The 115,343-nt window shown below is 42.2% G+C and carries 93 protein-coding genes and 2 pseudogenes (1 of these 95 running past the window's edge); 56 read left to right on the forward strand and 39 right to left on the reverse strand.

The annotated features are described in order from the left end of the window. Nucleotides 1–545: 545 nt before the first annotated feature. Nucleotides 546–1,106: a sugar O-acetyltransferase gene (locus V7K32_RS23505; protein WP_334996473.1), complete on the forward strand. Its 561-nt coding sequence runs from the start codon at nucleotides 546–548 to the stop codon at nucleotides 1,104–1,106. A 3-nt stretch (nucleotides 1,107–1,109) separates the two neighbouring features. Here the strand turns inward: V7K32_RS23505 and V7K32_RS23510 are convergent, their stop codons facing one another. Together V7K32_RS23510 and V7K32_RS23515 are read right to left on the reverse strand one after the other, a co-directional pair. Then, on the reverse strand, nucleotides 1,110–1,490 hold the full coding sequence (locus V7K32_RS23510) for a calcium-binding protein (protein ID WP_334996475.1): 381 nt from the start codon (nucleotides 1,488–1,490) through the stop codon (nucleotides 1,110–1,112). Between the two features lie 570 nt (nucleotides 1,491–2,060). Further along, on the reverse strand, nucleotides 2,061–3,044 hold the full coding sequence (locus V7K32_RS23515) for a DUF1517 domain-containing protein (protein ID WP_334996477.1): 984 nt from the start codon (nucleotides 3,042–3,044) through the stop codon (nucleotides 2,061–2,063). A gap of 880 nt (nucleotides 3,045–3,924) precedes the next feature. On the opposite strand from V7K32_RS23515, the gene V7K32_RS23520 reads away from it, so the two are divergent. Further along, nucleotides 3,925–5,145 carry a glycosyltransferase family 4 protein gene (locus V7K32_RS23520; RefSeq protein WP_334996479.1) on the forward strand — a complete coding sequence of 407 codons (1,221 nt, stop codon included), beginning with the start codon at nucleotides 3,925–3,927 and terminating at the stop codon, nucleotides 5,143–5,145. 219 nt (nucleotides 5,146–5,364) lie between these two features. Here the strand turns inward: V7K32_RS23520 and V7K32_RS23525 are convergent, their stop codons facing one another. From V7K32_RS23525 to V7K32_RS23535, 3 genes are all read right to left on the reverse strand, one after another. Next, complete coding sequence (locus tag V7K32_RS23525) at nucleotides 5,365–5,613, reverse strand: hypothetical protein (RefSeq protein ID WP_334996481.1); 249 nt, start codon at nucleotides 5,611–5,613, stop codon at nucleotides 5,365–5,367. Between the two features lie 51 nt (nucleotides 5,614–5,664). Next, on the reverse strand, nucleotides 5,665–5,877 hold the full coding sequence (thiS, locus tag V7K32_RS23530; RefSeq protein WP_334996483.1) for a sulfur carrier protein ThiS: 213 nt from the start codon (nucleotides 5,875–5,877) through the stop codon (nucleotides 5,665–5,667). 81 nt (nucleotides 5,878–5,958) lie between these two features. Further along, nucleotides 5,959–7,014 (reverse strand): thiamine phosphate synthase, encoded by a 1,056-nt coding sequence (locus V7K32_RS23535; protein ID WP_334996484.1) that lies wholly within the window; start codon nucleotides 7,012–7,014, stop codon nucleotides 5,959–5,961. Nucleotides 7,015–7,636: 622 nt separating this feature from the next. Here V7K32_RS23535 and V7K32_RS23540 point away from each other — a divergent pair. The 3 genes from V7K32_RS23540 (at nucleotide 7,637) to V7K32_RS23550 (ending at nucleotide 10,867) form a co-directional block, all read left to right on the forward strand. After that, complete coding sequence (locus V7K32_RS23540; protein WP_442938796.1) at nucleotides 7,637–9,517, forward strand: DUF1565 domain-containing protein; 1,881 nt, start codon at nucleotides 7,637–7,639, stop codon at nucleotides 9,515–9,517. A gap of 105 nt (nucleotides 9,518–9,622) precedes the next feature. Next, nucleotides 9,623–9,757, forward strand: coding sequence for a hypothetical protein (locus V7K32_RS23545; protein WP_334996488.1), 135 nt, complete (start codon nucleotides 9,623–9,625; stop codon nucleotides 9,755–9,757). A gap of 687 nt (nucleotides 9,758–10,444) precedes the next feature. Further along, nucleotides 10,445–10,867 (forward strand): hypothetical protein, encoded by a 423-nt coding sequence (locus tag V7K32_RS23550; RefSeq protein WP_334996490.1) that lies wholly within the window; start codon nucleotides 10,445–10,447, stop codon nucleotides 10,865–10,867. A gap of 220 nt (nucleotides 10,868–11,087) precedes the next feature. On the opposite strand, the gene V7K32_RS23555 is transcribed toward V7K32_RS23550, so the two are convergent. Next, nucleotides 11,088–12,317, reverse strand: a complete 1,230-nt coding sequence (locus V7K32_RS23555) for a TetR family transcriptional regulator (protein ID WP_334996492.1) — start codon at nucleotides 12,315–12,317, stop codon at nucleotides 11,088–11,090. A gap of 172 nt (nucleotides 12,318–12,489) precedes the next feature. On the opposite strand from V7K32_RS23555, the gene V7K32_RS23560 reads away from it, so the two are divergent. The 4 genes from V7K32_RS23560 (at nucleotide 12,490) to V7K32_RS23575 (ending at nucleotide 16,009) form a co-directional block, all read left to right on the forward strand. Further along, nucleotides 12,490–13,347, forward strand: coding sequence for an acyl-CoA desaturase (locus tag V7K32_RS23560; protein ID WP_334996494.1), 858 nt, complete (start codon nucleotides 12,490–12,492; stop codon nucleotides 13,345–13,347). A gap of 122 nt (nucleotides 13,348–13,469) precedes the next feature. Then, the gene (locus tag V7K32_RS23565; RefSeq protein ID WP_334996496.1) at nucleotides 13,470–14,303 is read left to right on the forward strand and encodes an Rpn family recombination-promoting nuclease/putative transposase; all 834 of its coding nucleotides are present in this window, start codon (nucleotides 13,470–13,472) and stop codon (nucleotides 14,301–14,303) included. A gap of 64 nt (nucleotides 14,304–14,367) precedes the next feature. Beyond that, nucleotides 14,368–15,423: a tRNA dihydrouridine synthase DusB gene (dusB, locus tag V7K32_RS23570; protein WP_334996498.1), complete on the forward strand. Its 1,056-nt coding sequence runs from the start codon at nucleotides 14,368–14,370 to the stop codon at nucleotides 15,421–15,423. Between the two features lie 31 nt (nucleotides 15,424–15,454). Next, the gene (locus V7K32_RS23575) at nucleotides 15,455–16,009 is read left to right on the forward strand and encodes a Uma2 family endonuclease (protein ID WP_334996500.1); all 555 of its coding nucleotides are present in this window, start codon (nucleotides 15,455–15,457) and stop codon (nucleotides 16,007–16,009) included. A gap of 452 nt (nucleotides 16,010–16,461) precedes the next feature. On the opposite strand, the gene ald is transcribed toward V7K32_RS23575, so the two are convergent. Then, nucleotides 16,462–17,553: an alanine dehydrogenase gene (gene ald, locus V7K32_RS23580; RefSeq protein ID WP_334996502.1), complete on the reverse strand. Its 1,092-nt coding sequence runs from the start codon at nucleotides 17,551–17,553 to the stop codon at nucleotides 16,462–16,464. Nucleotides 17,554–18,160: 607 nt separating this feature from the next. Between ald and V7K32_RS23585 the strand changes: the two genes are divergently transcribed. From V7K32_RS23585 to V7K32_RS23610, 6 genes are all read left to right on the forward strand, one after another. After that, nucleotides 18,161–18,331 (forward strand): hypothetical protein, encoded by a 171-nt coding sequence (locus tag V7K32_RS23585; protein ID WP_334996504.1) that lies wholly within the window; start codon nucleotides 18,161–18,163, stop codon nucleotides 18,329–18,331. Nucleotides 18,332–18,797: 466 nt separating this feature from the next. Beyond that, complete coding sequence (locus V7K32_RS23590) at nucleotides 18,798–19,091, forward strand: hypothetical protein (RefSeq protein WP_334996506.1); 294 nt, start codon at nucleotides 18,798–18,800, stop codon at nucleotides 19,089–19,091. A 135-nt stretch (nucleotides 19,092–19,226) separates the two neighbouring features. Beyond that, nucleotides 19,227–20,252: a WD40 repeat domain-containing protein gene (locus V7K32_RS23595; protein WP_334996804.1), complete on the forward strand. Its 1,026-nt coding sequence runs from the start codon at nucleotides 19,227–19,229 to the stop codon at nucleotides 20,250–20,252. Between the two features lie 581 nt (nucleotides 20,253–20,833). Then, the gene (locus V7K32_RS23600; RefSeq protein ID WP_334996508.1) at nucleotides 20,834–21,886 is read left to right on the forward strand and encodes a permease; all 1,053 of its coding nucleotides are present in this window, start codon (nucleotides 20,834–20,836) and stop codon (nucleotides 21,884–21,886) included. A 77-nt stretch (nucleotides 21,887–21,963) separates the two neighbouring features. After that, on the forward strand, nucleotides 21,964–22,737 hold the full coding sequence (locus V7K32_RS23605) for a TIGR03943 family putative permease subunit (protein WP_334996510.1): 774 nt from the start codon (nucleotides 21,964–21,966) through the stop codon (nucleotides 22,735–22,737). Nucleotides 22,738–22,789: 52 nt separating this feature from the next. Beyond that, the gene (locus V7K32_RS23610; RefSeq protein ID WP_334996512.1) at nucleotides 22,790–24,289 is read left to right on the forward strand and encodes an Ig-like domain-containing protein; all 1,500 of its coding nucleotides are present in this window, start codon (nucleotides 22,790–22,792) and stop codon (nucleotides 24,287–24,289) included. 66 nt (nucleotides 24,290–24,355) lie between these two features. On the opposite strand, the gene V7K32_RS23615 is transcribed toward V7K32_RS23610, so the two are convergent. The 4 genes from V7K32_RS23615 to V7K32_RS23630 form a co-directional block, all read right to left on the reverse strand. Next, complete coding sequence (locus V7K32_RS23615) at nucleotides 24,356–25,348, reverse strand: RNA ligase (ATP) (protein ID WP_334996513.1); 993 nt, start codon at nucleotides 25,346–25,348, stop codon at nucleotides 24,356–24,358. A 547-nt stretch (nucleotides 25,349–25,895) separates the two neighbouring features. Continuing rightward, nucleotides 25,896–26,702 carry a sulfite exporter TauE/SafE family protein gene (locus V7K32_RS23620; protein ID WP_334996515.1) on the reverse strand — a complete coding sequence of 269 codons (807 nt, stop codon included), beginning with the start codon at nucleotides 26,700–26,702 and terminating at the stop codon, nucleotides 25,896–25,898. A 282-nt stretch (nucleotides 26,703–26,984) separates the two neighbouring features. Beyond that, nucleotides 26,985–28,271, reverse strand: a complete 1,287-nt coding sequence (locus V7K32_RS23625) for a sulfite oxidase (protein WP_334996517.1) — start codon at nucleotides 28,269–28,271, stop codon at nucleotides 26,985–26,987. Nucleotides 28,272–28,398: 127 nt separating this feature from the next. Next, on the reverse strand, nucleotides 28,399–29,853 hold the full coding sequence (locus tag V7K32_RS23630) for an aminotransferase class V-fold PLP-dependent enzyme (RefSeq protein WP_334996519.1): 1,455 nt from the start codon (nucleotides 29,851–29,853) through the stop codon (nucleotides 28,399–28,401). Between the two features lie 1,146 nt (nucleotides 29,854–30,999). On the opposite strand from V7K32_RS23630, the gene V7K32_RS23635 reads away from it, so the two are divergent. Next, on the forward strand, nucleotides 31,000–32,538 hold the full coding sequence (locus tag V7K32_RS23635) for a hypothetical protein (RefSeq protein ID WP_334996521.1): 1,539 nt from the start codon (nucleotides 31,000–31,002) through the stop codon (nucleotides 32,536–32,538). A gap of 42 nt (nucleotides 32,539–32,580) precedes the next feature. Here the strand turns inward: V7K32_RS23635 and V7K32_RS23640 are convergent, their stop codons facing one another. Next, a complete protein-coding gene (locus V7K32_RS23640; protein ID WP_334996523.1) occupies nucleotides 32,581–34,758 on the reverse strand; it encodes an NAD(P)/FAD-dependent oxidoreductase in 2,178 nt (725 codons plus the stop codon). A 160-nt stretch (nucleotides 34,759–34,918) separates the two neighbouring features. On the opposite strand from V7K32_RS23640, the gene V7K32_RS23645 reads away from it, so the two are divergent. Beyond that, a complete protein-coding gene (locus V7K32_RS23645; RefSeq protein WP_334884846.1) occupies nucleotides 34,919–35,152 on the forward strand; it encodes a hypothetical protein in 234 nt (77 codons plus the stop codon). Between the two features lie 381 nt (nucleotides 35,153–35,533). On the opposite strand, the gene cimA is transcribed toward V7K32_RS23645, so the two are convergent. Then, nucleotides 35,534–37,246, reverse strand: a complete 1,713-nt coding sequence (gene cimA / locus V7K32_RS23650; RefSeq protein ID WP_334996525.1) for a citramalate synthase — start codon at nucleotides 37,244–37,246, stop codon at nucleotides 35,534–35,536. Between the two features lie 75 nt (nucleotides 37,247–37,321). On the opposite strand from cimA, the pseudogene V7K32_RS23655 reads away from it, so the two are divergent. From V7K32_RS23655 to V7K32_RS23690, 8 genes and pseudogenes are all read left to right on the forward strand, one after another. Continuing rightward, a pseudogene (locus tag V7K32_RS23655) lies at nucleotides 37,322–37,661 on the forward strand (2Fe-2S iron-sulfur cluster-binding protein). Between the two features lie 16 nt (nucleotides 37,662–37,677). Beyond that, the gene (locus tag V7K32_RS23660) at nucleotides 37,678–38,073 is read left to right on the forward strand and encodes a hypothetical protein (protein WP_334996527.1); all 396 of its coding nucleotides are present in this window, start codon (nucleotides 37,678–37,680) and stop codon (nucleotides 38,071–38,073) included. Nucleotides 38,074–38,171: 98 nt separating this feature from the next. Beyond that, nucleotides 38,172–40,163: a glycine oxidase ThiO gene (gene thiO, locus V7K32_RS23665; RefSeq protein WP_334996529.1), complete on the forward strand. Its 1,992-nt coding sequence runs from the start codon at nucleotides 38,172–38,174 to the stop codon at nucleotides 40,161–40,163. 217 nt (nucleotides 40,164–40,380) lie between these two features. Further along, complete coding sequence (psb34, locus tag V7K32_RS23670) at nucleotides 40,381–40,560, forward strand: photosystem II assembly protein Psb34 (RefSeq protein WP_334884850.1); 180 nt, start codon at nucleotides 40,381–40,383, stop codon at nucleotides 40,558–40,560. Nucleotides 40,561–40,821: 261 nt separating this feature from the next. Beyond that, complete coding sequence (locus tag V7K32_RS23675) at nucleotides 40,822–43,029, forward strand: tetratricopeptide repeat protein (RefSeq protein WP_334996531.1); 2,208 nt, start codon at nucleotides 40,822–40,824, stop codon at nucleotides 43,027–43,029. Nucleotides 43,030–43,820: 791 nt separating this feature from the next. Beyond that, nucleotides 43,821–44,522, forward strand: coding sequence for a conjugal transfer protein TrbI (locus V7K32_RS23680; protein ID WP_334996533.1), 702 nt, complete (start codon nucleotides 43,821–43,823; stop codon nucleotides 44,520–44,522). A 1,667-nt stretch (nucleotides 44,523–46,189) separates the two neighbouring features. Then, nucleotides 46,190–46,858, forward strand: a pseudogene (locus V7K32_RS23685) (S-layer homology domain-containing protein); the annotation flags it as partial. Nucleotides 46,859–47,263: 405 nt separating this feature from the next. Beyond that, entirely contained in the window at nucleotides 47,264–48,505 is a 1,242-nt protein-coding gene (locus V7K32_RS23690) for an S-layer homology domain-containing protein (protein ID WP_334996535.1), read from the forward strand. A 54-nt stretch (nucleotides 48,506–48,559) separates the two neighbouring features. Here the strand turns inward: V7K32_RS23690 and V7K32_RS23695 are convergent, their stop codons facing one another. Continuing rightward, nucleotides 48,560–49,912, reverse strand: a complete 1,353-nt coding sequence (locus tag V7K32_RS23695; protein WP_334996537.1) for a GAF domain-containing sensor histidine kinase — start codon at nucleotides 49,910–49,912, stop codon at nucleotides 48,560–48,562. 288 nt (nucleotides 49,913–50,200) lie between these two features. Between V7K32_RS23695 and V7K32_RS23700 the strand changes: the two genes are divergently transcribed. After that, a complete protein-coding gene (locus V7K32_RS23700) occupies nucleotides 50,201–50,518 on the forward strand; it encodes a DUF3155 domain-containing protein (RefSeq protein WP_334996806.1) in 318 nt (105 codons plus the stop codon). 448 nt (nucleotides 50,519–50,966) lie between these two features. On the opposite strand, the gene V7K32_RS23705 is transcribed toward V7K32_RS23700, so the two are convergent. Next, complete coding sequence (locus V7K32_RS23705; RefSeq protein WP_334996539.1) at nucleotides 50,967–51,497, reverse strand: cofactor assembly of complex C subunit B; 531 nt, start codon at nucleotides 51,495–51,497, stop codon at nucleotides 50,967–50,969. A gap of 59 nt (nucleotides 51,498–51,556) precedes the next feature. Next, nucleotides 51,557–51,904: a PadR family transcriptional regulator gene (locus V7K32_RS23710; RefSeq protein ID WP_334996541.1), complete on the reverse strand. Its 348-nt coding sequence runs from the start codon at nucleotides 51,902–51,904 to the stop codon at nucleotides 51,557–51,559. Between the two features lie 652 nt (nucleotides 51,905–52,556). Between V7K32_RS23710 and V7K32_RS23715 the strand changes: the two genes are divergently transcribed. The 7 genes from V7K32_RS23715 (at nucleotide 52,557) to rpsN (ending at nucleotide 58,674) form a co-directional block, all read left to right on the forward strand. Then, nucleotides 52,557–53,135 (forward strand): DUF3611 family protein, encoded by a 579-nt coding sequence (locus tag V7K32_RS23715; RefSeq protein WP_334996543.1) that lies wholly within the window; start codon nucleotides 52,557–52,559, stop codon nucleotides 53,133–53,135. Between the two features lie 165 nt (nucleotides 53,136–53,300). Then, nucleotides 53,301–54,581 carry a serine--tRNA ligase gene (gene serS / locus V7K32_RS23720; RefSeq protein ID WP_334996545.1) on the forward strand — a complete coding sequence of 427 codons (1,281 nt, stop codon included), beginning with the start codon at nucleotides 53,301–53,303 and terminating at the stop codon, nucleotides 54,579–54,581. Between the two features lie 245 nt (nucleotides 54,582–54,826). Next, nucleotides 54,827–55,516, forward strand: coding sequence for a hypothetical protein (locus V7K32_RS23725; protein ID WP_334996547.1), 690 nt, complete (start codon nucleotides 54,827–54,829; stop codon nucleotides 55,514–55,516). 124 nt (nucleotides 55,517–55,640) lie between these two features. After that, nucleotides 55,641–56,243: a hypothetical protein gene (locus V7K32_RS23730; protein WP_334996549.1), complete on the forward strand. Its 603-nt coding sequence runs from the start codon at nucleotides 55,641–55,643 to the stop codon at nucleotides 56,241–56,243. A 256-nt stretch (nucleotides 56,244–56,499) separates the two neighbouring features. Continuing rightward, complete coding sequence (gene rseP / locus V7K32_RS23735) at nucleotides 56,500–57,600, forward strand: RIP metalloprotease RseP (RefSeq protein WP_334996551.1); 1,101 nt, start codon at nucleotides 56,500–56,502, stop codon at nucleotides 57,598–57,600. Nucleotides 57,601–57,623: 23 nt separating this feature from the next. Further along, nucleotides 57,624–58,295, forward strand: coding sequence for an endonuclease III (nth, locus tag V7K32_RS23740; RefSeq protein ID WP_334996553.1), 672 nt, complete (start codon nucleotides 57,624–57,626; stop codon nucleotides 58,293–58,295). Between the two features lie 76 nt (nucleotides 58,296–58,371). After that, complete coding sequence (rpsN, locus tag V7K32_RS23745; RefSeq protein WP_292724399.1) at nucleotides 58,372–58,674, forward strand: 30S ribosomal protein S14; 303 nt, start codon at nucleotides 58,372–58,374, stop codon at nucleotides 58,672–58,674. Nucleotides 58,675–58,751: 77 nt separating this feature from the next. Here the strand turns inward: rpsN and V7K32_RS23750 are convergent, their stop codons facing one another. Beyond that, entirely contained in the window at nucleotides 58,752–59,081 is a 330-nt protein-coding gene (locus V7K32_RS23750; protein WP_334996555.1) for a hypothetical protein, read from the reverse strand. 100 nt (nucleotides 59,082–59,181) lie between these two features. Between V7K32_RS23750 and aat the strand changes: the two genes are divergently transcribed. From aat to V7K32_RS23770, 4 genes are all read left to right on the forward strand, one after another. Beyond that, complete coding sequence (gene aat, locus V7K32_RS23755; protein WP_334996557.1) at nucleotides 59,182–59,757, forward strand: leucyl/phenylalanyl-tRNA--protein transferase; 576 nt, start codon at nucleotides 59,182–59,184, stop codon at nucleotides 59,755–59,757. Between the two features lie 132 nt (nucleotides 59,758–59,889). Then, the gene (locus V7K32_RS23760) at nucleotides 59,890–60,099 is read left to right on the forward strand and encodes a hypothetical protein (RefSeq protein ID WP_334996559.1); all 210 of its coding nucleotides are present in this window, start codon (nucleotides 59,890–59,892) and stop codon (nucleotides 60,097–60,099) included. Between the two features lie 194 nt (nucleotides 60,100–60,293). Beyond that, nucleotides 60,294–60,518, forward strand: a complete 225-nt coding sequence (locus V7K32_RS23765; protein WP_334996561.1) for a DUF433 domain-containing protein — start codon at nucleotides 60,294–60,296, stop codon at nucleotides 60,516–60,518. After that, nucleotides 60,515–60,853 (forward strand): DUF5615 family PIN-like protein, encoded by a 339-nt coding sequence (locus tag V7K32_RS23770; protein ID WP_334996563.1) that lies wholly within the window; start codon nucleotides 60,515–60,517, stop codon nucleotides 60,851–60,853. Before V7K32_RS23765 ends, V7K32_RS23770 begins: the two co-directional genes overlap by 4 nt. 39 nt (nucleotides 60,854–60,892) lie before the next feature. Here V7K32_RS23770 and V7K32_RS23775 read toward each other — a convergent pair whose 3' ends face one another. Further along, a complete protein-coding gene (locus V7K32_RS23775; protein WP_334996565.1) occupies nucleotides 60,893–61,702 on the reverse strand; it encodes a DUF3598 family protein in 810 nt (269 codons plus the stop codon). A gap of 43 nt (nucleotides 61,703–61,745) precedes the next feature. After that, nucleotides 61,746–62,648 carry a cell division protein FtsX gene (locus tag V7K32_RS23780; protein ID WP_334996567.1) on the reverse strand — a complete coding sequence of 301 codons (903 nt, stop codon included), beginning with the start codon at nucleotides 62,646–62,648 and terminating at the stop codon, nucleotides 61,746–61,748. A 789-nt stretch (nucleotides 62,649–63,437) separates the two neighbouring features. Between V7K32_RS23780 and V7K32_RS23785 the strand changes: the two genes are divergently transcribed. The 6 genes from V7K32_RS23785 to V7K32_RS23810 all read left to right on the forward strand — a co-directional run bounded on the left by V7K32_RS23785 (nucleotide 63,438) and on the right by V7K32_RS23810 (nucleotide 70,043). After that, the gene (locus V7K32_RS23785) at nucleotides 63,438–63,725 is read left to right on the forward strand and encodes a Mo-dependent nitrogenase C-terminal domain-containing protein (RefSeq protein WP_334996568.1); all 288 of its coding nucleotides are present in this window, start codon (nucleotides 63,438–63,440) and stop codon (nucleotides 63,723–63,725) included. Between the two features lie 824 nt (nucleotides 63,726–64,549). Then, nucleotides 64,550–65,113 (forward strand): peptide deformylase, encoded by a 564-nt coding sequence (def, locus tag V7K32_RS23790; protein ID WP_334996570.1) that lies wholly within the window; start codon nucleotides 64,550–64,552, stop codon nucleotides 65,111–65,113. Between the two features lie 14 nt (nucleotides 65,114–65,127). Next, the gene (locus V7K32_RS23795; protein WP_100899691.1) at nucleotides 65,128–65,331 is read left to right on the forward strand and encodes a hypothetical protein; all 204 of its coding nucleotides are present in this window, start codon (nucleotides 65,128–65,130) and stop codon (nucleotides 65,329–65,331) included. Nucleotides 65,332–65,495: 164 nt separating this feature from the next. Further along, nucleotides 65,496–66,314, forward strand: coding sequence for a PD-(D/E)XK nuclease family protein (locus V7K32_RS23800; protein ID WP_334996572.1), 819 nt, complete (start codon nucleotides 65,496–65,498; stop codon nucleotides 66,312–66,314). Nucleotides 66,315–66,540: 226 nt separating this feature from the next. Then, nucleotides 66,541–68,943 (forward strand): single-stranded-DNA-specific exonuclease RecJ, encoded by a 2,403-nt coding sequence (gene recJ, locus V7K32_RS23805; RefSeq protein ID WP_334996574.1) that lies wholly within the window; start codon nucleotides 66,541–66,543, stop codon nucleotides 68,941–68,943. A 146-nt stretch (nucleotides 68,944–69,089) separates the two neighbouring features. Beyond that, nucleotides 69,090–70,043 carry a DUF4351 domain-containing protein gene (locus V7K32_RS23810; RefSeq protein ID WP_334996576.1) on the forward strand — a complete coding sequence of 318 codons (954 nt, stop codon included), beginning with the start codon at nucleotides 69,090–69,092 and terminating at the stop codon, nucleotides 70,041–70,043. Between the two features lie 121 nt (nucleotides 70,044–70,164). Here V7K32_RS23810 and V7K32_RS23815 read toward each other — a convergent pair whose 3' ends face one another. From V7K32_RS23815 to V7K32_RS23825, 3 genes are all read right to left on the reverse strand, one after another. Then, the gene (locus V7K32_RS23815; protein ID WP_334996578.1) at nucleotides 70,165–70,803 is read right to left on the reverse strand and encodes a pentapeptide repeat-containing protein; all 639 of its coding nucleotides are present in this window, start codon (nucleotides 70,801–70,803) and stop codon (nucleotides 70,165–70,167) included. Between the two features lie 268 nt (nucleotides 70,804–71,071). Then, nucleotides 71,072–71,746 (reverse strand): cadmium resistance transporter, encoded by a 675-nt coding sequence (locus V7K32_RS23820; RefSeq protein ID WP_334996580.1) that lies wholly within the window; start codon nucleotides 71,744–71,746, stop codon nucleotides 71,072–71,074. A gap of 373 nt (nucleotides 71,747–72,119) precedes the next feature. Further along, nucleotides 72,120–73,340 (reverse strand): RNA-guided endonuclease InsQ/TnpB family protein, encoded by a 1,221-nt coding sequence (locus tag V7K32_RS23825; RefSeq protein WP_334996582.1) that lies wholly within the window; start codon nucleotides 73,338–73,340, stop codon nucleotides 72,120–72,122. Between the two features lie 81 nt (nucleotides 73,341–73,421). On the opposite strand from V7K32_RS23825, the gene tnpA reads away from it, so the two are divergent. Together tnpA and V7K32_RS23835 are read left to right on the forward strand one after the other, a co-directional pair. Continuing rightward, complete coding sequence (gene tnpA, locus V7K32_RS23830; RefSeq protein ID WP_334996584.1) at nucleotides 73,422–73,820, forward strand: IS200/IS605 family transposase; 399 nt, start codon at nucleotides 73,422–73,424, stop codon at nucleotides 73,818–73,820. A gap of 252 nt (nucleotides 73,821–74,072) precedes the next feature. Then, nucleotides 74,073–74,513, forward strand: coding sequence for a Crp/Fnr family transcriptional regulator (locus tag V7K32_RS23835; RefSeq protein ID WP_334883536.1), 441 nt, complete (start codon nucleotides 74,073–74,075; stop codon nucleotides 74,511–74,513). Nucleotides 74,514–74,557: 44 nt separating this feature from the next. Here the strand turns inward: V7K32_RS23835 and V7K32_RS23840 are convergent, their stop codons facing one another. Next, nucleotides 74,558–75,991, reverse strand: coding sequence for a cobyrinate a,c-diamide synthase (locus V7K32_RS23840; RefSeq protein WP_334996586.1), 1,434 nt, complete (start codon nucleotides 75,989–75,991; stop codon nucleotides 74,558–74,560). Nucleotides 75,992–76,411: 420 nt separating this feature from the next. Here V7K32_RS23840 and V7K32_RS23845 point away from each other — a divergent pair, with 420 nt between their 5' ends. Next, complete coding sequence (locus V7K32_RS23845; protein ID WP_334996588.1) at nucleotides 76,412–77,047, forward strand: glutathione S-transferase family protein; 636 nt, start codon at nucleotides 76,412–76,414, stop codon at nucleotides 77,045–77,047. A 155-nt stretch (nucleotides 77,048–77,202) separates the two neighbouring features. Here the strand turns inward: V7K32_RS23845 and opcA are convergent, their stop codons facing one another. From opcA to fbp, 4 genes are all read right to left on the reverse strand, one after another. Then, nucleotides 77,203–78,555 carry a glucose-6-phosphate dehydrogenase assembly protein OpcA gene (gene opcA / locus V7K32_RS23850; protein WP_334996590.1) on the reverse strand — a complete coding sequence of 451 codons (1,353 nt, stop codon included), beginning with the start codon at nucleotides 78,553–78,555 and terminating at the stop codon, nucleotides 77,203–77,205. Nucleotides 78,556–78,795: 240 nt separating this feature from the next. Continuing rightward, entirely contained in the window at nucleotides 78,796–80,325 is a 1,530-nt protein-coding gene (gene zwf / locus V7K32_RS23855; RefSeq protein ID WP_334996808.1) for a glucose-6-phosphate dehydrogenase, read from the reverse strand. Between the two features lie 141 nt (nucleotides 80,326–80,466). After that, nucleotides 80,467–81,612, reverse strand: a complete 1,146-nt coding sequence (tal, locus tag V7K32_RS23860) for a transaldolase (RefSeq protein ID WP_334996592.1) — start codon at nucleotides 81,610–81,612, stop codon at nucleotides 80,467–80,469. 410 nt (nucleotides 81,613–82,022) lie between these two features. Then, complete coding sequence (gene fbp, locus V7K32_RS23865) at nucleotides 82,023–83,072, reverse strand: class 1 fructose-bisphosphatase (protein ID WP_334996594.1); 1,050 nt, start codon at nucleotides 83,070–83,072, stop codon at nucleotides 82,023–82,025. Between the two features lie 824 nt (nucleotides 83,073–83,896). Here fbp and V7K32_RS23875 point away from each other — a divergent pair. The 3 genes from V7K32_RS23875 (at nucleotide 83,897) to V7K32_RS23885 (ending at nucleotide 88,062) form a co-directional block, all read left to right on the forward strand. After that, the gene (locus V7K32_RS23875) at nucleotides 83,897–84,427 is read left to right on the forward strand and encodes a calcium-binding protein (protein WP_334996596.1); all 531 of its coding nucleotides are present in this window, start codon (nucleotides 83,897–83,899) and stop codon (nucleotides 84,425–84,427) included. 219 nt (nucleotides 84,428–84,646) lie between these two features. After that, nucleotides 84,647–85,312 (forward strand): calcium-binding protein, encoded by a 666-nt coding sequence (locus V7K32_RS23880; protein ID WP_334996598.1) that lies wholly within the window; start codon nucleotides 84,647–84,649, stop codon nucleotides 85,310–85,312. 368 nt (nucleotides 85,313–85,680) lie between these two features. After that, nucleotides 85,681–88,062 carry a two-partner secretion domain-containing protein gene (locus V7K32_RS23885; protein ID WP_334996600.1) on the forward strand — a complete coding sequence of 794 codons (2,382 nt, stop codon included), beginning with the start codon at nucleotides 85,681–85,683 and terminating at the stop codon, nucleotides 88,060–88,062. 422 nt (nucleotides 88,063–88,484) lie between these two features. Here V7K32_RS23885 and V7K32_RS23890 read toward each other — a convergent pair whose 3' ends face one another. Further along, a complete protein-coding gene (locus tag V7K32_RS23890) occupies nucleotides 88,485–91,163 on the reverse strand; it encodes a CHAT domain-containing protein (protein ID WP_334996602.1) in 2,679 nt (892 codons plus the stop codon). 471 nt (nucleotides 91,164–91,634) lie between these two features. Further along, the gene (locus tag V7K32_RS23895) at nucleotides 91,635–95,312 is read right to left on the reverse strand and encodes a DUF4912 domain-containing protein (protein WP_334996604.1); all 3,678 of its coding nucleotides are present in this window, start codon (nucleotides 95,310–95,312) and stop codon (nucleotides 91,635–91,637) included. 585 nt (nucleotides 95,313–95,897) lie between these two features. Between V7K32_RS23895 and V7K32_RS23900 the strand changes: the two genes are divergently transcribed. Next, nucleotides 95,898–97,520 (forward strand): DUF6798 domain-containing protein, encoded by a 1,623-nt coding sequence (locus V7K32_RS23900; protein WP_334996606.1) that lies wholly within the window; start codon nucleotides 95,898–95,900, stop codon nucleotides 97,518–97,520. A 25-nt stretch (nucleotides 97,521–97,545) separates the two neighbouring features. On the opposite strand, the gene V7K32_RS23905 is transcribed toward V7K32_RS23900, so the two are convergent. Further along, entirely contained in the window at nucleotides 97,546–98,664 is a 1,119-nt protein-coding gene (locus V7K32_RS23905) for a precorrin-8X methylmutase (protein ID WP_334996608.1), read from the reverse strand. A 139-nt stretch (nucleotides 98,665–98,803) separates the two neighbouring features. Then, nucleotides 98,804–98,986, reverse strand: coding sequence for a hypothetical protein (locus V7K32_RS23910; RefSeq protein ID WP_334996610.1), 183 nt, complete (start codon nucleotides 98,984–98,986; stop codon nucleotides 98,804–98,806). Between the two features lie 226 nt (nucleotides 98,987–99,212). Between V7K32_RS23910 and V7K32_RS23915 the strand changes: the two genes are divergently transcribed. Then, nucleotides 99,213–101,156 carry a heavy metal translocating P-type ATPase gene (locus V7K32_RS23915; RefSeq protein ID WP_334996612.1) on the forward strand — a complete coding sequence of 648 codons (1,944 nt, stop codon included), beginning with the start codon at nucleotides 99,213–99,215 and terminating at the stop codon, nucleotides 101,154–101,156. Here the strand turns inward: V7K32_RS23915 and V7K32_RS23920 are convergent. The 4 genes from V7K32_RS23920 to V7K32_RS23935 form a co-directional block, all read right to left on the reverse strand. After that, the gene (locus tag V7K32_RS23920; protein WP_334996614.1) at nucleotides 101,131–101,646 is read right to left on the reverse strand and encodes an efflux RND transporter permease subunit; all 516 of its coding nucleotides are present in this window, start codon (nucleotides 101,644–101,646) and stop codon (nucleotides 101,131–101,133) included. The genes V7K32_RS23915 and V7K32_RS23920 overlap by 26 nt on opposite strands. Nucleotides 101,647–101,698: 52 nt before the next feature. Continuing rightward, nucleotides 101,699–103,282: an efflux RND transporter periplasmic adaptor subunit gene (locus tag V7K32_RS23925; RefSeq protein WP_334996616.1), complete on the reverse strand. Its 1,584-nt coding sequence runs from the start codon at nucleotides 103,280–103,282 to the stop codon at nucleotides 101,699–101,701. A 1,393-nt stretch (nucleotides 103,283–104,675) separates the two neighbouring features. After that, nucleotides 104,676–105,965 carry a glycosyltransferase family 4 protein gene (locus V7K32_RS23930; protein ID WP_334996618.1) on the reverse strand — a complete coding sequence of 430 codons (1,290 nt, stop codon included), beginning with the start codon at nucleotides 105,963–105,965 and terminating at the stop codon, nucleotides 104,676–104,678. Between the two features lie 630 nt (nucleotides 105,966–106,595). Continuing rightward, entirely contained in the window at nucleotides 106,596–107,177 is a 582-nt protein-coding gene (locus V7K32_RS23935; RefSeq protein ID WP_334996620.1) for a PEP-CTERM sorting domain-containing protein, read from the reverse strand. Nucleotides 107,178–107,711: 534 nt separating this feature from the next. Between V7K32_RS23935 and glyS the strand changes: the two genes are divergently transcribed. The 3 genes from glyS to V7K32_RS23950 all read left to right on the forward strand — a co-directional run bounded on the left by glyS (nucleotide 107,712) and on the right by V7K32_RS23950 (nucleotide 111,994). Continuing rightward, nucleotides 107,712–109,865 carry a glycine--tRNA ligase subunit beta gene (gene glyS, locus V7K32_RS23940; protein WP_334996622.1) on the forward strand — a complete coding sequence of 718 codons (2,154 nt, stop codon included), beginning with the start codon at nucleotides 107,712–107,714 and terminating at the stop codon, nucleotides 109,863–109,865. 84 nt (nucleotides 109,866–109,949) lie between these two features. Then, a complete protein-coding gene (gene murD, locus V7K32_RS23945; protein WP_334996624.1) occupies nucleotides 109,950–111,470 on the forward strand; it encodes a UDP-N-acetylmuramoyl-L-alanine--D-glutamate ligase in 1,521 nt (506 codons plus the stop codon). 230 nt (nucleotides 111,471–111,700) lie between these two features. Continuing rightward, nucleotides 111,701–111,994 carry a PAN domain-containing protein gene (locus V7K32_RS23950; RefSeq protein WP_334996626.1) on the forward strand — a complete coding sequence of 98 codons (294 nt, stop codon included), beginning with the start codon at nucleotides 111,701–111,703 and terminating at the stop codon, nucleotides 111,992–111,994. 86 nt (nucleotides 111,995–112,080) lie between these two features. Here V7K32_RS23950 and V7K32_RS23955 read toward each other — a convergent pair whose 3' ends face one another. From V7K32_RS23955 to V7K32_RS23970, 4 genes are all read right to left on the reverse strand, one after another. Further along, complete coding sequence (locus V7K32_RS23955) at nucleotides 112,081–112,305, reverse strand: type II toxin-antitoxin system HicB family antitoxin (RefSeq protein ID WP_334996628.1); 225 nt, start codon at nucleotides 112,303–112,305, stop codon at nucleotides 112,081–112,083. An 11-nt stretch (nucleotides 112,306–112,316) separates the two neighbouring features. Next, nucleotides 112,317–112,457: a type II toxin-antitoxin system HicA family toxin gene (locus V7K32_RS23960; protein WP_334996630.1), complete on the reverse strand. Its 141-nt coding sequence runs from the start codon at nucleotides 112,455–112,457 to the stop codon at nucleotides 112,317–112,319. A gap of 163 nt (nucleotides 112,458–112,620) precedes the next feature. Beyond that, nucleotides 112,621–112,872, reverse strand: a complete 252-nt coding sequence (locus tag V7K32_RS23965) for a type II toxin-antitoxin system HicB family antitoxin (protein WP_334996632.1) — start codon at nucleotides 112,870–112,872, stop codon at nucleotides 112,621–112,623. After that, nucleotides 112,872–113,063 (reverse strand): type II toxin-antitoxin system HicA family toxin, encoded by a 192-nt coding sequence (locus tag V7K32_RS23970; protein WP_334996633.1) that lies wholly within the window; start codon nucleotides 113,061–113,063, stop codon nucleotides 112,872–112,874. Before V7K32_RS23970 ends, V7K32_RS23965 begins: the two co-directional genes overlap by 1 nt. Before the next feature lie 185 nt (nucleotides 113,064–113,248). Between V7K32_RS23970 and argS the strand changes: the two genes are divergently transcribed. Together argS and V7K32_RS23980 are read left to right on the forward strand one after the other, a co-directional pair. Beyond that, the gene (argS, locus tag V7K32_RS23975) at nucleotides 113,249–115,003 is read left to right on the forward strand and encodes an arginine--tRNA ligase (protein ID WP_334996635.1); all 1,755 of its coding nucleotides are present in this window, start codon (nucleotides 113,249–113,251) and stop codon (nucleotides 115,001–115,003) included. A 77-nt stretch (nucleotides 115,004–115,080) separates the two neighbouring features. Then, a protein-coding gene (locus tag V7K32_RS23980; protein WP_334996637.1) for a Uma2 family endonuclease crosses the window boundary here: on the forward strand, nucleotides 115,081–115,343 show its 5' end (the start). The gene runs 301 nt beyond the window's last position; only the first 263 of its 564 coding nucleotides appear in the window; its start codon is at nucleotides 115,081–115,083; its stop codon lies off the right edge, out of view.

Below are 115,343 nucleotides of genomic sequence, written 5' to 3' on the forward strand. Positions count from 1 at the left end.
CTAATGACTAATGACTAATGACTAATGACTAATGACTAATGACTAATGACTAATGACTAATGACTAATGACTAATGACTAATGACTAATGACTAATGACTAACGCTCTTTTATTACTCTCGTCAGATTAAATTTGAAACCCTATTTTGGCGTGAGTCCGCGCAGGCGGACTTTGCTTTGTGTAGCCGCGATTTATCAATCGCTTGGATTATTCTCTGTCCAGAGTCATAAAAGAGCGCTAACTCACTACAAACTTTAATTTATTTACGCCGAGCTACTTACCACTTCAATCAAATTACTCATATTTTCTTCATAACTAAGTAGCTAGACAAGATAAAACCAAACTATGTAACGAAAAGTAAAATATCTGTATTTGGCTCGTAGTTGCGCTGTCTTGCGCTAAAGCGCAACTACGAGCCAGTGATGATTATTTGCGCCTACTTACTTATCTGGAATTTTGATTGATGGCGGTTTTAATATGAATGGAATATGCTACTTTAGCCGCTACTAAGGTGTATCACACACAACCAAGAAGCTACATAAGTCATGGAAAAAACCGAAAAACAGAAAATGCTCGCAGGAGAATTATATCTAGCGGATGATCCAGAATTGGCTGCCGAAAATAAGCGAGCTAGTCGTCTGTTGCGAAGTTATAATTCTACAACCGAAGAACAGCAAGAGCAACGGCAGCAAATTTTGCAAGAATTATTTGGAAAAATCGGTGACAAAGCATCAATTGTGCCACCGTTTCACTGTGATTATGGCAGTAATATTTTCGCTGGCGACAGATTCTATATGAACTATGGCTGTGTAATTTTAGACTGCAATACAGTTCATATTGGTGAAAATGTGTTGTGCGCTCCTTATGTGCAAATTTATACTGCTTATCACCCAACAGAGCCAGAAATTCGTCTTTCTGGGAGAGAATTAGCTGCCCCAATTAACATTGGTAACAATGTCTGGATTGGTGGCAGTGCAATTATTTGTCCAGGTGTAACTATTGGTGATAATACAACCATTGGTGCTGGCAGTGTAGTAGTCAAAGATATACCTGAGAATGTTGTCGCTGCTGGCAATCCCTGCCGCGTCATTCGGTATTTATCCTAGAATTTAAAATTTATATCCTCTAGCAACCCAATAGAGCCAGTCTGCGATCGCTTCTTGAGTTTCACTGTCAGTATCAATGGCTGTTATTTCAGATAACTTTGCAGAATATACATCATCATCCTTACCATTAATGTAAGCCACTTCTACAAGCATATCTTTTAAGCACTCATCATCTGGGGCCATTCCCAGCACTTCCACTTGTTTCTCCTCGCTAGAACCTGATTTGCGTCCCTTCTTAATCCATTTAGCCATAAAGGGAAAATTCAGAGTCTCTTCGAGGTGATAGTACCAACCCATTGCCCGGTCTTCTTTATCTTCAGCATCTACAATGATCTCTGTTTTAATGCGATGCTCTCGGTTTTCGTCGGCTTCAACACTAGGCATAAGATAACGCTTTACGTATAATGCACTTTGATAATACTACCAAAGTCAAGATTTAAGAATAATTTTTCTAAAATATATAAGTATAAAAAACTTACGCATAAGAGATACCCCAACATCCTTAAATAGGCGGCTTTTAGGGTTATTTCCTTTTTAGGGGGGATCTAGGTTTCCGTTTTCAGTGCGTAAGTCCCGGTATCTCTAAGTTATACAAAAAACCGCTTGTCATTGACAAACGGTTTTCTAGTTATGCTCTCAAAGGGTAACTCATAAGCTGTCGTGCATTTAATTTGCACAGCTAGGGCGGGCAAGATGCCCACCCCACAAGAGATTTATTTTTTGGAGGATGCAAATTAAAATATTTTCAGCTTATCAGGTTCGCTTGATTGCTTATTAAACCCGAAGAACCCCAAAGAGCCAAAGCTAATGCTTTGTCTCCCCTCCTCGCAAGCGGGGAGGGGTTTGGGGTGGGGTTCTTTGATTATGCGTAATTTGGCGGACATGATATTTATTATTTGTTGCGCCAAGATGCCAAGTTCTTTCTTAGCATCTTGGCGCAAAATTTTCCAGAGATTAAACAAGTCTCAAATCAGGATAATTTGCCAATACATCATCAGATGTCAGGGTATCATTTTCAGCTTGCGGAGTCCAAAGAACTTCAATTGCCAGAAGTTTCTCACTGGGGATACTACCAATTTGGCGCAAAGCTTGACGCAAATCATCAGCACTGTTAATGGCTGTGGGGATTTCAAACTTACCTAGTGTCGCCGCTAGCAAGGTGACGATAATGTATTCTCCAGGACCTTCGGTAAATAGGCGGGTGGGGTTGTCGAGTTCACCAGCCGCAGGTAAAGCATCTTTGGCAAGGGCTGCTTTTAGCTGGTTGTTGACGTTAGAAATAGTTTCTTCGCTAAACTTGCTGCGTTCTGCCAGTGACAGCCGATTAAACTGACTTTCGGCTGAATTTAAACTGGCTTGTTGAGTGCCACCACCTGCATATACAAAGTATTCGGGATGGCGGAGTAAAGCTAGGCTGGCTTCTTGTAGAACTTCTGCCCTCCCCTGTGGGGTATTAGTATCAGCAGTTTCAGCAATGTGGTTGAGTTCATTTTGCAATTCACGGGCTTGAGCTAACAAACCTACTTGCAAACGAGTCACAGAAACTGGGGAGTTACTGCTGTAATCTGCTTCACCAGTTTCAGCGCCAGAGACGCGGCGGAAAGTTTGCAATAAGAAATTAGCGATCGCAAAGAAGATTAAGATGCCAAATAGACCACCAAATCCTCCCCCAATACCCCAGAAAGGAAGTAGGAAGGGAAAGCCAAAACCACCACCAAAACCACCACCAGGATAGTATCCGCCCCCGCCAGGAGGTGAGTATGTGCGCGGTGTATAGGTGCGGCTAGAAGGTACTCTAAAGGAGCCACCACCGATTCGACCCCCACTGCGGGCCGCTAATGCTCCATCGGCGTGGCTAAGAACCAAAGTTAACACCAGCCCTAGCGCTAAGAAGCTTTTTAACAGTGGTTTGATGGTTTGTTGTAGTTTTTTACGCATAATACTATCGCTTGGAAAACTGAATTATTTATGATTTCTCCCTATGCTGGTAGGAGTGTTTCAATCTATCGCTAACGCCAGCCCGTAAAAGCTTGCTTTGTAGCATTCACGTAGCATACACGAGTCAAGGCTACATATCCAATTTACCGCGTCTTCTGTTGGGTAGGCAGCGATCGCAGGGGGGATTTCTCGACTGGGGAACCGTACCTTAAGATATGTTCACAATTACATAAATTTGCGATTGGGTTATTGTTGCTACGTTTTTGACTACCACTTTCAGGCTACAGTTTGGAATTATACAGATGTTTTTAATTTTTAATTCCGCTATTCTCAATTCAGAAGCAAAGCCAAAGATGTTTCCGTTGCTTTGGTCAGCAATCAAGACCCTCGTTCCTCTCTACGAGACACTGCGCTATCAGCGACGGGCAAAAATTAAATTACTCAATTCCTGTATCCAATACGACTATCCGATTTCTCCTCCCCCTGCTCCCCCTGCTCCCCCTGCTCCCCCTGCTCCCCCCGCTCCCCCTGCTCCCCCTGCTCCCCCTGCTCCCCCTGCTCCCCCTGCTCCCCCTGCTCCCCCCGCTCCCCCCGCTCCCCCTGCTTACCAAAACGATTGATTTGTGGGGGTCTTAAACCCAATTATTCATCCGCCTGTCGCACAGAATACCCAACTCAATTGTGCCGACTGACGCATGTATTCTGTTCGATAAAATCAACACAATAAAAAAACAATCTTTCTGGGTAATCTTGTAAAGTAGGCTGCAAATTGGTCTACCACATTCGTTTTAAAAGAAATAAAATAAAAATTAAGGCTTTGAAAATAATCCTAATTGTAAATAAATTAAAAATTATTTGAAGTAAAGTTATCAGCTTTATTATGGAACATATTTCTCAACTAACAGCCGAAATCAGAGACAAAGCTGCATACCCAGATATCTTAGTCATATCCCGGATTTTCTTGCCGAAAGAAGCTGTAATTGGGGAATATATCTATAATCGCTGTCTCCAAGATCCAGAACGAGTAATTGTGCTGGCGGCTAGTTGCTCAGGAGACAAAATATTTGATCGAGGTCAACAGTTTCCCGTATATCGCTGGTTTTATCCTAGATACTGGCGTAGTGGCTTTGTGGGAAGTATCCTCAAGCCTTGGGTGAATATCGTCTGCTCATTTGTCTTAGCAATCAGACTTTATTTTCGCTATCACTACCGTTATATAGAGTGGGGCCACGGCTATGATTTCCCTTCGCTGTTGCTATTGAGTTATTTCTTACCGATTCGATTTTTTATCTATCTGCACGGTAACGATCTTCATTGTACTTTACATAATCCACTGCTACGATCGCTATTTAAATTAACACTTCATAGAGCCGAAGGTATTGTTTGTAACAGTTCTTATACAAGAGACTACCTCAGAACTGCTTTCCGATTAGATACTCCTATCCACGTTATTAACCCAGTCATCAGACCAGAAAAATTTGGTAATAATGTAGAGAGTCCCAGTAGCCTTGATGATTTACGTGTTCGCGTGCGTCAGGCGTACAACATTCCCGATTCATCAATAGTTATTCTCTCGGTAGGAAGGCTAGTAAAACATAAAGGTTTCGACCGAGTAATTGATAACATCCCACTATTGTTAACTTTTGGGGTGGATGTCCATTATATAATCTGCGGTCAAGGGTCAAGTGAATCGGAACTGAAATCTCTGGCGCATCGTTTGCGGGTAGATAAGCGCGTCCACTTTGCCGGATATGTGCCTGAGCGGGAATTAGCAGGTTATTATGCTGCTTGCGACATATTTGCCATGCTGACTTTATTAGATATTAAAGCTAATAATATGGAAGGTTTTGGTATGGTTTATTTAGAAGCAAGTTACTTCGGTAAGCCTGTAATTGCTCCTCGCTTAGGCGGTGTTCTAGATACAGTTCAGGATGAAGAAAATGGGATACTGGTTAATCCCAATTCTGGTTATGAAGTATTTCAAGCTTTCAATCGCTTGTGCAAAGACCAGCAACTGCGCGAACAACTCGGACGTAAAGGTAAAGAATTAGCCAAGCGTAAAACTACTTATAAATGTTTATATAAAGCTGATCACAGGTGAGCAAATATTTGATCCTTCCATGCTGATTGATGGTATGGAAGCGCGAAGTATCAAAAGTGGATATGTCCTGGAACTCGACCAACCCAAAAATGATGGGTGAAGGCAGGCAGGGGAAGCAGGGTAAGAAAAAAACTTGATTTTCTTACCATAAACCAAGCATTCTTTCTTTGGTGGACTACTAGAACGTTTTATATTTAATTCCGCCTAGCTCCTAGCTACTTATTGCTGTTGTTGTTGTAGCTGGTCGTTTTGCTGTCGTTGCTGTTCTTGTCGTTGCTGTTCTTGTCGTTGCTGTTCTTGTCGTTGTAGTAGTTGGTCAGCTTGCTGTTGTTGTCGTTGGTCAGCTTGCTGTTGTTGCCGTTGCTGTTCCTGTTGTTGTAGTAGTTGGTCAGCTTGCTGTTGTTGACATTGAGTGGTTACAAACATAAACAATAATAAAATCCATATCCAGTTATTAGATAAGTCCATATTTACACTCAATTACTTAGCTTGACTTAATCCATTTAGGAGTTTATTGAACTAACCACCACCAACAATAGTTACCACTTCTAAGCGATCGCTTGGTTGCACTTTTGTATCTGCCCAAAACTGGCGGTGTAAAATTTCGCCATTATACTCTACAGCCACCAATCGGGGGTTAAAACGCAACTGTTGGAGCAAATCGGGTAAAGAAGTTTCAAATGAGCAGCTATGGGTTTCCCCATTTACCTGAATCGTAATTTCATTAGACATAAATGTGGGGACTGGGGATTAGGGAATGGGGTATTAGGTATTGGTTACTTACTTTCTTTGGACTAATGACTAATGACTCTTTTAAAATTCTGGTTTAATGCGATTGAGTTGGGAGAGCAAATATTGTGTTACTAGGGTAGGCTGCTCGGCTTGCATGAGCGATCGCACCACTGCTACACGTTCAGCTCCAGCATCGATCGCATCATTGATATTATTGGCATCTATTCCTCCAATGGCAAACCAGGGAATTGAGCAATTTTTGGCAGCATAGCTGACATATTCTAAACCTGTTGCAACCTTACCTAGTTTCGTGGGAGTTTCATAAACTGGCCCCACGCCAATGTAATCTACACCTTCAGCAATTGCTGCTTGCATTTCTTCCTTATTTGTGGTAGAAAGACCTATTAGACGCTGGGAACCGAGTAATTGCCGAGCAACAGCAATAGGCATATCTTGTTGTCCCAAATGCACCCCATCTGCATCGACAGCTAAAGCTACATCCACGCGATCGTTAACAATGAACAAAGCACCGTAGATATGGCATAATTGCCGGAGTTTTCTTGCTTGTTCCAGACGCAAAGAATCATCGGTGGTTTTGTCGCGGTATTGTAAAAGCGTTAATCCGCCTTTGAGTGCAGCTTCGACGTTGTTCAACAAAGTTTCATGTGGGGAAGTAACAAGATATAAACGCGATCGCCATAACAATTGATGGCGCTGATGACCCATTAAACTACTTTCTAGGGTATAAACCTGATAGCGCATCTGCTTACAAGCTTTAGCCATAGTTGGGTGATAAAGCTTGCCGTATTCTTCCAACACCCGCAATGCTTCTTCTATCCGGCAAAAATTAGCTTGCAATACCGATTTTATACTAGCTCGTTGTTCTTCCTGAGGATGGGTTAACTCAGTCCCAGGATCGCCTGGTGTATCTCGCGCCGCCCGCAATTCCGGGGTATGCCACTTAGCAACCTCTTGTCGCAGCCCCTTGCATTCAAGAGCCAACTGGGCATTGTTCAACCCAAACCGACACCATTCCTCGATAATTCGCAAGCCCTCACGAGCGCGATCTAAATTGGCATCTAAAATGCGGTAGACAACTTGTTGTATTTGCCCTTTTTGGCTGTATGGCTCGACCATTACAACAACCCCGTTAGTGCTTTCATCGGAATGTGAATTATCATATATCCTAGTAACCATAAGTTAATTAATTTGCTTTTTTTTACTCATTTTTTGCAGAATATACGGAAAGTAACCTAGTAGTGAGAGTTACGCCAAATCATCCCATTTTCCTATAGGCAGTGATAACGGTAGTTTGAGGCTACAGTTTTGCACTAAGGTTAGTCAAGTATTTTAGGGTAAACGACAAGCTTACAAAAAACTAGCTAGAGCGGATACACGACAAAATCCCTGACGGGGCAAATTAAATTTAAGACTGCATGGATACTATTTACAGAGCATTTATAAAGTAAATTTTAACTTTGAAATAGAGCGCTTTCTCGCCCAAAATCTCATCTGAGCCAATTATTAAAGTTCATAGTATATATCGCCTCACTGATGGTCAACAAATTTTAGAGTGAGGGTAATTTGGCGAACGCGAACAGCGTGTCCTTTAGGACAAGGTATTGTTGAACAGACACAATATCATTTATTACCCTAGTCTTAAAAATTGCCACTCGCTCAATATGTGAGTAATATTATCGACATAATACTCTTAGAGAGTATAAGAATTTATGGTTACTTCCGAGGAGTTGTGTTAAATATGATTCACCATCATGTGTTTCCTAAGTACCATAGGGTAGATATTATGCTTGCAAAGCTGAAGGTTCTGAAATCAGCAAGGCTTTTATTTTTTATTTTTTCAGTATTATCTTTTACCGTAGGCATGGGAGCGGCAAGTATGCCGTTCCTGGGTAGCGCCATCGCTCAGATGCCATCGACACCAAATTCGGCGCGTCTGATTGAGAAAACAAATTCTCAACTTAACAACGCGCTGTTTGTCAACCCAAATGGTGGAGATGACAAGGCAGGGAATGGCAGCGAATCTGCTCCTGTGAAAACTATTACCCAAGCTTTACGATTAGCTAAGGCCAACACTATAATTATGCTCTCCACTGGCACTTATAGCGCCGAGACAGGAGAAGAATTTCCCTTAATATTGAAACCGGGTATCTCAATTCAAGGCAACCCTAGCAATCAAGGTAAAGATATTGTAATTCAAGGAGGTGGTGATTATTTAAGCCGGAGCTTTGCCGGTCAAAATGTCACAATTGTTGGAGCAAACCAAACCTTGCTTACTGGGGTGACGGTGACGAACCCAAACCGGCGTGGTTACGGTTTATGGGTTGAATCAAGTAATCCGGTAATCGCAGAAAATACATTTACTGGTAGTACCCAAGATGGGATTTCTGTCTGTGGTAATGCTACACCCACGATTAGTAAGAATTATTTTGATCGCAATGGAGCCAATGGCATCACAATTGCTGGTAACTCCAGTCCGCAAGTGAAAGAAAATGTCTTTCATGAAACGGGTTTTGGCATCAATATTGCCCAAAATGCCGCTCCTGTAGTCATAGGGAATCAAATTCAGAACAATAGATCGGGAATTGTGGTGCAAGCAAATGCCCGCCCGATTTTGCGGAATAATATTATTCAAGATAATAAAGAAGATGGTTTAGTTGCGATCGCTCAAGCAATGCCAGATTTAGGTAGTGCATCCGAACCTGGGGGTAATCAATTTCAAAATAATGCTCGTTACGATATTAACGCCAGCGCTGCCAAACAAATGATTTCTGCTCCTGGTAACAACCTTGTGAGCGATCGCATCACTGGTAAGGTAGATATCAACGCTACAACAGCACTTGCAACCCAAAATTCTCAACCTGTTGCTAACAATGTGTTACGAGAAATCCCACCAACCGGGGAAATTACCTTCTCGGCTCCCGAAATCTCTGAAAGTACTAATAGGCAAACCAGCAACAGCATTTCAGCAAATAATCCTGTTACTAGAAAATTAAACAGTCAATTGCTGCGATTGTTGCCAGCCAATGTACCACTTTCTTTGCCTATATCCAATCAACAGCAAGCCACCTCTAAAGTTACCAGTTTTCCTACTCCTACCAGCTTGTCGGCTAGACAAATATCAACTAACACTTCAAGAGTTGCAACTCCTGGTCTAGCACAATTGAATTATGTGCGGATTGAGCCTAAGACGATTGAGTTTACTGCTCCTGAGTACCCATCCAATTCAGTTGCACAGCCACAAGTTCCAAGTATGACGGATCAAACACAGCAGCCGTTACCAATACAAGAAACTTCTGCCTCATCTGCTTCGGCACTTTTACCACTTCCAGATCGCAATATCCCTATTAATAATACTCGCAACATCCAAACAAGTTCTGCAAGTATTCCAGATGGCGGTAATGCAAGACAATTTGCTGTCCGTTATCGCGTAGTAGTGCCATTAGCAACTAATAAAGATCAAGATTTAGTGCGATCGCTTGCTCCTGGTGCGTTTCCCATAGTTTGGCAAGGTCAAAAAGTTATGCAAGCAGGAGTATTTAGCAGTGAATATAACGCTCAAAAAATGCTCAAAACACTCTATAACAACGGTTTAAGAGCCATTATGGAACCGTTAAATTGAGTAGCGGGGCAAAAGAGGCGGAGGATACTTTCAGTTTGTAATGGTCTACTCACGATTTAAATTTTTAGGCGACAATTATTGAGAAAGAGGACGGAGAAAGTCGCCATGTTAGCTGTAGAAGGAACATTTCAAGAGGGTGTAGTTTGCCCTGACAAGCCAATTGCTGGACGCAATGGACAAAAAGTGATGATTGTGTTCCTGCAAGAAGGAAATGAACCACCGATTGAAGATTCAGCCTAGGGTGATTTTGCTCAACTTTTAAATGACTGTCAGGTTCATACTGGCATTGGTGATTTAGCCCACCAACATGACCTTTGTTGTCATGCTGAGTGAGCAGATAACTCAGGCATTTACGAGCGATCGCCACTTTGAACAAGCAGGTTTTGTGAAGTTGCTGTAGGGGCTGTTAAGTGAGGCTGAGGGCGATCGCACAGTTAGCAAATATTTTTAGTTGAATTATATTTATGATATTTTTGGGCGCGATCGCCTTTGCTGTAAGTCAGGTTGAGCCGAAGAAAACCATCCTCTAATACTCCGACACGATTTCAAAGTACCTCAACATGACTTTCAAGTACTCCAAGACGATTTCAAAGTACCTTAACATGACTTTCAAGTACTCCAACACGACTTTCAAGTACCTCAACATGACTTTCAAGTACTCCAACACGACTTTCAAGTACCTCAACACGACTTTCAAGTACCTCAACATGACTTTCAAGTACCTCAACATGACTTCGAGGTATTTATTGCTAATATTTAAGTAGCTTTTTTGACAAATAAAATAAAAGTTTCAGTATAATTTACTAAAAATAATCAAGTCGATCTTAATTTGCTTTAATTTTTCCGAATTATTTCTCAGAGAAGTTTATGGTTGCATTGGCTAGAGTATATGCAGTAACCCTATAACTTCCTTCAGGAGCGCATTTCATGGCACGACTAAAACGCAGTTCACCGACTCTAGAAAAGGCTCTCCGTCGAATTGCAGGAATGCGATCAATTAGCCTGACGCTAGAATTTGGCAACGGATTAAATTTGACAGACTATGACAGCCACATTCAAACCTTACAAACCGAGCTATCTACCTACAACACTTCACTCTCTAGCCTGGATGAAATGGCCGGTCGCCTCTCTCTAATTGAAGAAGAATTGCGCGGCTACTCTGAAAAGATGTTAATGAGTGTGGCAACCCATTATGGCAAAGACAGTTTGCAATATATCCAGGCGGGAGGCAAGCCACGCAAGAAATTATCACGCCGTTCGAGCAACACCCAATCCTCATCCGATAGTACAGCTACAATCTTTAATGGTGCAAACAACAATGGTAAACAAACCTCTGTTGTTTTACCTTAATCATTTTAGGACTTACGCAAAATATCTCTCAAGCTCTGATTTCTCCGTGCTCTCTGTGCCTAGAAAGGTTCGTTATTCCGTAACTCATGCGTAAGTCCTACATTTAACTGCATCGTGCTGACCGATTCAGTTATCAGTCATCAAGTATCCGCATTATTAGATAACAAGTTTGTTTTGGTACAAGCCTACTTATCAGTGAACTGATTTAAATCCCCACTATCTATCCTGGCTTATGATCCAAACGGGTAGCTTGCTCTAGGGCGGCTTTTTCTTTGGCTCGGCGGAGATATGGTTGTAATTGGGTGCGATCGCAACCTGTTAAAATAATCAGGTTTTCCAAGCTGATCCCTCGCATTAACATTTCTACACGCCAGGTTTGTTGTGCTTGTGCTACAGCTGGCGTTTGTCCTTGGGGAGTTAACAGCCCATCACTCCATATTTGCCAACGCGCCTGAAGCTCTGATTCTGAGAGCGGTTTGCCTGTTTCATTCAAAAACATGGCTGTTTGAGAATCTTTACGGCTTTTCAGCCATTTGATTAAAGGATTATTGGTAAAAGAACCGTAGCGTTTGCCCAAAATCCACTGATTCACAGGTACTTGACGGACAAATCCTGGAATTGTGATTTGTAGGAAGTGTCCTTGAGTATCGTAGATTTGGTGCATTCGCTCCAAGCTAATTATTTCTGTGGCGGATAACCCAGCCCCAAATAACACATAAGCCAAGGCATAATCTCGTACTCCCCAAATTCTTGCTTGTTGCAGAATTTCGTGAACTAAACTAGCAGGCAAATCAGCTACTTCTGTGGTAATAAACCCTCTTTGTAAAGAGTTTATTGCTGATTCTGCTGAAGATGACATCGCTCCATGTAAAAACAACTCCACCAAATTTTCCAGAAAATCATCGCGATCCTCCCAAAGTTCGTGAAATTCGCTGGTGAACTCAATTACGGCATATCCCAAGATCATCCCATTCAGCAAACTGGCTAATTTTTCTGCCGGTAAATAGGTATTTAAGTGGCCTTGCTGGATTACAGTAGCTAAATACTGTGCTACATAGCGGTTTGCCTCTGTTACTCCCCTGCCTAGTGCGCGGCGATTTTCTGCCGGGAATTGGTCGGCTTCACCCACCACAGACCGGACGAACTCTGGCACTCGTTCTAATGCATGTAAGCTGTCACTTGCATAATCTTTAAGAGCTTGGTAGACATTGCCGGGAGGCGTTGCCCGCCGCACCAGCGACTCACCTAAATCCTTGAAGGCTGCGGACTCTTCCAGCACAGCCAAAAGCAGTCCATGCTTATTGCCAAAATTCCGAAATAGAGTCACTTCGTTGACTTCGGCTTTTTCAGCAATTTGGCGGGTTGTGGTAGCGCTGACTCCGTGAGCAGAAAACAACTCAAGTGCAGCTTGAATCAGGCGTTGACGAGTTGAAACAAGTTGAGATGACATAGAAAAATGCAAGTGGCACTTGCACGGATATCAGAGTTCTGCTAGCATAACAAATGTAAGTGATACTTGCTTTACTTTACTGTAACGAACTGGTGTACAGGGCGGGTAAATCCTACTGGGATTATGCCCAAGAAAAGACAAATCACTTCATCATCCATCAACAGGAATTTTTATGACCGCAAATTTTGGGGCGATCGCGCCTGAGAGAGGCAACTCACCTCGACTCAGTTGGACAAATGTAGTATTTTTTGCTACATTTCATGCTTTAGCACTTCTGTCTCCTTGGTTTTTCTCCTGGTCAGCATTAGGTTTGCTAGTGTTTCTGCACTGGTTATTCGGGAGCATTGGTATTTGTTTGGGATATCACCGACTACTGAGCCATCGGAGTTTCCAGGTTCCTAAGTGGTTAGAGTATGCGATCGCCCTCATTGGAGCGTTGGCTTTGCAAGGTGGGCCAATTTTTTGGGTAGGTGGACACCGCCAGCATCACGCCCACACAGAAGACATTAATTTAGACCCCTACTCTGCCCAAAGAGGCTTTTGGTGGAGCCATATACTATGGATTTTCTACCCGCGCCCAGAATTTTTTGACTATGACACCTATAAAAAATATGCCCCTGATCTAGCAAGACAACCCTATTATTGCTGGTTAGATCGCTACTTCTTGCTATTGCAAATACCCTTTGCGCTGCTGCTTTATGTCTTAGGAGGATGGCCTTTCGTATTCTATGGAGTGTTTCTCAGATGTGTCTTGCTTTGGCACTCAACCTGGTTTGTGAACTCAGCATCACACCTATGGGGTTATCGCACCTTTGATGCCAATGATGGCGCTCGTAATCTTTGGTGGGTATCCATCGTCACTTATGGAGAAGGATGGCACAATAACCATCATACTTATCCCCACATGGCAAAATCTGGATTGTCTTGGTGGGAGATTGATGTTACTTGGTGGAGCATCCTAGTTTTGCAGACTTTGGGTTTAGCCAAAAAAGTTGTCTCGCGTCCTCCTCAAGGTGCAACTCACGGCTAAATTGCAACTAAATTATCATGAATTTGTTAAGCCGATTGCTTCTTGCAGTCGGCTTACTAATTTTTATCAGTAGTATTTCACGATAAAATTACAACGCGGCAAATCTCAACAATACATCAAGCGTGAAAACTGACAGCATTTTTTACCGTCTTTTTAAAGAACTTCCTGGGATCTTTTTTGAATTAATTGGTAATCCACCCCAAACCGCAGAGACTTATCAATTCTCCTCAATTGAAATCAAGCAAACTGCATTCCGTATAGATGGCGTTTTTCTGCCAACACAAGGGGAAGAAAATCCGATTTACTTTGTTGAAGTCCAGTTTCAAACTGACACAGAAATTTATTCCCGCTTATTTTCAGAAGTTTATTTATATTTCCGCCAAAATAAACCTAAAAATTCTTGGCGAGGAGTAGTTATCTATCCCAATCGCAGTTTAGATACAGCAGATATCAATAATTACAGTGAATTTTTTACTAGCGGGCGCATCAGTCGTATTTATCTTAATGAATTAGGAGAAACTGCATCATTGCCAGTTGGAATTGCTACGATGAAATTAGTGGTCGATGAAGACGAGACAGCAATTATCGCTGCTAGGCAGTTAATAGACAGAACCCAGCAAGAAATCAACATTGAACCACAACGGCGCCAGTTACTAGAATTAATAGAGACAATTTTGGTTTACAAGTTTCCGGCAATGAGTCGAGAGGAGATTGAAGGTATGTTTGGGTTAAGCGATTTGAAACAAACACGAGTTTATCAAGAAGGCAAACAAGAAGGCAAGCAAGAAGGTAAGCAAGAAGGCAAACAAGAAGGAGCGCGTGAAGAAAAGTTTAGAATGGTACCTTTGTTATTGAGATTGGGATTGAGTTATGAAGAAACAGCGAAAGAGTTAGGTTTGAGTTTAGAGGAGGTTCAGCAAGAAATGCCAAAACAGCCTCCAAGTCAGGATACCTAACCTACAATTAGCACTGATCACATATTCCTGCTATTTACCATTCGCACAATTTTTAATTTTTTCTATGATTTTCCTCTCCCCCATTCTCCAAGCTAGACTCTCCCAACCCCTCAAAATTGGCTCCTTCGAGGTAAAAAGTCGAGTTCTCCAGTCGCCTCTATCTGGAGTAACTGATATGGTATTTCGCCGTCTCGTGCGTCGCTATGCCCCAGATTCGATGATGTATACCGAAATGGTAAATGCCACAGGGTTGCATTATGTCAAGCAGTTACCCAAAATTATGGAGGTAGATCCCAATGAACGCCCAATTAGCATTCAACTATTTGATTGCCGTCCAGATTTCCTAGCAGAAGCAGCAATAAAAGCAGTTGCCGAAGGTGCTGATACTGTTGATATTAATATGGGTTGTCCGGTAAATAAAATCACTAAAAATGGTGGCGGTTCTTCGTTGTTGCGACAACCAGAAGTAGCAGAGGCAATTGTGCGAGAAGTTGTAAAAGCTGTTGATGTACCTGTGACAGTAAAAACCCGTATTGGCTGGAATGACAACGAAATTACTATTCTCGACTTTGCCAAGCGGATGGAAGATGCCGGGGCGAAAATGATCACAGTCCACGGACGCACTCGCGCTCAAGGATACAATGGCAATGCCCGTTGGGAATGGATTACCCGTGTGAAAGAAGTGCTTTCTATCCCAGTGATTGGGAACGGAGATATTTTTTCAGTTGAAGCGGCGGTAAAATGTTTAGAGCAAACGGGCGCTGATGGTGTGATGTGTTCCCGTGGGACTTTGGGTTATCCCTTTTTGGTGGGAGAAATTGATCACTTCCTGAAAACTGGAGAGATATTACCGTCACCAACCCCGGTTGGGCGCTTGGAATGTGCAAGAGATCATTTACAAGCCTTATGGGAATATAAAGGCGATCGCGGTGTACGTCAAGCCCGTAAGCACATGACTTGGTATGCTAAAGGTTTCGTTGGTGCTGCCGAACTCCGAGGACAGTTAAGTTTAGTTGAAAAGGTAGATCAAGGTTTGGCAATGATTGACCAAGCAATTGAAAAATTGGCTAATGGTTATGAACTTGAAGAAGAAACACAAGGTAGTTTGATAATGCTTTAATATCTTTAACTAGCGAAAGTGGAGGCTCACAATGTTAGTTTCCAAACACAACGATGTTGTACCCGTCCCCGAAATCTGCTCATTAGAAGACTTCATGGCAAATCCTCCAGAAGGCATGGAGTGGGTAGACGAGCAACTAGTAGAAAAAACAGGGATGACATTAAAACACAGCGAAATTCAGTTTAATATTGGTTTTTATTGGAGAAGTTATATCAACTCCATTCAACAAGGTGGGAAAGTTTATACTGAAGTACCTTGTCGCACATATAAACAAGGACGCCGTCCTGATGTAGCTTATCTTACGCCTGAATTGGTAGCTCAGTTTGGTGATCTTCCCACTTTGCCACAGAGTTTCCCGTTGATTGCTGAAATAGTTTCACCCACCGATTTAGCTGAAGACTTATTTCTAAAAGCCCAGGAGTATTTGCAGTCTGGTTGTGAAGAAATTTGGCTAGTATTTCCTGACAGTCGGTTAGTTTTTGTAATGACTGATAATCAGGTTTTGGGGTTTAAAGCTGGTGATGTGGTTAATACTCAAAAAGTATTACTAGGTTTTAGTGTAGCTGTAGACGAATTTTTGACTTGAAAATCAATTAATATTTACGCAAAAATTGCCAAAAAGTTTAATTTATCGAACCGCCAGGACACCAAGAACGCAAATAATTAGTAAAGTATGTGTAAGTCTTATGAGTATCAAAATGTATAGATGTTAAATTGTTAAAAAGCAGTTGAAATCCTTAATAAGTATTTTGATTAATTGCAATTTGATTTTCAAGGTACGGTTGCGCGAATGAGCAAATCATAACACAGGGAATAGTCATAACACAAGATACAAATCGCTGAAAACGAGTCCCCATAAGGTGCGCGGATGGTTTGAAAGTACCATTGGACTCAAACTCTTGTATAGAGCGAGCGTACAGGCTTTTTTGGCCTTTCTCGTTTTGTACACCTACCCATCCGCGCATTTGTCAAGGAAATTAGCCTAATTACCGATCGCTGTCTCTATTAAAATAAGCGATCGCCTAATCCTTGCACACCTTAATTTACCAAATCAGGGAAAACCTCTTGCACAGCAGGATGCACTAAGCAATGGTTCTGCACATTCACACCCTTAGCTAATGCTGGGTTAACTTCCAGTGCCAAAATTCCTAAATTTGCCAATTGGACAACATAAGGTAAAGTACTGTTATTAAGTGCTTGGGTTGCTGTCCAAGGTACTGCTCCTGGCATATTGGGAACGCCATAATGCACCACACCTTCTTCAACGTATACCGGATTAGTGTGGGATGTAGGGTGTAAAGTTTCTATGCAACCGCCTTGGTCAACCGCTACATCAACTATTACAGAACCAGGACGCATTTGTTTGACCAATTCGCGGGATACTAGTATTGGCGCTCTCCGTCCTAACACTAAAACTGCACCGATGAGCAAATCGGCTTCAATAACTGCGGCTTCGATATGAGCAGAGTTGCTGTAAACCAATTCGACTCTAGAGCCAAACAGTGTTTCTAAATAAGATAAGCGATCGACACTCACATCTAAAATCTGGACGCTAGCACCCACGCCTACAGCAATTTTAGCTGCTTCTGTGCCGACAACCCCGCCACCTAAAATTACTACTTTACCAGGCTGGACTCCAGGGACACCCCCTAAAAGAACTCCTCTACCACCTTGTTGACGTTCTAGGAATCTCGCTCCAAATTGTACTGCTAGCCGACCGGCAATAACGCTCATGGGGGTGAGCAAGGGTAGTCTGTTAGCACCAGGTTGTTCTACGGTTTCGTAGGCGATCGCAGTTGTGCCACAATCAATTAAATGCTCTGTCAATTTGCGATCGGCTGCTAAATGTAAATAAGTAAATAATATCTGCCCTTTCTGCAAAAATTTATACTCAGATGTCAGAGGCTCTTTGACTTTAACAACTAATTCCCGATTCCAAGCCGTTTCTGATGTAGGGACAATTTCGGCTCCAGCACTTGTGTAGTCGTCATCTGAAAATCCAGCACCATTACCTGCTTGCGTTTCGACAAAGATGCTATGATTATTTTCCCGCAGCACCCGCACACTAGAAGGACTTAAACCTACCCGAAATTCTTGATCTTTATTTTCCTTGGGAACGCCAATTTCCATATATCGCCTCTGATAATTTTTTTGTTTAACTGTAGCCTGCCAATTTCAAGCTTGCTACTGATCTATTACAGATAGCTGTATTAGAGATATTTAATCTGTGTCGTAAGTTTCTCAATTTAATCTGAGTAGCCTCAAACTCTTACCCTTGACTATTGCCCCAGTATTTATACAATATATAAAGAATAGTAACAATTTATTAAAAGGGCGATTGTATAGCTCTCTATTAGGAAGCTTTTGCTGAATTTATCAAGTTATCTTGACATTCAACTACTGCAATCAGCTTTTGAGCTACCCTAACTTTTGACGTTAAGCCCAAGAAAATCTAACCCTCTAACTCCCTTTCCGGCCTCTCCCTAACCCTCTCCTACAAGGAGAAGGAAGCGGAAAAACTTTTGTTGCTGGAAGGGGAAAATTCAAAGTCTCTCTCCTTAAAGGAAGAGAGAAATAGAAGTGAGGTTTTCCACCGTTAAAAGTCAGATAAGCTACTGAGTGGAAGGTAAAGGTTAAAAGAAAAGAACAAGTCTATTCCTTTAACCTTTACCGCTTATCTTCAACTATTGCGAAGTCTAAAATCAAGTCCCGTTTGCCGAAAAAAGGTTTCTTAAAAATGACACAAACACAACCAACAATTACACCTAAACTAGAGGAGCCTAAGTTTGGCTTCAACGAATATGCTGAACGCTTGAATGGTCGAGCGGCAATGATTGGCTTCGGTTTGCTGCTGGTGATTGAATATACAACTACTCAAGGGGTGCTATCATGGCTGGGTCTGAAGTAGTGCCACCAACAAGCACAAGGTAAAAGTTGTAAGCTAGTAGTTAAAAGAGTTTCAACCAGCTGGAACAACCAGTTGGTTTTGACTTTAACAATTAATACCCAAGTACTTCACTCTAGATACTTTAATTAGACTTATTCGTAAATTATTGCCCTAGAATATAAGTAAGAGAGGAATCGAACTATTTATTAGTGATACAAATATTATAGACTTGCAACTAGTACCGTAGGGCGGAAATCCAGCCACTATGTCAATTAACAAGACTTGGCAAGGGGTAAAATCCCATACTTAAAGGTAGGCAAAGTTCCGCCACAGTCTACTAATATATACAAGGCGATTAATGAGTCCACTTCCTCCCCTACTAAAGAAAATCATAATTAGTATCTGCCTTGGATGAGAAAGGCAAATTACGGGTGAGGTATTCTTGGGAAATATACACAAAAGGTGAACTGGAACCAACCAAGCTGTGATGAATGCTGTATTACCTCGTTTTTTGAAGTCAACCTACCGAAAAGAGCCAATAATCAGTGTATTGATTACAATGGGCGCTATAGATGCCCTAATTGGCGGATTGAATGATAGCTGGTCATTGTTAGCTTTTGGTTTGGGAACAACAGGGATAGCGCTAGCTTTTAAGTTGTGGCGTTTCCAGCAACGTCGTCCTCTACCAGAGGAACCTGTAGTGCAACATTATTTGCCCTCTCGTTCTTCTAGTGCGGCTTTACCTATGTTAAGCGTTTCTAAGAAAAAACCACCTCTTTAAAAAGTGCAGAGTTATTAGTTAATAACTCTGCAAAATTGATTAGAGCAACCGTATCTATAAAAGTGAGGAAAAAGTGTGAGTAGTGAGGGAAGAGGTGGGGATAATTTTCTACGCCCCTATATTATCCTGGCGTTTATGGCAGCTGTTGCCCTTCCAGTGACTATCTGGGAAGGGTTTCATATTCATGAAGCTCATGCTGCCATTGAGGTAACACCAAACTCCCAAACTACCAACAGCTTTGCTAATGCCCAACTACTTTACACACTCAGAGGAAATAACGGAACTGTTAAATCCCTCGCTTTCAGTCCAGATAGCAGAGTTCTTGTGAGTGGAGGCGCAGAAAACGAGGGTGTAATTCGCCTGTGGAACCCAGCAAATGGCAAAAAGTTGGGGGATATTAACAAAGCACACCAAACAGCCGTAGAATCTTTAGTGATTTCACCAGATGGGCAAACCCTCGCTAGCTGTAGTGATGACAATACGATTAACCTCTGGAACCTGAAAAATTTTAAATTTAGCCGCTCTTTTGTTGGACATACCAGTAACGTATTATCTTTAGTAGTGTCTCCTGATAGTAAAGTTCTTATCAGTGGAGGTTTGGATGGGATTCGGATATGGGATTTGGTACAGCAGCGCCCACTTGGTACTCTAGTACGTTTTGATAATTTGATTTATACCCTAGCCCTTAGTCGTGATGGGCAAACCTTGGCTAGTGGTGACAATAAGGGTGTAATCAAGCTGTGGAATTTGACTAGTGGTAAATTAATCAGTCAATTTGTAGCTCATGATAATGTTGTTAGCAGTGTAATATTTACACCAGATGGACAAACATTAGCTAGTGCTAGCCGCGATCGCACAGTCAAACTATGGAATATTAATACTGGAGAATTAGTCCGCACCCTCACAGGACATAATAACTGGGTGAATGCGATCGCCATTAATCCCGATGGACAAACCCTTGCTAGTGCAGGTAAAGATGGGATTAAAGTGTGGAATTTAACTACAGGTGAGTTAATAAATACACTGAGTGGACATACAGACTGGGTGAGTGCGATCGCTTTTAGTCCTGATGGTAAAATTCTTGCCAGTGGTGGATTTGATCGACAAATCAAGATTTGGGGAACTCCAAAAAACGTAATTAACAGCGATCGGACAAAATAATCGTGAACTAGTAGACTATATCCCCGACTTCTTAAAGAAGTCGGGGATAAACTTGTCTCAGATTTTAACGCCGAAAGATTCCTCTAATCATTTATCTTGTTTGCTAAACTTTAATCTTGCATTTTTAGAGTTTTTATAGTAAAAAATCAACCAAAGCCCAGATAAAATTTTGCCAGAGCTAGCTAAAATCAATGATGGTAGCAACCAAGAGCGATCCCCAATTGTTGAATAACTGTGAATCCTTGATAAAAATACAGCCGAGCTAATATCTTCTTCAGCAAATTACTGTAAGTATAAGCAGAGATAATTCCCAAACATCTATGCAGTTACTTGCCCTCTAGGACGGAACAATTTCTGAACTAAGACAATCTTAGAAATGGTTATCATCAGTAAATACATTCAGGTAAATATCACTATATTGGCTCAAGCAAAGGTTTCTAGCCCTTAAACGCTACTTGAAACGAAAGACAACTTGCTGACTTAAATAATGTTTAATTTTCCCGAACAGCTTTTGATCCCCATTTCGATAGAATGACTAGGCAGAACCCTAAAACTAAAAACCGCTTTTGACTGCGACGCCCATGAATGAATTGAACAATGGTTTTACGATATTTCTAAGTCTGCTAGTCGAGGCGATGCCTTTTTTGCTTCTTGGGGTTTTATTCTCCAGTTTGCTGCTGTTTTTTGTTGATGAGCGCAAATTAGTAGAAAAAATGCCCAAAAATCCGTTGCTGGGTGCTTTAGTTGGCAGCATGATCGGCTTTTTATTTCCGGTGTGTGAGTGCGGGAATGTACCGGTAGCGCGGCGGTTCCTAATTCAGGGAGTACCTATGCCAGTGGCAATTGGTTTTTTGCTAGCAGCACCAACAATTAACCCCATTGTAATTTGGGCAACTTGGACAGCATTTCGAGATCAGCCAGAAATAGTAGTTTTACGAGTCGTATTTTCTCTAGCAATTGCTACAATTATCGGGTTTATTTTCAGTTTTCAAACGGACTTAAATCCTATACTCCAACCTGCGATCGCTCGGTATATGAAGTTTAATCCGCCCCAAGAGCCACAAACTAAACGCCGTGGTAAACGTTCCCAAGTACAACAGGAAGCAACAGTACCGAATCTGTTACAATCTGGGACTTATATCTTAGGAGGAAAAGCCGGTATACCTCTGCGGATAGATCCGAATTTAGTACCGCCTACCTTAATCTCTACCACCGATAAACCGCTTGCAGCTAAACTACGCCTAGTTGTGGATAATAGCGTCCAAGAATTACGAGAATTAGGCGGAGTGATGATTGTCGGAAGTGCGATCGCTGCTGCTATTCAAGTGCTAGCTCCCCGTGAATTAATTCTCAGTTTGGGTGCTGGCCCGATTACTTCAATTGTGGTCATGCTGATATTAGCTGTAGTGGTGTCAATTTGTTCTACAGTTGATTCTTTCTTTGCACTATCTTTTGCCTCAACCTTTAGCAGTGGTTCATTGTTGGCATTTCTGGTATTTGGGCCAATGATTGACATCAAAAGTGTTGGTTTGATGTTATCTATTTTTAAACCCAAAACTATCTTTTACTTATTTGCTTTAGCAGCACAATTGACATTTCTATTCACGCTTTTTCTGAATTTGCACGTCTTTTAAAAAACTATTTGTCATTTGTCATTTGTCCTTTTTTAATGACTAATGACCAACGACCAATGACCAATGACTAATGACCAATGACTAACAAAAATCCCAAATCTAAAATCCCTAATCTGTTATTCCCTTGGCTGGATGCTTTAGCAATTACAGCTTGGGGCATTTTGATGTTGAAATATTGGCTAACTAACAAGCTGAACCTGTTAATTCACCCAAATTACATTTGGTTGGCGGTCGTGACTGGTATCAGCTTCATCATTATAGGTTTATTTAAGATGCAGGAACTTTGGCAACGGCGTCGCCGTAATGTTACGCCAAATACCCAGCATATTAGTTTATTTCCCCCTGGTTGGGGCAGTACTTTGTTGTTGACTACAGCGATTCTAGGTTTTATCATTACACCACAAGTTTTTGCTAGTGACAAAGCACTCCAAAGAGGTGTGACGGCTGATTCATTGGGAAGCACACGCGTCAAACCCCAAGCCTTTCGAGCTACTGTTCGTCCAGAGGAGCGATCGCTTGTAGACTGGGTACGCACTGTCAATGTCTATCCAGAACCAGATACATATACAGGACAAAAAGTCAAGGTGCAGGGATTTGTCATCCACCCGCCAGATATAGGAAAAGAATATTTGTTTTTAGCGCGGTTTGTCTTAACTTGTTGTGCAGCAGATGCTTACCCTGTAGGATTACCCGTCAAACTCCAAAACAATCAAGAAGCTTATTCCCCTGACACTTGGTTAGAAGTAGAAGGACAAATGGTAACAGAAAATTTGGCAGGTAAACGTCAACTTACCATCGCCGCTAGCTCTCTGAAAAACATTCCTCAACCGCAAAATCCTTATAGTTATTAGTTATTTGTTGATGACTAATGAAAAATGATAAATGACAAATGACAAATAACCAATGACGAAATCTAAAGCATTTATCCAACCACTAGATCGGATAGCGATCGCACTAATGCTACTGCTGAGTCTGCTGATTGGGTTAATTATATTGCAAGGTGATGTGGTGACTGCTCGTGTCCGGGAATTTACCTGGCAAAATCAACAAATTGGGGCAGAAGATAATTCTTTCACCCTCACCTTCAGCCGCCCAATGGAAGTAAAAACTGTAGAGGATAACTTGAAAATCGAGCCACCCCTAGCAGGTAAATTCAGTTGGGCTGGGCGGCGGATGGTTTATACACTGCTAACACCAGCGCCCTATGGTACGAATTATAAAGTGCAGTTACAGGGAGCTAAAGATAAGTTTGCAAAGCAAGAAGGCAATAATCGGTTGATACAGCCCTTTATTGGTAGCTTTCGCACACGCGATCGCGTCATTCTTTACATAGGAACCGATAAAGAAGAACAGGGACGATTAGTTTTATACAACTTAACCCAAGAGCAAAAAAGGATACTTACTCCCAAAGACTTGATAGCAATGGACTTCGAGTCATTTCCAGATGGGGAGAAAATTTTATTTTCGGCTCGCGCCAGCAATAACGAAGACTTACTTTCAGCCCAAATATACACAGTGACAACAGGTGTTTCTAGTAAATCGGGACAAGAAGGAAAACCAGGAGGCAAAGTTGACCTAGTTTTAGATAGTAAAGATTATCAAAACTTGAAATTTGACTTATCACCTGATGGGCAAACTATTGTCATTCAGCGCGGAAATAAAAATAATCCCGGCGACTTTGGACTATGGTTTATGCCAGCAACCAGCGACAGTTCAGCAGAAAAACCCACCCCTAAACGGCTGAAAAGTCAACCAGGGGGAGACTTTATGATCACCCCAGATAGTAAAGCTGTAGCAGTGGCCCAAGGACAGGGAGCAGCGATTTTACCGCTCCAAGGTGATGCTAGTAAACCCCTAGATTTTTTGCCGCAGTTTGGTTTGGTACAGGCTTTCTCTAAAGATGGCTCTCAAGCAGCGATGGTAAAGTTTAATACAGATTACACAAAAGATTTGTTTTTAGTGACAAACCAAGGTGTGCAGAAACAACTATTAAAAACAACAGGCTCAATTCTCAGTTGCCAATTTGATATTGCCTCACCCACCCTCTATTGCTTGCTGACACAGCTAGTATCCAAGGAACAATACATAGAACAGCCTTATGTGGTGGCAATTGATCTGAAAACTGGGCAACAGAAACCATTGCTAGTACTCCCTCCCGCTCAACGGAATGTGCAAATGAGTTTATCATCTGACGGTTTGGGCTTGTTATTTGACCAAGTAATACCGCAGACAAATTCTTCAGCATCATTACCCACAAACACTTTGAAAACTGATGATGGAGATGTTATTGCTACCAGTAGCTTGTGGTTAATGCCTTTGTTACCCATCGCTGATGCTGCGACTGTTGAAATTAAACCAGAACAACTCCCCTTAGCCGGATTTCGGCCCCGGTGGCTACCTTGAGAGAATAATTCGTAAGTCGGTTGCGGAAGTTCAGTTAAGGTGTCGTCGCCAAAATTCGAGTTGAACCTAATGGAGTTCAGTTGCATTCTTGCGAAGCAGATAGCGATCGCTAATCAACTTCAAGACTACTCTACCTATTTCTGGATGCGTTTTCTCAATGACCGGTTGCACAACAACGCCTTCCATGATGCAATTGCGACTGACTGCACTATTGGCATTATTGAATTGAGACACCGCTTCCCAACTATAAGCACCGATATAAAGCACAGGCACTCTTGGCAAAGTAAATTCCTCGCAAAAAGCCACAAAATCGCTGTAATTGAGAAAATAACTGCCGCGACGCACAGCAAATATAGCAATTCCAATATTGCCATTATTCAAGCCATATTTGATATCTTGTACGCCGTAGATTTCCCCAAAAATCTGAGTTCCTGGCGGAAGTTTCTGAAAAGCTTCGTTTTCGTTGTAAGCACGAATATAAACTAATTTTTGATTGACTTCGCTGTTTTTCCAGAAGTAATTATGGCTGCCAATTTTAGTTGTACCATCAGCATCAACTAAGACAGTGAAGTTAGTTCCGTGCAACTTCTCTGTTACAACAACTTCTTCACCTTCAATTAATATATTTTTGTAACGTTTCAGGTTTTCTGGACTGGGGAATTTGTAGTGTCCAATAAAACTTTCTACCTCCCCGCTCATCCCTTGAGGGATCGGATATTCGTACTTTGTTACACCAAAATGCTCCGTGTAGTCGTCTCCGACATTTCCGATAAAGTTATTACCAACGGGAATAAGCAAACCCTCAGAAAAAATGCCGCGAAGTTTGACAGCATACAGTTTTTTCGAGTAGTAGTTACGAATACCAAACTCATCCAAAAACTTTTCTGGAATCACACTATCAATAGGAAAATAAAAAGCTAAATTTCCCCGATGAAAGTGACCTTTGACTATAACTACTTGATACCCCATATTTTCAATAGAGGCAATATCTAGCCTATCAGCATTGGGATGAGGATTAATGCTGTTGATTTTGACAACTTCAACTTTAAAAATACTCATATATCACCTATTTTAAAAATTTAGAATTTGGCTCTCTTGTAGTGGCGTGCAAAGGCTAAAATGGTCTAATAGCTAAAGGCTCATAGTTGCGCCTTAACTTCAAAAACCATATATTTCACAAATTTAGCCTTTCTACAGTACTAGTGGTCTGTCAAGTTGAAACTGATGGGTAGGCAAGTTCGTAATAAGGGACTTCCAAATAAAAAAATGTTCCAAAACGGACGCAAAAACTCTCTCTATTTCTTCTCTCTGCGTTCTCTGTGTCTAATAAGGTTCGTTTATTGGAAGAATTTATTTCTTGGAAGTCCCTAAGAACTTTAGTCCTTATTTTTGAAGTACTAAAGTGCTTACTAGAAACTTTTGATTACTAGCTTAGACAAAGTACTAGGATGCGTTAGCTTTTGGCGGCGTCAGGTTTTCTGGGTTTAATAAGTAATCAAGCAGAGATGATATTACCAATTATGAATTATAGCAATCCTAAATGAGTTGTGAAAATCAGTGGGCTTCAGATCCCCGACTTCGTAAAAGTTGTCGGGGATCTTGTTGTTCACGAATGATTTAGGACTGCTATAGTAATTATTTGTTGATAATTTGTCCAAGCTTCCCAAAAAATATAAATTGATAGTATTCCTAAGAAAATGCGAAGCACTAAACTCACAGTATAATCTGGTAATTTTGGCAATGCGCGAGTACTCATCTGAACGCCTAAAAGGCCACCACAGCCCAAAATTATACCTTGAGAAAACAGAATATTTCCTTTTAACGTGTGTCCTGTGCAGGCAGCTAAACCAGTGATGACAATTACACCCAAACTAGTCTGAATTGCTACTTTAATTTCTTCTCCCAGTAATAACATTTGCAGTGGCACCATAATGGTACCGCCACCTAAGCCAAATAAACCAGCTAAAATTCCTGCTGCTCCCCCAGTGCCAATTTTAGAAACTAAGGGATTAAAAACTGGGGCTGTATTCTCTTTCTCTTTTAAAGCCAGTTGCTTGCGAAGCTCAATCAGATAAATATTAGCTAGTAGTATAATGCCAAATGTAAATAATATTATGTAGGATGGAATTTTATTGGCAAAATATACACCTATTCCAGTAGTTAGAAAAGCTGGAATTCCTAAATAAATTACTCGTTTAAAGTCAAAGTAGCCCATTCGCCAATTCTGCAAACTTCCCGAAATTGAAGTAATTACAATAGCAAGGCTACTAGTAGCGATCGCCTGAACGGGAGTATAACCTAGTGTGACTAAAAGAGGAATTGTGATAATCCCGCCACCTATTCCTAAAAGTCCAGCTATGACTCCAGATATTAGACCGCCAGTCACTAAAATCAACCAACTAAAATCAATCATAAATAGGTCTTTTTCTAGATCACTAATAGTGCTGAGTAGGCATTGGGCATTGGGCATTGGGCAATAAATATATAAATCAATACGCTTGGGTTAAGGCTAAAAGTTTTTGTCAAAGTAAATTTTTTTAACGAACCTTATTAGGCGCAGAGAAGCCAGTGCGCCCTTGCGGTTAAGAGACTTGAAGCAACTGGCGATGCTTAAGTGAACTTTATTATATAAATAGTTCTTCTCCCCCTGCCCCCCCTGCCCCCCTGCTCCCTCTGCCTCCCCTGCCCCCTCCCCTCATCCCCGTACTGTCACCGGATGGCTAACAACGCCTCCGTAAAGCAATCCAGAATCATTCCACGGAACTGTACTCGGTTGTGTATTACCTAAATCGTCAGTAGCAATAGCTTGGAGAAAATATTCCCCAGGAAGTGGGTTCCATTCAATGTCCCAGCGTACCCATGCAAATGGAAAATTTGGTTCTCGCAGTCGTGCGAATTGCCAAGTTTTGCCGCCATTTAGGCTAACTTCTACACGGACAATCTTTCCTTTCCCAGACCAAGAACGCCCACGTAGTAAGTGAGTTCTTGGAGAAAGTGTAGCCGGCCAAGCCAACTCAAAAGCGCTCTTAACATTTTGATAGGTAATCAGCTTACCTTTATACGGTGCGATCGCTGGGTAATCTGCACCAATCAGCACCATTTGCTCTGTCACCCACTGGGTATATATCGGTGTTTGGGAAACTTCAATCCGCTCAATCCATTTAACGTTGGCGTTTCCTCCCCAACCAGGGAATAAGGCACGACATGGCTGGCCATGATCTGGAGGTAATGGTTCTCCGTTCATTGCATAGACGATAAGCGAGTTATCTGCTAATGCCTTGCTAATCGGAACTACATTATTGAATTTGGATTTATTCGTCCCTTTTGAGTCCAGCGAATCTACATCTGCGCCCTCAACGAGTACATCTTTTGCTGTGGATTTCAATTTAGCTCGCTCTAATAATATGCCAAGTGGTACACCTGTCCACTCAGCCACACCAATAGCCCCAAGCCTCCATCGTGTTCCAGGGAGTGGGATGTTGTAAGCTTCTTCAAAGAAGCGCCGACCATTAGCAGCACACTCAATGGCACAAGTGACTGAGATGGACGGCATAGCGATAATTTCATCGTAAGTGAACTCACAGGGGGCAGAAACGCCAGTTCCATGAATTTGCAAACGCCATGTAGATGGGTCAAAAGGCGGAGGTGTACTGCGGTTATGAACATAGAACCAATCATTTGGTACTAAATAACCACGTCCATACATCGCTTCCCAGTTCATCTCTAATGTGCCTTTGCTATGAGAGATATACCCTGGTGGCAATGGCTTAAGTATTTTACTGCCTTTAGTTTTTACAGTTGCCTGACTATGAGCCGGCGCAGGTTTAGCTAACCCCCCGATAGCTGTTGCGCCAACCATAGTAGTTAGTATTTTTAGAAAGCGCTGGCGCGAAATACCTGCTTCTGTACTTTTTTGCCAGATGCACTGTTCAACCCGTGCGTGTAGATAATCCTCCTGGTCAAAGAGGTTTTCATCGCTCAAGCTATTACCTCCTCGTAATTCGTAATTTAAGGCATAGAGATGAGGGAGAAATTAATTGATAATTCAAAATTAAAGAATTTATTTCTGCCCCTTGCAAGAACTGCCTCTTCCCCATGCCCTGAAAAAACTAGCTGTCTATCGCTGTCCAAACACCAGTTATCTGATCTTGTGTGTAGTTGGGCAAATAGTGAGCTAATCCATTTTTAGCAATTTGAGCGATCGCATCAATAAAGCGATCGCAATCTTCTAATGTATTATATACAGCAAAGCTAGCTCGGATAATACTAGGAATGTTGCGCGTGATTCCTCTGTCTACTTCCTGAGCAATTTCGGAGTCTTGTTCGTCTGAAATATTCTTAAGTTTGCGAATATATTCATAAGTGCAGAAAGCCCCAGCCCGAACTCCAATGCCGTATTCTTGTGCCAGAATCTCTGCCACTAAACGTCCATCAAACCCATCAATATCAAAGGGAATAACATGGGCTAAATTATCTCCTGGAATATGGACTTTGACACTAGGAATAGCCTGAAGCCGTGTATATGTAAATTCGACTAAAGAGTGTTCATACTGAGCAATGCGCGAGCGCCCTACTGCTTCAATAATTTCAATCGCTTTGGCAATGGCGATCGCACCCATTGCGTTTGGTGTTCCAGGGTCATGGGCCCGTTCTGTATAAAAACGCTTAATCTCTAAGTTTCTAGTGATATAAGGCAGGTTTCCACCGCCGATTTGATAAGGGTAGGAGCTATCAAAAAATTCCTTTGGCCCCAGCAAAACCCCGGTTCCGTAGGGTGCATACATCTTGTGTCCAGAGAAAGCCACAAAATCTAAATGGCATGGGTCATTATCAGCACGCATATCTACTCTTTCGTGCTGAATTAACTGACACACGTCTGCAAAAATCTGAGCGCCATACCGATGTGCTAAAGCTGCAATTTCGTAAATAGGGGGTCTGTAACCTGTAATTGTCGAAGCACCTGTAATCGTTACTAACTTAATTTGCTCGGATTTGGGGAGATTTTGATGTGCCTTGAAAATATCTTCAATTTCTGCGACACTTACACTTCCATCCGGCTGGGTTCTGTACTGTACAACCTCGTCTCTCGTAACCCAAGGTAGCAGATTGGAAGAATGCTCAATATCAGAAACTAAGATTTTTCCAGGTTTTTTTGCCCAAAGTGTGGCGGCTCCATTAATTGCTTCTGTTGTGTTCTTCGCAAAGATTACATAGTTGTCTAAAGATGACCCTACAAAGTCCCGAATAATGTTCCGACTGGCGTCATATTCTCGTGTAGTAATGATGGACTTTTGCCCAGAACCTCTATGTACACTACCGTATGTGTCAAGCATATCGTCCACATGCTGCTTGAGGCTTGCAAAGGGAGTGGTTGTCGCTCCATTATCCAAGTTGACATACTTGAGATATTTTCCGTTAAGAGTTTTTACTCTGAAACATAGAGACTCATCTGTAAATAACGGTCTGATTTCTTTATCCCAAAAACTGTCCAAATTTTCTGCAACTAACGGTAATTGGCCAGTTCCTTGTTTTATATTTACACCCATTGCAAGTACGTCGGTCATCTTTAGCACCCCTATTTTAAATTTTTAATTTTTGGAAAAACCTAACTGCTATACCGCTTTCTCTAACACAGCAATCACATTAATTGTCAGTAATTATGGTCTTTATAATTACTTTCTTGCTAGTAGAAAACTCGGCTATTCCAATTATTATTTAATAAATGAATTAGAAATCGTATCCGCAGTATTCCTTAATTATAATAAAATTTTTGTTATTTATTATACAGTATAATTTATAGTTATAAGTAGTAAAGTATACTTTAAACAATTTTTTTGTAGTCATTAAACAAACTTGACGTATTGAAGGCAAGTTCTTAGAGAAAGGCTCTCGTTAACTAAGCTTGAAATTGCTTACTAGGACTGTATTTAGTCAGAAAAAAGCCTGTATCAAGTTTAGATTATTCTTTAAAAAAACTTTATTATCTTACTTAGATAAAATATTACTTTTTCATCAAAACTTTATAAGTATTTGTCCGTAGTTGGCATATTTTCCTAATATTCCAGTTCTAGGAGAAGCTCTTAGTTGTTTGCTGACATTAAATAGCGATCGCCCAAGATAACAGAATAGGACTTATGCACTTTACACATTGTCCATCAGTAAACAAGGCTCGGCCTCCTACAAGAGCATTACAAGGCTCTACCTTGTAACCAGAGGTAACTCACAGTTGGTTGTGTCTGTCAATGCGTAAGTTCTACAGAATTATCATCGAATAGTAGATACTGGTACTGACATCTATCCTAAGTAATAAAAAATTAGTAGAAAAATGTATTTAAGGATACATTTTAAAATTATCTATTAAGACGGATGCGATTATAGACAATAATTTATGTAGTGAGGCAGTTTTTCCATGTAGAAAAGCTTCATCAGCCAATACAGTTTAGTTTTTAAGCATCGGGTTTCTCTTCTGGTCCGCCTATGCCCAAGGGCAGCCTAAATTCCCTTTCTGTCTCTTATTGACGGGAAAGAGGATCATAGTGTTATAACGGCATCAGTCTAGATACAAAATGGGGAACATCAATTGATGATTAATTGCTGGTGCTTGGAGAGAGTTAAACTTGGCTTCTAGAGCAAACCCTGATTAGACAGAGTTGATAAGCAATGCTAATGCCAGCACTGCTGAATATTTTTAAGCAGGTGGGTCAAGAGTCATGAATGAAGCTAACACCTCAAACAAGGGGGCTGTGATGGAATCCCTAAATTCTGCTAATTCGCCACAATCTGAGCAGGCGAGTTGTCCCTTTTATTCAGTTGTGCCTAATGACAACATGACAGTCAGCAAACTGCCACTCCTCATGCCAGCGGAAGATACACAATTTTCAAAAGATACCACCCAGGCGGACTGGGTTGCAGAACCTGAAAGCGGTAAACAAGCACTTATTGACTCAGAATTTCAGAACCTGCTGGCATTGAACGAAGAATTGCGTGCGGCTAACAATAAGTTGTATGAACAAGTGGAGCTGCTAAAAGACAACCTAGCTGAGTCAGAAAAGGTTTTGCAGTGGCAGAAAACGCGTTCTAGCGTTAGTGAGTCTATGCTCAACCAACACGCAAAAGAACTGGCTGCGGCTCAAGATCAGATAAAATCCCTATTTCAACAATTAGAAACTGCTGTACAAACTGTTAAACGCCAGGAAATTCTCACCGAAAGTTATAAAGCACAGCTACAAATTAGCCAACAACGCCTAGCCCAGTTAGAGCGAGAATGTACGTTGCTACACACTAACAGCAGCGAACAGTCTCAGCAGTTATTACAATCAGAAACTGTTTGTCGGGAGTTACGTACTAGACTTATGCGACAACAACGCCAAACGCTGCAATATAAAGCAGCTTTGGAAAAATGTCTAGATACATCGGTTCCTAGCTATGACTCCCTAGAAGATACTGCAAAACATCCCAAAGACATAACTAGTGGGCAAGGAAGATTCTCTAGAAAAGCTCGATCTTTGTTTCCTAACGCCCAGCCGATTCAACCTTGGTCAGCAGAACCCGAATCCCTGACTGATGATCTAGATAATTCTTGGGCTGAACCGTCAGCACCAATTCCATTCCAAAGAAATGAACCGACTCCGACGCCATCTTCTTGGAACTGGTCAGTTAAGCAAAATCCCTCAACACCAGCAGAATCAGTCCCTCCTCCAAAAATTGAGGATTTCTCAGATATACCGGAAGTTGAAACAACTTCAGGCTCATCAAATTTAGATCAGCAATTAGATAGTCTCATCCAAATGTTTTTCACCTCGCAGCCTGCATCACCACCACCTGCGGCGAAAACGAATGTGGATAGTAATCAGGGTGATGCACCTATCTGGGAGACTTTAGCAACAATCTTAGAAGACGATGAGGAATTAGAAAATCCACAAAAGGAGCAGGTGGAAGCAGAAATTAATTCTCCTACAACTACCTCAACTTCTTGGACAATAGATTCTGTAGTTTCACCAGCCAATAACTTATCAGTTTCTTCTAGTTCACCTCACACTGAGACGCCGCCTGAAGGAACTGAAGACTACTGGTCAGAATCACAATTGACACAGTTGGAATTGTCGGCAACTGATTTGCCTCCAGAGTCGTTAGGTGATAACACTAATGATACATCACCTTCACCAGTGGTTTATCCTCAGCGTCCACCCAAGGGGCGTAAATCATTGGCATCTGTGGAACTGCCAAATTTTCGCCCCAAGAGTCAATAGTTAGTTGTCATTAGTCATTTGTCTAATACTAATGACCAATGACTAATGACTAATTCTGACTTCTGACTTCGGAATTATGGCTTCTGGGTTAGTTTTTACGACTTGAGAGCGCGATCGCGGTTTGCCTGTGGCGATCGCATAATTAATCGCTAGCAGCCACAGCCACAATCCCGGATTCCGGGGTTCTAGCCAAAAACCTATCCGGTTTAAGAAGCGCCCGAACCACGGACTCAGCAAAGCACCAACTAGGGCATGACGACCGAAGTTGAAATAACTACCAAGCCATCGCCCTAAATCTCTTGGCCCAGCAAGTTGCCAAATCCATAAAAGCAAGGCAGGATTTTTGCTAGCTGCTTTTAGTGCTAAACGGTTAAAGGTTAACCAATCACACCTATCTTTAATGAAGTTGTCTGCTACTTCTTGGGGTTCGTCTGCTAACAATCCAAAGAAGGTGTTGAGCATGGAGTTAATCCGTTGGGGTGGTAAAAATTTCCCTGTGGGTACCATCATGCCTTTGGAAAATAGCCAAGTCACGGAAACGTTACTTTGGTAAGCGCGAATTTGGTTCAAGTGGCGAAAACTCAACAAGTCATGTTTGAGAGCAGTATCCAACAGGGTTGTTAAACGCTCTAAGTTGCGAACTAGCGAACCAAAACCGGTAAAGACGAGGGGAGACTGGAGTGATGCAGCATCACCGATCGCAATCAATCGATCAAAGGCAACTGTGCGATCGCTACTTCCCACACTAAAATGCCCCGGTATATACCCAAATGTCGGCTTCTTCCACACCAATTTGTCCATATCGCACCTGCGATACTCTGGCAAAATCGTGAAAAAGTCCTCGTACATCTCTAGCAAGGAACCGGGATTTTCTGCATTGACCTCATGGTAATGAAATAAATAAATCGTCAGTTCATCATCTGCCCCAGGAAACAGTTCCCAAATTAACTGCCTTCCCCGCGAAATATCGCCATGACTATAAAGCACGTCCCCATATTGGGAATCCCATACTTCCGGCTCAAATCCGCTCTCAATTGCCGCTCCCACTGTCGGACATACACTATCAAAAGCACGACCACCATTTAATTGCCAAGCGATGGGCGATGCAGTTCCCATTGCATCTATTAGCAGTCGTCCACTTACTTGCTTCTCAACCTGACTGGGTAAGTGCTTGACTTTAAGAAGAACTTGTGATATATCAATATCTGCACCGATAAACTCTGTTTCATCCCAAATTTCACCGCCTGCGGCTTGCAGTTTTTGCCCACACATTTGCAGCCATTTTTCGGAATCTAAGCCTAAATTTAGGACTGTGGGTGTGTGGAGGACGGGCGCTCGCAGTTTGGCTGGATTATTAGCATCAAAAAACTTATTGAATCCATCTTTGTATTCCCTGGCAATGATGGTTTCTAACTCATCGGGGGTGACTAAACCCAGGTTAACTAAGCTTTGAATCTCATCGCGGGAAATATTCCATTCCCGATTCATCCGCCCAAAGGGCATTCGTTCCACCAGCAAGACTTTATATCCGAGTTTTGCCATCAGTGCTGCATGAATTGCGCCTAGTGCGCCACCGATGTAGATGATGTCATAAGTAGGGGATGAGGGGGATGAGGGGGATGAGGAAGATATTATTTTTCCATCTCTCCCTGCTCCCCCTGCTCCCCCTGCTCCCCCTGCTCCCCCTGCTCCCCTGTCCCCTTGACTGGAAAACACCACCTGACGAGGCTGCTGAGGATTCCGTACTCCTTCGCGCCATCGCTGTTCCCACCAGTAGGCACGCGTTAAATCGTATTCACCGTTGGGCATTTTCTGAAAATACTTGACAGTGAGGGGGTAAGCAGAGCCTAGTGCTGCAAATATTGATTGCTTAGATAAATCAATCGCTGGCGGTTCTGGGTAATGATGCGGAAAACGGCTTCTGATTTCTTTGGTTAGCCGTTGCAAAATCTGCCCTTCTTTGGGAAAGGGTTTTTCTGCCCAACGAAACACTTTCAGATAAGTAGTTCGTTGCACCGACCAGACAAATACCGAAAGTTCCACAGGCAAGTTTTCGGAAATAGTCCCGGTAGCAGTTGTAGTTGCAGTGGGGATTTTGAGGCGAAAGCCTTCCGAAGTAAGCACTTTTTCTCCATTTCCGGGTTCAAAATCTGTTTGTAACCAGCTACGAACAGTTGCTATATCCGAAGTTGGAACTTCTAAATAAAGGATTTCTCTCATCGTTTCCTGACATCTCCGATCAATCTACTCACTAAGACAGATTTTATGAAGGCACAAAGTAAGGTAAACTCCGCCCTATTACTTTCGTAAAGATTCAGTGAAGAAATTTTAAGAATTTGTCAAATTTATTGTACATTTTGTATTTCTGTAAACCCACGCCATGAATTATCCCATTCCAGACAGTCCCCAGGAAATTTTTGCTCTGCGACAACAGCCAATTGATGAAGAACTAGTTGCCAGTGCGATCGCTGGATTAATTAAAATTGTCCGCGCTCAGGGTCAATCTTTGGAAGAATTAACCGCTCAGTTGCTAGCGGATGATCCATTGCTGGATCAGCAACAACGTCGCTGGTTGAGCCAATTAGTTGCTCAATCTTGGGAAAAGTTCTCCTAAAGCATTGTGTATGATGAAGTTTTTGTCGCAGCATTAGATTTCTAGGTCTGCACCTAAATGTTGGCGATGCTTGCGGCGGGCTACGCCTACGCATTTTAGGTATAGGAGTAACATGTCTGGAATTGGCAATTGGGTTGCTATTTTTGCATTTACGGCACAGAAGCCACTAACTTAACCATATCAGCACTCGGCACTACTACCGCAAGGGAAAAGTCAATCTTGAGCCAGTGCATCTGATTTTATTAGTTGCGATTTTACGTTCTATACAGGTAGAGTAGCTCTGATCGCACAAAAGTATTGCACGAAAAAGGAGGCGATCGCCTCCCATTCTCATTGAAAAGTGGAAAAGAAAAGTGGAAAATTTATCTACACCATATAGTGTTATTTGTCAACTAAAAGCTTTGTTGCCGCTTCTGCTTGAGAGTGCAATAACAAACCATATTCCAAGCCTTCCACCACAGCTTGATAGGAAGCTTCCAAAATGTTGGTAGAAACTCCTACCGTAGTCCAGCGTTGACGACCATTGCCCGATTCTACCAACACACGGGTTTTTGCGGCAGTACCCGTATGTCCGTTGAGAATCCGCACTTTGTAATCTGTCAAATCAAAGGTTGCTATTTGGGGATAAAAATTCACTAAAGCCTTGCGTAAAGCTGCATCCAACGCAGCAACGGGGCCGTTACCTTCCGCCGCCTCCAGAATATTTTTGCCATCAACAGCGAGTTTAACTGTGGCTAAGGCATTGCTAGTTTCTTTCCCCTCAATCAAATCACAGTGGACTTGAAAACCTTTGACTTCAAAAAACTTCTGGCGCCCTCCCAAAGCTTCGTGCATCAGTAGCGCAAAACTGGCCTCTGCTGCTTCAAATTGAAATCCTTCACTCTCCAAATCTTTGAGGCGCTGGAGAATTTGCTTGGCTTCAGCTTTGAGTTGATCGAGGTCAATGCCAAAACTGCGGGCTTTGGCTAAAACATTGCTAAGTCCAGACTGTTCAGAAATGACGATGCGGCGATGATTCCCGACTTGTTCCGGCTGAATATGTTCGTAAGTTAGGGGATTTCGTTCCACGGCTGATACATGAATACCGCCCTTGTGGGCAAAAGCCGAAAGTCCCACAAAAGGAGCGTGTTCATCTGGCGCGAGGTTGACCACCTCACTCACAAAATGACTAGCTTCTGTAAGTTGTGTTAGCTGGTCTTCTGTGATACAACTGTAACCCAGCTTCAATTGTAAATTGGGAATTAACGAACAGAGGTTAGCATTCCCGCAACGTTCACCGTAACCATTAATTGTCCCCTGTACCATCTTTGCCCCTGCCATGACGGCGGCTATTGCGTTAGCAACCGCCATTTCCGAATCGTTATGAGTATGAATTCCAATTTGGGGGATTGTCCTTTGTCCTTTGTCCTTTGTCATTGGTTCTTGACTAATGACGCCAGTTGCTTCAACGGAGGGAACCTCCGCAACGCACTGGCTCACTAATGACAAATAACTACTGACATCTTGAACAATTTGGCTAATTTCATGGGGTAAAGTGCCACCATTAGTATCACAAAGGACTAGCCATTCAGCACCAGATGCGAAAGCAGCATCTAATGTCTGTAAAGCATAATCTGGATTGTGCTTGTAGCCATCAAACCAATGTTCGGCATCGTAGATAATGCGACGTCCTTGAGAACGGAGGTACTCAATCGTGTCGCAAATCATCGCCAAATTTTCTTCTAATGTCGTCTTGAGGCTGGTTGTGACATGTAAATCCCAAGACTTACCAAAAATCGTTACCCAGCGAGTTCCCGCAGCCAAAATATCCTGTAGCATCGGTTCGGTTGCGGCAGTAGAATTGGGGCGGCGAGTCGAACAAAAAGCGACAATTTCAGACTGTTTTAGCGGATCTTCTTGGAGTTGCCAGAAAAATTGTACATCCTTGGGATTAGCACCAGGCCAACCGCCTTCAATAAAGGGAATTCCCAGTTTATCGAGTCTACGAGCAATGCGTAACTTATCTTCTATCGAAACTGATAGCCCCTCGCGCTGAGTGCCATCTCGTAATGTAGTGTCATAGAGCCAAAGTTGAGGTGAAGAATTTGTGGTCATAAAACTGGGACCGACGAGACAACTTTCGAGGCAATGTGTCAATATACAACAAAACGCCAGTTTGGCAATTAAAAAATGCCTAAGGTACTAGCTCAAGGTAAAACAATTGAGTGCGTAAGCAAAAGCAATCTCCAAACAATTTTGCTGCAAAATGGTATTGACCTCTACAATGACGGTGCTAAGGTAATAAACTGTCGGGGCATTGGCAGTTGCAGAACTTGCGCGGTTAAGGTAGAGGGTGAAGTATCAGCAGCGAATTGGCGTGATCGATCACGGCGTTCGCTTCCTCCCCATTGTCCTACAACAGACTTGTGTAAGGAACAGTCAAACTCTGGTTTTAGGCGATGTGAAAGTGACAAAGTTTGATGGATTTTGGGGACAAGGTTCTCGAATAGTGTGGACACCAAAAGGTTAAAAAGGAGTAAGACAAGATGGGTAGATGGACACCCTTAATTTTAATGGCTGGAGGTTTAGCCATTCTGCTTGGTACATTACTGGGCATCAACTTTCCGATGGGCGTACAAACTGCTAACGCTCCCAGTGACAAAAAATCACAAGTCCTGCCAGCTAATATCAATGTTAATAGCAGTGCTGGCAGCAAGAATGAAGAAACTGCAACAGAAGGAAATGAAACAACTCAAACAAACGCAAACAAGCGCAGTATTGTAGCTCCAAGACCTGATAACAGGAGTAACGTTGCTCAGAATCCTTCTGATGACTCAACATCACCTGCTGACACTACAACAGACAATAGTACAGATTCTTCACAAACAAATACGCAAAGCAATACAAATCAAGGCAACGAACCAATTCGCGCCTTGTGGTAACGATAGATCCGTCTATAGTTACGAGTTATGAGTTATAAGTTATGAGTTATTAGTTATGTACTAATGACTAATAACTAATGACTAGTGACTAATGACTAATGACTAGTGAGACTGTAATTATTGGTGGCGGCGTTATTGGTTTAGCGATCGCCATTGAGCTAAAACTGCGCGGGGCAAGTGTCACCGTGCTTTGTCGTGACTTTCAGGCTGCCGCTACCCACGCCGCCGCCGGAATGTTAGCACCAGATGCAGAAAAAATCCCTAATGGGGCAATGCGTTCATTGTGTTGGCGATCGCGTGCTTTATATCCCGACTGGACGCGCAAACTAGAAGAACTAACTGGTTTAAATACTGGCTACCGTCCCTGTGGCATCCTTGCACCCGTCTTTGAAGAGGCAGGGGGAGATGAGGGAGCAGGGGAGCAGAGGAGCAGAGGAGAAAGTCTTTCCCCCTCATCCCCAGCTTACTGGTTAAACAAAGAGGCAATTCATCAATATCAGCCAGGATTGGGAGCAGAGGTAATTGGCGGCTGGTGGTATCCTGAAGACGCGCAAGTTGATAATACAGCACTTGCTCAGGTTTTGTGGACGGCGGCTGAGTCTGTTGGTGTTGAACTTAAAGACGGGATTACAGTAGAAGGATTTTTACAGCAGCAAGGACAAGTGGTTGGCGTGCAAACCAATGCTGGAATAATTCGCGCCGCACACTATGTTTTAGCTTCAGGTGCTTGGTCAAATGAGTTGTTACCAGTACCCGTCCGTCCCAGAAAAGGACAAATGCTAAGTGTGCGGATACCAGAAATTGCACCAGAATTGCCCTTGAAGCGGGTTTTGTTTGGGCAGGATATTTACATCGTACCAAGGTGCGATCGCCTTGTTATTGGCGCAACCAGCGAAGACGTTGGCTTCACCCCCAACAACACCCCAGAAGGCATTCAAACACTATTACAATCTGCCATCCGCCTGTATCCTCAACTCAAGCATTATCCCATCCAAGAATTCTGGTGGGGATTTCGCCCAGCCACCCCCGATGAGTTGCCCATCCTTGGCACTAGCTACTGTCAAAATTTAACCCTTGCTACAGGTCATTACCGTAACGGAATTCTCCTTGCACCCGTAACAGCCGCATTGATTGCCGATTTCATCTTGGAACAAAAGTCTGACCCTCTACTTGCTAATTTTCACTATTCGCGCTTCCAGTCCAAGCTATCTACCTCTACCCCAATGCTGACTCACTCTGCCAATTTCTCCAACGGGAATCACCCTGCTATATCCCCCCATTCCCTACTCCCCACTCCCCACTCCCCACTAATTATTGCTGGTAAAACCTTTCAATCCCGCTTGATGACTGGAACTGGTAAGTATCGCAGCATTGAAGAAATGCAGCAAAGCGTTACCGCCAGTGATTGCCAGATTGTCACCGTAGCAGTACGACGGGTACAAACCAAAGCCCCCGGACATGAAGGTTTAGCTGAAGCCTTAGATTGGACAAAAATCTGGATGTTGCCCAATACCGCAGGTTGCCAAACTGCTGAAGAGGCGATTCGGGTGGCGCGTTTGGGGCGAGAAATGGCGAAATTGTTAGGGCAGGAAGATAATAATTTTATAAAGTTAGAAGTAATACCTGACCTTAAGTATTTACTCCCAGATCCAATTGGGACATTGCAAGCCGCAGAACAATTAGTTAAAGAAGGTTTTGCAGTATTGCCATATATTAACGCTGACCCGATGTTAGCCAAGCGTTTAGAAGAAGTAGGCTGTGCTACAGTAATGCCTTTAGCATCGCCGATTGGTTCTGGACAAGGACTAAAAACAACCGCCAATATCCAAATCATCATCGAAAATGCGGGTGTACCAGTGGTGGTAGATGCCGGAATTGGTTCACCCTCAGAAGCCGCCCAAGCAATGGAATTGGGAGCAGATGCTTTGTTGATTAATAGTGCGATCGCACTTTCTCCAAACCCGCCAGCAATGGCTCGTGCCATGAATTTAGCAACAGTTGCCGGTCGTCTAGCATACCTTGCTGGCAGAATGCCTATCAAAGACTACGCCAGTCCCAGTTCACCTCTGACTGGAACGATTACTAGTTAGGGAATGGGGAATGGGCGAAACAGGGCATTGGGAAGAGGATTTGGGGACTCTTGAGAATTGGGGACTCTTGAGAAAGACTTGTTGTAAGTTCTTACCCCTCATCCCCCTGCCCCCTGCCTCTTTTAAATCCCTAATGTAACGATTTGTCTAGCACTTTGAGGGCGGATCTACGATTTATGTAACATTAAATGAACAATAAATATAAAGGAATTAATTCATGCCCTATACAAACGAAGAAGGCGGCCTTCTGAATAATTTTGCCCGGGAACCAAAGATTTATCAAGCAGAAGCTCCCACAGAAGGGCAAAAGCGAACTTATCTTTTACTAGGAATTGTCGCTACAGTTTTGGTTGGCGGCTTGATTCTAGTTGCCTTCTTTGTTTCTAAGAGCAGTTGATCGTAAAGCTTTTTAATAAAATTTCATTTTCTTTATAGTTTTCAGGTTCCGATTTTAAGAGGAGCCTGCTTTTTTTTGTTAAAATTAAATTAAAATTTAAAGTATAATTATATACTATTTTATTCTAATATACCTGAAAAGCTGAATTTATCTACAGCAGTAGAACGTTAGCTTAAAAATCATTTCTATTATGAGATTAGCTCACTTGGATGCGCCCATAAAGGTGATAGATATGTACTCTGTTCTGGCTCTTTAGCCGCTATGAGCGTGAATGATACTGCAAAAAATGATAATTCTAGTTGGAATCGGCAAGTATACCACCGCCTGAAACTTGCCCTCAGTCTTGGCTTACGACGACAATTTTTTTTAGCAGTATGTGATGATTTACACTTGAGAAATCAAGTAGCGACGCGTTTGCACTCTACATTGGCTTATCCTATTGGACAAGTGCTATCTCAGCCATCAAAGGCCCAGGAAAATAGCACTCTAGCTTATCCGCGATTAGTTACGTTGCGTTTGAATTTAAACGATCCCAATCCCATACTTCAAATAAATCAATGGTTGGCAAACTATCCACCGCCAATTGTTGGGGCATCAAAAGATACCCCTGGAAGACCTTCTCCAGTACCAGCATTTCAGATTGTCGGCGTGGAGCATCTCACTAAGCAACCAGTTGCTACACAACGGTTATTTTTGCACCATCTCCGCTTAAGCGAACAATATTTCTCTGTACAAGAATCTAGCCGATTCTTAGAATCTAACTTGCTGTTGTGGATACCACGTCCTTGGTTATCTGCTATCAAGCAATCAGCGCCACAGTTTTGGCGTTGTCGGACTGGCGTATTTGTGTTTGCTGGAGAACCTACACCAGCGACTCAGAATTCGGGTTATCCAGAACGTTTTTCTAATCCCAGAAGCTTGGATTTAGGCTATATTGAGCAGTCGATTGTAGATGAATCAGTTACCCAAGCAGAACTCAAAACCGCAGCCACCGAGTTAAAGTTTAAGAATAATTCCGATTTTCCGGCAGAAACACAAGGGAATGGCGGACATAAAACCCAGGAATCGCCATCAACAGGCGACTTATTGAAGGCTGCGCCACAATACCAGGAATCTACTAATAGGTCTGGTACTGGAAATAACAATCAATTGTTGTCGTCTTTATCTCATATTAGTAGCGAGTTAACGGAGCTAGTAATAGCAACGATAAATACAAATATTCCTCAAAATACAGAGGATTACTTGCAACCGCAGCAGATTTTGCTGGAGATTGAAGAATTACACCAAAAGCAAGTTCCAGGGGAGGTACTGGCAGAAGCTTATCATCGCTTGGGCAGCTTATACCGCCTTCGCATTGAGCAAGGATCAACCCTAGAAAACCTGATGGTGGCAATTATTGCCTATCAGGAGGCAATTAGCTATGACGAAACCTCACCACAACTCCCAGATATCTTAAATGATTTGGGTACACTCTACTGGATGCTATACCATACACCGCCCAATTCTGAGGAAGGACAAACCTATATAGAGCAGGCTATAGAATTTTATCAGTTGGCCTTAAAAATGATCTCACCCCAGACACATCTAGAAACTTACGCTCGTGTGCAAAATAATTTGGGGACGGCTTATGGTGATTTAGCTCGTTTTTCTCACCCATCTGAAAATTGGCAGCAAGCAATTTTAGCTTACAATGAAGCACTTAGCTACCGTACAGCCGACATGGATTCATTAAAGTATGCGGCTTGCCAGAACAATTTGGGTACTGCTTACTGGCATTTAGGGCAATACAACCAACCGATTGTACATTTAAAGAAAGCGATCGCAGCTTACAACGAAGCACTTGTACACTACAAGCCCGAACAAGAACCGCTCAAATATGGCATGATTCAAAATAACATCGGCACCGCCTCTTGGAATCTGGCACAATACGAACAACCTGTCCAAAATCTTCAGCTAGCTATAGATGTTTACAGCGAAGCTCTTAAGTATCGCACTCCAGCTAATGTTCCTGGTGCCTGCGCCGCTACACAAAATAATTTGGCTACTGCCTACTGGCATTTAGCAAACCTATCTCAAACAACTAAAGAGGCACGGCAAAAGTATCTGCAACTATGCATTAGCGCTTACGAAGAGGCCATAGCCTTGGCTCACTCACTTAGCGGTACTCCTTTAAGTTTTGATTTGCTTGCCTCTTATAATAACCTGGGACTTGCACATTATCAGCTAGTAATAGATAAGTCGTTTAATGGTGACAAAGCAACACGCTCTCAACACCTAGAAGTATCATTAGACAACCATTTGCAAGCCTTAAACGGATTAAGTAAACAGCCCGAAGCTTATCAAACAACTTTTACTTATATAGTGAAAACTATTCGTGCTTTTCATAATGAATTAGGCATCCAGGGACAAAATCTGGCTTTATCTAAAGTTCCTAGTCAGTTGTTACCAGAGATTTTGTCAAAGCTATAAACCATATCCCGAATACCCTTGAAAAAGAAGCAGAGAGATATTAGCAAGGGGGATAGACTTGAGGTGGCGTGAGCAGATAGCTTTTTGAATTTGACCAACGAATCAAATTCGTCCCAATAACGCGGGGAGTGTCAAAAAAAAGTAACTTTATATTAACTTAACAATTAATCAGAGAACCAACTAAGGTTGCGATCGCAACTACTGTTTTACTAATTACAAATTGCTAAACTATTTTGAATATATATAATTATAACTTATAATATACATTTTTAAATTAAGATTTATCAAGAAAATATTGATATATTTTCCGTAATTTTGGGAGCATCCCAATGAGTGCTTAAATCTTTTCCCTCACCCTCACTGGTTATGGGCAGAAATTACCGAACTGTTACGATCCCCTGGCTTTGCTGCTGACTGACAAAGAAAGCGAAAACCTTTCCCAAGTTTCACCAAAGAAATCTACAATAGAAGTAAGAGTTCGCAGTCAGCCCATCCGCCTCTGTTCAGTGCTGTAGATATGTGGACGTTAACAATGAAACAACTCTGGAAACAATTAGACCTATTTTGCGTCATCTTGAGAGGATCTCACCATCTATTTAGTGACGCACATTAGCAAGATACAAATTCTGAAAAGCGATATCTCCAATAGGACTAGCTGCAACACAAACTCCAGGCTATATAAGCACCTTAATATTCGGAATGCCTCTTTAAACAGGTTTGATAAATTTCAGAAACAAACTCAGTGAATTCACGTCATTAAATACATAACATACACAAAGGTTTACCCACTTATGACTCGCGTACACCAATGGAAATCTGGAACTGCTGCACTCATGGCAATAGCCGTTACTGCAAGCCTCACTGCCCCACTGTTAACTTTAGCTCCTGCTAATGCACAATACAGAATTGGGCAATCTGGAAACGTTACCATTCCTTCTGGGGTTGCTTTACCTGTTACCTACGATAAAGATACAATTACTATTGCTCCTGGGGAAACTAAATCTCTAACCTTGAGAATAGCGAATGACATTATCGACAGAAATAGAAATGTCTTGATTCCCGCCGGTACTAAAGTAAATGGACGACTAGAATCTGTTGACCTAGATAATTATTCTTCAAGAGATACAAATGATAACCAAGGAAAAGGCGTGCGGTTTGTAGCTCAAGAATTAGAATTTTCTAATGGTCAACGTCAGTCAATTAATGCAAGTTCTCGGACATATACCACAACTCAAAAAGTTTCACAAAGCCCCAGCACAAGTCAGGTTTTAACTGATGCAGCTATTGGTGGGGGTGCTGGTCTTTTAGGTTCATTAGTTACTGGTAACCGCAAAATTGACGATTTAAAACCTGTTCTTGGCGCGGCTGCGGGTGCGGGAGCAAGTGTACTGTTGCGGAAAAAACAAGCAAATGTCTTTGTTCTTAGACCCGCACAGGATTTGAAGCTCACACTGAATTCTAACTTGAATTTAGTACCACAATCCCGTTACTAGATTTAACTGAATTCAAGTCGTGACTTTAATCACCCCTGATAGGCGATCGCCCCTTTAAATATACTGTGCGATCGCCTTGATTTTTAATAGTAAAAAATTATATTTTACAGCAAGCATTCTTCCTCTATATCGTCTTAATCAATATCAATATTTATTAAAATACTTATTTAATTACCCTATATGGGCAGCTAACAAAATCGGCTGTATTTTCTTCTCTATCCAAAAGAGTATTCAAAATTACGTAATATCCTGATATTTTTATTAAATAGTGGTAATCAGTGGTAATCAAGGAGCTTTTGCTTGTGGAAATTCAAGGTTTCGGTATAGGCGCATATTTTGCAATTCCCGTAGTATTAAGTCTTATGGCTCAGGGAGAAAGGATAAAAGTATTTTTAGTTCAAAATGTCCATCAGGTATCCACTAACCAGGAAATGAGCCGATCTGGCCGCGAGCTAATTAGCGCGAATTCAAAACCGAAAACATACTATGTTAGTGCTACTGGAAACGACAATAATAGCGGACTCTCTACTTCATCCGCCTTTAAGACAATTCAAAAGGCAGCAGACCTTACCAACCCTGGCGATACAGTATTGATTATGAACGGAGTATACAAAAATATACCCAAAGCTGAGAGTGTAGCCACTATTAGACGTTCTGGAACTGCAAATGCATGGATTAAGTACAAAGCATATCCTGGGCATTCCCCAAAAATTCAGCACAATACATGGAATGGTATCCTGATTTCAAATGGAGCTTCATATATCGAGATCAACGGGTTGGAGGTGATAGGGAACAATGCCAATATTACCCTTGATTATGCGAGGAGTCAGAAGACTAACAAAGTAAACCCACTGACGAATGGAAACTGCATCAGCGTTGACGGACGAACCAACGATCATCCTCATCACATTCGTATTCTGAACAACAAAGTGCATGACTGCGGAGGAGCAGGTATTTCAGCAATTCAATCCGACTATGTGACAATAGATAATAACGTGGTGTTCAATAATGCCTGGTATAGTGTTTATGGTACTAGTGGCATTTCAATGTTGAACAATTGGAATTCTGACAATAACCAGGGATACAAGATGTATGTGACCAACAATAAGACCTACAACAATCGTATGTACATCCCTTGGATTGCAGTTGGAAAGATCACAGACGGTAATGGCATCATTATCGATAGTTTAAGAAATAATCAGAAGAACTTAAACTTGAGTGCATATACAGGACGTACTTTAGTTAAAAACAATCTTACATATAATAATGGTGGTTCCGGTATTCATACATTTTTAAGCGATCATGTTGATATTGTAAATAACACTGCTGCTTTAAATAATCAAAGTCCAGAAATTAACGAGGGGCAAATATTTGCTAATAACTCATCTGACGTCAAAATTTTAAATAACATTCTCTATGCTTTTCCTGGCAAACTTAGTAACAGTAATTATAAAAATCAAAACGTGAGTTATGACTATAATATCTACCTCAATAGTTCTAAGATAAGTGTTAAAGGATCTCATGATGTTGTTGCAGACTCAGAGTTTTTAAGTAAGCATCCCAATCTAGAAAAAATATCTAGCAATTGGAAATCGAAGCTAGATAAACAAAATCCGCCAAGGCGGACTTCTGTAGAGTCTAAGTCGGCAAGTTTAGTTTGTGAGCTAATGACTTATACTTTGCAAAACAAACCCATCCAAGTGGGATGCTCCCCCACATCTTTGGCTCAAACTACTGCTTCATCTTCGGCTCAAACTACTGCTTTTTCTGATGTTTCATCTAACTATTGGGCGGCAGAATTTATTCAACAATTGTCACAGCGAGGTGTAATTGTCGGATTTCCTGATGGTAGCTTCCGCCCTGAAGAACCTGTGACACGCGCTCAATTTGCCGCTATGGTTGATAAAGCTTTCCAAAAATCACAGCAACGGCAAGCGATCGCTTTTACTGATGTGCCTAGCAACTACTGGGCATCCAGTGCCATTGGGAAAGCCTATAGCATTGGTTTCTTAGCAGGATATCCTGGTAATCGCTTTGGGCCTAACCAGGCTATTCCCCGCCAGCAGGTTTTGGTTTCTCTCGCCAACGGTCTGGGATATACTTCTGGTGGCAATACCGAAAGCACTCTGAAGTATTTCAACGATATTTCTAACATCGCTAGCTACGCCCGTAGCCCTGTAGCAGCAGCAACTGAAAAACAAATTGTGGTGAACTATCCGAATGTGAAGTCCCTGAATCCAACCGCAACTGCTACTCGCGCCCAGGTAGCAGCTTTTATCTACCAAGCACTGGTTAGTTCTAATCAAGCCCCAGCAATTAACTCGGCATATATCGTGCCAAACCCCAGCAATTAAATAATTCGTAATTGCGTTCGCAAAGCAGGCCGGAGGCTCTATTGGTAATTACGAATTGCGAATTGTTTTAATTATCTCTGATAGGCGATCGCCACTTTAACTATAGTGTGCGATCGCCTTCATTTTTAACAGTAACTATTCTATAGGACTCATAATAGTTGCGAACCTTAAACTTCAGTAATTATCTAATTAATTAATAGTAAAAAAATTGTGTTAAGAAGTAGTTGGGTGATTACACTACTTTTATTAACAAAAACTTTGAGATGATGACTGCATTACTTTAGTAATGGTTTTTACAAAAACTAGAAATAATGGGGAACCTTATACTTGAGTAAATGTCTAATTAATTAACAGTAAAAAACATAATTATACCGGGATTAAAAATTAATGTTTACTTTAAATCGTTTGCAATCGGGAACAGCTGCACTCATGGCTTTAAGCGCCACAGTCGTTACTGTAGCGCCTTTCATTACAGTTTCACCATCTTTTGCTCAAACTACTTTTTCTGATGTTTCATCTAACTATTGGGCAGCACAATTTATTCAACAATTATCAGGACGAGGTGTAATTGCCGGATTTCCTGATGGTACTTTCCGCCCTGAAGAAGCAGTGACACGCGCTCAATTTGCCGCTATGGTCAACAAAGCTTTCCAAAAACCAGCGCAACGACAGGCAATCAATTTTACTGATGTACCCAGCAACTATTGGGCATCCAGTGCCATTGAGCAAGCCTATACCATTGGTTTCTTATCAGGTTATCCTGGAAATCGTTTTGAGCCTAACCAAGCTATTCCCCGTCAGCAGGTTTTAGTTTCTCTCGCTAATGGTCTGCAATATAGTTCTAGCGGTAATACCGAAAGCACTCTGCAATACTTCAACGATGCTTCTAACATCGCTAGCTATGCCCGTAGCCCTGTAGCAGCAGCAACAGAGAAGCAAATTGTGGTGAACTATCCTAATGTCAAGTTCCTGAATCCAACCGCAACCGCCACTCGCGCCCAGGTAGCAGCTTTTATTTACCAAGCGTTGGTTAGTTCTAATCAAGTCTCAGCAATTAACTCGCCTTATGTAGTGGCTGTCGGGTCTACTACTCCCACGCCTGTAGCTGTGACAATTGCTCAAGGGACTGCTATCCCTGTCAAGTATGACAAGGCAGAAAAAATTCTGGTTACAAAGGATGAAACAGCGCCTTTGACATTGACAGTATCCCAAAACGTGGTTACGCAAAACGGATCTGTAGTGATTCCTGCTGGTAGTCAGGTTATTGGTCAACTCAAACCTGCTACAGGTGGTTCTCAATTCGTTGCCGAAAAACTGGTTTTGACCAATGGTCAGGAGTATCAGCTTAACGCGACTTCAGACGTGATTACCAAAACTGAAACCGTCAAGAAGGGTACTAGTATTGGTTCAATTATCAAAGATACTGTGTTGGGCGCAGGTGCAGCAACTGCGGTATCTGCCGTCACAGGCGATCGCGCGATCGCCACAGAAGAAGTCTTGGGTGGTGCTGGTATCGGTGCGTTAGTTGGTCTCTTCTTCGGCAAGAATAGTGTTGACTTAATCGCTATTGACCCAAATACCGATTTACAAATGACCATCAATCAAAACTTGTTGGTTTCACTAAAATAGTTAGGAGTGAGGTCCCAAACTCCTAACTCCTAACTCCTAACTCCTAACTCCTAACTAAGTTTCCACTTCCGGTAACCAAATAATAAATGTAGTTCCCGGCGCATCGGGTGAAGTTAGCTTAGAGTTTATTGCAGGGCTGAAAACCTCGATTTCGCCCTGCATTTGCTCTATTAATTGTTTTGCGATCGCTAACCCCAAACCAGTACCGGGGATTTCTGTTTGCGCTTGTACACCCCGATAATGCCGTTCTCCAAGATGTTCTAAATCTTGCGGGGGAATGCCTGGCCCATTGTCACTAATGACAATTCCCTGAAAATTAGCCTTTTTTTGCCCCGCCTGAATTAAAATTTTGCCACCAGTGGGAGTGTATTTCAAAGCATTATCAATAATGTTAGTTAACACCTCTCGTAATGCTTTGATGTTGGCACGTACTAGGGGTAAATTTTCTTGAATTTCAGTTATTAGTTTTAGCTTTCGCTCTTGTGCGATCGCTTTGGCTGATATTAATAATGGTTCTAATATATCTGCTAACGAGCAGTCAACTGCTTTATCTCCCGTTCCCGGCAATAATAGCGGCGGTTTCGCGTCTTTTTGGATAGTTGCTTCCACAAATACTTCTTCGGGGAGATGTAGTGGTGCTAAATCTGTTTCTGTGAAGTCAATTACTTGATCGAATTGTTGCAGCAATTCTTGGAGGCGATCGCTTTCCCGCACAATACTATTTGCTACATTTCGGTTGGTATCTGCTGGTCTAAGCCTTTTTAATAGCAGTTTACCAAAAGTCCGCAACGCCGTTAAAGGGTTACGAAACTGATGCAACAGGTTATCGAGCAAATCTCGCTGTTTTTCTTGGAGAACTTGTTGCTCATGCAACTGCTGCTCAAACCATGCTCGCCGTTGATCTAAAATACAAGCGATCGCCAGTGTTTGCGCTATCCGTTGAATCTGACTTTCCTCGTGTTCATTCCATGCTCGATCTTTCCTACCCGTCACTAGTAACCCCATCATCACACCCTCATAAACCAGAGGTAAAACAATTTGGTTGCCACTAAATAAGTATTCCTCTTTTAGATGTGGCCCAGACGCATCTGGGATCTCAGACTCCGGTGACGAAGTTGGAGATTCTGATCCTGCTGTCAATAACCTTCTCTGTTGATTGGGTAATATAAACACATTTCCAACTTGAAGCTGCTTATGTACTGTCGCTTCAGCATTCTCCTCTCCTGGTGGTAATAATACTGTTTCCGGGTAAATCACTACAGGAATCAGTTTGGACTCACCCGAAGGAGTCTCTACCAATTCTTGTGTCAGGTACACAATACTTAAAGTTGCTCCCAGCCCTTGGGTTAGCAGCGCTATTTGCTCTCGACATAGAGCAAGAAAATCAGAACTGGCAGACATTAACATTTTTTAGCTTTTCCTCAAGATTACAGATTTTGAGGCATGATTAAGAGAAGATACTTAGTTTTTACCTCACCATTTAATAAAGCTTAACTAAAATCTTTTTAGTGATGTGTCTGTACTAAGGGATTATATTCTTAGGTAGTTTTGTTTTCTTTATCTCCAAATATATATATTAATTTTCTTAAATTAAAAGGTGAAAAACTATTGATATTTTGAACTAGAACTTATATAATGGCGACGGATTTTGTAGCTATTACTACAATCTATAGCTTGAAAGAGGAGGACAATAGATTGGCAAGGAGACGCAAAAGGAAAAGTCGTCGTCGTCAGGAAGGACGGCGTATTTTGGAACATGTGCCTCAATATAGCATCGAAAGTGGCGAAGAAAAACCTGTGACAGCAGCAAGAAGATTCATTCAAGCTGAAGGTATTTTGCCACCTGCGCTGCTACTCGTAAAGCGAAATGAACACACCACAGACCGTTATTTCTGGGCAGAAAAGGGACTCTTTGGTGCTCAATACGTAGAGGAAAACCACTTCTTGTTTCCTAGTTTGAGGGTGTTAGAACCTTCACCAGGTCAAGAACCTCAAGCTTTAGCTAGTCGGTGAACCATAAACGGTCATCTTACGCATTGAATGTGGCTCCTGACTATCATTTACTGGCAAAATTGCTAAGTTTATGCAAAATTTAATTTTTTTTTAGTTTGGAGCTGATTTGCTTTTTAAGGCTAGCCAGGTAGTTCAAAAATCAACTTGTGTCAAACCACGCTAGATTGCATGGATTGATACTAGTGTCATGGTACAGAAGGAAGTGGGTATAGAGCCAAGCGCCTCTAAAAGCGCTAGTGAAGTTGCGCTCTTATGCCGTAAATTGTTAACCAAGCTCTGTCAACAAATTTAAGTTAATGAATTTAAATTTTCCCCACGACTTGTGTCGTGTGGAAAATTGACAAAGCAGAAGTCTTGATTTCCTCCTTCCTACTTTCCATTGCCTAAAGAGTAGGTCAGATCAGAAGTCTGCATTTCATAGTTAAGAGATGGTCATAAAAACCAACAATTATTCACCAGCCTTAAGCTGTAGAGTCCTCTGTAACTCGTATAGTTCATCTCGATGGGCAACTACAGTAATTTTACTTGAGGAGGTTTGTTCGCTCTGAGTTGTTTCTACTTTAAGCGACACCTTCTCAAGTCTTCCAGATTTTTTCCAATAAAATAGACCACTCAAAGGCGACAGCAGTACCATAGGTAGAACAAAGGTACTCAGGTTAGGAAAAAGCAGGTACACGACTAGTGATAGACAAACAATACCACTCGCTGCCAGCAGAGTTAAAAATATAGCTAAGAACCAACTGGGGCGAACATTACCTTCAAAAATCACTTTGTTTTGTTCTCGGTCTACCTCTACCACTCGGTAAGACCGCGAGCGAAAATACTCTTTTAATTGAGACATTAAAGCAGCTTCGTCTTGCTCGGATACCAATTGTGCTGTTTCTATGCGGTCTTTAGTCGAGGCCCGAATAAAGAAAAACAGCCCAACCGATAACAACAAGGTTAGCAGGAACGTAGATGGCAGAATAGCAGTATCCATAACTAATTGTTATTGTTTGACTGGAGAAGACTTATTCATTATCAATTATTCATTATTCGTTACTTTGTCCTCCTATTGATGTAGTCAAGCCATTGAAAAGTTAAATCCTGCGCTTTAACTTGCCATTCTGGAGAAACTTGGTACATTCGCCTGGGGCGTCCTCGTCCTTCGAGTTTCTTCCAATATCCAGTGATTGCCCTTTCATCTTCCAGAAATTTGATTGCACTATAAAGTACGGTATCCGAAAGTCTATAGGTTGGATATTCAGTTTCTAATTGCTCAATCAACTCAGTTCCGTAAGATTCCCCTTGTAATAAAACAGACAGTATGTAACAAACTGCTACTTCCTGACAAAGGTAAGTTGGCGGAGGATTCTCAAAGAATTGATATATATCCTCAAGTTTCATGGTTAGTGAATGGCTAAAAAAATGCCTTAGGGTAGGGTCTACAATCCTTGTAGTTAGTATATAGTGCTACTGCTAAGTGAGTAATATATAAAGCTACTTAGACTAGATTTCCATTGCGTAAATATGAAATAATTACCCACGCCTGTGAAGTTGTGGGACGAGTTTACGAGTTTTAGGAGCACCAAATAGTGTATCCCTACTCAAGCTCGATAGGATATGGTGAGGAGCGAACAGACACTGACTTTGTCACTGTCTTGGTGTTAAGTGATGCCGAGCTAGTTAGAACTGCTTAAGCAATAAAATGCCATCGAAGAAATTTTACAGGTAAAATGCTATTTTGTCTGTAAAAGTTCATAAACACTTTGTTTTATAGTGATTTTTCCAATGCAAATTCTGAAAGCTTACGCTAAGGGATATGTCTGGGTTAAAGCTGCTACGGCAGTGAAAACACTTAAAGCTTAACCATTACTGATTTATCTCAAAAAGAGAATCTTTTGTCTGTTATGGCAAGTGTGATAGTAAATTTATCAAAGAAGACCCAAAGGCGGGGGGAAAGAAGACGGGGAAACGCAAGGACGCGGGTAAAGAACTCTTTGCGTCCCTCGTCCTCGCGTTCCTTAATCAAGCGCCTAGCATATTTAGCGATCAGTTTATGTCACAAACTCCCGATGCTCCATCATCTTCCTCGACTCTGCGGGCAATTGCCCAAACTTTTCGCCTTACAGGCTGGATTAGCTTCTGGATTCAGTTAGTACTAGGCGTTGTTTCTAGCATAATTGTGCTGCTGTTTGCCGTCTTTAATCAAAGAACTGGCAGTCCTACTAATAATCCGGGGACTGGCTTTGGCGTATTTTTAGCAATTTGTGGACTGGTTATTTTGGGTGGAGGGATTTATTTAGCTTACCGATACACTAGAATTGGCAAGCAATTGGAATCCTCCAATCCCACCAACCGTCCTCGCAAAAGCGAGACTGTGCAAGTATTACGCTTAGGGCTGTGGGTGAATTTAGGGGGAACGCTGGTAACTCTTTTAGGGGCGCAAGCGATCGTCGGTACACTAGTAGCAAGATCCATATCCCCGCAAGCTATAACTACGCAATTATTTGATCCCACCCGAATTATTAGCGGTCTAGATATGCTTGTGGTACAGGCAAACACCAACACAGTTTCAGCGCATTTTGCAGGGGTTATTGCATCGCTTTGGTTGCTCAATCGCATTAACCGTCCTTAGAAAATCACAGGAGTAATACCAAATTTTGGATTTTAAATTTTTCTAGCCCTGGTAAGATTGGCAGGGCAAAATTTTTATGTTTGCTTTTCTGCTCGTGGCAAGCCAAAATCAGTATATGCTGATGTGTTGGCAGGAAGATAATAGGCTAAAAACTGAGAAAAATCTGTGCTGGATATCAAGCAAATACGGGAAAATCCGCAATTAGTTCAAGAACGATTGAATAGTCGTAGTGGTAAATACGACATTGAACCGATTTTACAGTTAGATCGGCAACAACGGGAACTTGAGGGAAGGCGCAGTCAACTCCAAGCTCGGAGCAACGAAATTGGTAAAATTGTCGGGCAGAAGATTAAATCTGGGATAAATCCTCAAGACGCAGAAATTCAAGCTTTGCGGGATGAAGGTAACTCTGTCAAAGCTACGTTGAGTGAACTCGAACCCCAGGAAAAAAATCTCAAAGCTGAAATTGCCCAACTTGTGTTGGCACTTCCCAACTTACCAAGCGACTCTACACCCCTTGGTAAAAATGAGGAAGATAACGTAGAAGTACGCCGTTGGGGTGATGAGTACATTCCTCAAAATCCAAATATTCTCCCTCACTGGGAAATTGGCGAAAAGCTGGGTATTCTCAATGTTGAACGGGCTGTCAAAGTTGCCCAAAGTCGCTTTGTGACTTTGATAGGCGCTGGTGCGGCATTGGAAAGGGCATTGATTCAATTTATGCTGACTCTTCATACTCAAGCTGGTTATGTGGAAGTCAGTCCGCCTCTGTTAGTTAATACCGAGTCTTTGACAGCGACCGGTCAGTTACCCAAGTTTGCCGAAGAAAGCTTTAAATGCGCTGATGATGACTTGTGGCTGATTCCGACGGCGGAAGTTCCAGTTACAAATCTCTATCGGGGTGAAATTCTTGCTGCTGAAGATTTGCCTATCTACCACTGTGCTTTTACTCCCTGTTTTCGCCGGGAAGCTGGGAGTTATGGGCGGGATATGCGGGGTTTAATTCGCCTGCATCAATTTAACAAGGTGGAAATGGTGAAATTTGTCGAACCCAGTACGTCTTTTGATGAATTGGAGAAATTGGTAGGGAATGCAGAAACAATTTTACAGGCGTTGAAGTTGCCTTACCGTGTAGTAAATTTAAGTACTGGTGATTTGGGATTTTCTTCTACGAAAACTTATGATTTAGAGGTTTGGTTGCCTTCTTCTGGTAAATACCGCGAAATTTCTAGCTGTTCCAATACTATAGATTTCCAGGCGCGACGGGCTGATATTCGCTTCAAAGAGGCGGGGAAGAAAGGGACTCAGTTTGTACATACTCTGAATGGTTCGGGTTTGGCGGTGGGACGGACGATGGCAGCAATTTTAGAGAATTATCAACAACCTGATGGGATGGTGAGGATACCAGAAGCGCTGCAACCTTATTTAGGGCGTGAAGTTTTGTAATTTGTCATTGGTCAGTAGAGACGCGATTAATCGGGTCTCTACAATGGTCATTGGTCATTGGTCATTTGACCAATAGCTTCTTGTATAAATAATTTTTTGTCTCATGCGCGAGCCATTACTTTGGGCGGCCGTTGATGTAACAATACATAGATAAATGTAATAAATAATTTTTGAAAATAGATTATCCAGGGGGAAGCGGACATCCTAATGCAATAACAAACAGGATAAGATCCTGTTGACCTTCAATGAGGATTTGGGGTGGGATAATGGAATTATTGCGATCGCTCACTATTTCCGATTTAGAACCGTTTCTAGCTGACCCAACACAGCTTAACACTCAACCAAAAGACTTCCAACTAGCAGTGGCGAGTTATACCCAAACGCCACGCCCCTTACTAGAAGTCTTAGTTAATAGCCCCTACGCGCCCGTTGCTGAAGCCGCACAATTACACATCAACTGGGCAGGAGAAATCAGTGGAGATGGGCAAAATGCCGTTGAGGAAGTGTTAAAATCCTGCTATTTGGGGCAAAATGACAAATTAGCAGTTGAACTGCTTAAGATTGCCCCTGTTCCCCCGTTCTTCCTCAGTGAGTGGGTACCTAGTCGATATCTGATTCAAGCCCTCAGCAACCCCTATTTACCGCCACGATATCACCTCAAGTTGCTGGAATGCTTGGCACAAGAACCCAGCCTAGAACCGCGTTTACAAGTTGCAGAAAGCCCAGAAGCCCCCCTAGCAATTTTAGAATCCTTGGTGGGAGACTTGGAGTTAGCTATTCGTCTGGCTGTGCAATATAATCCCAGTTGTCCGCCGGAATTGGTGCGCTTGGTGCAAGGACAGCATGCGATCGCGTGTGATTGCGATACAGATGCAGAACAATTAGCGAATTTAGCACAAAGTCGTTGGGATTGGATACGTTTAGCGGTGGCATAAAATCCCTCAACTTCTGAAGAAACCCTGCTGATGTTGGCAGAGGATAAAGTCTTTAAGATTCGGTTGGCTGTGGCGAAAAATTCGGTGACTTCAGCCCGTGTTTTGGCAGTATTAGCGGCATCTGATGAAGAAATTCAAGCTGTGGGTTGTTGTGGGCACAGTTCCCGATCATCAACATTGGATTTGTCTTTCTGCAACTGTTCCCCAAGAAACACCTAAATTTATTAATGAACTTATTCACTGTTCGCCTTATAGAGAAGAAAAGCGATCTAATTTAGAAGCAGAAAAGTCGTCAGAAGTTGAGAGGAAAATTAATAGCATTCTTAAAGAATTAGGCAATATCAATATATATGGCTACTATGATGGTGGCTACGGGCATATTCATAATCATAGTATCATTTTAAGGTCAGGAGATAGTCAAGAAGAAGCAATTAATAATGCTTTGTTAGCATCGGGTTTAGTTGAAATTTATCAAGTTGAAAAATTTATAATTCAAGGAGGAGGAGGTTGGAGCTTTTCTGTTGACGATAGAGATTTTGATCGAGATGATGTTACCAATTTAATCAATTTTCTCAATACTGTTTTTCCTAAATTGCTACTTTATCGCTTTTGTTTTTGGGATTATGAACATCTTTATATTTTAGGAGAGACAGACGATTCCCAACAGGATAGTTCCACTTCCTGCGTCGGAGTTGCTATTCACAGTCAGTTTACCTACAATCCTTAACTATATCGTCTATTAGATTTTGATGCAGTCTGGATTAGTATTGCCGCGACTTTTTTGCATGTGAAGCGGTTAACCAACTTCCTTCCATCATTGCAACCACGATCGCACCTTGCACGAGGAGAAGCAGTTACCTGGCTAACTGTTAATGCATCTTTTGACTTGAAATAATGCCCCATGCCTCATGCCCAATGCCTAATGCCCAATGCCCAATTAGAATGGAGATAACCATAGCTTAATATATTCACTAATTTACTCTATGTCAGTTTTAGCAGCGATCGCAGTCTTGGCTGTTTTGATTTTGGTACACGAGTTGGGACATTTTGTTGCAGCCCGTTCTCAAGGTATTCTCGTTAACCGCTTTTCTTTGGGTTTTGGCCCAGTTCTTTTAAAGTACCAAGGTTCACAAACCGAATATGCTGTCCGCGCCTTTCCCTTGGGCGGCTTTGTCGGCTTTCCCGATGATGACCCCGATAGCGATATTCCACCCAATGACCCAAATCTACTGCGTAACCGTCCAGTTTTAGACAGGGCGATCGTCATCAGTGCTGGAGTAATCGCAAATTTAATCTTTGCCTATTTGGTGTTAGTTCTACAATTAGGTATCGTCGGCATTCCCAAAGAATTAACCTATAAAGCTGGTGTCGCCGTACAGCCTGTTAATCAAGAATCTGTTGCCTATCAAGCAGGAATTCGGGAAGGAGATATTATTCTGGCTGTTAATGGTCAAGAACTCCCGGCTTCTGAAAAGTCAACTCCTTTGCTGACAAAAGAAATTCAAACTCATCCCAATCAGCAAATCGACCTGAAAATTCTACGTGACAACCAACAACAAACCCTGAAATTAACCCCAAAACTGGGAGCCGATGGCAAAGGTGTAGTTGGTGTGGCACTTAGTCCTAATGCTACAGCAGTTTATCGTCGTCCTAATAGTCCTTTTGAAATTTTTGGCATTGCTGCTAACAGGTTTCAACAATTATTTGTTGGTACACTTAGCGGTTTTGGGCAGTTAATTACTAACTTTAAAGAAACTGCTGGACAAGTTTCTGGGCCAGTTAATATTGTCAAAATAGGTGCAAAATTAGCTGAAGACAATAGCGTAAACTTGTTGTCTTTTGCGGCAATTATCAGCATTAACTTGGCTATTATCAATATTTTGCCTTTACCAGCTTTGGATGGCGGACAACTCGCTTTTCTGCTGATTGAAGGTTTACGCGGTAAGCCTGTACCCGCCCGGATTCAAGAAGGTGTAATGCAAACCGGTTTGGTGTTACTCTTAGGGTTAGGAATCTTTCTGATAGTCAAAGAAACTACTCAATTAACTAGCCAATTGGAGTGGGTACAAAAATTGTTTCAGTGAAAATAGAGAGTGGGGAGTAGGGAGTGGGGAATAGGGAAAAGAAACTTTTACCTTTAAAGCAACGGGCGATAGAAATTTTAGCTCGGCTGAAGCGTCTTTATCCAGATGCTACTTGCTCTTTGAACTACTCAACGCCAGTACAATTGTTGGTGGCAACGATTCTCTCTGCTCAGTGTACTGATGAGCGGGTAAATAAGGTGACACCAACTTTGTTTGATCGGTTTCCTGATGCTGAGAGTTTAGCGATCGCTGACTTGGTAGAATTAGAAAGCTTGGTGCGTTCAACAGGGTTTTATCGCAATAAAGCCAAGAACATTCAAGCCGCGTGTAGAATGATTGTCACTGAGTTTAACTCTGTTGTCCCCAACCAAATGGAACAATTATTAAAGCTTCCAGGTGTGGCGCGAAAGACAGCAAATGTAGTCCTGGGTCATGGTTATGGCATTAATGTTGGAGTGACGGTAGATACTCACGTCAAGCGCCTTAGCGAACGTTTGGGTTTAACTCAAGCAAAAGACCCCGTTCGGATTGAGCAAGATTTAATGGGTTTATTGCCTCAGCCTGATTGGGAAAATTGGTCAATTCGGCTGATTTATCACGGTCGTGCTATTTGTAAAGCTCGCTCTCCAGTTTGTGTTGCGTGTGAACTTGCCGATTTATGTCCTACTGCAAATAAGCCGGTGGTTGTAGGGTAAGCGACATAAGTAACCCCAGAATTGATGGAGAGACTGTAGAATGGAAAATGCTGTCTTTTAATTAATTAAAAAATGTATGGCAAAAAAGAGCTTGATTGAGCGCGAGAAAAAGCGCACCAGGTTGATAGAAAAGTATGCTGACAAGCGGGAAGCGCTCTTAGAAGAGTTCAGAAGTGCAGCATCTCCTTTGGATAAGCTGGAAATCCACCGGAAGATTCAACAGCTACCCCGCAATAGTGCGCCCACCCGCCACCGCAATCGTTGCTGGCTGACTGGTCGTTCTAGAGGAGTTTACCGCGATTTTGGACTGTCTCGGAACGTGCTGAGAGAATGGGCGCATGAAGGTCTTTTACCTGGAGTTGTTAAGTCTAGTTGGTAGTTAAGAGTCATTAGTCATTAGTCATTAGTCATTGGTAAAGAACAAAGGACTAATGACAAAGGACAAATGACAAAATATTATTGACCACAACATTTATCAATTCCCAGACTTTCTAAGAGTAGATCGCTGACGGCGTTAGCGATCGCAAACTCTCCATAAAAGCTATTAGAAAAATCATAGGACTGCATCTCTGTGACAATGGCAATTACCAGAGAACCAAGGTCATTTTCTCCTTCCATCCGTTGACGCACAAAAATCTGGGCGGCTCGTTGGGCAATGTTTTTGTTGACTGCTTCGGGGATAAATTCTGTATCTAGCCACCGTTGTAAGCGTTCTCGTAACCATTCTCCTTCGAGCAGAGGGTTTTCAGGGGGTGGTAGGGTGATGGGTGGGATTGGTTGAGTCATTTTTTTTTAAACGCAGAGGGACGCGGAGGGAAACGCAGAGGAACGCTGAGGATGAGAATTAGCATTAAGTTGCGTTTCTAAGAGTGTTTTTTTTATATTTATGGAATATGATATCGCGGCTGTTGTTGAGGGTTATGCACAAGGCTATTTTCTCATGGCTGATGATAGCGATCGCTTGAGTTGGTACGGAAGTCGCGATCGAACTTTTATTCCTTTGGATGAACGGTTTCGCTACCCTAAGTCTTTGCAGCGTGTCTTGAATCAAGAGCGTTTTAGTGTGGCTATTAATCGGGATTTTGAAGCTGTGGTGGCTGGGTGTGCTGACAGAGAGACAACTTGGATTTCACCGGAATTACAAAAGATTTACTGGCTACTTTACCAGAGTGGTTATGCTTTTAGTTTTGAAACTTGGCAGGGTGACGAATTAGCTGGGGGAATTTTAGGGATTGTTATTGGTGGGGCTTTCATTGGCGAGTCGATGTTTTACCGGATTCCTGAAGGCTCGAAGGTAGCAATGGTAAAGTTGGTGGAAAGGTTGCGTCAGAGGAAATTTGTGTTTTTTGATGCCCAAATGATGAATCCACATTTGGAGAGGTTTGGGGCTTATCGGGTTGAAGATGAAGAATATCAAGTTTTACTTAAACAAGCGTTGCAACGTCGTTGTTTATTGGTATAAAGAGTGACGATTTTTCTAACAGAGCTTTTCTCTGTTGTGTAATAATAATACCTGAATGAAGGTGTGATTTTGAGGCTGTTTGTTGGGCGATAGATAACGTTTTAAGAAATCATAAGGTAAAGAAGTTCAGTTATGAAGTGTCTTGTTGACTACGTTAAAGCGATTGAGGGTGCAACCAGCCCTTGCGAGATTGTAACCAGTGACTTTCAATCGGAAACAAAACACGATCAAACAGGTAGCACTATCGAGATAACGAAGCGAGTTCACCATTTTAAAGATGGAGTATCAATTGAATACGAACGTGAATATGATGATGGGGGATCTTACCCTGGATGCAAATAGTTTTGGTATACCTATAGAGTAGTCCATACTCACGGATTTGAATTTGAGGGAGAGATAACCAAACTTTTTCAGAGTCATTCAGAAGTTGACAAATGGTTGAAATTGGATAATAGCTCAGATTCTTAGTAAGAAGTGATGTCAGCAACGTCTACCTTACATATACTAGGTTAAAGACTATCTCCGAGTGAAACCGTATGTCAGACTTACTTGGAAGAATTACAGTTAATCCCAAACAATGTGGTGGTCGTCCCTGTATCCGGGGCATGAGAATTCGGGTATCAGATGTACTCGACTTGTTTGCGGCTGGACTCAGTGCCGAACAAATCCTAGAAGAAATGCCCGATTTAGAAGCGGATGATCTTAAAGCAGCACTTATATACGCTTCACGTAAGCTCAATCATCCCGTTTTGGTTGCATGACAATCTGGGTAGATGCACATCTGTCACCAGCAATTGCAAGTTGGATCACCATCACATTCGGCATAACGGCATTAGCTTTGCGTGATGTTGGGCTGAGAGATGCCGAAGATCCTGATATTTTCGAGGCAGCTAGGGCTAGAGGAGTCATTTTCATCACCAAAGACAGTGACTTTGTTGACTTAGTTAATCGTTTTGGAAGTCCACCACAAGTTATCTGGTTGACGTGTGGTAATACGTCAAATGCAAGATTGAAAGAGATTCTAAATTCAACATTGCTAGAAGCATTAGAGCTTTTGCGATCTGGTGAAGCTTTAGTCGAAATCACAGGAAATTAACAGTGCAGGCTAACAAAAGCGATCGCACTCTCAAATCCCTTACACTTTTTCTTCAGTAACTAATGTCAGACTAACCCATTCGCCTTTCTCGTCATAGCTGCGAATCATCCTCTGGCGCAGATTTGACTGGATTAACCAACCCGCTTCCAAAAATAAGGGTTGACGTAATTGCACCTTTAGCGGAGAAGTTGCAGAAGCGCCATCAGGTAACAATAATACTTGTATCTGCTTTTGGGGATCTTGGTCAAAGAGAACGATGGAACCTTTAATAGTAGCAGTTGAGGTAATTGTGCGATGGCCAAAAGAGGTAGTTTGAATTAATCGCCCAGTATCATCAAGTTGTATTTTCAAAGTTGTAGAGTAAATATCAGGCGATCGCAAATCTCGATATATTGTCACTGCTTCGCCAAGCCATTCTCCCAACAAATCATTTATCTGCAAAGGTGGACGTTCTGTTGCTGGGCTTCCGGCTAGATGCTCTCGAATTAGAACTAGTCTACTTAGATTACCAGTTTTATCAAACAGTTGCACCAGACGTAAGCGGCGATTTCCATGAACAAAAGCGAGTTCTGCACCGAATTCGGAAAATGGACCTAGCTGAATTAAACCCTCAGAAAATGAACCATTTTCAAACAACAACAGACCCCCTCCCACAGAACTAAATTCTCTGATTACATCATCTCCTCCCGAACGGCTCAGAGTTAGTAGCACTGTTTGGTTATTGTTCAAACCTTCTAGAGAAAGCCGGCTAGGAGTATCGGTCAGAAGTGTACCTTCGGGAGAAAAGTTGGTAAATGAACCTTCCCATACACCGAGATTTTGCAGAAAACATTCCCATTGTGATTTCATAAGGTTTTGTCATTTGTCATTTGTCATGGCCAATGATTAATGATTAACCTTTGGCAAAACGTCGGACAGCGAATAAGCTTCCCATTAATCCTACAGCTGCACCGAAACTTAAGAGAATCAGAGGTAATAGTAAAATTTGGGCTGGAGTGAGTTGCACCCCGTTGGTGATAGCTTGAATAAATTCAGGTTGATTGGCTAGCAACTTACCGAGAAACTGTTGAATTACTGAAATAAAACTCCAAGCGATCGCACCACCAACCAAACCAAAACTAATTCCTTGTAAAATAAACGGGAGGTAAATCCAAGCTCTGGTTGCTCCCACAAGTTGCATAATTTCGATTTCCTGGCGTCGCGCCATCACAATCAGCCGAATTGTGGTGGTAGTCACTGCGATCGCTGTTAAAGTCAGAATAATCGTAATTGTTAAAGTAATCCAGTTCAGACCTTGGTGCAATTGGGCAATGCGTTTAACTGCTTCATCCACATACTGCACCGTATCAACTCCCGGTAACTTAGCCAACTGCGTTGCTAAAGTTGGTACAACTTGAGAATTACGCGCCTTCACCTTCATCTCGTCAACTAAAGGATTCTCACCTAGCTGTTGCGTAGCCCCCTCAATATCAGAAATTCTCATTTCCTTAACTAACTTAGCCCAAGCCTGCTCTTTGGTAATGCTTTGTATCGCCGCTACCTCTGGCATTTTTGCAATCAGTGGCTCAATGGTTTCTACCCGCGTATCCGGTTCGAGATAAACTGAAACTTCTAGCTGACTACCAAACTGATAGAGGAGTTTTTCAACTTGCCAAGAGGTTTGCAAACTCAACCCGAATAAAAATAGTAACACCGTTACAGTACTTACAGCTGCCCAATTCATCCAACCTCCCCGCAGTAAACCGAGGAAAGTTTCTTTGAGCAGGTAGTCAAGTTTCGTAAGAGATTTAAACACACATCACCTCAAAATTTCAATGAACTTAACCCCTTGGCGCTAAGTTCAGCTTTTGCGTCTTTGCGTCAATAACACCACTATTTATAGTCAATAGTGCAAAGTTTGCCAATACATCAGCTTTTATAAATTGCCACTTCCTTCCTGCTCCTTTGCTCCTGTAGGCTCCTGAGCAATACTGCTCGGTTTTTGCATTTTTCGATAGTGTTTTACACCTGTAGAGACGCGAAATTTCGCTTCTCTACACAAGGTTTTTGGTCTTATCCGAGTAGTATTGGGCTCCTGGTCTCTCGACTATTTACCTTATCTTGGTGCTATTCACCATACATAAGACATCTCCGAAAATTAAACCGACTTTCCGCACTTCATCGTGTAATATGCGTAGATTTCCCATAGGTGGAAAAAAATGGTTAAATCAACAACATAAATCGCCAATGGTATTCAATATTAATACTTAATAATTTGAACATTATTAGGAATTTTTATTGAAAAGATAGATAATACATTTTGAAGTGCGGAATGTGGGTTAAATATCTGCAAAATGAAACCCTTGTAGAGACGCGAAATTTCGCGTCTCTACATTCTTTTTCGGAGATGTCTATACACTCACTGTCGCTCTTAGAGTTATTGATAACAATTAGCTACCTGTTCTGCTTTCTAAGCAATTTTACTGTTTTTATAACCGACTTCAAAAAAGGGGCAAAATAGTTTGGTAATTTTACGATGTTTAGTATCTGAGGAGAGGTGTAAATTTAAAGGAACAAACAAGATTGATTGAAGGAAATTTAGATTATGAACTCCTTAAATAAAGCCAACTTGGATAATAACTTCTTAAGCCAGATCCGATATCAACTTGAGTCTGTAGAAATACATAATTATCATGTAGCCAAACTATTGTGCAAAGTAATTCCCTCCAATTGTCCTTTTGAAAGAACTGTTACAGTTTTCGGTCGGACTCTGCTTCAGATTCCACCTTTGTGTAAAATTAACCCTCTATATGAACAAATAGTTGGCCTTCGTTTTAAATGTTTATTATATTTAGTCAATGAATGTGGTGAGGATGCAAAAAAATATTGTTAAATACAGGTTTCCATCAATAAAAAATAGATTGAAAAATTCTTTTTACTAAGTAAGATTGATATAGCGGTTATCATTAGGATATTATTGTCAACAAAAGCCTAAAAACAGCTTAAGTGTTGGCTGCTTCACCCGCCTGGAACTAAAGTTAAAGGCTACAAGCTAAAGTATACTGAAGTAGATTTCATATTTTTGGCTATATTTAGTTATCTTCTCTAAAAGATGCACTCGTGTTCGCTTAAGTAAGTCGGTGAGAATAAATCAAATTAAACCACGTCTATCTTGAAACCTATAGTTCTTCCATGATGAAAAGGATTTGCCCTCATCCCCCAACCCCGAATCCCAGAGAGAGGGATTCGGGGAGCCAGAATTTCAAACTCCCTCTCCCAGAGAGAGGGAGAGGAATTTAGGGAGAGGGTGAAAACTACGGTTCTCAACTAAGATTTGGTTTAGATTAAGTAATGTAAAAAATATTGAGATTATTTCGTAGTGAGCGGCTCCAGTCATCATTTGAAGACTAAAGTCCTCTCTAGGGACTTGCAACAAATAAATTATCCAATCTTGTGGGGTGGGACAGAAAGCCATTGGTGTCAACTTAACGTCATCCCCTAACCCCGAATCCTATTTTGGGATTCAGGGAACTAGAGAATTTGCTCCCCTCTCCCAAAAATGGGAGAGGGGCTGGGGGTGAGGGCAAAACTCATACAGTCAGAAGATTTCAGCTTAAATTGCAAAGCACTAGCTCCCCTAAATGTATTTCAAAAATCAAATATGAGTCTTATAGAATAAAGATAGTAAGAATTTCCACTATCTAGCCATCAAGACTCATGCCTTCTGAAATTGCTGTAGAGAAAAAAAAGTTAAAAAATCCACCTTTGGAGCTTCATTATTTAGGCGATCGCGTCCTGCGTCAAGCTGCAAAGCGAGTTGCGAAAGTAGATGACGAACTCCGCCAAGTGGTGCGCGAAATGTTGCAAACTATGTATAGCAAAGATGGCATTGGTTTGGCTGCACCCCAAGTGGGAATTCACAAACAACTAATTGTCATCGACCTAGAACCAGAGAATGCAGCTAATCAGCCCTTGGTGTTGATTAACCCCATCATTAAACAAGTAAGCCGCGACATCTCCGTAGCCCAAGAAGGATGCTTGAGCATTCCCAACGTATATTTAGACGTAAAGCGCCCCGAAGTCGTAGAAATTGCCTATAAAGACGAATACGGTCGTCCCCGGACATTAAAGGCTAATGACCTTTTAGGACGCTGCATTCAGCACGAGATGGATCACCTTAACGGCGTGGTATTTGTAGACCGTGTGGAAAACTCCTTGACTTTAGTCGAGGAGCTATCTAAGAATGGCTTCTCGTATCAAGCGGTGAAACCAATAACATAGGTAGGGGGCTAGTAGTGTATTTAACTCCAAAAAGCGGTTTATTTCTGGGTGGTTCTTGTGTAAGCGCGATCGCGGCTGTCGGTTCGATTTTTGAACTCAGTTACGGACGACCAGATTTTGGTTTCACGACCACTGCGATTATCCTGGCATTGAGCATTCCACTTACAGGATTATTTTTCTTTGCCGCAGTGAAGGACGCAAGGGCTAACATGAAATAAGCATCAGGTACATAAAAAAGGTAAAAGGATGAAATAAATGCAAAGTTTATCCTTTTACCTTTTATTTTTGCTCTTCATCTTCCACTTGCCCCAAAAGTTTTTAGCGTCACTAACTGCGCTACAGTTAACCCTGTAACCCCAGCGATCGCTTCTAAAATAGAAGAATGCTGTCAACTCCCACTCAACTACTACGACTGTCTCAAGGACAACTCAACTTACTAGAAGTTTGTCCGCGTAAATTCCAACATACTTACCTAGAAAAACTCAATTCGCCCTCAAATCCAGAACAAGAAGAACGGCAAACTTTGGGTAGTCGTTTTCACTTGCTAATGCAGCAGCGAGAAATGGGTCTGCCAATTGATAGTTTCCTGCAAGCAGATGCTAAACTGCAAAGCTGGATGCTAGCTTTTGCCGATGCAGCCCCAGAAATTTTAACGGCTGCATCTGATAATCAAACTTTCCGTGAGAGTGAACACTACCGCACTCTGCAAGTTCAGGATTATTTGCTGACGGTTGTCTATGATTTATTAATTGCAGATAACCAACAAGCGCAAATTCTCGACTGGAAGACTTATCCTAAACCACCCAATAAACGCAACTTAGAATCCAACTGGCAAACACGGCTTTATTTGTATGTATTGGCAGAAACTAGCGACTATTTGCCAGAAAATATTTCGATGACTTACTGGTTTGTCCAATCTGAGGGAAAACCACAAAATATTAAATTTAATTACAATACTGTTCAACATACACAAATAGCAAAGAAACTTAATCAATTATTAAGCCAGTTAACTATTTGGCTGAAAAATTACCAAAACAACCAGCAGTTTCCTCAAGTGGTGGAGGGTAGCAAAACCTGTGATTATTGTCAGTTTGCTAAAAGGTGCGATGCCGACGGCGGTAAACTACGCACACAAGCTACTGAAGAAGCACTGAAAGATTCATTGCCCAATTTTGACAGCATTCAAGAAGTCTCACTTTAATTTTATCCGCACGATTGTTTTATCGAACTAACAGTTAAAAGTTAATAATTAGGAGTTAAGTAAGTCGGCGCAAATAATCATCACTGGTTTGTAGTTGCGCTGTCTTCGCTGAAGCGCAACTAGGAGCCAAATACAAAGATTTTACTTTTCGTTACATAGGTTGGTTTTTTCTCGCCGACCTACTTATAAATTAAAACTCCAAACTCCTAACTCCCAACTTTCTTTTATGACAGAACAACAGCAGTGGACTATAGCAGCAACCGAACAACCCCCGGAGTGGTTTATCCATGAGGTGAAACAGCATACACCCGCATCAAGGGGAATATATGCAGCACAATTGTTATGGCAACGGGGAATTAAAGATCATCAACAATTAACAGCTTTTATCAACCACAAAGCTTATCAACCAGCGAGTCCGTTTGAGTTTGGGCAAGAAATGCACTTAGCGATCGCCCGGTTGCAACAAGCATATAACATCAAAGAAAAAATTGCCATTTGGGGAGACTTTGATGCTGATGGTATTACCGCCACATCTGTTCTCTGGGATGGATTAGGGCAATTTTTTAAACAAAATACTCAGTTAATTTATTACATTCCCAATCGCCTGAAAGAATCTCACGGACTCAATAATCAAGGGATTGATAACCTAGTAAAACAAGGTTGCAAATTAATTGTTACTTGCGACACAGGCAGCACAAATATTGAGGAAATTATCTACGCCAAACAACTAGACATAGATGTAATCGTTACAGACCATCACACCTTACCTGCCGAACGTCCACCCGTCGTAGCAATTATTAATCCTCATTATTTGCCCAGAGAACATCAACTGTTCAATCTTTCTGGGGTAGCGGTAGCTTATAAGCTTGTGGAAGCATTATATCAAAGTCTGCCTAATATTGCAAGAGATCCGTTAGAAGATTTATTAGATTTAGTAGCAGTAGGATTAATTGCCGACTTAGTGCAGTTAAGTGGAGATTGTCGCTATTTAGCACAGATGGGAATTCAACGACTGCAAGCAGATTTTCGACAGCCAGCAGCAGCGCGTCGCCGTCCGGGGGTGGGGCGATTATTAGAATTGTGCCAAAAAAGTGGCGATCGCCCCACAGATATTTCCTTTGGTTTGGGGCCAAGAATTAACGCCGTTAGCCGCATCCAAGGCGATGCTAGTTTTTGCGTTGAATTATTAACTAGTCGGGATGCCAAACGTTGTAACGAACTAGCCGAAGTTACAGAACTCGCAAACACCCGCCGCAAATCTTTACAAAAAGATGTACAAGCGCAAGTAGCACAAAAACTCACTCAATTAGACTTATCAACCACCAGCGTCATCGTCCTAGAAGATGCCCAATGGCCTGCGGGTGTCTTGGGCTTAGTTGCGGGACAAGTAGCACAAGAAACAGGTCGCCCGACTATTTTGTTAAGTACGGAAGGAGCAGGGGGAGATGGGGGAGATGAGGAAGGAGGAATTTCTCCCTCATCCCCTCCCCTCGCCCGTGGTTCCGCCCGTTCCGTGAATTCTGTCGATTTATACCAACTAGTAAAAGACCAAGCACATCTGTTACATCGCTTTGGGGGACATCCCTTTGCAGCAGGTTTGAGTTTGTTAGTAGAGAATATTCCTTTATTTACAGCAGCGATTAATCAGCAGTTGCGGCAATCTTTAGGTAGTACAACCTTAACGCCAACCGTGCAAGCAGACTTGACAGTAACAGTTGCAGACTTGGGAAAAGAGTTATTTTTAGAACTGAAACTGCTAGAACCTTGTGGAATGGGTAACCCTGTTCCGAAATTGCTAATTCAAAACTGCTGGTTTGAAAATTCTTGGCATCGCAATCAGCAGGATTGGCAAGGGAAAAAGGTACAGTACATTAAAACCGAGTTTGATATTCGGGATGATTCCAGCAGAAGTGCTTTTCCGGGTATATGGTGGGGACACTACAAAGATGAATTGCCCATAGGAAGGTGTGATTGCATAGCCGAATTAGACTATAACACCTTCAAAAAACGTTATGAAATCAGATTAATTGCCGTGCGTCCCAGTGTTAACTCAGCACTTAACACTCGGAATTCCGCACTCATCTTAGACTGGCGTAACTTCTCCACTCCCGACTCCCCTTCGGCTACGCTCACGGAAAGCCCACTCTCGACTCCCCCACTCTTGCTTGAAGATTGTCCTACAAATTGGGATGATTTACGCGCGTGGTTGCGGCGATGTCTAACAATAAGTAGTTCGCAACAATTAGCGATCGCTTGGTCTAAACCCAACCTCCAACCACCTAATCAAATTTGGCTGACTCTTGTCGGAATTGCCAAATATCTCAGTCGCACAAATCAATTAGTTACCCGCGTCCAACTTTTAGATAAAATCGGCATCACCGACCAAACCTTACTTGTAGGAATCAAAGCTTTAAAATATTTAGGGTTCACAGTCAAACTACAAGATCGTTATTTGCAAATCACCTGGTATCCAAGCGATAGTGCAGAAAACTTGGCACAGGCAGCAGTGGAACGATTTTTAGCCGCTGTTAGAGAAGAACAATTTCAGCGACAATATTTTGCTGAAGTTCCTTTATCTACTATTGTGGCGATCGCAAGTTCCGACAATTATATGGGTACAAATTTTTAAAAACCTGACTTCGACTACTATTTTCGGACAAATCCCTTCTATATTGATGAAAATCGCCAGCATCAGCTCCCCGACTTCTCTACGAAGTCGGGGAGCTTGTTGTTCACAAATGATTTAGGATTACTAGATGGTATAACAATCAACTAATGACCGAGGAACTGGAAAGAGCAGATAATGATAGCCCGTGGAAAGAAATTTTAGAAGCTTACTTTCCCCAAGCAATGCAATTTTTCTTTCCCCAAACAGCAGAACTAATTAATTGGGAACGTCCCCACGAATTTCTCGATAAGGAATTTCAACAAATAGCCCGCGAAGCAGAACTTGGTAGGAGATATGCAGATAAATTAGTTAAAGTCTGGCAAATTCAAGGACAAGAAACTTGGCTATTAATCCATGTAGAAATCCAAGCAAAATCAGAAGATACTTTTGCAGAAAGAATGTTTTCCTACAACTTGCGGATTTTTGACAGATTTGCGAAACCTGCCATGAGTTTGGCGATTTTGTGCGATACCGATCCGACATGGCGACCCAATCAATATAGTTATAATTATCCCAATACCAGGCTTAACTTTGAATTTGGAACCGTCAAGCTGCTGGATTATCAAAATCGTTGGACAGAATTAGAAGCCAGCAACAATCCATTTGCAACTGTAGTAATGGCGCATTTGAAGACACAGCAAACAAATAAAAAGCCAGGAGAACGTAAAGCTTGGAAATTTAGCTTGATTCGCCGATTGTATGAATTAGGATTGCAAGAAAAAGATATTCGTAACCTTTACCGATTTATTGATTGGGTTATGATTTTACCAAAAACCTTGGAAGCAGAATTTTGGCAAGAGTTTAAAAAATTTGAGCAGGAGCGGACTATGAGCTACATTACCACAGGCGAGCGCATTGGTTACGAGCGGGGAAAACAGGAACAAGGACAAACACTTGTGCTACGGCTACTACAAAAACGGGTAGGAGAGTTACCACAAGAGGTTCTGGAGCGCATTCAAACTCTTTCCCTAGAGCAATTAGAAGCACTTGGCGAGGCTTTATTGGATTTTACAACCATTGAGGATTTACTTAACTGGTTGGAAGCAAATCAAACAACCTAGAAAATTCGGGTTTAATAAGTAATCAAGCGGACACGATCTGATTAAAAAATAAGCCTGTATTCATTACTGAATCAGGCTTTTGATGTTTATTAATACATTTGCACCGAGAAATTCAGTTTAATTACTGAACGGTGAATCCTTCTGGTCTGATTGCATCTTCCAAATCAACCCCCATCAGGTTAACCCCCTGGATGTTTGCATTTGTAAGATTTGTCTTTTCCAAGTCTGCGCCCTGTAGGTTAGCCGATTGCAGATTTGCTCCCAACAAGTTAGCTTTCTCTAGGTCTGCATCAAATAGGTTTGCTCCCACAAGGTTTGCTCCCAAAAGGTTTACCTTACCTAAATCTGCTCCTTGAAAGTTTGCCCCTTGTAAATTTGTTTGCTGTAAGTTAGCCCTTTCTAAGTCTGCATTTTGTAAGTTAGCACCCTCCAAGTTTGCCGCTTGCAGATTTGCGTCCTTTAGCATTGCTCCAGTCAAATTACATCCGATACATTCATTGGTTTGTAATAAACGTCTAACGTTTTCTGCTACAGACACTATTGGCGATGGAACCGGAGATATTACTGGAGAAGTTATAGACTCCATTGGCGATGTAAGCGGAGATATTACTGGTGCTGGTTCAGATACGGTAGGTATGGATGGTGTTAGTGTTAAAGCTCTAACTGCTTGCTGGTCAAGGAGCGAAAATCCTATTACAAGTACCAGAAATACTGCTGTTACTATCCACTGAGTTAATTTTTTTGGATTTGGTTTATTCATTAGTTCCTTCATAAGCTGATTCGTAGTGCTGGGCTTGCTTTTATAAGAGCCATCAATAATTTGCTTTATTCTCACTTTAGATAACTTGATTGATAACATCAAATATTATTCTGATTCAAATTGATAAATTTAAGTGATTAAAAAATGTTTTTAGATGGGAAGCGATCGCTGATTTTTTTGGTTACATCACAGAGATAGCACCCATCAAGAATTTCGAGTTTTTAGATCGGGTGCCGCAGCTACGCCCGTCGTAGACATCGCCTCATACCTAATGAGAAAGCATTGCCATACTAGGTAAAAGTCGATATGTTTCACTTTTAATTAAGATAGAGAGTCCCAAGTAAATTAAGACAAAGGGAAAGATTTTTCGACCGAAGCGAGTTAAAACGGGAGCAATGAGAGGATTACGAGTCAGGTTGTAAGACAGTAAGCACCACATCCCAACAGTGAAATAGCAAGCACACAGAATTACACCCAAACTTGGAAGATTGCTACTAGCAAATAATGGTACATAGATGCCAATGTTGTTTCCTCCATTGGCAATGGTGACAGCAGAAACGCGGTAGGTTTGCGGATCGCGGATGGTTTCTAATAGTGATTTCTTCTGGCGTCTAGATTTTACAGGAGAGGTTAAGTCAACTGACACAGCTTGCACTGTCACTGTTTCATCTTCTCGGCTGATAAGATTACTGATACCAATGGCGACGGGAAGCAAACCCAGCAAACCAATCCAGGTGGTTGGAACAATCAGACCGCCGAAGAAACCAGGGAGACTAGCGCCTACTAAAGCTGTGAACCCCAGAAATTCACCGAGAACAATATGCTTAGGACGAAAGCTGCGATTGACTTTTCCGAAGAAAGCTGTCAAATATAAATTGTCGTCAAAGGTGGTTGCAAAAGCGGCAGAGATTCCAATAATTAATGTACTAATTAGCCAACTCATAATTGTTGCTCACGATAATTCAATGCTGTTTGTCCTAATCCTTCTCTGCTCCCCGATGTCAGGACAGTTCAGGAAATTTTGTGATTGTTTTACATAACGACAACCAATCGCGGTTCGTTAGTCATTAGCCAGTTCCCCAGTTTTTAGAAGCGATTGCCTCCAATCAAATTGGTGATTTTTCTCAGCAAGATACCTTGGGAACTCATCAACTAAATATTAGGGCTGACAAGCAAATAAGAGCAAATACTCTTGTTTTTCAAAACGATAAATAAAAGTGATTAAAGAAGTGGAGTCACCTAGAAGCCCCCCGTCCCGGAGGGCGGCGCGGGGAGTATTTGACACTCCCCACGCCTAAAGGCGGGGGATTCTAGCATCACTGACGTTCTTTGCTTTTGCAAGTCTTACGACCAACAGAAGTAGGGAGAACATCTCCACTAGCGTTAGTTCGGGGTTGCCCACCCCTACCGTTTGCACGATTTAAAATTACTTTGGCAGCATTCACATCACGTTGTTCAATATGATTGCAATGTGGGCAAGAATGAGTCCGAGTGCTTAAAGACTTCTGAACTCTAGCACCACAGTTTGAACATTCCTGGCTGGTGAAGTGGGGAGGAACTGCAATGATTTCCCTCCCAAACTTCTCGCCAAAGTATTCGAGCCACTGACGGAAGTTGTACCAAGAAGCATCACTAATACTTTTGGCTAGCTTGTGGTTTCTTACCAAGCCGGAAATATTTAAGTCTTCCATGACCACCTTAGCGTTAGCCAGGGTTAAGTTACGCGCTAGTCTCTTAGCGTGTTCATTCCTTTGTCGTGTTACTCTTAAATGCTTCCGGGCATAAATACCACGCGCTTTTGTTCTACCAGATGACCCTTTTTTCTTCTTATAAATATTGCGTTGAACCCGTTTGATATCTTTCTCGGCTTTACGCAAATATCGTGGGTTTTCTTCGTGCTTGCCCTCTGAATCAGAGTAGAAATATTCCAAACCAACATCAATACCGATAACAGAAGTAGTTAATGGTGCGTCTTGCTGGTTATCCAGCTTGACGTGAAGCTCGCCACGGGGATACTCCCCGGTGGCAGACTTCACGCAAAATTGCACATAACAACCGTCGGCTCTACGCACAATCCGAACTCGTTTAATTAGTTCAACAGGGTATTGATGAATATCCCATTTACCCAATAATTTGAGTTCGCCAATACCTTTTTTATCAGTGAAAGTTATTCGGCGTTTTGTTGGGTGTAATTTCCAACCGGAAACTTTATACTCGACAGAACGGCTGTGTTTTTTAAACTGTGGATAACCCTTTTTACCTGGGGTTTTCTTCTTGCAGTTGTCGAAAAATCTGTTGATAGCACGTTCTACATTTTCAACTGACGCTTGACAGGCATGACTATTTAAATTGTTGACAAACTTAAATTCTGAACGTATTTGAGTGTTGTACTGATACAGTTCTTTTTTACCAACGCCACGATTGTCCATCCAATACCTAAGCACTTTATTGCGAACAAATTGACTTGTACGAATAGCTTCGTCTATCGCTGTTGATTGGGCTTTTTTGATGACTGCCTTATATTCAAGTACCAACACTCTTGAATCACCCCCTGGTTTGTTTGTTAGTTTAAGTTATTCTATCATATAGATACAGTGCAGTAAACTACTCTTATCAGAATGACTGAAAAATTTAAATCAAACAACAATATTGTCTATTCTTGCAAGTATCATGTTATTTTTTGCCCCAAATACAGACGAAAAGTACTGGTTAATTCTATTGCCTCTAGGCTCAAGGAGTTGCTTGCTACTATTGCTATTGAGATTAAAGTTGAAATTTTAGAAATGGAAATAATGCCAGACCACGTACATTTATTGATAGATGTTGACCCTCAGTTTGGAGTACACCGAGCAGTGAAGAGGTTCAAGGGTACAACATCTAGATATTTGCGGTTGGAGTTTCCTGAGTTGAAAAGCCGCTTACCATCTTTGTGGACTAACTCTTATTTTGTATCCACAGTTGGCGGCGCAACTTTGGACACTATTAAAATGTACATCCAAAATCAAAACGAAACTTGACTGCGAATAAATTCGCCTGCGGCTTACCCCCATAAATAAATTTAGGGGCTTGCACGCCACGACTTATCCGGTCACAAGCTTCTGTGCGTAGTTTACCGCCGTAGGCATCGCTCCTATTGAAAAAATCCTAAGTAGTTTTCTGTTGATATTTGAGATATTCTTGGCGGCTAGCGTTCAACATCGGTTACTATGACTAATCGCGTAGCTTCAGTTTTAAAATTTACACTAATGTTTAATATTTAACTTGTAATTATGCTAACCAGTGTTGACCGTTTATTATTTGTCCGGCGAGTCCCAATTTTTAAGGAATTGCGGGATGATTTTATTGTGCGGCTCACTTCAGTAATGAACGAATTGTCATTTCCAGCTAATTACACGATTTTTCGGCAGGGAGAAGAAGGGCGATCGCTCTATATTGTCGTGTCAGGCCGAGTTAAAGTTCACATTGGCAATAAACAGTTGGCAGAGGTAGAACAGGGAAAATACTTTGGTGAGATGGCAGTATTTGATACTCAACCTCGTTCTGCCACTGCAACGACTCTGGAACCTTGCGAATTTTTGGAACTGACCCAAGAGCAGCTGTATGATGCGATCGAAGAAACTCCCGAAATTGCGGTGAATATCATTCGTGAGTTATCCCGTCTGATTCGTAAGTTGAATGACGATCTGAGTGTCACCTCTTTGCGGAGTTAATTCTCTGATAGTTTTTAATTCACCCTACTAGGTTTTGTGTTTGTTTAAATCCATGTTTCTATAGATGCTAGTTTTCGACATTCTTGAAGAAACTGCTGAGGAATTTCTCTACTTTCTCCCCAGTGCAAATGCACATAAGAAGCATGAACATTCGCAGGTAAACCCCATCCTTCGCATCCCATATTTTCCTCACAATCGTAGCGAGAAGTTTCAAATAGGGGCTGAGTCGGATTTAAGGTTAAATGGGAACGATGAAACTCATGTCCGTAGACAGTTGTATTTACCTTGACTAACAGATTATTTTGCAAAGCTACTGCCCGACGATAGCCTAAAGTTAAACGCCCACCCATTACAGCAGATGTTGGTAAAACTCCCGCCATTGACCAAGATTTACCCTCAAAATCGATAATCTGCTCACATAAATACATTAATCCTCCGCATTCGGCAACTGTCGGCATTCCTTGAATAATTGCTGTTTTGACTGCATCACGAACGCTAGTATTTTCTGCTAATTGCTGGGCAAAAACTTCTGGGAAACCTCCGCCAAAATACATTCCCTGCACATCTTTTGGTATTGCAGCATCTTCTAGGGGACTCCAGAAAACCAGTTCTGCACCAAGTTGTTGCAGCAAATCGAGATTATCTTGATAGTAGAAATTAAAAGCGCGATCGCGGGCTACTGCAATCTTGACGGGAGAAGAGGGGGGATGAGGGGGATGAGGGGGATGAGGGAGAGGTTTTGATTTTAATAAAGGTAATAAATGTTGCCAATCGAAGCAAGTATCTCCTAAATCGGCAAGACGATTAATTAAAGCGTTGAGTTCGGGAAGTTCTGCTGTGGGTACTAAACCCAAATGGCGATCGGGAATTGTGATGTTATCTTGACGGCGCAGGACGCCGAGAATAGGTAATTGTAAGGGTTCTAGAGAATCTTTCAGTAGAGAGAGATGGCGATCGCTCCCGACGCGATTTAATACTACCCCAGCTATTTTAATTCTGGGATCAAAAGACCGATAGCCATGAGCGATCGCAGCTACAGAACCAGACAAACGACTACAATCAATCACCAACACCACCGGCAAATCTAACAGCCGCGCAATGTGTGCCGTACTTGCAAAGTCACTAATTTGTCCTTTGTCATTAGTCATTAGTCCTTGATCGTTTGCAAATGACAAAGGACTAATGACTAATGACGAAATTCCATCAAATAACCCCATCACCCCTTCGACTAGGGCATATTCACTCAGTTGGCTATGACGGGCAAAACATTGCTGAATGTAGGCCTCAGAAGTCAACACTGGGTCTAAATTGCGACAAGGACGACCAGTTACATGTTGATGAAACATCGGATCAATGTAGTCTGGGCCTACCTTGAAAGATTGCACCAGGCGATTGCGACGGCGTAAAGATGCTAAAAGAGTGAGCGTGACTGTTGTCTTACCCACCCCACTACGTTCCCCAGCAATTACTAAAGCCATAAATGAAACAAATTATTATGCAGCAACTATTTTGACTATTGGCTGTGTGTCTATCGTCGCTTTTTGCAAAAGCAGATGCACCAGTTTCTAAAATCAACTAACTCAAACTTATACCAATTAGAAACAATAAAACTAGCCAATTAGGGGAGTTAGGCTGAAAAAATTTGTCTAATAATAATATAAACCACGTCAATCTTGAAACCTATAGTTCTTCCATGATGAAAAGGATTTGCCCTCATCCCCCAACCCCGAATCCCAGAGAGAGGGATTCGGGGAGCCAGAATTTCAAACTCCCTCTCCCAGAGAGAGGGAGAGGGATTTAGGGAGAGGGTGAAAACTACGGTTCTCAACTTAGATTTGGTTTAGTTGGAGATTAGCCGAGATTCAGATAGCAATAAGCTACCAGAAGAGGAACGTTTTATGATAGTTGTGCATCATCTTAACAACTCGCGATCGCAGCGTGTGCTGTGGTTGCTTGAGGAATTAGGTATCGAATACGAGATCAAATTCTATGAACGCGATGCAAAGACGATGCTGGCACCGGAGTCGCTGCGCCAAGTGCATCCGCTTGGCAAATCACCAGTGATCACAGATGCAGACCTCACCATCGCTGAGTCAGGCGCCATCATCGAATACCTCGTTAATCGCTATGGTAATGGTCGCCTAGTTCCGGCATCCGGTACGCCGGAGCATCTGCGCTATACATATTGGCTGCATTACGCCGAAGGCTCTGCAATGCCACTTCTGGTCATGCGGGTAGTATTGAACAATTTCGGGGCAGGGGACAGCAGCGTTGTTAGCGGATTCGTCGCGCCCCAGATCAAACTTCACTTTGACTACATAGAAGCCGAACTCCGTAAAAATACGTGGTTTGTCGGTGAAGAATTTACCGCCGCCGATATCCAAATGAGCTTTCCCCTCGAACTAGTGGCTATGCTCCCCGAAGAGGTGGAGAGCCGACCAAAGCTCAAAGAATTTATCGATCGCATTCATGGCCGACCTGCTTACAAACGCGCCCTTGAGCGTGGAGGCAAATACAACGTATCTTTTCAATAATTTAGGACTTACGCAAAAACCCTCTCAAACTCTCATTCCTCCGTGACCTCTGCGCCTAATAAGGTTCGTTTTCCTTTACCCGTGCGTAAGTCCTATAATTATAAAAATTCCCCCCTTCACGACGCGGGAAGGGGGGTAGTGGGGTTAGGTCTAAACTAATTCGCCAATTTGAAAATATTTGCTGTCACTGCCAGACTTTCTTCAAAAAGTGACTCACGGCCCCAGCGTTGCACCTGCTGACTCAGCAAAGCTTCCGCCTTTTGTTCCGAAAGTGAAGTCACCTGTTGAAACAGACCGGCAGATTGAGCGCCACCGTGGGTTTCCATCCGCATACAACCGCCAGTTTCCGAGCAGATAACTGTACCACAGTCTGCTTGGGCATTTGTCGAGCTGAGGCGCAAGGCAATCAAATCGCCGATAATATCGCCTACATCAGCAACCGGAACTCCTGCTAACTCTGCTTCTACTTGTCGCTGCTCTTGAGCAATAAAATGGATGCGAGTGATGTCATAATCACCGCTTTCCTTTTCATAAGAAACTGGCTGCCATTGCAACCGACTTGCCAGCCAACCCAAAAACAGCAAAGCTTGGGCAGGGTTGCCTTTTTCGTAATCAATCGTAACGCGGTCAACTTCTTTGAGGGCGGCGCGACGATTAGGTGAGTCGTAAGCCTCAGCTGTCAATTCCTGCCATGATGCGAGGCGACGCCAGTTTAAGTCAGCTAAAGGTACACCCGTTTCTACCAACTCTTCTAAGCGGAGTAATTCTCTTTCTGGCTCGTTAAAGTTGCAAGAATCTACAATCACATTATTGCAGACTGCTCCTAGGCGCTTGAATAGACCGTTGTTAGGGTCTGGTGTTGCCTTCCACCAGAGAAACTTTGGCAAGCCGCCAATCAATAATGCTGGAATCATGCCACCGATGCGTTCTAAGGCAGCAGCAGTACCACTGAGAGTAATGTATTCGCAGCAAATCAGTGTGCTTGACGATTGCTTTTGGATGGGGCAATAGGCAGAAACTTGAGCCTTAACCCCTTCATCTTCGCCAGCAATGGGAAATAGGGCAATGATGCGGCAAGGGTTGCGGAGAGCGATTTCATCGGCAATTCTGGGGCTACCGCTATTTAACCCACTAGCAGAATGTTCTCCACCTCGCTGGCCTTTAGCGAATTCTTCTCGTAATACAGTGAGAGTTTCTGGTGTTGCTGTTCCGGTTTCTGGCAGACCATTTTTCTTTTGCACTTCTCGCAATGCTGCTGCCATCTGTGGCCCTAAAATCCCATCAATTGGGCCGTTGTAAAATCCTAAAGCAGCCAACAAATACTGAGTTTCTTCTGGTTCGTAGACTACTAAAGTAAACGTTGTTGCCCTAGTAACACTGGGAAGTCCACCGTTCTCGCCAGTAATGCCGTAGCTTTGCCAAATTTGATTTAGTTCGGCATCTATTTCGTTAAGCGAAATATCTTTTGGTGCCTGAAGTGAAAAAATAGTAGAAGTTTGCGTAGGCATAGTAGTTTTGAATTGTCAGTTTTGTTTGTTGAATAAATTAGGAGTTAGGAGTTAGGAGTTAGGAGTTAGGAGTTAGGAGTTAGGAGTTAGGAGTTAGGAGTTAGGAGTTAGGAGTTAGGAGAAATAGAATTATTAACTCAAAAACTCACAATTTATAACTCATCACTCATTACTCAATAATTTATCACTGATAACTCATCACTCTTAATTCATCACTCCTAACTCTTAACTCCTAACTTTCTACAGTCTGCGCCAGCGACGGCCATCCTGGTTAATTAGGAGTTCTGCTTGTTCTGGCTCCCAAGTACCGGCTTCGTATTGGGGAATAGTAGTCGGGTCGGCGGGTGCATCCCAAACGGAAAGGGCTGGTGTTACTACTTGCCAAGCTGCTTCTACTTCATCCGCGCGTGTGAACAATGTTTGATCGCCCATCATACAATCAAGGAATAGGCGATCGTAGGCATCAGATGTTGCTTGGATGCCAAAGGAACCATAACTAAAGTCCATATCAACGGAACGGGTGCGGAATTCTGCTCCTGGCATTTTCACATCAAAACGCAGGGAAATACCTTCATTTGGCTGAATCCGCATTGTCAAAATATTGGCGTTTAACTGTTGGGCGGCAGATTGGAACATCCGAGATGGAACTTCGCGGAAGTGAATGGCAATCTCACTGACTTTTTTCGGCATCCGCTTTCCAGTCCGCAAGTAGAAAGGAACACCTTTCCAGCGCCAGTTATCCACCAAAAACTTCATCGCTACATAAGTGGGTGTGGTGGAGTTGGGGTCAACGCCTGGTTCTGTCCGATATCCTGGCACTGCTTGACCCTTCATCCAGCCAGCACTGTATTGACCACGGACTGCTGACCGCGACAGATTGTGAACATCAGCTAAACGAGTAGCTCGGAGTATCTTCACTTTTTCTGTGCGGATACTGTCGGCATCCATTGCGTTGGGTGCTTCCATCGCCGTTAAGCAGTAAAGTTGCATGAGGTGATTTTGCAACATATCCCGCAGTGCGCCAGCGCTTTCATAGTAGCCAGCCCGGTCTTCCACGCCTACGGTTTCTGCTACGGTAATTTGTACGTGGTCAACAAATTGACGATTCCACAAGGGTTCAAAAATTGCATTGGCAAAGCGAAACACCAGCAAATTCTGGACTGTTTCTTTACCCAAGTAGTGGTCAATTCGGTATACTTGGTTTTCTTTGCAATATTTCTGTACCACTTGGTTAAGACTTTGGGCAGAAGCCAAGTCCCGACCAAAGGGTTTTTCAATTACTAGACGATGTTTGTAGGGATCTTCTAGCATTCCGCCGCTTCCTAGCTGCTTAATCGCTTCGGGAAAGAATGAAGGGGCAACGGAGAGGTAGAACATGCGATTGCCTCGCGTGCCCCGTTTTTCGTCTAATTCACTCAGTAAAGTTTTTAGTTTCTGGTAGCCTTCGGGGTTGTCTATATCCCCAGGACTGTAAAACAGACCTTGAGAGAAGTCTTGCCAGAGTTCGCCTAAATCGACATCAGGATGTGCCTCTGCCATGCCCTTCTGCATTTGTTCGCGGAAGTATTCATGGCTCCATTCTCGTCGGGCTACGCCAACAATGGTAGTTTCTGGAGGAATACGCCGTTCTCGCCGCAATTTGTAAAGGGCTGGCACTAGTTTGCGCCAGGTGAGATCACCAGAAGCGCCAAAGATAACTATAATCTGGGGTTCAGCCATCCCTTGTTGTTGCAGACCAACGCGCAAGGGATTTTCTAGCAGACTAACCATAGGAATTTTGGATTTTGGATTTTGGATTTTGAGATTGGGGACTGGGGCATGGGGCATTGGGAATTGGGCATGGGGCATGGGGCATTGGCTATTCCCTTCATCTCCCTCATTCCCCACTCCCCACTCCCCACTCCCCAGCCCTTACACTGGTGACAATACCTTGATCTTGTCTTCTAAAGAGTTCATCAAGGACTGGAAGGGCTGAATGAATTTGTCAATACCTTCAACTAACAGTTCATCCATGACGGCATCGAGATCGATGTTGATGTCGGGATCTTTGAGGTTTTCGATCAGCGTGTAAGCTTTATCTACATCTGTTTCTAAGCGATCGCCTACGTTACAATGATCGGCACAAGCTTTAATTGTCGCTGGTGGTACGGTGTTAACGGTATCTCGCCCAATCAACTCTTCGATATACATCACGTCGTTGTAGTTGGGGTCTTTGGTGCTAGTACTAGCCCAAAGTAGCCGTTGTACTGTAGCCCCTTTTGCTGCTAAGGCTTTCCAGCGATCGCTCTCGATAATTTTCTTGTATTCCTGGTAGGCAATCTTGGCGTTAGCGATCGCTACTTTTCCTTTAACAGCTCTTAGCCTTGCTTCCACAGAAATATCATCAACGCCTTTTTTCAACTTAGCATCAATTTTGGCGTCAATGTTGCTATCAATCCGGCTAAGGAAGAAGCTGGCGACTGAAGCAATTCTACTGATATCTTTGCCCTCAGCCAACCGTTTTTCTAAGCCACGAATATATGCCCAAGCTGTGTTTACGTAGCTTTCTACAGAAAACAGCAATGTTATATTAACATTCATCCCTTCGGCTATTACCTGCTCCACTGCTGGCAAACCAGGTTCTGTACCGGGAATTTTAATCATCAGATTTTCCCGACCAACTTCTTGAAAATAGCGTCGGGCTTCGCTTATTGTTGCTTCAGTATCATGGGCGATGGTTGGTGGGACTTCAATACTCACATAACCATCTAGTCTATCCGAGGCTTCATAAACAGCGCGTAAAATATCACAAGCATTACGGATATCTGCAAAAACGAGAGATTCGTAAATTTTGTCTATGGGTAAGTTAGCACGAACTCCGGCTTCTATATCGGCATCATAAATGACGTTACCTGCGATCGCTTTTTCAAAAATAGCTGGGTTAGAAGTAATCCCAGATATCCCTTGAGTTTCAACCAGGTCTTTGAGTTCACCTGATTGAATAATGTCACGGGTCAAATTATCCATCCAGATACTTTGACCGTATTGTTTAATTTCTAGTAGATGATTCGTAGACATAGCTCTAATTTGTTTCACTCCTGTATAGTGATGTTTCTAAGTAAGTTGGCAAAACCCATCAAAATTTGATGCTTACTTTTGAATTGTGGCGTTGCAAATCACTTATCGCATCGGCCACCTGAGATAATCTTTAATACATTTTCAAGAAATGCTATTCTGCATAGCCAATCTTAAATCACCATGATTAACTTTTAATTAATGCCAGATGCTAGACGCATCCTTGATCCTTTTATTACCGTCTTCGAGGGCAGTATGGCAAAAATAACTATCCAGTTGAAAAAGTTTAAAAAGCTTTATTTACAAGCTTTGTTTTCTTCTAAATCGTGCCTTTTTACAGTAGTACAGATTCCAAATCAACGAAACTCTTACGCTGTATTGATGCGTGAATGCGTGAATTTTGCCTTGCGGTACTAGTGGCCGTTTTGAATAAAAGACTCCACCTTTGCTACATCCTCTTTGCTACCAATAATTAAAGGTGTGCGTTGATGCAATTTTTTCGGTACCACATCCAAGATATCCATCAATCCTGTAGTGGCGCGACCGCCTGCTTGTTCAATCAAAAAGGCTAGAGGAGCAGTTTCATAAAGCAAGCGCAATTTACCTTCTGGGTTTTGAATTGTGCCTGGGTAGAGAAACACGCCGCCTTGAACTAAAATTCTATGAATGTCGCTCACCATTGCGCCGCTATAACGAGCGCTGTAGCCTTCTGTGCGATGAACGTAGCGGATATATTCTCGAATCGATTCTTCCCACTGCCAGAAGTTCCCTTCGTTCACGCTGTAAACAGAACCGTGCTTAGGAATGCGGATATTTTCTTCTGTGAGAATAAACTCTCCTAAGCTGGGATCAAGGACAAAGGAATGAACGCCTTTACCTATAGTATAAACCAGCATTGTGCAGGGACCATACAAGATATATCCAGCAGCAAGCTGCTTACGTCCGTTGGTAAGGAGGTCAGTTGCCTTACCATCGCTATCACTTCCTTCTTGTTGGCGAATGGCAAAAATGGAACCTAAGCTGAGATTATTATCAGTGTTGGATGAGCCGTCAATTGGGTCATACAGCAGAGTATAGCGACCAATGGGGCAATTTTCCGGGATATAGTAGGGTTTTTCCATTTCCTCAGAAGCTAGGCGACAGACTAAGCCGCTTTGCTTAAAAACTGAAATAAATACATCATTGGCATAGACATCCATCTTTTTGACGGATTCTCCTTGGACATTAACTTCCCCAGTAAACCCGAGAACGCCTTCCATTAAACCAGCGCGACTCATGCGGCGAGCAACCAGTTTGCCTGCAAGGGCGATACGATTCATCAGCGCACTTAAATCCTGTGCATCTGGCGAAAAACTCTGAAGTTGCTGTAGAACGTGACGCGATAAGGTCGTACAATCACGATCTAAAGCTAAGTCTGTAATTTCATTGATAGACGATTCTATTGAATCTGGCGCTTTAGCCATTTTTATGTTCTCCGCAGCCACTAGCTGTTAATTGGGTTTTAGTCGTGTATGGCAACTTATGGTTGCTGCTTCTATCTTAGAAAGGTAATTTGATAACTTAGATGCGACTTTAGATAAACTAAAGAAATGAATTTTCAGTGACTCCTGCGCTCAGAGCCTAGATACGTAGTAATTTGTCTAAGACATCACCAATATTGAGTTAGGGATTTACTTAAAACAAGGGCAACGAACTCACTAAGTATTATGTGCAGCCTGAGCTACCCTGAAGCTATGGTAAAACAGGTTTATATTTATCATTTGGGCTTGAGAACTGCTTTTGTTCAACTACAATCCATTAAAGTGCCTACTTTCATCAGCAGAATTGCCTTCTGACGAAACTTTTGTAGATTACAAACTGTAAATATTATTTGCCAACTTATTGTTAGCGATATTAGCTGCTATTTGGCAAAACCGTGATGATTGGTTTTTTGGGATCAACACGGGAATAATTTATTTATAAGTAGGTAGGCGTAATTAAATATAAAATAAAACCTCACCCTCAATCCCTCTGCTTATTAATGAGAGGGAAGCCGGATTGAGGGTGAGGTTTTATATTTAATTTGACCTACTTACTTACAACCAATAAACCTGCCATTGTCCCCGATAGGTTTTTAATGGGTATAGAACGTTTTGTTGGAAAAAATGGGGGTTCTAGTTATAGCATTTTTTAATCAAATGAGGTAGATCAGAGGAAGCTGTATTTTTAGTTTTTAAAGATATCATGAATCATGCTATTTGCTAGTTAAGATAAACAGTGGAAACACTAAATTATCGGAGTGAGAAACGTGGCACTTATTCAGGGCACCTCTGCAAACAACTATCTAGTTGGGACTCAAGGAAACGATCAAATATACGGCTATGGAGGCGATGACACTCTAAGAGGTGGGCTAGGTAATGACTACTTAGAGGGAGGAAATGGTAATGACTATCTCACTGGTGGTGGTGGTAGAGATACTTTTGTCCTGAATTACTCAGGTGGCGGTATTGATACAATTACAGACTTCTCAGTTAACGACGATATTCTTAAAATTACTACCCCGACGATTAGCTCCTCTCAGTATCTTATCGATCCACTATCATCTCTGAGCAATTATGAAGCGGTTGATGAAAATGGTACTATTAACTCTACTAAGTTTACAAGTGGTTCACAAACGCTCGGATCGATTACCATTAGCCAATCTGGTAATATTTTTACATATAACGCAAGTAGTGGTGCTCTATTTTATTTGAATCAGCAGATAGCCTGGTTACCTCGTTACCTTGACTGGAATTCAACTACTATAGTGCCTTCAATAGGTAATAGTAATATTTCATGAATCAAAAATTTAACTCTCCACCAGAGTTTCCTACTAGAGTTGGGGGAGCCAAACTCCCCTTCTACTGTGTATACATAAACGAGGGGTTCGGATTTTGATTACGGAATTGTTGTTCTAGCTGCGATCGCCTTATTTTGTTTCTTTACCAATCTCATCTGTAATCCTAATTGCCAGTTAAAATCATCAGTATAAACACTAATTTATCCCGGAGTAACGAACGTGGCAATTATTCAAGGCACTGCTGGAAACGATTATCTAGTTGGGACTCAAGGAAACGATCAAATATACGGACATCAAGGTAATGACACTCTAATAGGTGGGCTGGGTAATGACTACTTAGAGGGAGGAAGTGGTAATGACTATCTCATCGGTGGTAGTGGTAGAGATACCTTTGTCTTGGATTACTCAGGTGGCGGTATTGATACAATTACAGATTTCTCAGTTAACGACGATATTCTTAAAATTAATACCTCTACTATTAGCAGTATTAGCAGCACTAACGCTATCTCTAAAACTTATCAAGGCGATGACACTCTAACAGGTAAATTGGGTAAAGACTCTTTATCCTTATTAGGAGGAGTTGATAATGACATTCTGACTGGTAGTAAGGATGGTGACACCTTTACTTCTATTAAAGCTTCTAAGAATGATATTAAATTGGCTAACTCTAGAACTGATATTTTAGCATCAACAAAAGTTTCGAGTCAGGACATGAAACTTTCTGATCCTATAAATCCATCTTCATCTCCACAACTAACAATAATTGGTGGGGGTGTGGGACTTCCTAGTTATTTTAGCTATAACGCAAACACTGGTGCTCTATCTTATCTTAGTCAGCAGTTAGCTTGGCTACCTTGTAACCTTCACTTTGCTAACTATTTGTAAATAAAAGGGTCAGTCACCCCCTGCTCCCCCTGCTCCCCCTGCTCCCCCTGCTCCCCCTGCTTACCAAAACGATTGATTATTTTTTATTTGTCAGTCCCTTATTGCTAGTCTACACAAGCAAGAAAGGGCGATTTGCAAAAGGCTGAAAGACGTATTTAGGTTGATATACAGGCTGATTCTTTGGTAAAGTGCATAAGTCTTAAAATTCATACAGTCACTACTGTCACCACAGCAGATTAGTAATCAAAAACCTAACCTTCTAGCAGAGTTACCTGGAGAGGAGTAGAAACAAAGGTTCGCACAAGCATTACTAAAGTGGTGTTCTGTCTTGCAATGAATTAACTTTCAAGGGTTAGGAGATAAGTTTTGTGAGTTTAAGAAGTTGGTTTGATCGCGTTTGCCACTTAGGTTTGTCTGGCTTGGTGATTCTAGGGAGTACGATTGGAATACAAGCACGCGATCGCACATCCGCTCAGGTGACTCCCGATCGCTCTGTGGGAACTCAAGTGCAGCAAAGAATCGATGGCACTACCTTCGATATTACAGGGGGTACAACCGTTGGCAATACAAATTTATTCCATAGTTTCAGCAACTTTAGTATTACAAGTGACCAGGTAGTTAATTTCCAAAACGCCCCTACCATCAACAATATTTTGGTGCGAGTTACAGGGAGAAATCTCTCTGACATCGAGGGAACACTTCAAACTCAAGGTAAAGCTAATTTCTTTTTAATGAATCCCAATGGCATCATATTTGGAGCAAATGCCAACTTAAATATTAACGGTTCATTTATCGGCACAACAGCTAGTGCGATCCGGTTTCCGGGTGGTGGAGAATTTTCCATGACTTCACCGGTCAATCCGGTTAACCCCTTGCTGAGTGTGAATCCTTCTGCATTTCTATTCAATCAAATTGCATCCCAGCCTGTTAACCCGATTCAAGTCAATGAAGCAATTCTATCCGTTCCTGAGAGTCAGAGTTTAGTCCTATTGGGAGGGGATGTGAATTTAGAAGGAGCGTACGTGTTTACTCAAGATGGTCGAATCGAATTAGGAGGATTGGCAGCAGGGGGAACAGTAGGGTTGAACATTGATAACAACAATTTCCGCTTAAGTTTTCCTGAGAGTGTAGCGCGAGCAGATGTATCTCTTACCAATCAAACTACAGTAAGTGCTAGTGGTGAAGGCGGTGGTGGTGTCCAAATACAAGGCAGGCGCGTTACATTCGATAGTTCAGATGTTGCGGTTGATGCCCTAGTCTCAAAATCGGGAGGAACATTAGGGGTGAACGCATCGGAGTCAATAAAACTTTCGGGAGGAAGTCGTCTATTAACTGAGACAACAAACTCTGGAAATGCAGGAGACTTAAGGATTGAAACTGGGCGGTTGATTGTTCAAGATGGTTCGCAGATTTCAGCTTCCACTTCTTTAGAATCTACAGGAGGGGGAGGAACTTTGTTTGTCAACGCCAGGGACTCTATCCAACTCATTGGAACTTCGCCAATTATAGAAGGTGAAAAACCTACACCTAGTGGCTTGTTCACCATAACACAAGGTACTGGAAATGCCGGAGAATTGAAGATTGAAACTGGGCAATTGATTGTTCAAGATGGAGCAAAAATTTCAGCTTCCACTTCTCCTGAATCTACAGGAGCGGGAGGAACTGTGTCTGTCAACGCCAGAGACTCTATCCAACTTATTGGAGGAAATGGTGAGAGTAGAAGCGGCTTATTTGTTGGGACTCAATCTACTGGAAATGCCGGAAACTTAAATATAAAAACTGGGCAATTAACTGTTCAAGATGGAGCGCAGGTTTCAGCTTCCACTTCTAAAGAATCTACAGGAGCGGGAGGAAGCATTATAGTTAACACTGGAGAATTAAATGTCTTAAATAACGCTGACATAACTGTGAGCAGTCAAGGCACAAATAAGGCAGGGGATTTGGTAATCACCGCTCGTTCTATTAAATTGGATGAGCAAGGTAAGCTGATTGGGCAAGCTAACTCCGGTGATGGTGGCAATATTACGCTGAATTTGCAAGACTTATTGTTACTGCGTCGTAACAGTGAGATTTCTACCTCAGCAGGTACTAGTGGGGCTGGTGGAAATGGCGGTAATATCAACATCAATATCCCTAAGGGCTTCATCGTTACCAAACCAAATGAAAACAGCGATATCACCGCCAATGCATTTAGTGGTAGTGGTGGGAGCGTCACAATTAAAGCTACTAATATTTTTGGAATTGCACCACTAACTAGCGAAGACCTTAAAAAGTTGCGCCCTACGGATTTAGACCCGCGTCAACTTCAGACAAATGATATTACGGCAGTTTCCCAAACAAGACCTAATTTAAGCGGCATTATAAATATCAACACGCTCGATGTTGACCCTTCTCAAGGATTAATTAACTTACCAGCCGTACCAGTTGATACCAAAGTGGCGCAATCTTGTCAAGTCCGTACTGCTGAAAATCAAAACAGTTTTACGATCACCGGACGCGGCGGCTTACCACCCAACCCCAGAACTGAACCCCTTACTCCTGATGCAGTTCAACTAGATTGGGTAACTCTCAACCCAAAGGGTGAAAACCGTGTTAGTACAAATTCAAATCAGTCCAAGAGTTCCAATCCGGCGCCGATTGTGGAAGCGCAAGGGTGGGTGATAAATGCTAAAGGTGAAGTTGTACTCACGGCTGATGCGCCGAAAGCTTTGCCTCATAGTTCCTGGCTTACTCCTGCTTCTTGTTTGTAAACAACCAGGTTATACAATAGACATCTCCGAAAAAGAATGTAGAGACGCGAAATTTCACGTCTCTACAAGGGTTTCATTTTGCAGTTAATTTCCGGAGATGTCTAATCTGAGAATTCAGGTCATCTGGAAAACCTCACTTCTATTTCTCTCTTCCTTTAAGGAGGAGCCTTGAGGGGGCGATAAAGCCCGACAGCCAAGCACGTGGCGTCAGAGACTTTGAATTTTCCCGCTTAGGAACAAGAATTAAATAACATACAATTTTATATCCCAAGCTTACCTCACCCTCAATCCCTCTCCGATGTATTGGAGAGGGATCGTGATAATTGATGAAGTTTTGCATTTTATTTAATCCACGTTCCTTAGAGCGTCGGGAAGGGGGTTAGGTTAATGGTTAGCTTTTCCACATAACCTGAATTGTCAGGTTATAGCCAGTTGCCTACTAAAACATAGGGTGCCCAGAAATATGGAGCTTTTTCCTTGGCAAAGACACCTAATTGGGCCCGCTGGAGTGCCTGGGCTTTATTCACCCCAGCCTTTAGCTGTCGATAGAACTCACTCATGACATCGGCGGTGGAGCGATCGTCTATTGACCACAATGTTGCTAGTGTACTGCGTACCCCCGCCCGCATAGCTATCCCAGCCAGTCCCAAAGCTGCTCGTTTGTCTCCCTCAGCAGTTTGACAAGCACTGAGGACGAGTAATTCAATGCCACTAAATCGGTTTTTGTCACTAACTCGCAGTAGATTATCAAATTCTTTGACCTTAACCAGTTTATCCCAGGTGAGAATAAAGGTTTTGTCAGCATCAGAACTAAATTCACCGTGAGTTGCTAGATGAACCACGGAGAAGGGAACTGTTTGCAACTTATTTTGCAGGTTTGTTTGGGTAAACTGTTGATTTAAAAGTTCTTCACTCTTAGATACCTCAGATTTGATTTCTTTTAATTCCCGTGGTACATTTTCTAATTGGGGAAATTCTTTGCCTTCAACTGGGCGTTTTTCGCTGACTCCAGCAGTTAAAGCATTTAGCTGTATCTGTCGCAAAGGTTTGGGATCGAGGAGTTGCAAACCTGGTGTTAAGGCGATCGCATATTTCTCTACCAGATATTTTTCTTGCTGTTTGTCGTAGAGAACCGCCATCGGGATATTCCGCAACTCACCATCTAGGACAAACACTAAGGTTTTTATCCCACTATTGACTAACTCTGTTTGTGCTGGTCGAATTAACCAATCATATATTTGTTGGGACTGCTGCTTAACCCGAGCAGTTGCGGTGACATTTAGTAAGTTTTTCCGCAGTTTTGCTATTATGTTTTCCACATCACTTTGAGCTATTACAGTTTTGTAGTGGCGCAAGTCTTGATTAGGCAATTTGAGGATAACATCTAGGCGGTCTGGTAAAATAATTGGATAGATCACTGCTGCTTGTTGGTCTTTTTTATCAACCACTGGGTCAAGTGCCTGTGTAGGATTTAAACAGGCTGACCGAAAGAAGTTATCCAGTTCTGCTAATTGCAGAGATTCAATTACATCACGAGCCAGCTTTAGATTGTCTTGATTAATACCCTGTTGTGGCGATCGCAAAGCGTTAGTCTTTAGTAGAGAAGCGTCTTGTTGATCTAGCTTCTCAAAAGGAACAGAAGCGCTGCTACCTTGGGGAGAACGCAACAGCAATTCAACTAACTCTCGATACACAGGTTCGATATTTTCCCGGAAGGAAAACTGAACGTCTGGATTGATGGCTACTAAATCGCCACGCAGAGATTGAAGGGTTTTATAGGCTACATTATAAGATGCGATCGCGCCTTTAATATCTCCCTCTTTTTTCAGTATGCGTCCTAGTTGCCATTGCCACTGATAAGCAATATCTGATGCATTAATACTTTGGGCTATGAATAAAGCTTTCTCGGTAAGCTCTTGAGCATCAGAAAACTGTTTGGTCTTTTCATATAACTCACCAAGACTACCCATAGCATAAGATTCTGCTCGTCGGTCTTGCAAGCTTTGCGCCTGCTCGATGGCGGTGGACAATTGCTGGGCAATGTTCAGCCATGAGGGGGTATTTATGCTAGTTTTTTCTTTTAATTGGGTGAGATTTTGGGCAAATTTAATCCGAGTATATACGGAGGTTCGGCTGGGTGGCAAGTTGCTAATTTCTGACTGAATTTGAGACGATAACGCCAACGCATCTAGGTCTTGCTTTTTTTCCAGAAGTAGACTAAGTAAGTTTAGGTGAGCCGCGATGCGTGTAATGGAGGGAACAGATACAGCCGCAGCCTCTTGGTAGTATTGTAAAGCTGCTTGAGTGTCTTGTTGGGCGCGGGCTGTGTTGCCTAAACTGAGTTGAGCCTCTGCGATCGCTTTTGGAGATTGGACTCGCTTTGCCACTGCTAAACTTTTCTGCAATATCAACCGTGATACGTTTAAATCACCGACAACTCGGCGGACGTTGCCAAGACTACGCAGCCCTGTGGCGACAATAAGTGAGTCGGGAAGGCTGGTAAGGGTTTGCTGTACTTCGTTTAAAATTTTGTTAGCCTGAAGGTAAAGCCCTAAAGCTTGAAAAGCTTGTGTAGAGTTAATCCGGTTTCGAGTTAATTTAACCTTGTCGCCTATTTGCTGATAAATATCAGCAGCTTTTTGCCAGGTAGTTAAAGCCGTTTCTGCTTGTCCTTGTGCGAGTTGTAACTGCCCTTGCACATCTAGGGCTTGTGCAATAATTTGGGAACGCTCACCAGAAGTGCCAGTATTTTCCCCTGACTCTAATAATTTTAAACATTGAGCGATCGCTTCCTCTGCTTCAGCCCACAAGCCAAGTTGCTGATCAGCCAAGGAAAGATTACTCAACGTCATCGCTTCTTGTAATCCATCCCTAGAGGTTTTAAACGCAGCAGCAGCCTGTTGCAAAACTTTGACCGCTTCAGTAAACTGTCCCGTGTCGTATAATTTTTTGCCCTCTTCTACTAAGCTTTGCGTTTGGGATGAGTCGCTTTTCAGGGGGAGTAGGGAGGAGAAAATAGGGGATTCACTACTTCCTTGTCCCCACTCTCCTTGCTCGGTCAAATTTTGCATGGCAGAGTAGACAGCAGGAGGTTTTGCCAAAACAGGGGATAACGTTATGCATAGAAATGCAGTGAACAGCGCTAGTAAAAAATGATTTGGGCATCTCATACGCAATTATTAGAGGTTTTATTTTTTTTGAACCACAACCGATGACAAATGAATCTCGCGTTACGGTTCAATAACCCTATCCCCCTTAAAAAAACCTACGGTGTACACACAAGTCTGAAATAGCTGATTAACCAAGGTTTTACCCCACCCTGAACCTCCCCGATATATTGGGGAGGGAACTAGATTTCTTTTTTCCCCCGATGGATTGGGGGGATTAAGGGGGGTAATTCGACTTGTGTGTACACCGTAGCTTAAAAGGGGAGAATAGGGTTTGAGGGGATAATTTAAGAAATTACTAGTACAGCGCGGCGGAAATAAACAACCCATTTCAAATCAACGAAACGTTTACACTGTATTTCTTTTGATTTTTGACTTTTGACTTTTGACTTCCGCCTTGCGGTACTAGCTTTCGGATGTTTCTTGAGAGAACTTTTTATGGATAGTTCTAGTGGTCCCATCAGCAGCTACCGTTATGAGATAGTCCATTAAACCATCTGAAAAGGGAAGACGTAGGTGGAAAGTGCCATCGGGTTTAATTTTGACGGAATGGCCACCAATGTTTACGCTTGTATTTGGTTGGGTTGCTCCGTGAATAATCAACTCAGCATCTGCTACAAACCAAAAATCTTGGTGGGAAGGATTGAAAACCCGAACATTAGGTGAACGGGCTATGAGTAACCAACGATCGCCATCGGCGATATAGCCAATTTCAATCATGTAGTCACGATCGCTGACGGGAATAGCTACAAAGCGATCGCGTGTTACCTCTTCACATTCATACTGCTGTATAAGCTGGGGATTTTGATAACTCAAGTCAATCTCAGTTACATCGTAGAGTCGCACTACCAATTGGGAGCCGCCCTGTTTTCGCAGTGCTTCATTCTGAGCCTTGGAAATGTGCCAAGAGACATAAGCCCATTTGGGAGTGCGGGGTGTGAGCAAAATACTGCTCTCTTCTTCTACATCTACTAAACCAATAGCTGTTTGACTTGCTAAGGCTACATCTTCAACGGTGGAATCTGTATGAACAATAGGTGTTTGACTTGCTAAGGCTACATCTTCAACGGTAGGATCTGTAGCCACTGGACTGAAGACACGAACGATCGCTGAATGGGCGATGAACAACCAGCGTAGTTTACCGCCGTAGGCATCGCCATAAGTGACATAGCCAATTTCAGCTATGTAATCGCGATCGCTGACGGGAATTTCTACAAAGCGATCGTGTGCTGTCTCGTCACATTCATACTCCTGTAACAGGTGCGGACTTTCATAACTCAAGTCAATCCCAGTTGCATCATACAGCCGCACTACCAATTGAGAGCCGCCCTGTTGACGCAGCGCTGCTTTCTTGGTTTCGGATATCTCCCAGGAAACATGAGCCGAGGTATAAGTGCGAGGTGTGAGGACAAGACTGCTTTCTTCTTCAGTGATCTCTTCTTGGGCATCTGGGAAGTGAATATCTGTTTGATCGGCAATCGCCACCCGATCAACGCGATCTGTAGCCACTGGACTGAAGACACGAACGATCGCTGAATGGGCGATGAACAACCAGTACTCGCCATAAGCGACATAGCCAATTTCAGCTATGTAATCGCGATCGCTGAGGGGAATTTCTACAAAGCGATCGTGTGCTGTCTCGTCACATTCATACTCCTGTAACAGGTGGGGACTTTGATAACTCAAGTCAATTCCAGTTGCATCATACAGCCGCACTACCAATTGAGAGCCGCCCTGTTGACGCAGCGCTGCTTTCTTGGTTTCGGATATCTCCCAGGAAACATGAGCCGAGGTATAAGTATGCGGTGTGAGCAAAATACTGCTCTCTTCTTCTGCATCTACGAAATTAACAGCTGTTTCGGCCGCAATCGGCACATTGTCAACCGTAATATCAGTTTCTCTTTCAGTATCTAATCCAGAAATGGTAGTCCACCCTACAATTCCTACACCTGCTGCTACCGCAGCACCCGCTAAATCTGTAGAGTCAGTTTCAGCAATACCTTCTTCAACAGTAGGCTCTGCTTGAGATTCTGACTCTGGCAAATTCACAGTCGGTTCAGCTGCGTCCGCTATCACATTGAATAAATCTTCTTGTGATAATTCTGGCAAATCGAGCAGTGAGGATGTTTGTCCAGTTGATAGTTCCCCATCGGCTGCTACTTCCTCAGATGGCAAGGGAAATTCATCTACTGAGCCTATATCTTCAGTTGAGGTAATACTCTCTAGCCAGTTTAATTCTGCCTGAAGTTCTTCATCTATCCGATCTTCATTAATTTCTGTGTCCCAATATCCAAAATCAGATGTTACTTCTGGCACATCTGCTAATTCTAGTAGTGAGGCTGTCTCCTCAGATAAAGGCAGTTCCATATCAGATACCTCTTCTGGAATATTACGCAGGTGAGGATATGAAGTATTTACTACAGCTGCTGGGGCTTCTATGTCCCATTCAATTTCATCAGAATCCCAGGCAATTTGCTCAGAATCAGACTCAGGATTGTTTGCCTCATCATAATTACTTTGATGAACTGGATCAGAAATTGCATTTTCTGTTTCTTTATTATTAAAGGAAGACCAGCTAGCCGCCCCGATGCCAGTTGCTAGAGCCGCACCATTACTTAAAGCTGCGGCTCCCAAGTTGTTATTTTCTGAGCCATTAGCTGCCTTTGATGTTGTGTCTTCATAGGAATTAGAGCTGCCATTAGTTCCCTCTCGGACTAAATTAGATGTCCCTGAAGTCACATTTTCGGCTAGGTCAGATTCTGTTGGAGCATAGATTTTGAAAGGAGTGCGCTCAGGGCTTTCTTGTTGGAAGTGCGGCACTGCTTGGTCTTCAAGCATCGCTTTGTTAATTGAGGGAGATGTGCTGGCATTGAGGACTGCCATTTCTCCATCTTCTGGGCTGGGTGGCCGAGGATCTGATTCTGGTAAGTTGTCTGTTTTCTCGGTAGACAATGGGCGTTTTCCCAGAATCCACCATAGGAACGCTCCAGCTACAGGAGCAAAAAACAAAGGTAAAAGCAACCAAAATGGTGTTTCTCTATTGACAATTGGACTGGTTTGTGCAGGAATAGGAGCCACAAATGGCTGTTCGGCAAATGCAGAAGTAGTTGCAGTGGGGGAAGGCGTAGCAACAGGTGTTGTTTGCCCACCTGGGGAAGCCGTGACAGGTTGTAATATGTTAGTGGCGATCGCCTCTGCTTCTGTAGTTCTACCTTGTTCTATAGCCTGCTTTCCTGCGGTTGCAAGGGTAAAGCCGAGAAAATTTACTATGCCTAAACTCGGATTTTTTTTGTAAACGTAAACGAAAGGTTGCGAGAAGGGATATTTCTGATCGTCTGGTAAGGCTTTATCTAATTGCAGAACTCGTACACGTTTCAATTTTGCGACGTCATTAGCTAATACATAGCTGATGCCGTCTTTGCCCAATTGTTTGATGATTTCTGCGGTATTATCCTCAGTTAGTTGGGTAGCATTGGCTCCTGTAGCAAATTCAGCACTCTTGAAGGCTGGATAAGTCCGAAAAGTATTGCGAGTCTCACTCGTCTTCGGCCGATCGATTAACCGAATCTTCCCTGAAGGCCCTCCTAGTTGTGACCAATTTGTAATTTGTCCCCGGAAAATCCGGGCGAATTGCTTACTAGTCAAGCTTCCTTTGAAAGGATTATCTGCACCAACCACGATCGCAATCTTCTCACGGCGCAAGCGAACTTGCTCTAGTCCTTGGGCTTTTTCTGCTGGCGTCAACCCACGCCCCATTGCGGCTATGTCGATTTTGCCATTTAACAATTCTTTCAGTGCCGCATCAGTGCCGTTAACAGCAACTTCAACCTTTGCACCAGAATACTGTTTTTCAAAATTCTCTTTCAAGCTTTGGTTGATTGCACCCAAGCTACTCGAACCATCAATCCTTACTGTAGTCCCATTCTGCACTGTTTGCGGCTGTGTAAAAGAGGGAGCTTCAGGTTTAGATTGTGCCAGCAGGGGTTTTAACGCCAGTAAACTTGCTACCACAGGGGTTGTAGCTAAGGTAAGCCATAATACCAGTCTGACTATCGAAATATCTTTTTTTTCTTGTTGCCACATAAGCCCTTAATTAAAGTAAAAAATAGAAAGCCTGCCAGCCTTAATCATTATCTTTTTATGGATTATGCAGGAGACGCGCTAATTATACATCCCTGTTATATTTCTTATCAGTTATTGTAAATATTTGTGTCACTATTTACTTAGTTTGACTTTAACTGTTTCCACTTTGCTGGACAAAATTTATTGAACTAAACTTTCGGATTACATGTTATTTTATATACCCAGCTTTTGGTTTACTGAATCAGAGTCATGCTTGAAAAATTAGCTAAATAATAAAGATAGTATATAGCGGTTCCTGCATGAGTAAGGTACAAAAACAATAATTATCACAGACGAACACACGTACTCATAGGGACACGACATTGCCGTGTCCCTACCCAGTAACCATTGAAATAAGAATCGTTATAAATATATTAAATACAGCATAATTAAGGAGTAAAACACGCCTTATACCTGGGTAATAAACTGAGCTTGTGTACCTCAATTACCTGGAAATCTGCTGTATATTGTATAGTGTCAAATTTAAGGTTTATGGAAATAGTGTAATAATTATTATACAAATTATGTCTTTTTAAGATGTTGAAATTGCCAGAGATAAATCAACAAAATCTACACAAAAAATCAGCTTTGGCAGATATGGGTTGGCTAGTATTAGAAATCATCGCCGTCTTGGCATTAATCTGTATCAAAGATTTGTTCTTTGATATCATGGCAAGTAATGATATTGACGCTCTACCTTTAGCAAGACAGTTTGCCGATCCTAGCTGGGTTCCAGGAGATTGGTCTGTTAACCAACCACCTGTTTATCGAGTGTTGTTTCAAACTTTATTTGGCTGGATCATAGCAAAGTGGGGGTTTCTGGCTAGTTCGATAATAGGACGGTTATTTTGCTACAGCTTAATAGCTTCGGGACTAGTACTCATAGGTCGAAGACTGGGATTAAATTTGCTTTTGCTGATGTTGGCGGTTGCAATGTTTCTCTCAGGAAATCAAGGCGTTGCTGCTGGAGAAAGGATCATAGGAGCGCTAGAAACGAAGATATTTGCTTATGCTATGGTCTTGTTAGCCATCGCGTTCATGCTAAGGAAACGTTATCGCCTGACAGCTTTTTTGTTAGGGCTAGGAACTTCATTCCATGTTTTGGTAGGCGGTTATGCAACTTTATTTGTACTAGGATGGGTGATTTTAAAACGAAAAACCCGTTTTCCTAGTATGCGGGAATTGGGGTTTATTGTTCCGTTATACCTGATAACAAGTGTATTCGGTCTAAAAGCGATAATCGAAGAGTTGTCCAGTCCAACCCCTACAAGCCCTATATCGATTTCTTATATATATGTCTTTCTCAGGATGCCCCACCATTTGAATCCTTTATCATGGCCTGCACATTGGTGGATAACTCCTATATTTTTCCTTGTAATGCTTGTGAGCAGTGCTGGCGTCCTTTGGTTCAATCGTCCAACTAAAGCGCTATCTGAACAGTTTGAAAAGTACGAAGCTCGTATAGGATTATTTGAGTTCACGCTGCTCAGTCTAGTCCCATATATACTCGGAGTTGTCATTGCTCCATTCGACTCTCAAGGAAGCTTGCTACAATATTACCTTTTCCGCGTAGGTGACGTAATGTTGCACCTCAACGCCTGCTTTTTGTTTGTCTGTGCTTTAGATGAAATCTTCACAAGTAGAAAACAGCAAAAAGTGTTGTTATTTCTATGTAGTCTGGCGCTGAGTATAAGCATTGTCAAAGGATTCCATAACTTTCAGAAATATTTTAACTCCACACTTAATTTTCCTGACGAAGTGCAGGAGGTAGATCCGCAGTGGAAAGATATGGCTACTTGGGTGCGAAAAAATACTCCAAAAAATGCCACATTCATATCTCCACCGGTTGAATTTGCTAACTTTATCTGGCTGACAGAGCGTCCAACCATTGCTAAATATAAGCTGATGGCTCAGACTAAAACTGGGACATTAGAATGGTTTTCACGGATGCGCGATTTAAGTGGTAACTTTAATGGGGTTGATCCATTAACTAAATTTAATGAAAAACTACTTACAGACGGCTACAATAACTTGACAACTGACCAGGCTAAGGCATTAATAATAAAATATCACGCTTCGTATTTAGTAACTCGCATTCAACATCAGCTATATCTGCCAGTGGCTTACCGTAATAAATCTTATGTTCTCTATAAAAAACAGCAAGATTAGAGCTACTGAAAATTGATAATTTATACTATGAATTACTTTGATTGAGATAACAATGACAATCTGGTTTATCAATCAATGACTCCACCAAAGCATTTAGGGCAGTAGCAGCTAAAGCGCCGCCTCCCAAAGTGCCTGCAACTGTAATAAAAGGTATCTCTTGTTGCATCAATTGTCGCTTGGCTGCGGGAGCATGGCTAAAGCCAATGGGCATTGCAATTACTAATGCAGGCTGAATTTTCTGGTTGGTAATCGCCTCACAAACTTCTACAAGTACTGAGGGAGCATAACCAACTACCAGGATACAACCCTTACTTACTTGCGGCAATTTGTCTCGCCATTTTCGATGCTGCCAAAAGGCAACTTCTGCCTCTGTGGCGGTGGTAATATGGGGATTATCAATCAAGGTTTCAATGTGGCATCCCAAGTGAAGTAATCGGGTTTGATCTAAAGCAGCAGCAACCGTTTGGGTATCGACAACAATTTGACACCTTGAAGATAAAGCTTCTCGACTAGCTGCGATCGCACCTCGACTCAATTTAACAAAGGACACCAAACTCACATCGCCACAAGCCAAAACCAACTGAGAAATTAAGTGTTGTTCAATTTCCGAACGGTTAGATAAATCAGGTAATAAGCGTTGTAGTGATTCTGAAAAAGCTTCCGAGTGCGTATGAATTTCGGCATCTAAGCCACTCCAGAGATTTTCCAATCCTCCCAATCCAGCTTGAGTTTCGACATCAAGTAACTTCAGTTGTGCCAAAACTTCCGCCTGCATAATTTGACAATGGCGATCGCGCCCCAATAATCCTTCTAATGCTGATGCAGTTTGTCGCAGTTGAGAAATTTGTTGCATCACCGCCCGATATTGTAGCTGGAGTTGTCCCATGAGGTTAACAGTTGTGTCGGCTTCTGGTTCCACCTCTAAAATATTGCGGATATGGTTTAGCTGAAACCCTTGCTGCTTGAGTGCTACAATCCGTTGCAAGCGGAGGACATCTTTTTTGGTATAGAGACGGTAATTGCTAGGCGATCGCACTGGTTGCGGTAACAGTCCTAATTGATGATAATGTCGCACCATGCGCGGAGTTAAACCGCCGCCTACTGCATCGGTAAGTTCTTTAATAGTTAAGCAACCAGCGTTCATCAGTTATTTAATAATGGTAAAAGTCTTTCTAACTCTCCACAAGCCGCCTGAAGAGATGGCGGTGCATTTTCATCGTTTCAAAAAATGATATGCAAAAACTTGCTCTTGCAGATCCTCACACAAAATGACTATCTGTACTCTATTCTGGGTCATACAGCCAGCCCCACGCAATCAGTTCTGAAATTGGTAATCCAGAATTTTCAGTTTCTTCATTACTAATTGGTTTTACTCGTACAGCTGCGTTCTTCAGGTTAATTGAGTCAAAATTCATCTCAAAATTTACCAAGCCACGAAAGTTATCAATATAAATTCGCTTTAGCATAGATTTTCTCTTCTAGTGCAATTAATTTTAAAGGTAACAGTTAAATCGTCGCATTTCCTCACATCCTGCTTTTGAAAAACGCTCCAAGAACACAGATAAACATTTAACTCTGCGTACCTTTGCGCTTCCCTCAGCGTCCCTGGAGCGTTTAAAAATCATTATAAACCTTGACATTGACATTAATGTAAAGGTTTAGCCTAAGAAAGTCCTTGTTAATTCACCTCTCATGCTCTACCCCCAACGTTTAGGCCAATTCACCAGAGAACACGCAGATACCGTAGCAGCCCTTTTGTGTGGCTTCCTATTATTTCTCGGATGGTTCGCCTTACATCTCGGTTGGTTGGGATTAGCATTTTTGCTGCTACCTGCTGCTTATGTAATTGGTGGTTACGAAAGTGCGCGGGAAGGATTGACTACCCTCTTCAAAGAAAAAGAACTCGATGTAGATTTGCTGATGATTGTGGCGGCGATTGGTGCTGCTAGCCTTGGCTTATGGCGAAGAGAATATCATCTAATTATTGATGGGGCAATTTTGATTCTCATCTTTGCCATCAGTGGCGCACTAGAAGGCTACGCCATGCAGCGAACTGAGCGGAGTATCAAGAGTTTGATGAGCCTGACACCAGATACAGCAAGGGTTTTGCTTCAGGGGAGGGAAGAGGAAGTTTCCATCAGTCAGCTAAAAGTCGGTGATGAGATTGTCGTCAAACCCGGAGAGCTAATTCCTACTGATGGGATAATTTTATCTGGTTACAGCACCCTCAATCAAGCTGCAATTACAGGCGAGTCTTTACCTGTAGAGAAAACAGTGGGCGCAGAAGTATTTGCCGGCACACTCAACGGCTATGGTGCATTGCAGATTAAGGTACACAAACCAGCCCAAAGTAGTTTAATTGTGCGTGTGATTCGTTTGGTAGAACAGGCGCAAACAGAAGCACCTCCTTCGCAAGAGTTTACCCTTCGCTTTGAGAAAGGATATGCCAAAGTCATTGTAGTAGCTGGGATATTGCTAGCAACTTTACCGCCATTTCTCTGGGGTTGGGATTGGGAAACGACAATTTATCGCGCTCTTACTTTCCTGGTAGTGGCTTCTCCCTGTGCGTTGATGGCTGCAATTATGCCCACCCTGCTTTCGGGAATCGCCAATGGTGCAAGACAGGGGATTTTGTTTAAGAATGGGGCGCAGTTAGAGAAAATTGGCAAAGTCCGAGCGATCGCATTTGATAAAACTGGTACTCTAACAACAGGACAGGTGCAAGTCTTCCAGGTAATTTCAGTTAGTAAATACACTCAAAAAGATGTATTAAAAACTGCTGCTAGTGTAGAATCATCTTCCGAACATCCCATCGGTAAGGCAATTGTGCAGGCGGCTGGAGATTTGGATTGGATTAGTGCAGTTCAAGTGCAAGCTATACCTGGACAGGGAATTGTGGGAATCACCCAAGAAAAACAGGTAATTGTAGGGAATGCCGTTTTTGTGCAGCAGTATGTGGCAAATTTACCTGAAGAATTGCGAGAAATGGCTCAATCTTTAGAGCAAGAAGGTAAAACTGTGGTTTGGGTAGCGAAGAACCCCACCCCCAACCCCTCCCCGCTAGCGGGGAGGGGAGTAGAGGTGATGGGTGTAATTGCGATCGCAGATGAAGTAAGATCGCAAGCAGCCGCAACCATTACCCGATTAAAGAAATTGGGAGTTGAACAAATTGTCATGTTAACCGGGGATAACGCAGAAACTGCTCACACTGTCGCCAAAGCAGTAGGAATTGATCGGGTGTATGCTCAACTCCTACCAGAAGATAAGCTTGATGTTATTCGCCGTCTACAGCAACAATATCAAACAGTTGCAATGGTAGGTGATGGAATTAATGATGCGCCAGCATTAGCGCAAGCATCTGTGGGTATAGCGATGGGAGTATCTGGTAGTGATGTCGCTTTAGAAACCGCAGATATAGTACTAATGGCAGACAGGTTAGAAAAAATTGCGGTGGCGATGCATTTGGGCAGGCGATCGCAAGCCATAGTAAAACAAAATATAGTCGTAGCGTTGGGTTTTATTATCTTGCTTTTAGTAGGCAACTTTCTAGGAAATATTAACCTACCCATCGGCGTCATTGGACATGAAGGTTCTACAGTCTTAGTTACCCTCAGTGGTCTAAGATTGCTGAAATAAACCACTTTTCTCTTTTCTCTGTGTCCTCTGCGCCTCTGCGGTTGGTTGAATTCGGCAGGAGACAGGTGGTCGCCGAGCGCAACCGAGGTGAGGTAGAGGGCAGTATTGCTCTCTGTTTAACTGCCCTCAGTTTAATTGGCACTACAAACAAACTCAAGAAAGTCGCAATTAACATCCCTCCTAAATACTGCTGTTCCCGAAAATTGCCGACTTCCCGCGCCAGCACCTGTAGCAGTAGCCAACGTAAATATCCCCAAGAAAAGACAGTTATTAGAATTGGACGTAACCGCTCTTGTGAAGCCTCAATTACTGCTTTGGTAATCGAAAGCCTTTGCTCTGGCAATTGGTTAGCAAATTCCACAATCAAAATAGCGTTCTTACTAGCTAAACCAATTAACATTACCAGCCCAATTTGACAGTGCTTAAAAAATAACTGCAATGGGCTTTGTTGGGTAACACTTAAGTTCAACCCAACAAAGCCCATTTTCATTTTTTGGGCTTAACCGAACCGTATTGCCCCCACTCCCCACTCCCTTCTTCAGCTAAGGATTCCGACTACCCACTTCTTCCGGTGCAGGAGTGATGGGAGCGCCATTGCTTAGGTTGAGAATACCAGAAACAACAATTTTGTCCCCAGCTTTTAGTCCTTGGATAACTTGATAATTATTCCCCTCAATAATTCCCAATTTCACGAGCTTTTGTTGAGCTACTAAGTTAGGTGCCCCAGGTTTCGGGTTTTGGGCTGGCGCTTGAGCTACAAACACAAAAGTCTCTCCACCGAGGCGAGATACTGCTGTAACTGGAATTAAAATTCCTGGACGTTGGTTCCAAATCACTTTGGTTTGCACTGACTGGCGATTGAACAGTTGACTTCTAGAATTACCAAAGTTGGCTTTAACTAAAACTGCCAGCGAATCTGAACTGACATCTGGAGAGATGAAACTCACCTTACCCCTTGCTATAGGTTTGCCTTGGGCGTTCAGCATTTGCACTGTTAATCCCAAACGCAGTTTTTTGGCATCTTCTTGTGGAACGGAAAAATTCAGTTCTAAAGAGTCGTTTCTAGTTAGTGTAGTGAGTTGATCTGCTTTTTGTACATAATCTCCTACCTTTGCTGGAATATTACCAACTATGCCAGTGAAAGGTGCAAGGACTTTTGTATATTGTACTTGGACTTGGGCAGCTTGGACTTGGGCATCTGCTTGACTTACTTGCGATCGCCCCTGGGCAATCTCTTCTGGGCGGTTGCCGTTCACCTGCTGCCTATAGTATTGTTTCTGTTGTTCTAAGGCAGCAGCCAGTTGTTGGATATTAGCACTTCTGCTTTTGCGGAGTTGCTCTAAGTTTTTCTCAGCTGCAACCACTGCCGCTTCAGCACTAGCTTTGTTTTTCTGGTATTCATCTAAGGTATCTTGAGAAGTTGCCCCTTCTTTTGTTAATTGTTCGTATCGCGTTGCTCGTGCTTGTGCTAGTACTAAATCGGATTTGGCGGAATTAACTTGAGCTTCAGCCTGCTGAATTTGCTGTGGTAGCGATCCAGATACAGCATCTTGATATTTTGCTTGGGCTTGATCTAGCTGGGCTTTGGCTTGGAAAACTATTTCTCTTCGAGTCCCTGCTTTGAGTTCGGCAAGATTTGCTTGTGCTTGTTCTAGTCCTGCTTGTTTTTGTCGTAGCTGGGCTTCGGCATCATCACTTTGTAGGCTAATAATCACTTGCCCTTTTTGAACACGGTTGCCCTCTTTGATGAAAATCTGGGTTATTCGTCCTTCAACCTGTGGCTTAATTGGTACAGATAGTGGAGCCTGTAAGGAGCCAATAAACTCTGAGCTTTCCTGCACAGTTTCACTTTGCACAGTTGCTAGCTTGACAGGAATTGCCATAGGTTGACCAGCACCAGGCCCGCCCGGTGGTGCATTGCTAGCATTACTAGTTTGCCACCAGCGCCAACCAATACCAACACCTGCAATTAATAGGACGATTCCCAACAGTAGTGGCCAACGCCGCTTTTGAGGTGGCTTAGGCGATCGCTCTGGCGATGGTTGTGACTCTTGACTAGAATCATTAACAGCAGGCTGTTCTCTTTCAACGGGCAGGGTAGAATCAGGGAACTCAGAATGCGACATATTCGGTTTCTCGTCTTGTGGATTTAGACTTGGGCAATCTAGTTTTCGCTAAAAAAGCATTGTTTAAATAGTTTTTTAGCCCTTTTTTCTTGATGTTGGTAACAAATATATATTTGCGATATTTGGGTATTTGGGCGATCGCTCACGTTGTCTATCACCTGAAATAAATCTCATATACCACATTATGGTTTTTTTGTACATTACTTAGGTTTTAGCATTTTTAATGTGTAATTTATAAAACTTTTTTTAGGTAGTATAAACTCAGTGCCTTAGCTGAAAGAAAAAACAGGGTTTATCTTGTTGCAGACTATCAACTGAACCTCCTACCTCCTGCAATGGCAAAGTGCTAATCTTATTCGGTAATAACTGCCTTGCTTGCGCTGGCTGAATTGGGTTTAGCGGTTTTTTATTAGTATCGATTAATAGAACTTTGCCCATTTAAGTGCCTCCTTTCGGGTAATTTTAGCTTTGACAATGTTAGAGGCCAGTAACTATCCAAACTACACAACATAACCCTTGTACAGATATTTAATAGTTTGGTTATTAAACTAAGATGCTAAGTTTTCCATAAGCGTTTGCAAGTGCTTGCTTGCATTATAACCACATAAAACACGACACTAGTATAAGTTATAGATGAGTCTATCGCTCTTAAGTAGTAGTGAATACTGATCTTAGGGAAGAGAAAAGGATGAATGGATGCCAACTGATGGAGAGGCTTGTCTGCGACACGCTCTTGCTAGCTTGTATTGACGTGCCATTCCAGGGTGAACGGGGTTACATGGTTTCTTGTTTTTATCGATGATAAAAACGTAATTAGACATAGTTGAAAAACTCCGTAAAACGGGTAATGTTAGCTTCGATCTTGTTATCTGAGCTTTTTAAACTTGCAACAGTGTCTCAGTGAGCTTAAGACTGTTTAATTGCAAATGACAGGGCAGGGAACTAGCTTCGCATTCCTTTCTTGTCGTGACTCGAATAACGGCCAATACTGCTCGGTTTTTGGATTTATCGATAGTGTTTTAGACCTGTAGAGACGCGAAATTTCGCGTCTCTACACAAGGCTTTTGGTCTTATCCGAGCAGTATTGGAATAACGGCTACCTATTGCTAGGCGATCTGGTGAGTATGGCTTGCTTAATTTCTCTTGCAAGCCCCGTGTTTTTAGACCGGGGTTACTGACCATGAACGACGCGCAATCAATCAGTATTCTCTAGATTCCTATTTTTGAGTAGTCTTAACTTCCTACACTTAGGTCACCCGATCGGTTGATTTTAAACTCACCCGAATGGGTGATTTAATTTTTCCTAATTACGGTTTTACCTTCCTAGTCGCTTAATGTTCGCTAATTAACAAAGCATCCGATTTTTAGAAAAAATCTCCAGTATCCAGCCATATCAACCATCCACAACTGATTTCTTGGAATTTAATTTCAGCAAGATACCTATAGTTGATTTTCGGTTAGCAACAATATGAGAAAGCAGCCCTTCATATCGATTAAGTGCTTGCTCCAAGGAATAGTTTTCTTCGGCAAACTGTCTTCCTGCCTTACCTAAACTGGTTCCTAGAGTAGGATTAGTATATAAATCATGCACCGCAGCAGCCATTGCATCGGGTGATTCTGGCTCAACAATTATCCCACCACCACTTAATTTGATTGCTTTTGCAGCAGTACCAGTAGCGGGAACTGAACCCACAATCGGGCGACCACTCGCCAACAGTAGTGGTATTTTTGAAGGCATATTAAACGAAATCACATTGCGTTTTTGCACAATCAACCCTACATCAGACGCTGCTAGCATTTCGGGTAGTTTTTCTCGCGGCTGCAACGGTAGTAGCAAAACATTATCTGCTCCATTTAAAAGACAATATTTCTGCAACCTTTGCAATGCTATTGATTCGCCAACGATAACAAAGACAATCTCCTTGATATGACGTAAGCAAACGGCTGCTTCTATTACTGTTTCTAAACCTTGCGTTAGAGCAATGTTGCCCGAATAAAGGACTACAAATTTCCCATCAAGTTGATGACTAGATATCCAAGAGTTGTTCTGTTTTGGTAAGGGGTAGATGAAATTTACATTCACCCAATTAGGAATACAAACGATTTTATTAACAGGTACTCCCTTATTCACTAAATTCTCACGAAACCCATCGGCTATGACACTAATAGTGTGTGCAGACCGATATGCAAATTTCTCTAAGGCTGCAAGAGTTCGGATCATCCACTTGTTCTTCAATAGCCCGATACGTACCGCAGCTTCTGGTAGAATATCTTGCACATTTAGAACTACTGGGCAGTTGTATAACCAACTAAATATTGTTACTGGTAAAGTACCAAAAAGAGGTGGAACTGTTAAGATAATCACATCGGGGCGTTCACCTTTAAAGGCTTGGGGTAAGCTCGTGAAAACAAAGCTCAACTCTAATAATAGCCGATCTATAAGGTTAGGTTTAGACTTAATTCGCAGATAACTTCGTTGAATGGTGACGCCATTTGTTTCTTCAGTAACGTACCATTTACCCCGATACTCATCATAAATTTCGCGCTGAGGATAGTTGGGCATTCCCGTAATCACCCGCACTTGGTGACCTCGCTTTACTAGTCCTTCTGCTAATTCAGTCATTAACGGAGCAATTCCAATCGGCTCTGGATGATAGTTATAGGAATAAATCAGAATGTGCATGAGCTATTTGTGAATTTTGTGAAGACAGCCGGATATAATCGGATTTATTCCTTAATAGTCAGTAGGTGCTGCTACTTTTATTACTTATTTTAATTTTTAAATTTGCTTCATTAACAGTGCGTTAAACATTGTTGATGAATTTTTTAGTGGTTTTTAAAAAAGAATTTTTATACTGCATAAAGCACTTAAAAATCAAAATATCACCTTGTGTAAATAACTTAGGTTCTCAGAGGTCGTTTTAAAAGTTCCAGAAGGTATAATTTTCTGGTTATGACTTAGATAAACAACCAAAAGATCAGCTTTCAGTTATGTACTGAAATGCTTCGCTGTGTTCACTAAAAGAGTAAAATATCCTTTTAAAACATCCTCTTTTAGACAGAATTTTTAGTTTCTGGTTATTTATGACAATATTTGTCTGGTTTCTGAACTAATCCCTAAATTTACAACTTGGGGGATTGTACCATCATATTTAAGCTCGTGCATATAACCCGCATTCCGCCCTTTAAACTGGCACATAGTGTTGATGAGAATTAATGAGTTTTAATGATAGCCCTACCAGTTAAGTGAACTAGTAGGGCTAGAATAGAGATTCAGTAAATTTGGCAAGCTCTGACTAGAAAGCCCTAATTTCTAGCAAGAGGCTTGCTTTTTCTTCAAAGATGAACCTACACCCAAGGCAGCAAATGCCAGCAAACCCAACATAGAAGCAGGTTCAGGAACTTTGGATACGTTAATAGAACCAGAATTTTGATCTAGTGTTATATTTGGTTTGTCTTGCCCGATATACTGACGTAAGAACAAAGAGTCACCAACAGTTCCCTGCAAGAAAGATTTTCCACCCGTTCCTCCTCCTATATCAAAGGGGCCAAACAATGTTTGAGTGGAAGTATCAAAGTTAAATTTAAAGAAATCAGATTGTGACACCCCACCAGCAACGGTGTTATAAGTTCCAAGAGGATTATTAGATGGGTCTAAAAAAGAGACACTCAAGGATTGTAAAAAGTTGGTGGCTCCACCACCACTTTCTGAAATAATTGTAGACGCTGTAGTTTCGTCGTAACTGAATGAACCTATTGCTGAATAACCAGCATCACCTTGCCAGTTAAAGTTTAACTCAATAGCTTGGGCTGGGTTGTTAGCAGCAGCAACAGCAACACTAAAAGCAGTACTGGTTGCTGCGATCGCGGCGATTTTGGTGAAAATATTTTTCATTGTTATAACTCCAAAATTGATTAATATGATTCAGATAAGCTGTTCCACATTTAACTTGCATATATTGGGCGGGCGAGACGTCCACCCCACAAGAAATGTACAATTTCAAATTATGCAAACTAGATGTGGTTTAGCTTATCAATGAATCAGACATCACTAAACATTACGATATAAATTTATATCCGTAAATACCGCATAAAAATACGGTAGTAAATGTAATGAATTAATGAAGAAAAACACTTTTTTGTGAAGTTATGCAGAAAATGCTAAGTCTATCTAAGTTAGGACTTACGCATTCACAAGAAATGCCAAATCGGCATTGCTTATTGGTGTCAAGAAAAGCCTAGAAATAGCAAAACTTTCGGCTTGACTCACCCGCCTGGAACTAAAGTTCCTTGCAGGACATGACTTTTAAGTTAAGTTGACAAATGACTTTTGACTTTTGCCTTGCGGTACTAGTTACCTAAAAATCACGAGCGATCGCTTGAGAATAACTGATAAAGTTGAGCTACGCAAAGTTGAAAACAGTGTTATATGCCTGCGTTTCTATTAGAAGTTGGTACAGAAGAATTACCTGCAAGCTTTCTCAGTGATGCCTTAGTGCAATGGCGGGAGCGCATTCCCCAAAGCTTGGAAGCAAAGGGCCTCAAGGGCGAAAGTGTGCAAGTGTACGGTACTCCCCGACGGCTGGCGGTAGTGATTAAAGGTCTACCATCCCAGCAACCAGACCGAGAAGAAGAAATTAAAGGCCCCCCCGCCCAAGCCGCCTTTAAAGATGGTCAGCCTACTGCTGCTGCTATCGGCTTTGCCAAAAAGCAAGGCGTGGAACTGGATAGGCTATTCCTTCGCCCCACTGATAAAGGGGAATTTGTCTTTGTGCAAAAAAGAATTCCCGGTCGTCCTGTGGCGGAAATTTTGACAGAACTTATTCCCCAGTGGATTTGGGGTTTGGAAGGTAAGCGGTTAATGCGTTGGGGAAATGGAGATGCGAGGTTTTCCCGACCAATTCGTTGGCTGGTAGCTTTGTTAGATGAGACGGTGCTACCTCTAGAATTAGTGAATGGTTCTAAAACGATTCAGAGCGATCGCATTTCTCAAGGTCATCGGGTTTTGCATCCTGATCCTGTGACAATTGCCCAAGCTACTGATTATGTTACCGCTCTCAAGTCTGCTTATGTCACCGTTGACCAAGAAGAACGGGCAAATCTTATCAAAGAACAAGTAAAGTCAGTAGCAGAGAATTTAGGCGGATATACAGTAATTTACCCCGATTTGTTAGCGGAAGTAACCAACCTTGTAGAATATCCTTCTACAGTTGTCGGTAAATTTGAACCAGAATTTTTGAAATTACCAACTGAGGTAATTACTGAAGTTATGGTTACTCATCAACGTTATTTCCCTGTCTTCAAACCAGATAGTTCTGAGCAAGAATTATTGCCCAATTTTATCACCATTTCTAACGCTGATCCCAAGAAATCAGATATCGTTGCTGTGGGGAATGAAAGAGTAATTCGTGCCAGATTAGCTGATGGCAGATTTTTCTACGAAGCTGATTTAACTAAGCCCTTAGAAAGCTTTTTACCCCAGTTAGAAAAAGTCACGTTCCAAGAAGAATTGGGTTCGGTGCGTACCAAGGTAGATAGAGTAGTTAACATTGCCGAGCGAATCAGTAACCAATTAGAATTAGCCCAAAATCAAAGCCAAAGAATCCAACGTGCTGCTTTATTATGTAAAGCAGACTTGGTTACTCAAATGGTGTATGAATTCCCCGAATTGCAAGGCATTATGGGAGAAAAATATGCCTTAGCTAGTGGTGAAGATGCCGAAGTTGCAAAGGCAATTTATCAACATTATTTACCCACAGGAGCCAGTGATAATTTCCCTGAAACTCTCACGGGTCAAATTGTCGCTTTGGCAGATAGATTAGATACCTTAGTGAGTATCTTTGGTTTAGGTTTAATTCCCTCCGGTTCCTCAGATCCCTTCGCCTTGCGTCGTGCGGCTAATGCTGTAATTAAAATTACTTGGTTTTATAGTTTGCCGATAAATTTAGATGATTTATTAGCGCAAATAGCCACAGACTTTGCAGCGAAATATCACAAAGAACAGGCATCATTAACCGCAGCATTACAAGAGTTTTTCTTGCAACGCATCCGCACTTTACTACAAGAAGAAAAGCAGATTGATTATGACTTGGTAAATGCAGTTTTGGGAGAAAATGATCCAGAATACACAGAACGGGCGTTAAAAGATTTATTGGATGTACGCGATCGCGCCTTATACTTACAACAAATCCGCAACGACAGTACCTTAGATAACATCTACGAAACCGTTAACCGTTCCACACGATTAGCCGCTCAAGGTGATTTGGATACAAAACAGCTAGAGCCGACAACCGTAGTTCGGCAAGAATTATTTCAAAAGCCCTCTGAAATGGCTTTGTATAATGCCTTAATCGAATCAGTACCACAAACTCAAGCAGCACAGCAGACACGAAATTATCAACTGTTAGTAGCAGCACTAGCAAAAATTGCTCCGACAGTTAGTAACTTCTTTGATGGGCCAGATAGCGTATTAGTTATGGATTCCGATCCAGAAATTAAGCGTAATCGATTACACTTACTGGGATTAGTTCGCAATCATGCCCGTGTTCTAGCTGACTTTGGAGCGATCGTCAAAAATCTGTAGCGTAAGTCAACAAAAAGTTGTGTAATTTTTGCCAATAAAGGCTACTATAGGGAGTGCTTAACCAGGGACACTCTGCTGCAATCTATGTCCAGAGCTACTGTAATTGGATTGGGAAAGTCCGGTGTTGCCGCGGCGAGATTGTTGAAACGGGAAGGTTGGGAGGTAGAGCTAAGTGATAGCAACACCTCCGAAACCCTCCGACAACAACAACAAGAACTTGCTGCCGAAGAAATAACTGTAAAACTAGGCCAATCTCTAGAATTGAATGGTGCTAATTTACCCAAATTAATAGTTGTTAGCCCTGGCGTACCTTGGGATATTCCCGTATTAATTAAGGCACGCAAATTAAGTATAGAAACCATTGGGGAAATAGAACTCGCTTGGCGAAATTTGCAATCCCTACCTTGGGTAGGAATTACAGGGACTAACGGCAAAACTACTACCACAGCTTTAATTGCTGCCATTTTCCAAGCAGCAGGCTTAAATGCCCCCGCCTGCGGTAACATTGGCTACGCCGCAAGTGAAGTTGCCCTATCTTGGAAGGGGAAAGGAGCAGGGGGAGCAGGGGGAGCAGGGGGAGCATTTGATAACTCCTCACTCCTAACTCCTCACTCCTCACTCCTAACTCCTAACTCCTCAGTTGATTGGGTGATTGCGGAAATTAGCAGCTATCAAGTAGAATCTTCGAGTTCTCTTGCACCACGTATCGGGGTTTGGACGACTTTTACACCAGATCATCTTAGTCGCCATAAGACTTTAGAGAATTATTACAACATCAAAGCCAAGCTGTTGCATCAGTCCGAGTTGCAAGTATTTAATGGCGATGATGCCTACTTGAGACAGCAAGGTTTAAGTGCTTGGCCTAATGCCTATTGGACAAGTGTTAAAGGAAAAGATTTCCTGATTAGCGAAAAAGGCTTTTACATTGAGGATGACTGGGTTGTGGAAAAATTGACTGCAACCTCTGCACCAGAACAGATTGTGAAAGTATCTACTTTGCGGATGGTGGGAGAACATAACCAACAAAATCTCTTGATGGCAGTAGCAACGGCACGATTAGCGGGAATTAATCGTGATGCGATCGCGCGTGCTATTGTTGAATTCCCCGGTGTTGCTCATCGTTTGGAGCATATCTGCACTTGGGAAGGTATTGATTTCATTAACGACAGCAAAGCGACTAACTACGATGCTGCCGAAGTTGGTTTAGCATCCGTGAAAAGTCCAGCGATTTTAATTGCTGGTGGAGAAGCTAAAGCAGGTGATGATACTGGCTGGCTAGCACAAATTCAAGCCAAAGCTGCTGCTGTGTTATTGATTGGCTCTGCTGCACCCACATTTGCCCAACGCCTCCAAGAGGTAGGGTATTATTCATACCATATTGTGGAAACTATGGAAAGGGCAATCCCTAAAGCTGCGGAATTAGCTAAGGAGTATCAAGCGCCCGTAGTGTTGCTATCTCCAGCTTGTGCGAGTTTTGACCAATACCCGAATTTTGAGGTGCGGGGCGATCGTTTTCGTCAGTTGTGCCTTGATTGGGTGGAAGGAGAGAAGCTTCAATACAACTCAATTCTTTCATCTCCTGTGCCTAATTCTTTCACTGTGTAGCTGCAAGTCACATAGTGAATGAATCATGTAAAATTCTTAACAATTTTTGTATTTGGTAGCAAATAGCTGTATTCTATACGGATGATAATACTGTGCAGCTAGGAGAGATTTATGAAATTAAAAATGGTTACAGCTTGGCAATATGCAAAGAAAAATTTTGTTTTCCCAAGAAATATTATATTTTTGGGGTTGGCACTTTTGCTGATTTTAGGTTTTAGTACGGCTGTAACTTGATACCATTAGCTCAACCTGCCACAGCTCAAGTCGCTCCACTCCCAACCACTATTCCACGTTATGTCGTAACCGCTGAATTTGGTAGAAATAGAGGAGGTAGCGATTACACAAGTTTTCCGACTTCAGCATTCGCTTCAATTTGCCAGCAATCTTGTATTAATGATAACAACTGTAGTGCTTATACCTATGTTCGACCAGGAGTACAAGGTGCTAGTGCTGTTTGTTATTTAAAATCTGTAGCACCAGCATCAACACCAGATAGCGGCTGTGTATCCGGTGTGAAATTGTAAGCGAAAAGTGCGGTGCGATCGCATCATCAGATAGACTTCAATATTCTAGAAGGATTGTTTAGAGCTAATTTAGTGGTTTACTATAATTATGTTTTGCTGTAGTTTGCAACTTCAACCTCATGAGCGATGCTTGTAGGTTTAGGAATAAGCAAACGATCTTCTAGCATTCCTTCTAGATGAAATTCAATAGCTTCTGCAATCATTTGCTTGACTTCTTCTAAGGTTGCACCTGTAGTTACACAACCTAGTAAATCAGGGACATAAGCAGAGTAATTACTATCCGCTTTTTCAATCACCACTACGTAATGCATTGCCGTTCTCCTTATAACTGTGCTTGCCTCCAAATACTACTGAGAGTACCAGGGGCTAAGTCGTCAGACAATTTACCTGGAACTGTAACTAAACCTGGTTTATCAGGATGCTTAAACTGTCGATGACTACCTTTAGTTCTGTCAACAACCATCAGCTTCCACTCGCTTGATTACATCACGTACTTTCATATTACTACTTATCTGTAAAGTTGAAATTTCTGTTACAGATAGAGTCGCTAATTGAGAAGGCAAAAGTCAATAAGATTTCCTATTTTCCGACAATTTTCTCATTTGGGAAATATTTTGTCAGGTTTTTTAACCCACGTTCGTATAGCGTTCCGTAGGAAAGGTGCTGTAGTTTGTAACTTCAACCTCATGAGCGATGCTTGTAGGTTTAGGAATAGGTAAACCATCTTCTAGCATTCCTTCTAGATGAAATTCAATAGCTTCTGTAATCATCTGCTTGACTTCTTCTAAAGTTTCACCCACAGCTACACAACCTGGTAAATCAGGGACATAAGCGCCGTAGCTAGTTTCTCCCTTTTCAATCACAACTGTATAACGCATTAGTCTTCCTCCAATTGAGCTTGTCTCCAAATATTTTTAAGAGTGCCAATTGGCACATCCACATTTACCTTACCAGACACTGTTACAGTACTGGATTTATCTGGATGTTTGAACTGTCGATGACTATCTTTAGTTTTAGCAAGATACCAACCATCAGCTTCTAGTCGTTTGATAACTTCGCGTACTTTCATGCTAGCGCTTATCTGTATAGGTGAAATTTATATTACAGATAGAGTGCCTTATTGACAATTATTAAAGCAATCACTCAATATAGTCAAAATCGCTTCATGAATTGAGTGGCTCAAAATGAAATGCTAAAGTTAATAATCAAGCTTTTCCAGAGCTACATTCCCTCTCTCCCAGATAAAATTTATATATGAACGCTACACAAGAAAAACTAAAAATTCAGCTTGAACAGGCAATAGTTGCGGCTTTTGGCGCTGATTTTGCTGGAATAGATCCAATTTTGGTTTCTGCTAGTAATCCTAAATTTGGTGATTATCAGGCGAATGTGGCTTTATCCCTGAGTAAAAAGAAAGGATTGCAACCAAGAGCGATCGCAGGTGCGATCGTTGATAAATTAGATGTATCCGAAATCTGCGAACCGCCAGAAATCGCTGGGCCAGGATTTATCAATCTGAAACTGAAAACGGCATACTTAGAAGCACAACTGAATAAGATTCAAGCTGATCCCAGGTTGGGAGTTCCAGCCGCGAAAACGCCGAAGCGGGAAATTGTAGATTTTTCCAGTCCGAATATTGCCAAAGAAATGCACGTTGGACACTTGCGTTCTACAATTATTGGTGATGCGATCGCCCGGATTTTAGATTTTCTTGGACACGATGTTTTACGGTTAAACCATGTGGGCGATTGGGGTACGCAGTTTGGGATGTTAATCGCCTATCTGCGGGAAGTTTACCCAGACGCGCTTACCACCGCTAATGCTTTAGATATTGGTGATTTAGTATCTTTTTATCGCAAAGCCAAACTGCGGTTTGATGCAGATGCAGCTTTTCAAGAGACAGCACGGCAAGAAGTTGTCAGATTACAAGCAGGTGCAGAAGATACACTTCATGCTTGGAAACTACTGTGCGAACAATCGCGGCGGGAGTTTCAAATAATATATGAATTGTTGGATATCAAGTTAACTGAACGGGGCGAATCTTTTTACAACGCTTTACTACCAAAAGTTGTGGAAGATTTGGATAAATCTGGATTGCTGGTAGAAAACCAAGGAGCAAAATGTGTTTTTCTGGAAGGGTTTACAAATAGAGAAGGTGAACCTTTACCCTTAATTGTGCAGAAATCAGATGGCGGCTATAACTACGCCACAACAGATTTAGCATCCCTCCGCTACCGGATTCAGCAGGATGAAGCAAAACGCATAATTTATGTAACCGATGCTGGACAAGGAAACCACTTTGCCCAATTTTTCCAAGTTGCACGCAAAGCCGGATGGATTCCCGATGATGTGGAATTAGTGCATGTACCTTTTGGGTTAGTGTTAGGAGAAGATGGGAAGAAATTCAAAACTCGTTCTGGGGATACTGTGCGGTTACGGGATTTATTAGATGAAGCTGTTTCTCGTGCCTATGGTGACCTAAAAACCAGATTACAAAAAGAAGAACGTCAAGAAACTGAAGAATTTATTAATGAAGTTGCTAGGGTAGTTGGAATCAGCGCAGTTAAATATGCAGACTTAAGCCAAAATCGCACCAGTAACTACATTTTCAGCTACGACAAAATGCTGGATCTCAAAGGGAATACTGCGCCGTATATGTTGTATGTTTATGCGCGGATTCAGGGGATTAGCCGCAAGGGTGATATTAACTTTAAGGAGTTGGGAAATAATGCCGTTTTGTTGCAGCATGAAACAGAATTAGCGCTAGCAAAATATTTACTTCAACTGGATGAAGTTATTAGTAGTGTAGAGCAAGATTTGCTGCCTAATCGTTTATGTGAGTATTTGTTTGAACTAAGCCAGAAGTTTAACCAATTTTACGATCGCTGTCCCATATTACAAGCCGAGGAAGCGCAGAGGACATCACGCTTGGTTTTATGTGATTTGACTGCTAGAACTCTGAAGTTGGGATTGTCTTTATTGGGAATTCAGGTATTGGAGAGGATGTAAGACTAATTAGTAATTAGTAATTCGTAATTCGTAATTTGTGAACTTGGAAGAAAGCGTTTTGTTGGAGGCGATCGCAAATGGTACGGAGACAATCAAAAAATATAACTTTGGCAGAGTTTCTCATGTTACCAGAAACAAAGCCCGCTAGTGAATACATCGATGGTCAAATTATTCAAAAACCAATGGCACAGGGTGAACATAGCACTATTCAAGGCGAACTGATTATTATTGTTAATGGTGTCTTGAAACCCCAAAGAGTTGCACGAGCATATCCAGAACTGCGGTGTACTTTTGGTGGCAGATCACTTATCCCGGATGTAGCAGTATTTACTTGGGAGAG

Origin of the sequence: Nostoc sp., from assembly GCF_036917635.1 — a bacterium.
Taxonomy (GTDB): Bacteria; Cyanobacteriota; Cyanobacteriia; order Cyanobacteriales; family Nostocaceae; genus Nostoc.

Excerpts from the sequence above, each read along its gene's own strand:
- V7K32_RS23505 (WP_334996473.1), top strand. The coding sequence starts at position 546 with ATGGAAAAAACCGAAAAACAGAAAATGCTCGCAGGAGAATTATATCTA.
- V7K32_RS23510 (WP_334996475.1), bottom strand. The coding sequence starts at position 1,490 with ATGCCTAGTGTTGAAGCCGACGAAAACCGAGAGCATCGCATTAAAACA.
- V7K32_RS23515 (WP_334996477.1), bottom strand. The coding sequence starts at position 3,044 with ATGCGTAAAAAACTACAACAAACCATCAAACCACTGTTAAAAAGCTTC.
- V7K32_RS23520 (WP_334996479.1), top strand. The coding sequence starts at position 3,925 with ATGGAACATATTTCTCAACTAACAGCCGAAATCAGAGACAAAGCTGCA.
- V7K32_RS23525 (WP_334996481.1), bottom strand. The coding sequence starts at position 5,613 with ATGGACTTATCTAATAACTGGATATGGATTTTATTATTGTTTATGTTT.
- thiS (WP_334996483.1), bottom strand. The coding sequence starts at position 5,877 with ATGTCTAATGAAATTACGATTCAGGTAAATGGGGAAACCCATAGCTGC.
- V7K32_RS23535 (WP_334996484.1), bottom strand. The coding sequence starts at position 7,014 with ATGGTCGAGCCATACAGCCAAAAAGGGCAAATACAACAAGTTGTCTAC.
- V7K32_RS23540 (WP_442938796.1), top strand. The coding sequence starts at position 7,637 with ATGATTCACCATCATGTGTTTCCTAAGTACCATAGGGTAGATATTATG.
- V7K32_RS23545 (WP_334996488.1), top strand. The coding sequence starts at position 9,623 with ATGTTAGCTGTAGAAGGAACATTTCAAGAGGGTGTAGTTTGCCCTGAC.
- V7K32_RS23550 (WP_334996490.1), top strand. The coding sequence starts at position 10,445 with ATGGCACGACTAAAACGCAGTTCACCGACTCTAGAAAAGGCTCTCCGT.
- V7K32_RS23555 (WP_334996492.1), bottom strand. The coding sequence starts at position 12,317 with ATGTCATCTCAACTTGTTTCAACTCGTCAACGCCTGATTCAAGCTGCA.
- V7K32_RS23560 (WP_334996494.1), top strand. The coding sequence starts at position 12,490 with ATGACCGCAAATTTTGGGGCGATCGCGCCTGAGAGAGGCAACTCACCT.
- dusB (WP_334996498.1), top strand. The coding sequence starts at position 14,368 with ATGATTTTCCTCTCCCCCATTCTCCAAGCTAGACTCTCCCAACCCCTC.
- V7K32_RS23575 (WP_334996500.1), top strand. The coding sequence starts at position 15,455 with ATGTTAGTTTCCAAACACAACGATGTTGTACCCGTCCCCGAAATCTGC.
- ald (WP_334996502.1), bottom strand. The coding sequence starts at position 17,553 with ATGGAAATTGGCGTTCCCAAGGAAAATAAAGATCAAGAATTTCGGGTA.
- V7K32_RS23585 (WP_334996504.1), top strand. The coding sequence starts at position 18,161 with ATGACACAAACACAACCAACAATTACACCTAAACTAGAGGAGCCTAAG.
- V7K32_RS23590 (WP_334996506.1), top strand. The coding sequence starts at position 18,798 with ATGAATGCTGTATTACCTCGTTTTTTGAAGTCAACCTACCGAAAAGAG.
- V7K32_RS23595 (WP_334996804.1), top strand. The coding sequence starts at position 19,227 with ATGGCAGCTGTTGCCCTTCCAGTGACTATCTGGGAAGGGTTTCATATT.
- V7K32_RS23600 (WP_334996508.1), top strand. The coding sequence starts at position 20,834 with ATGAATGAATTGAACAATGGTTTTACGATATTTCTAAGTCTGCTAGTC.
- V7K32_RS23605 (WP_334996510.1), top strand. The coding sequence starts at position 21,964 with ATGACTAACAAAAATCCCAAATCTAAAATCCCTAATCTGTTATTCCCT.
- V7K32_RS23610 (WP_334996512.1), top strand. The coding sequence starts at position 22,790 with ATGACGAAATCTAAAGCATTTATCCAACCACTAGATCGGATAGCGATC.
- V7K32_RS23615 (WP_334996513.1), bottom strand. The coding sequence starts at position 25,348 with ATGAGTATTTTTAAAGTTGAAGTTGTCAAAATCAACAGCATTAATCCT.
- V7K32_RS23620 (WP_334996515.1), bottom strand. The coding sequence starts at position 26,702 with ATGATTGATTTTAGTTGGTTGATTTTAGTGACTGGCGGTCTAATATCT.
- V7K32_RS23630 (WP_334996519.1), bottom strand. The coding sequence starts at position 29,853 with ATGACCGACGTACTTGCAATGGGTGTAAATATAAAACAAGGAACTGGC.
- V7K32_RS23635 (WP_334996521.1), top strand. The coding sequence starts at position 31,000 with ATGAATGAAGCTAACACCTCAAACAAGGGGGCTGTGATGGAATCCCTA.
- V7K32_RS23640 (WP_334996523.1), bottom strand. The coding sequence starts at position 34,758 with ATGAGAGAAATCCTTTATTTAGAAGTTCCAACTTCGGATATAGCAACT.
- V7K32_RS23645 (WP_334884846.1), top strand. The coding sequence starts at position 34,919 with ATGAATTATCCCATTCCAGACAGTCCCCAGGAAATTTTTGCTCTGCGA.
- cimA (WP_334996525.1), bottom strand. The coding sequence starts at position 37,246 with ATGACCACAAATTCTTCACCTCAACTTTGGCTCTATGACACTACATTA.
- V7K32_RS23660 (WP_334996527.1), top strand. The coding sequence starts at position 37,678 with ATGGGTAGATGGACACCCTTAATTTTAATGGCTGGAGGTTTAGCCATT.
- thiO (WP_334996529.1), top strand. The coding sequence starts at position 38,172 with ATGACTAGTGAGACTGTAATTATTGGTGGCGGCGTTATTGGTTTAGCG.
- psb34 (WP_334884850.1), top strand. The coding sequence starts at position 40,381 with ATGCCCTATACAAACGAAGAAGGCGGCCTTCTGAATAATTTTGCCCGG.
- V7K32_RS23675 (WP_334996531.1), top strand. The coding sequence starts at position 40,822 with ATGAGCGTGAATGATACTGCAAAAAATGATAATTCTAGTTGGAATCGG.
- V7K32_RS23680 (WP_334996533.1), top strand. The coding sequence starts at position 43,821 with ATGACTCGCGTACACCAATGGAAATCTGGAACTGCTGCACTCATGGCA.
- V7K32_RS23690 (WP_334996535.1), top strand. The coding sequence starts at position 47,264 with ATGTTTACTTTAAATCGTTTGCAATCGGGAACAGCTGCACTCATGGCT.
- V7K32_RS23695 (WP_334996537.1), bottom strand. The coding sequence starts at position 49,912 with ATGTTAATGTCTGCCAGTTCTGATTTTCTTGCTCTATGTCGAGAGCAA.
- V7K32_RS23705 (WP_334996539.1), bottom strand. The coding sequence starts at position 51,497 with ATGGATACTGCTATTCTGCCATCTACGTTCCTGCTAACCTTGTTGTTA.
- V7K32_RS23710 (WP_334996541.1), bottom strand. The coding sequence starts at position 51,904 with ATGAAACTTGAGGATATATATCAATTCTTTGAGAATCCTCCGCCAACT.
- V7K32_RS23715 (WP_334996543.1), top strand. The coding sequence starts at position 52,557 with ATGTCACAAACTCCCGATGCTCCATCATCTTCCTCGACTCTGCGGGCA.
- V7K32_RS23725 (WP_334996547.1), top strand. The coding sequence starts at position 54,827 with ATGAGGATTTGGGGTGGGATAATGGAATTATTGCGATCGCTCACTATT.
- V7K32_RS23730 (WP_334996549.1), top strand. The coding sequence starts at position 55,641 with ATGAAGAAATTCAAGCTGTGGGTTGTTGTGGGCACAGTTCCCGATCAT.
- rseP (WP_334996551.1), top strand. The coding sequence starts at position 56,500 with ATGTCAGTTTTAGCAGCGATCGCAGTCTTGGCTGTTTTGATTTTGGTA.
- rpsN (WP_292724399.1), top strand. The coding sequence starts at position 58,372 with ATGGCAAAAAAGAGCTTGATTGAGCGCGAGAAAAAGCGCACCAGGTTG.
- V7K32_RS23750 (WP_334996555.1), bottom strand. The coding sequence starts at position 59,081 with ATGACTCAACCAATCCCACCCATCACCCTACCACCCCCTGAAAACCCT.
- aat (WP_334996557.1), top strand. The coding sequence starts at position 59,182 with ATGGAATATGATATCGCGGCTGTTGTTGAGGGTTATGCACAAGGCTAT.
- V7K32_RS23760 (WP_334996559.1), top strand. The coding sequence starts at position 59,890 with ATGAAGTGTCTTGTTGACTACGTTAAAGCGATTGAGGGTGCAACCAGC.
- V7K32_RS23765 (WP_334996561.1), top strand. The coding sequence starts at position 60,294 with ATGTCAGACTTACTTGGAAGAATTACAGTTAATCCCAAACAATGTGGT.
- V7K32_RS23770 (WP_334996563.1), top strand. The coding sequence starts at position 60,515 with ATGACAATCTGGGTAGATGCACATCTGTCACCAGCAATTGCAAGTTGG.
- V7K32_RS23775 (WP_334996565.1), bottom strand. The coding sequence starts at position 61,702 with ATGAAATCACAATGGGAATGTTTTCTGCAAAATCTCGGTGTATGGGAA.
- V7K32_RS23785 (WP_334996568.1), top strand. The coding sequence starts at position 63,438 with ATGAACTCCTTAAATAAAGCCAACTTGGATAATAACTTCTTAAGCCAG.
- def (WP_334996570.1), top strand. The coding sequence starts at position 64,550 with ATGCCTTCTGAAATTGCTGTAGAGAAAAAAAAGTTAAAAAATCCACCT.
- V7K32_RS23800 (WP_334996572.1), top strand. The coding sequence starts at position 65,496 with ATGCTGTCAACTCCCACTCAACTACTACGACTGTCTCAAGGACAACTC.
- recJ (WP_334996574.1), top strand. The coding sequence starts at position 66,541 with ATGACAGAACAACAGCAGTGGACTATAGCAGCAACCGAACAACCCCCG.
- V7K32_RS23810 (WP_334996576.1), top strand. The coding sequence starts at position 69,090 with ATGACCGAGGAACTGGAAAGAGCAGATAATGATAGCCCGTGGAAAGAA.
- V7K32_RS23815 (WP_334996578.1), bottom strand. The coding sequence starts at position 70,803 with ATGAATAAACCAAATCCAAAAAAATTAACTCAGTGGATAGTAACAGCA.
- V7K32_RS23820 (WP_334996580.1), bottom strand. The coding sequence starts at position 71,746 with ATGAGTTGGCTAATTAGTACATTAATTATTGGAATCTCTGCCGCTTTT.
- tnpA (WP_334996584.1), top strand. The coding sequence starts at position 73,422 with ATGACTGAAAAATTTAAATCAAACAACAATATTGTCTATTCTTGCAAG.
- V7K32_RS23835 (WP_334883536.1), top strand. The coding sequence starts at position 74,073 with ATGCTAACCAGTGTTGACCGTTTATTATTTGTCCGGCGAGTCCCAATT.
- V7K32_RS23840 (WP_334996586.1), bottom strand. The coding sequence starts at position 75,991 with ATGGCTTTAGTAATTGCTGGGGAACGTAGTGGGGTGGGTAAGACAACA.
- V7K32_RS23845 (WP_334996588.1), top strand. The coding sequence starts at position 76,412 with ATGATAGTTGTGCATCATCTTAACAACTCGCGATCGCAGCGTGTGCTG.
- opcA (WP_334996590.1), bottom strand. The coding sequence starts at position 78,555 with ATGCCTACGCAAACTTCTACTATTTTTTCACTTCAGGCACCAAAAGAT.
- zwf (WP_334996808.1), bottom strand. The coding sequence starts at position 80,325 with ATGGTTAGTCTGCTAGAAAATCCCTTGCGCGTTGGTCTGCAACAACAA.
- tal (WP_334996592.1), bottom strand. The coding sequence starts at position 81,612 with ATGTCTACGAATCATCTACTAGAAATTAAACAATACGGTCAAAGTATC.
- fbp (WP_334996594.1), bottom strand. The coding sequence starts at position 83,072 with ATGGCTAAAGCGCCAGATTCAATAGAATCGTCTATCAATGAAATTACA.
- V7K32_RS23895 (WP_334996604.1), bottom strand. The coding sequence starts at position 95,312 with ATGTGGCAACAAGAAAAAAAAGATATTTCGATAGTCAGACTGGTATTA.
- V7K32_RS23905 (WP_334996608.1), bottom strand. The coding sequence starts at position 98,664 with ATGAACGCTGGTTGCTTAACTATTAAAGAACTTACCGATGCAGTAGGC.
- V7K32_RS23910 (WP_334996610.1), bottom strand. The coding sequence starts at position 98,986 with ATGCTAAAGCGAATTTATATTGATAACTTTCGTGGCTTGGTAAATTTT.
- V7K32_RS23915 (WP_334996612.1), top strand. The coding sequence starts at position 99,213 with ATGCTCTACCCCCAACGTTTAGGCCAATTCACCAGAGAACACGCAGAT.
- V7K32_RS23920 (WP_334996614.1), bottom strand. The coding sequence starts at position 101,646 with ATGAAAATGGGCTTTGTTGGGTTGAACTTAAGTGTTACCCAACAAAGC.
- V7K32_RS23925 (WP_334996616.1), bottom strand. The coding sequence starts at position 103,282 with ATGTCGCATTCTGAGTTCCCTGATTCTACCCTGCCCGTTGAAAGAGAA.
- V7K32_RS23930 (WP_334996618.1), bottom strand. The coding sequence starts at position 105,965 with ATGCACATTCTGATTTATTCCTATAACTATCATCCAGAGCCGATTGGA.
- V7K32_RS23935 (WP_334996620.1), bottom strand. The coding sequence starts at position 107,177 with ATGAAAAATATTTTCACCAAAATCGCCGCGATCGCAGCAACCAGTACT.
- glyS (WP_334996622.1), top strand. The coding sequence starts at position 107,712 with ATGCCTGCGTTTCTATTAGAAGTTGGTACAGAAGAATTACCTGCAAGC.
- murD (WP_334996624.1), top strand. The coding sequence starts at position 109,950 with ATGTCCAGAGCTACTGTAATTGGATTGGGAAAGTCCGGTGTTGCCGCG.
- V7K32_RS23955 (WP_334996628.1), bottom strand. The coding sequence starts at position 112,305 with ATGCATTACGTAGTGGTGATTGAAAAAGCGGATAGTAATTACTCTGCT.
- V7K32_RS23960 (WP_334996630.1), bottom strand. The coding sequence starts at position 112,457 with ATGGTTGTTGACAGAACTAAAGGTAGTCATCGACAGTTTAAGCATCCT.
- V7K32_RS23965 (WP_334996632.1), bottom strand. The coding sequence starts at position 112,872 with ATGCGTTATACAGTTGTGATTGAAAAGGGAGAAACTAGCTACGGCGCT.
- V7K32_RS23970 (WP_334996633.1), bottom strand. The coding sequence starts at position 113,063 with ATGAAAGTACGCGAAGTTATCAAACGACTAGAAGCTGATGGTTGGTAT.
- argS (WP_334996635.1), top strand. The coding sequence starts at position 113,249 with ATGAACGCTACACAAGAAAAACTAAAAATTCAGCTTGAACAGGCAATA.